Source organism: Microbulbifer sp. ABF4_107 (assembly GCF_056312215.1).
Map to the genome: position 1 here is coordinate 467,844 of NZ_CM149983.1, position 115,343 is coordinate 583,186.

Genomic DNA, 115,343 nt, shown 5'->3' on the forward strand with positions numbered 1-115,343 from the left:
CGTGCCATTTGATTGGGCCGGCAGCGGAGTACTGCCGGAAGATGTGTCTTCCATCATCTCCGCCGACCTGCGTCGCAGCGGCCTGATCGCCCCGGTTCCCAGGGAGGATATGCTGTCTTTCCCGAAGACCCCGGAGGAGGTCAGCTTCCGCGATTGGCGGATGCTGGGCACCGAATATGTGGTCACCGGCCGTATGCAGCCTCAGGCCAACGGTTACCTGCTGAGCTTTGATCTGGTGAACATCTTTGGTCAGCGCAAAATGTTTACCAAGCAGGTTACTGGTGGCGCCGAACAGCTGCGGGACATCGCCCATCGCGCCGCCGATGAGATCTTTGAAGCGATCACCGGAATTCGCGGAGCTTTCGGCACCCAGATGGTGTACGTGCAGGAAACCCAGCGCGGTGGTCAGCCCAGCTATGCGCTGATGCTGTCGGATATCGACGGTGCCCGCGCGCGTCAGATTCGTCGTTTCAGTGCGCCGGTGATGTCACCGAGCTGGTCGCCTACCGGCCAGGAAGTGGCTTATGTGTCTTTCGAGACAGGCCGTCCGGCGATCTTCCGTGAGAACATTCGCACCGGTGCTCGTCAGCAGCTGACCAACTTCAAGGGGCTGAACAGTTCTCCGACCTGGTCCCCAGATGGTTCCAAGCTGGCCATGGTGCTGTCGAAAGACGGTAACCCCGAGATCTATGTGCTTGATCTGGCATCGGGCCGCTTCACCCGTATGACCCGCCACTTCTCCATTGATACCGAACCGAACTGGATGCCGGATGGAAAATCGCTGGTTTTCACTTCCGACAGGGGAGGTAAGCCACAAATTTATCAATTGACTCTTGCCACGGGTCAAGTAGACCGCTTAACCTTCGACGGCGACTACAACGCGCGTCCGCGGGTATCTCCCGATGGCAAAACGCTGGTTATGGTGCATCGTAGCAGGGGGGTATTTACTATCGCTACGATGGACATCGTATCCGGTCAAATGCGTGTCCTTACGGAGACGCGCCTGGACGAATCCCCGAGTATTGCGCCCAATGGCGCGATGCTGATGTACGCCACCAAGCGGGGGAGCAAGGGTATTCTAGCTGCGGTGTCGCTGGATGCCGGAGTGAAATACAGCCTGCCCTCTCAGCAGGGGAATGTCCGCGAGCCGGCGTGGTCGCCTTACTTTGATTGATGCAGTACCTGGCGCATTTCTTATTTTTTTGCGGCAAGTGTGAGATCAAACAAATAAGAAGAAGCGAAACCCTGATTTAATCCCGGGTTTTACCCCTTACAGGATTTCTCGATAACACTAAAGCGGAGTTGTTTATGTTCAAATCAGTTAAAACCGGCTTGGGTCTGGCGTGCGTACTGGCAGTAATGGCCGGTTGTTCCAGCACCGACACCGATGACAGCGCAAACCAGCAAGTAGTTCAGACCCCGCCTCCGGTGGTTGAAGACACCACTGCGACCGAAACCGCAGTTCCGCTGGACAACGTCGTTTACTTCGACTTCGACCAGAGCCTGCTGAAGCCTTCTACTCGTGAGCTGCTGATCAAGCACGCTGACCGTATGCGCGGCGCCGCTGGCACCGTTCGTCTGGAAGGCCACGCTGACGAGCTGGGTACCCGTGAATACAACCTGGCACTGGGTGAGCGTCGCGCCAACGCGGTTCGCGACTTCCTGGTACTTCAGGGCGTAAACGCTGCCAACCTGGAAGTGATCAGCTACGGCGAAGAGCGCCCGGCTTCTGACGGTTCCAGCGAGAGCGCACGCGCAATGAACCGTCGCGTGGTAATCAACTAATCTAGAAGCATGCAATTGTCTTTTTTGATTAGAAGTATCGCGATAGCCGCAGCCGGTTTGGCTGCGGCTTCGTCCGTATTCGCGCAGGCTCCGGTGGTGGATCTGTCCAGTGGCAGCTCCGTTAACCAGGGCACTGCAACCCCTCCTCCCCCCAGTTATCCACAGCTGGCGGCACGTACCAATACCTCGGCAGGTAATCTGCAGGCGAATCCCCAGGCGGATGCCTACTACCAGATGCAGGTTCTGCAGCAGGAAGTTCAGGAATTGCGTGGCGCGGTGGAGGAGCTCAGGCACGAGGTCAAGCGGTTGCGCCAGCAGCGCACCGAAGACTACATGAACCTCGACCGCCGTATATCCAAGCTTGATGGCGCAGCGCCGGCGGATGGTGCTCCATCCGGGAATGAATCCGGTAACAGTGCCGCAGGCAGCGAGCCTGCCCCGATTGCTGGCGGTGGTTCAGCCCCAGAGGCGAGCGAAAGTGAGCGCGACCGCTACCAGGCGAGTTTCGGCCTGGCCCGCAACGGCGATTACGCAGGGGCCAGTAAAGCGTTCAAGAGCCTGCTGGAGGATTATCCTAACGGGCAATACGCTCCCAATGCCAACTACTGGCTGGGGGAAATCGCCCTGGTGCAGGGGAACATTGAAGAGGCCCGCACCTGGTTTGTGGCGCTTCTGGACGGTTACCCCAACTCAAGCAAAGTGTGGGATGGCCGCTACAAGCTGGGTACCGTGTACCATCAGCTGGGCGACAACGCGAAAGCTAAAGAGCTGCTGGAGCAGGTAGCAGCGAGCGATCAGCGCGCCTCCAACCTGGCCAAGCAGTACCTCAAAGAAAATTTCTAAGGCCGCTTTCTCTGTGGCCTGACAACCTCGCCGGCAGGGGAGGTTAAACCAGCGGTGCTGGTTTTGTGATCAAAAAAACTCTATGATCCCGCGCCCGGAGGGTACTAACCCTCCGGGCGTTTTTGTATGTGCCGGCGCGCGCAAATCGCCTGTCCGGACAATTTCTACGATCTGAGCGGTATATGGCCGAGTTGAAGACTGAATCAAACCGAGCTGGAAAAGCTGTGGACCTGACCGCAGAGTCTCTGCGTATCAGCGAGCTTTTTTACTCGCTGCAGGGAGAGGCCCGCGACTGTGGCCTGCCCACGGTGTTCGTGCGTCTGACCGGCTGCCCGTTGCGCTGTACCTACTGTGATTCCGAGTATGCCTTCTACGGCGGCGAGCGCATGACGCTGGCCGAGATCTTGCAGAAAGTGCAGTCTTATCCGGCGCGCCACGTGTGTGTTACCGGTGGCGAGCCACTTGCGCAACCCAACTGTATCCCGCTGATAAAGGCTCTGTGCGATGCCGGCTACCAGGTTTCTCTGGAAACAAGCGGCGCAATGCCGGTCGATCTAGTGGATGAGCGGGTATCCCGTGTGGTCGACCTGAAGACTCCGGCCTCGGGTGAGCAGGGGCGCAACCGCATGGAGAATATCCCGCTGCTGACCCGCAAGGACCAGATCAAGTTTGTGATCTGTGATCGTGGCGATTACGACTGGGCGCGCTTTACCCTGGACCAGTACCAGCTTGCCGAACGCGTGGGCGAGGTGCTGTTCTCCCCCAGTTACGAACAGCTGGCCCCGCGCCAGCTGGCGGAGTGGATTCTCGAGGACGGGCTGCCGGTACGCATGCAGATGCAGCTGCACAAGCTGTTGTGGGGCGATATCCCGGGCGTTTGATTCCAGTTTCAACTTCTTCTCTACTAAACCGAACCCAATTGGCAGAACTATGAGCAGCAAAAAAGCAGTCGTACTACTCTCCGGCGGTCTGGACTCCGCCACCGTCCTGGCCATGGCCCGGGCAGAGGGATACGAGTGTTTTGCCCTCGGGTTTGACTACGGTCAGCGTCACAGTGCCGAACTGATGGCCGCCCAGCGCGTCGCGGCCGATTTGGATGCCCGCGAGCACAAAGTGGTCAAGCTAGACCTTCGGGTCATCGGCGGCTCCGCGCTGACCGACGACAGCATCGATGTGCCGGAGGAGGAGACATCCGGTATTCCCGTCACCTACGTGCCTGCCCGCAACACCGTGTTCCTGTCCATTGCGCTGGGCTGGGCCGAAGTGCTGGGCGCGCAGGATATTTTTGTGGGTGTGAATGCGGTTGACTATTCTGGTTACCCGGATTGTCGCCCGGACTACATTGATGCCTTCGAGAAAATGGCCAATCTGGCAACCCGCGCCGGGGTCGAGGGTAACAAGCTGACTATCCATGCACCGCTGATGAAGATGAGCAAGGCGGATATCGTCAAGCGCGGCAGTGAGTTGGGTGTGGACTACAGCCTGACGGTAAGTTGCTACCAGGCACTGCCCAACGGTGCAGCCTGTGGTCGATGCGACAGTTGTCGCCTGCGCGCCGCCGGTTTTGCGGAAGCAGGCCTGCACGATCCAACAGTTTATGCCTGAACAGGTGGGTTTTCGCGGAAGGACCGGGTGCCGCAGAGCGCGCCAGTCGGGGGTCTAAGCCCTTATATTTGTTAGAAATTTTTTTGTAACCGGGACTTGTGTTTTCGGATTAGATCCGTAAGATACGCAGCTCCTCAGGTAGAGGGGTCAAGGGTCGTTAGCTCAGTTGGTAGAGCAGTTGGCTTTTAACCAATTGGTCGCTGGTTCGAATCCAGCACGACCCACCATCTTCCCTCCTGTACCGGCATTCCGATTCTCTGATCGAACCGGTGCTTATTAAAGAACTCGTAGCAAGTGCGGGTTATACAAGTAGTTTTGCCTTTCTCCGTATGAGATTCGGCAGTCTTAAGGGTCGTTAGCTCAGTTGGTAGAGCAGTTGGCTTTTAACCAATTGGTCGCTGGTTCGAATCCAGCACGACCCACCATTTCCTTAAGTCTCCCCCCATTTAATTTGCCTCGCACACGCGATATTGCTGCCTCCTCCTGCGTCGTTTCCCGCATCGTCTCCCGCAATAGGCCACCTTAAAATGCCTCTGAATACAGGCACTGTGCAGGGATTGCGAGCCGAAGATCGGCGAATTGCTCATGTACCGGTATAATGCCGGCCCTTTCCGTCAGTACGCAGAAACTTCACGCAAAAAACTATGACAGACAGTAGCGAAAAAATTGCTTCCAGCGCCCCCGCACCGAACGCCATCGATGCCCGCGATTTCGTGCAGGACCACCTGACACATCCGGGGATGCATGAATACAGCGCAGAGGAACTGGACTTGTGGCGCGAGCGTATCAAGCGCCTGCTGAAAGAGCAGAATGCGGTACTGGTTGCACACTACTACACCGATCCGCTGATTCAGGCACTGGCGGAAGAAACCGGTGGCTGCGTATCCGACTCCCTGGAGATGGCGCGCTTTGGCGCCCAGCATCAGGCCGAAACCCTGATCGTTGCCGGTGTGAAGTTTATGGGGGAGACGGCCAAAATCCTGACCCCACACAAGCGCGTATTGATGCCGACTCTGGAGGCAACCTGCTCTCTGGATCTAGGCTGCCCGATTGATGAGTTTTCCGCGTTCTGCGATCAGCACCCGGATCGTACCGTGGTGGTTTACGCGAACACTTCTGCTGCGGTAAAAGCCCGCGCAGACTGGGTGGTGACGTCCAGCATTGCGCTGGATGTTGTGGATCACCTGGACAGCCAGGGCGAAAAAATCCTGTGGGCGCCAGACAAGCACCTCGGTAGCTATGTACAGAAGCAGACCGGCGCCGACGTGTTGCTGTGGGATGCCGCCTGTATCGTGCATGAGGAATTCAAAGCCAAGGGCGTGGCTGATTTGAAGGCCATGTACCCGGAAGCGCTGGTGCTGGTACACCCGGAATCCCCTGCGGCGGTAGTGGAGTTAGCGGATGTGGTGGGCTCCACTTCGCAGATCATCAACGCCGCGAAAACCCGTCCCAACAAGCAGTTTATCGTCGCCACCGACCAGGGCATTTTCTACAAAATGCAGCAGCAGTGCCCGGACAAAGAACTGATTATTGCGCCTACTGCCGGCTCCGGTGCCACCTGCCGCAGCTGCGCAAATTGCCCGTGGATGGCGATGAACTCCCTGGAGAATCTGTGCGGGGTACTGGAACGCGGTGACAACGAAATTTTTGTGGATCCAGAGCTCGGCAAGCGGGCGATGATGCCACTGCAGCGGATGCTGGATTTCCGTAAGCCCTTGGATTAATTCGATTCAATGCTGAATGCTGTAAATCGAAGGTAAAGTGGCGGGGATCCGTTTTCGAAAGCGTCGGCGACAGGGATGTCGCCGGCGCAGCGTACAGGGATGTATTGAAGGGGGGCGCCTAGCCCGGTTCTGAAAACAGATACCCGGTGCTTTACCGCCACCGGGTTGGTTTCAAACCACCGTACTCAGAAGTGGAATAAAGCCTTTCTTTACAGCTCCTTAGCCTTCTCCTGCATCTTGATCACATCTTTCATGCGCTGTTCCAGAATCGCATGGGTCTGGTAATCGTTTTTCGCCAGACGTACACCGTGGCGCAGGTGTTGTAGCGCCTTGTCGAACACGCCGTTCAGGATGTAATACTCCGCACGGGCCTCGTGCACGCCAACAATATCCCCGGCCAGGCCGTGAGTTTCCGCCAGTAAATACCAAACCGCCGGATCCTTGCGGCGCACACGGCTGTGTTTCTTCAGAATGCGCTCCGCCGCCAGGTAGTTGCCCGCTTTGAAGTGCGCGTTGGCCAGGCCCATGATCAGCGCGTGGTTTTTCGGGCTGTTATCCACAGCCTGCTGCAAGCGTTTGGTGGCACTGGTGTAATCGTGACGGGCCAGGTCGATATCCGCGCGCGCCAGGATAAAGGCGTCCTTGTCAGGCTCTTTGTCCAGCAGGGGCTGCAGTGTATCGATGGCGGTGTCCGGTTTGCCGGCGGAAGTCTGGGCCAGGGCCAGGCCGTAGCGGGCGGCGTCTTCGTTGTCGTTGATGCCGCGCAGCTCCGCCTGAAAGCGTTTCACCGCCTGCTGGGGGGTGGCCTCGGCGGCGACCCGGATGCGGGCGCGCATCAGGTGGTATTCGCGGCTGTCCCGCAGGGGCACTTTTTCCATGCGGTTGGCGCGCAGCTTGGCATCGGCAATCCGTTTCTCGGTGACCGGGTGGGTCAGCAGGAACTCCGGCGGGCGGCGGTAGTAGCGGGTGGCCTTGAGCATCTGCTCGAACATCTCGCCGGCGGCCTGTGGGTCCATGCCGGCCTTGGCCAGGGTTTCGATGCCCACGCGGTCGGCTTCCTGCTCGTTCTGGCGGGAAAAGCGCAATTGATTGTCGAGGGCGGCGGCCTGGGTGGCAGTCATGGCGGCGAGGCCCGCATCGCCGCCGGCGGTGGCCGCAAGCACCAGGGCGCCGAGCATACCCGCCAGTGTCGGCAGGGTGCTATTGCGCTGGGCCTCCAGGGAGCGTGCGTAGTGGCGCTGGCTCAAGTGCGCCAGTTCGTGGGCGAGCACCGAGGCGAACTGGTCTTCGTTCTCGGCAAACAGAAACAGGCCGGTGTGTACACCGACCACACCGCCGGGTACGGCGAAGGCGTTCATGGTCTCGTTGTTGACCACCACCACGTCCAGAGACTTATCCTCTAGGGGGCTGTACTCCGCCAGGGATTTGAGCGAATTCTCCACATATTGCTGGAGCAGGGCGTCACTGGAGGTGCGCACCTGGCTGCGAAACATGCGCAGCCACATGCTGCCCAGCTCCTTCTCGCGCGCGCGGGATACCAGACCACTGCTGGTGTCCCCGAGCATAGGCAGCTGGATATGATGGTCGTCCTGGGCCGTGGCTGCGATTGGCGCGGCGGTCAATACCAGGCCGGTAGCCACGCTGGCGGCGAAACCGGCGGCGCGCCGGCGCAGTCGCGCGCAGCCGAGTCGGATTCGGTATCTGAATGCTGTGAGGTTCTCGGTCATAATCTAACTGCGCCTGCCGGGTTTCCTGCGGCTAACACTATACGTAACCCTGTGAGACTGTCGAGGTTTTGATCAATTCTGGGGCAAAAGGTTCTGCCTCATGACCCATTGACCAGACGTGGCCGTTATAATTCGCGGCATTAACGGTTCTTTACCGCATTTTTATGACCACGACTACACAACAGGCCGCACTTCGCCAGGATGTCCGTTGGGAGGATGCCTTAAGGGTAGATGCCTCCGGGCTTCCCTGCCCGCAACCGCTGCTCGCCATGCGCCGCGCATTGAAGCAACTGGCGCCGGGAGAGCTGCTGCACCTGATCACCACGGATCCCGCATCCCGGCGGGATATTCGCAGCTTTTGTGACTTGAGTGGTGTACCTTTGGCGCGTGTCGAAACGGACGGCGAGTCCTTTCATTTCTGGTTGCGGCAGATCTAATACGCTGAATCATTGGTCACGAAAGCGGGGCACAGCCTCTCTCGCTGACCGATCAAATCATCAAACACACTTCCATCGGAGTCTCGAGAGAACAGCTTTTATGTATGCGATTGTTAAGGGGTGGGTAAATCGCTATTTCGGTCAGGAAGAGGTGGTGCTGCTGGTACTGCTGTTGCTGGCCGCCATGATCGTCCTCGCCACCCTTGGTGGCGTGTTGGCGCCGGTGCTCGCAGCACTGGTGATTGCCTTCCTGATGCAGGGCATGGTGCAGCGGCTGGAGTCGTGGAAGGTCCCGCACTGGTTGTCGGTGACCATTGCCTGTCTGGTGCTGGTGGGGACCATTGTCGGCCTGTTGTTTGTGGTGATGCCGATTATATGGCGTCAGACCGCGCGCCTGTTCGCCGAACTCCCGAATATGATTGCCAGTGGCCAGGACCTGTTGATCCTGCTGCCGGAACAGTACCCGCGCCTGGTTACCGCCCAGCAGATCGACGAGATCTTCAGCACCATTGGTAGTGAACTGGGCAATTTTGGCCAGACGGTGCTGACCTTTTCCCTGGCGAATATCCCGGTACTGGCGGCGGTGCTGATCTATCTGGTGGTGGTGCCTATCCTGGTGTTCTTTTTCCTCAAGGACTCCAACAAGCTGCTGCGCTGGTGTGCCTCCTTTCTGCCCCACCAGCGTCCGATGCTGCGCCAGATCTGGTACGAAATGAACGACCAGGTGGCCAACTACGTGCGTGGCAAGGTGATTGAGATTGCCATCGTGACGGTGGCCAGCTACATCGCTTTCCTGTTGCTGGGGGTAAATTACGCCCTGTTGCTGGCGGTGGCAGTGGGACTTTCGGTGCTGATTCCCTATATCGGCGCGGCGGTGGTCACCATCCCGGTGGCGGCCATCGGCCTGTTCCAGTGGGGCTGGAGCAGCGAGTTTTTCTGGCTGATGTTTGCCTACGGCATTATCCAGCTGCTGGACGGCAATGTGCTGGTGCCTATCCTGTTTTCCGAGGCGGTCAACCTGCACCCGGTGGCGATTATCCTCGCGGTACTGGTATTTGGTGGTATCTGGGGCTTCTGGGGCGTTTTCTTTGCCATCCCCCTGGCAACCCTGGCCAAGGCTATTCTCAACGCCTGGCCCACCAGTGAGCACCAGAAGGAGTGGGCGCGGGAAGCGGCAATGACCGGTTCTGAAGAGCCCTGAACCGGTGTGTTCGTTACTGTTTCAAGAATCCGCGGTTTGCTAGAATCCCGCGCCTGAATCTCCGGCCCCGCTTTCGCGGGGCTTTTATCTACTATCTGTCTATATCCGTTTAACGGCATAGGAAAGTCCATGAGCCTTGCTGACAAAGTCCTGGCGGTGAATAACGACCTCCCCATCCGCACCGACAAGCCCGTGCACAGCGGCAAGGTCCGCTCGGTGTACTGGCTGACCGAAGCCGACAGCGCGCGCCTGATCAAACAGAAAGGCTACCCGGTAGCGGCGGATGCGCCCCTGGCGGTGATGGTGATTTCCGATCGCATGTCCGCGTTCGACTGTATCTGGAAGGGCGAGAACGGCCTGCGCGGTGTGCCCGGCAAGGGCGCGGCACTGAATGCGGTGGCCAATCACTGGTTCAAGCTGTTCAAGGAGCAGGGCCTGGCGGACAGCCATATTCTGGATATCCCGCACCCGGCGGTGTGGATCGTACAGAAAGCCCGCCCGGTGATGATCGAAGCCATCGCCCGCCAGTACATCACCGGCTCCATGTGGCGCGCCTACAGCAAGGGCGAGCGGGAATTCTGTGGTATACAGATGCCCGATGGACTGCAGAAAGACCAGAAGCTCCCCGAGCTATTGATCACCCCGTCCACCAAAGGCATTCTCAAGGATATTCCCGGTGTGCCGGAAGCGGACGATGTGAACATCACTCGCAGCAACATTGAAGAAAACTTTGCCGCATTCAATTTCAACAGCGCCGGTGACATCGATCGTTACGAGACGCTGTTGAAAGAAGGTTTCGATGTGATCTCCTCGGCGCTGGAAAAGCTGGATCAGGTTTTCGTCGACACCAAGTTCGAGTTTGGCTATGTGACCGATGCCGAAGGCAACGAGAAGCTGATCTATATGGACGAGGTGGGTACGCCGGATTCCTCCCGTATCTGGGACGGTGCCGAGTACCGCAATGGCAAGGTTGTGGAAAACTCCAAAGAGGGTTTCCGCCAGGCCCTGCTAAATCACTTCCCGGACCCGGATATCCTGCTGAACAAGGATCGTATGGACGAGCGCAGTGCGCTCGCGCGGGATAACGAACTGCCGGAATCCATGTTGATGGAAGTCTCCAATACCTACGTGGGTATCGCCGAGAAAATCATTGGCGAGAAGCTGGTGATTTCCGACAACCCGAAGGCAGAGATCGTTCAGGTGCTGCGCGACCAGTACGGCTTGATCGACTGAAGCCCGTTACTACTCGTCATTTTGAAACCGGCCTTTGCGCCGGTTTTTTATTTTTATACGGCCCTAAAATACACCCCGCCATAATTTGCCATATTTGACCCGCGATACGCCCGATTTCACCCCGGGCTCTGCCCGATTGCCTGTGTTTAATGCCTCCATCAACCAATCTGGAGGCTCCCGTGAACCGACCGTTTTTCCACGCGCCACGCATCGAGCGCGATCTGCTGATACTCCCCACCGATGAATACTACCGGCGCCGCTACCGCAAAAATCGCACCGGCAGCTGGATGTTGCTGGTGGTTACCGCACTTGCGGTGTTGCTCGCGGCGCTCGGAGCCAACGGAGCCAAGGCAGCAGAGGGCGTGAATACAGAATACGAACCGATAACGCTGGACGATGCCGGCAGCGGTGACCTTCTGTTTTCTGGCGATGTGCCGGGTCAGTATGTGCCGGCGATTCACCTGGGTACCGAAGTGGATATTCGCGTGCGTGGGCTGGTGGCCGAGGTGCATATCCAGCAGTCCTTTTCCAATACCAGCAACGACTGGCAGGAGGCGGTGTACGTGTTGCCGCTGCCGGAAAATGCCGCGGTCAACGGAATGGAAATCGTCGTCGGCGAGCGCCGCATTGTGGGCAAGGTACGGGAGCGGGAAGCCGCGAAAAAGGTCTACCGGCAGGCGAAGGCGGAGGGCAAGCGCGCCGCACTTCTGGAGCAGCAGCGGCCCAATCTGTTTACCAGCCGCGTCGCGAATATTGCACCGGGAGAGAAGGTAGCGGTGGAAATCCGCTATTTGCAGAACCTGCGTTTTGACAGCGGCCAGTTCAGCCTGCGCCTTCCCAGTACACTGACCCCGCGCTATATGCCTGGCACGCCCACGGCCTCGCAACAGGATGTGGCATTAAATGCGCACGGCTGGTCACTGCCCACATCTGAGATACCCGATGCCGAACTGATTTCTCCCACCATGATACCGATGCCCGAGTTGCAAGCGCGCGGCAGCCACCAAATGTCCATTGCCATTGATCTCGGTATGGGACTGCCGCTGGCGGATATTTTCAGTCCCTACCATGAAGTCAATTTTCGTCGCCAGAGCGACCACCAGTATCAAATCGAATTGAAAGAGGGTTCCGTTCCCATGGATCGGGACTTTGCCCTGCACTGGCGGCCACAAACATCCGTCATGCCATCTGCGGCAGTGTTTGCGGAGCAGTCTGCAGATGCTTCCGCGCAGTATCTCCAGTTGTTGCTGCTGCCTCCACACCAGTCTGCGGCCACACAAAAACTGCCGCGAGAGGTGGTTTATGTGGTGGACACCTCAGGTTCCATGAGCGGCGTTTCCATCCGGCAGGCAAAGGAGAGCCTGTTGTTGGCACTGTCTCGGCTGGACGCTGCGGATCGCTTTAATGTGATTGAATTCAACAGTCACCACCGCTCTTTTTATCCGCGCCCGGTCAGTGCAACGCCGGACAATATTCAGCGAGCGCGGGACTGGGTGGAATCCCTCGAAGCCACCGGCGGTACCGAAATGGCCCCCGCATTGAAAGAAGCGCTTTCTCAGCAGCTGGACGAACAGGCCGGCGAGCTGGTGCGGCAGGTCATTTTTATTACCGATGGCGCGGTAGGTAATGAGCGCGCGCTGTTTGAAATCGTGCGCCAGCGACTTGGTCAGGTGCGCCTGTTTACCGTGGGCATAGGTTCTGCGCCCAACAGTTTCTTTATGACCAAGGCTGCGGAGTTTGGCCGCGGCAGTTTTGTACAGATTGGCGATCTCGGTGAAGTGCAGACGAAAATGGGCCAGCTGTTTGAAAAGCTGGAAAATCCACTGGTCACCGATCTCCAGGTGGAATGGCCGCAGGGCATCAAGGTAGAAACCTATCCAAAGCAGCTGCCGGACCTGTATCGCGGTGAACCGGTGCGGCTGGTGGCACGAGTTGAGGGCCAGCAACTGGGTAATCCTTCCAGTGGTGAAGTCGTGGTTAGCGGCCGCCTGGCGGGCAAGCGATTTTACCGGACCATTTCTCTGGGCCAATTGGCGGTCGATAACGGCGGACGTGAAATTGGCAGCCTGTGGGCGCGCTCGAAAATTGGTGCGCTGCGTGATGAGCAGCAACAGCGTGGCCCGCTGACGTCGTCAACACGCGAGGGTGAAAAAGCCGAAGACCCGATCAAACAGGAAATTATAGGCCTCGCACTGGCCTATCAGCTTGCCAGCCCTTACACCAGCTTTGTTGCGGTGGAGGAAACGCCCGTGCGTCCGGCTTCAGAGCGCTTGAAGTCTCATGGTGTGCCTAACGCCGTAGCGCAGGGACAGGTGCTGCAGCGTATGACCTATCCCTCAACGGCGACCGGCGTTTACGGTCAACTGCTGACGGCACTGCTGCTACTGGGATTGGGCGGTGCGCTGCGTGTTCGCGCACAAGTGGTGCGCGTTGCTCGCCGCATACTGCGTCGGTGCATGCCGGATGTGCGCCGCTGCCGGACTCGCCTCGATCAGTTTCTGGCGCGACGCCTGACGGTTGCTGCACTGAAATACCGCGAAGCGCCTGTACGCACCGGCAATGCCCGCCCGGTGGAGGTTTGAGATGATGGCGCTGCGGATTCTGAAACACTGGCTGCCGGTTATTCTGATGGGCGCGGGTATCTGGCAACTGGGTAGCGGCGGCTGGATTCTGGCTAAAGCAGAACTGGCCCAGTACCTGATCAGCGATGCGTGGCAGCGTCAGTTGGCCAGTGGGGAAGTGCAAAAACCCTGGCCCTGGGCGGATACATGGCCGGTGGCACAAATAAAAATGGGAGAGGATAAACCGCTGATGGTATTGCGCGGTACCAGTGGACAGGCGCTGGCGTTTGGCCCGGGTATGCTGGATGGTGCGGGCGAACCCGGGAAGTTATTAGCACCGCGCACGACCGTGGTTGCGGCGCACCGGGATACCCACTTCAAAAATCTCGATAAGTTGCAGCCGGGCCATGTGATTCAACTTCAGGATCAAAGCGGACGCTGGCACAGCTTCCGAGTCAATGGGACAAAAGTGGTTGATAGCGAAAAAGAACGTTTGCCCATCGTTGCCGCGCCGGACCTGCTGCTAGTGACCTGTTATCCGTTTAACGCGATGCGCGTTGGTGGGCCTTTGCGCTATCTGGTGCACGCTGAATATGTAGAGCCGGAACCCAGGGGGCAGACGTCGACCGTACATCTGTAAAAATACACACAAAAAAAGCCCCGGCGGAAGCGCCGGGGCTTGATCGATCTGAACCGAATGAATTCAGCTCAGTTCTGTTGGTGCACTACCCAAAGGATTAGCGAATCACACGAAAACGACGAACCAGTCCGAGTATGGCAAGAAGTCCAAGCAGGAAAGTACCGGCGGAACCGCCTTTCCGTTTCTTCTTGGGTTCTTCTGGCTTAGGTTCTGGTTCCGGCTGAGGCTCCGGTTCCGGATAGGTGCAGCTGCCGTCGTCGACATTGGCATTTTCGTCGTAGTTGTCCGCTTCAATATCGGTACAACCCGGCTCTTCACCGTCGGACGCCACCGTCATCATGAACGACTGGCTCGACTTGTCGGCAGGTACCTGCTCGTCGGCAACGGTTACCGTCACTTCGGTCTCACCATACCAGTTGCTTTCCGGGGTGATGGTAATCACGGAGCCGGATGCGTGACCGGAAACCGTCGCGGAAATGTGTTCGCCGCTCACGGAGATCAGGTTTGGCGCCTGGTCCTTATCGATATAGATCACTTCAATTTCCACCGGGGTGTTTTCCGCAGTGGTCTGGTCGGCGATCTCTACCAGAGTCAGGTTGCTCGGTACCACGATGATCTGGCTCTTCACTTCCTGGGCCATACCGTCGATATCACTGACGAAGGCCAGCTCCAGATCCTGCCCGGCCGCAGTTTCCGCCACACGCACCTGGAAGCTCAGGTCAAACTGGGTGGATTCCGGACCTACGTAGTCGTAGCAGACCACGAGATCTTTCTTCAGTCTGCTGTCCAGGTCGTTGTGGGCAAAGCTCTTGCCGACTTCCTGCTTGAAGTAGAACGGATAGCCCTGAACATCCAGCGGGCCGTAGTGGCCGTGCAGGCCGATAGAACCACCACCGGGCTCGCCGGCAAAATCCAGGTCACCGTAGGCCATGGTAAATTCGTATTCACCCTCGCCGTAGCGGTAGCCTTCGTGCACGATCAGGTTGAAGTTGTAACGGTCAGACTTCTCGCTGTTCAGGGTACCCCCAGACCAGCCGATATCGAGGTTCTGGGTACGGGCGTTGACCCACTCGATAATAATATCGTTGATATTATTTTCCGGGTCCTGGGCCCAGGCCAGTGCGATACCGGAACCTTCGGTTTTATTGGCTACCTGATTCAGCGGTGTGCCGAGTGCATCGACGTTGGCACCGAACCAGCTCTGGGAATTTACCGTACCTCTCCAGAATGCCCCGACAAAAGGCGTATAGGGTGCGGAGTAGTAGGGGAATTCCCAGTGCGCGATATGCGCAGCACTATCGTACTGAGCTTCCAGCGCGACGTAGCCCTGGGGTGACACTACCAGCGAGGGATAGGAGCGGTATTCCTTGTTGTTAAACAGGTTGATACTCGCGTTCTCGCCCCAGAAGCGGCTCAGCTGAATCTGGAATTCCGGGTTCACAAAGTCGGTGGCATTACCACCAATCTCCGGAATGAAACCGTAGTTCTGGAACAGGCCAATAAAGCCACCGTTGCTGGCGCCACCGTAGTTGGGCGTGCGACACATCTGGTCCGTTTCACTGGTAGTGATTTCGTAATCGGGTTTCCAGTCGCCGGAATTTTCCTGCACGCCGTTCACGCGGATGAGATCGCCATCCACGGTGAGATTGTCGCGCATGCGCGGGTTGTTGATCTTCACCGAGCCTTCCACCAGGGTCAGGCCTTCCGGCATCTGGCTGATCAGGTCGATCTCGCGGTCGATACCGGAGTTGTTTTCCAGTACATGCACCGAGACATCGATGATGTCGCCACCGATCGCCTGGGTCTGGCTGGTGGTAATGCTGACATCGTCGGCGCCGCGGGTCAGTTTGACCGGTACGAAGCCCACACTGCCGGGAGCATTGGAGGTGCCGATATCGAAGCCTGCATAGGCTACGTCACCTTCTTTGAGATCGCTCAGGGCCCAGCTCAGATCCACACCTACGGCTTTGCTGCCGTCGGTGCTGGTCGGCCCTTCAACCTGCAGGCCTCCTGCATCGGCGGGCACAATGGCAGTGGCGACTTTGTAGGTGTCCACCAGTTCGAAGCCTTCGTACTCGGTGTTGTCTGCTGCCTTCATGCGGACGTTTTCGACCATTACCCAGTAGCTGCCGGCATCCGGATTGGTAATGCTGCAGTAGTTGAGCTCGATCTGGGTAGACGAGGCGCACAGCAGTTCAGTGTCAATATCCACTTCACCATCAGCGTCCGCATCACGGCCGATGAACACGGTGGCCCACCCGTCGAGGTAGCGTCGCTTGGCCTCGTTCCAGCCCGGTCCGCTGACATTTTCCAGTACTTCGACCACCAGGCGTGCCGTGTTTTCCGGCACCTCGAGCATGGTCACACGGGTGTGGCCCGGCCCGTGGTCTCCATCCATGTAAATGGGGTAGTGGTTGTTATCCTGGGGCAGGGTAACTTCCTCGACCTCGGCTTTTACCGGGGTATAGCCGCGGTAGGCGATGCTGTTCATCGCCGGCAGAGGCAGATCTTTCACGTGGTAGCTGCCGTTGTCGCGATGCACTTCGACATTCACCATGCTCGGCAGGCCCGCGCGGTCGAAATTGATCGAAACCGGCCAGTGGGCATCGGGGATGCTGCTATCGGTGGATTCGAAGCGCACTTCACTCCACATTTCCACTTCCGGCTGATCCTCGACGTCGAGTACGCCGTTCCATTCCCACTGCACGTCGGTGAGATCGGCGCGGAATACGATGGTCTGGGTCTCGCCCGCTTTCAGGCTGAAGCTCGACGGGAAGGCCGCGATTTTTGCGCCCTGAACCGGCCGTTCTCCCTCGCCGGAATTCCATACATCGTAGGTCCAGTCGCCGTTGCTCACGGTCCAGTTGCCGTCGCGGGTGGCGCGCACGGTACGTATCCAGGAACAGTTGCGACGGCAGTTGTTATCCACCAGTTGTGGCAGGTTCAACTGTTTTACATCGCCGCCATTTTTCGGGTTGGCGAATTCAAAGTTGGCTGCGGTTTCGTCCATCACCAGACCGGCGTCGACGGCGGCGGCCACGTCTATACGGCCACTACCGGCGCGGTAGGTATGCGCCGGGCGCGGGTCGTTATACGCATCGATGGGTTCGCGCACGGTCTGTGCCGCGGTCATCAGCAGAGCGGATTGCACTTCGGCTGCGGTCCAGTCCGGATGCGCCTGGCGCACCAGGGTCATAGCACCGGCCACATGGGGGCTGGCCATGGAGGTGCCACTGATCATGGTCCAGTCTTTGGCCAGACCACCGGTGAACGGCTGTTCGTCAGCATAGGCCGCGAGAATATTCACGCCGGGTGCGCTGATATGCGGAGCCAGGCTGCCGGTGAAGTGTGTAGCCGGGCCGCGGGAAGAAAAGCCTGCGAGCATGTCGCCGGCGCTTTCATCCAGGGTGCGGGAAATACTGCCACCGGTGATGGTTACGCTGTGGTCACTGCCACCATCGTTTACCCAGTTGACCAGTTTGGTACCCGGGTAGCTTTTGATATGCAGACCCGGCAGCGGGTAGATATCGTCGTAGACCTGGGTCTCTTCATTGCTCATACCGGGGTAGGAGTCGTTGTACAGAATAAAACCGCCGGCGCCGCCAGCCTGTACGTTGAAGGCCTTGTCGACGCGGGCGTTCTGGCCGCGTTTACAGATCACGATCTGATCGCTGGTAAAGGTATCGGCAGCAAACTCGTTCAGGCACATTTCATCGCCGAAATCCGCGGCGAGTACCGGTGTGCCGGTGACGCTGCCCTGAGAGAAGCCGGCGATGTCGTCGCTCTTGGGGTCTGTCTCGCTGACCCAGAAAGACGGGGGTGTAGTGGCGCCGCCACTCATCTCGATGCTGTTGGCAGTAACGTCCATCACGCGGTCAGTGGTGCTCGCGGCCACGACGGTGTACCAGGGTGCGGTGTGGGACAGGGTGTAGAAGCCCTTGCCCGCGTTGCCGGCGGACGCCGCTACGGAAATACCCGCTTCACGCGCGGACAGGAAGGCCATGGCCGTGGCGTCTTCCCAGGGGAAGCGATCGCCACCGCCGATGGAGAAGTTGATAACGTCAACGCCGTCCTGGATGGCCTGGTCGATTGCCTTCAGCATGACCTCGCTGGGACAGCCGCGGTGATCCGGGAAGCAGACCTGGTAGGAAATAATGTTGGCGTGGGGAGCGACACCGGCTGCCTGTTCGAATTCGAAGCCGGTGGGAATGCCGTCGCCGACACTCGGCGTGCCGCCCAGGTAGGGGACATTGTGCACCACGTTACCGGCGGCGGTACTGGCAGTGTGGCTGCCATGACCGTTGTAGTCTTCACCGCTGGCCGGGCGCACACCCTCATAGGTGTCGGTGATAAACGGCCAGCTCCACACGCCGATCAGTTTATCGTTACAGGTGGATGTGCCGGCGGCACAGTCGCCTACGTAATTGCCGCTGCCCCAGGGGTTGGTGTGGTCATAGCCGTCGTCACCCACGTCAGCGAAGGAAACGTGGTCGGTGTTGATACCGGTATCCAGGATACCGACGATCATGCCTTCGCCTTTCTGCTCCAGGCTGCTGGCACTGGTCTCACCGTTCCAGATCTTGTCCGCACCGATAAATTCCGGACCGCGGTCGGTGTGCAGTTGCAGCATATCGGAGCGTTGCACGAAGGCTACTTGCGGCAGCTTCGCCATTTCCTTCGCCTGCGCCTGGGTCATCGCCATGGTGAAGCCGTTGATGGCGTCGGTGAACTGCAGGCGCGGGGCGCGCTTCACGCCCAGGGCGCGGGCTTCCTGTACCACCACCTGCTGCTTGTCCATAAGATAATTTTTATAGCCAACGGCGCGGTTCTGCTGGACGGTCTCCAGTCCACGGGGGCCGCGCGGTACCGCGAGCAGGCCCTGCTCCGCTTCGGCGCGCAGCACGCTCTTGGAGGTAGCGGCGTAGCCCTTAACGCGACCGTCGTAGGTGGCGACCGGCTGATCCTGCAGGCGAATGATGTACACATCCTCGCCACTGCGCGGTGGTTCCTGGGCAAATTTGTCTTCGGCAGAAGCCGGGCGAATCTGCTGGTTTACGCCGCCCGGTCGACGCGGTTGCGTTAGCACGGAGTTGTGCTGCTGTTCTTGAGCGGATGGCTGGGCGAGATTGTCGAGCTGGGCGGCTCGAATCTGCTGAATCCCCGGTGGGGCGTGACTGGCGACCGCCGCCGCGACACTGCTGGCGCAGATCGCAGAGGCGATGACCGTTGTGAGGGTTTTAACTTTCAACGTGATACTCCCGATGCATGGTTGCTTATCGTTATTAGCTCCGTGACCCTGGTGGGCTGCACGGAGGGGTCAACATGAGTATCACGGTCGCTGCGTGCTATCTGTCCTAAATTGTCTCGTTTGTGCGTATATGGCCTTCGGGACTACCTGTGTCGCGAAATGATTGGTTCGTGGCGTGAAATGAAAAATGATCGGTAAACCGTTTGGATAGAATCCGGGGCTGTGGGCATTTGAGTCCGCAGTTTTTCGGGTTTTTGGATATGCGCGCTCATCGAATTCTATTGATCGAAAGCAATCAGCGGATTGCGCGGCGGATTTTTGACTGCCTGCAGGATAGGGGGTTTATCGTGTGGCACGATGAACGTGGGGAGGACATCAACCGCAGCCTTGAGCACCAGGTTTTTGATGTTGTCCTCAGCAGCGTGAATACGCCGGGCGATTTCGAGCGAGTCAGTTTGATTCGGCAGGTTTATCCCGGTCCCCTGTTGGCCATGTCCGACTTCGACGGCCTCAATACGCAGTTGCGCGCTTTTGAACTGGGGGTGGATGACTTCATTGTAAGGCCCGTCGACCTGCGAATTTTACTGGCCAGAATCGGCGCTGTCCTGCGCAGATACCTTCCGGAAACTTCCTCGGAAAAAGTCGCCAGCGCAATACGGGTTAAAAACCTGACCATTGACCGGAAAAATCAGCGTGTCCTTATCAAAGATACGCCGGTGGCCTTTTCCTCCGGTGAATTTGAACTGTTGTGGACCCTCGCTGCGCATCCGCAGCAGGCTTTATCTCGGGAGTACCTGTTCACGCACACGCTTGGGCGCCCCTATGATGGGCTGGACCGTACCATCGATCGGCGCGTGAGCCGCCTGCGTAAAAAACTCAACGCGCGCAGCGATGTGTCACTCACCGTGCGCACGGTATGGGGCAAGGGGTATATGCTCGCGGGGAAATGATCCTAACTTTCCGCCAGGTAACCGCTTTTCTTCGACGAGTGGATTAACAAGCTGCGCAATATGCGCGGGGAAACGCGGCCGAGCCAGCCCGCCAGGCTTGCCATTGGGCCGGTAGGAATATGCGCGCGCCCGGAGGTTACACCGCGCACAATATCCCGAGCCACCACCTCGGGGTCTGCGCCTGTTGCGCGGTAGTACTGCTGTAGTTTATCCAGCTGCCGGGAGGAAATGTTTTTGCCCACCGAATGGATACCACTGACGATAGCGGTGTTGATGATCCCGGGATAAACGCATTGCACCACAATGTCACTGCCGTGCTGTTCCATAGCCAGCACTTCCGTGAAATTGCGCACCGCGGCTTTTGAGGCGGCGTATGCACTCATATTGGGGGCCGGTGCCAGCGCCGCGACGGAGGCGATATTGACAATATGCCGGGGGCCACCGGCCTGCTTCATTGCCGGCAAAAATGCCTGCACGAAATGCACGACGCCCATGACGTTCACCCGGTGTATTTTTTCCCACTGATCCAGCGGATGCTCTACGACACCGGCGAGGTAAGCGATCCCGGCGTTGTTGATCAGAATATCCAGCGGGCCCTGTGCCCGGTGAATATCACCCGCAAGATTTTGGACACTATTCCAGTCAGAAACGTCGCACGGATACGTCACACAGTGCCCACCGCGAGACTCTATTATTTCACGCGCCTTTTCCAGTGCCGCCTCACTGAGATCCACCAATATGATCAGGGCACCCTGGCGGGCAAAAGCCTCGGCCGTCGCCAGACCGATACCGGCGGCACCGCCGGTTATCAAAACTTTCTTGTGCTTCAGGTTGCTGTTCGTCATGGTGGTACTTCTCGTGATGGCTCTTCATGGGGTGTTGTGCGTAAGGCCTGTGGGTTTCACGGCAACTGGTAATCCTTGAACTGCGCGCGCAGGTCGCGCTTCTGGATTTTTCCAGTGGCGGTGTGTGGCAATTGCTCGACCAGCTCCATTGCATCCGGCAGCCACCACTTGGGCACCTTGTCGCCGAGAAAGTCGTGCATGGACGCGAGCGTTGGTGGCGTCTCCGGATCCCGCGGCACGATTATCAGAAGCGGCCGCTCGGCCCATTTCTCCGAGGGCACGCCAATCACCGCGGCTTCTGCTACCAGCGGGTGAGCAATGGCGGCGTTTTCCAGGTCGATGGAGCTGATCCACTCGCCACCGGTTTTGATCACGTCTTTGGAACGATCACAAATGCGCATGTAGCCGTCTCTACTGAAGCTGGCAACATCACCGGTACGGAAGAATCCTTCGCGATCGAACTTGTCTTCGTCTGCCCCGGCATCTTCGTAATAACCACTGGTGATCCACGGGCCGCGCACCCACACCTCGCCGATGGCTTCACCGTTGTGAGGTTGGACTTCGCCGTCATCGTCCACCAGTTTCATTTCCACACCGAACACCGGCAGGCCCTGGGTGACTTGCACCGCGGAGCGCACTTCGCGGTCGCTGTCTAACAGGTGGGACTTCAGCTTGCAGATGGTGCCTACCGGAGACATTTCGGTCATGCCCCACGCGTGGATAAATTCCACTCCCTGTTGCTCCTCGAAGTACTCGATCATGGAGCGGGGTGCCGCCGAGCCGCCGACGATCATGCGCTTCAGCGATACCAGAAACAGGCTGTTATCGCGCAGGTGATTCTGTAGCGCCAGCCAGATGGTGGGTACGCCAGCGGTGACCGTGACTTCTTCCTCGGCGATTAATTTGTACAGGCTTTCACCGTCGAGTTTCGGGCCGGGTAGCACCAGCTTGGCACCGTTTAACAGTGCGCTGTAGGGAATGCCCCAGGCATTGACGTGAAACAGGGGGACCACCGGCAGTACTGCATCGTGCAGGCCGATATTCAACGCATTGGCGCCGGTCACGGCCATGGAGTGCAATACCGTGGAACGATGGCTGTAGAGGACGCCCTTTGGGTTGCCCGTGGTACCGGAGGTGTAACAGAGCGAGGAAGCCGAATTTTCATCCAGCTCCGGCCAGGTGACCTGTTTGCTGTGGCCGGCGATAAACGCTTCGTAGTGGGTTGTGTCGATTTCACTGGATTGGCGATCTTCATCGCCGAGCCAGATCAATTGCCGCAGGCTCGGTGCGCCGCCAGCAATGGGGGTAATCAGATCGGCGAACGCCGGATCGGCAAACAGCAGGACGTCGTCGGCGTGATGGACGATATATTCCATCTGCGCGGGAAACAGACGCGGATTGATGGTGTGGCAGACGGCACCGATACCGGAGATCGCGTAGTAGAGTTCCAGGTGGCGGTGGTCGTTCCAGGCCAGTGTCGCCACGCGATCACCGGGTTTTACACCGGCGGCTGTCAGCGCGTTGGCCAGCTGGCAAACCCGTTCACCAAACTCGCGGTAGCTGTAGCGGAAGTTGGGCTTGCCTGCGCAGACAGAGACGATGGTCTGCTCGCCATGAAATTGTGTGGCGTATTCAAAAATACGAGAGACCAGCAACGGCCACTGCATCATTTTGCCAAGCATGAGTGCTCCTAAAGTGAGTTGTGTGGCGATTTAACCGTTGATTCAGGCGTGGCTCAGATCTTTCGGTGCAATATCGTTGGCATGGCAGTACGCCAGGTAGCGATCCATCGCGCTTTTCCAGTTTTCAATGGCACAGACCTGGTCGTTTTCATCCAGGTACAACAGGTCACCGGTGGTGATCTGGAAGGTAATGATTTCATCGCCATAGCCCTCGACCCCGACGGGAGTGTGGGAGCTGCCGGCTGTTTCCAATACCACGTCGCCGGGTTTGGCAACCCAATCGTGCTCCAGGTACTTCCAGGCACCGGCGATGGTGTACAGCTGGACGGTGCCGGAGTGATGGTGCTTGGGTAGTTGCATGCCCACCGGTGCACGCAGCATGGTGACGGTTTCACCCTTTACCGGGTCGACGCGCAACAGTTTTACGTGCACCTCATCGGTGTAAGGGGTGAAGGGGGTCCAGGGCAGATCGTTGGGATCGATACAGGCGGTGTCGATGGTTTCAAAAAACATTTTGCTCATGGGTTTCTCCAAAAATACGTTCGCGGTCCAGGGTTTCGGATAAGTAACATCCTGGACCTGGGGTTAATTAGAAGTGGTAGCGCAAGGTGGCGCCGACAGTGCGCGGTGCGCCGAGGAAAGCTTGGTAGGAGTCGTCCCCACCCAGTGCGCTCATGACGTTGTCCGGCGCGTACTGGGTGACCACCGTTTCGTCGGTGAGGTTTTTGCCCCAGGCGGAGATATCCCAGTTTTCATTTCTCCAGCCGAGTCGCGCATTGGTCAGGGTGTAGGCGTCCTGAGTAAAACGCTTGTCCAAGGACGACGCCGGGATGTGCTCGCCCACATAGGCGAGGTCGATACGGGAGTACAGGTCACCGCTAGCGAGCGGGTGCTCGTACTGCAGGCCGGCGCTGCTTTTCCATCGCGGGGCAAAGGGCAGGGTCTTACCGCTCAGATCACAGAATCCGTTGGCTTCTGGGGCTACCCCGAATGCGCAGGACCCGCGGGTATAGGTATCGTAGTGTGCGTCCACATAGGAGCTGGCCAGATTCATGCTCAGGCGCTCGCCAAGCATGATCAGTGCATCGAATTCGATCCCCCGATTGATCACCTTCTCGGCGTTGTCCACGCTGAATTGCAGGCCCTGGAAAGCGGCGGACTGGAAGTCGTTGTACACGGTGTGGAACAGCGCGCCGTTCAGCTGCACGCGGCTGTCGAACAGGTGGCTTTTCCAGCCGAGCTCCACGGTGTCGACGGTTTCCTCGCCAAACGGGCGGGTTTCATTGGGGGCGTCGCCAAAGCCCAGGTTGAAACCACCGGCCTTGAAGCCGTGGGCGCCGGTCAGGTAGGTCATAAAGTCGTCGTTCCAGTGGTACTCCGCGGTCAGGTTGTAGGTGACGTGACTCCAGCTATCTTCCGCTTCCCAGAAATTATTGGGGGCCAGTTTGCCCGCCAGACCGAGATTATCCGGGGTGGCAAAGGGGTTATCGGGATTGCCGAGGCCGATCAGAGAAATTCCGCTACCGCTATTACTGGAATCCAGTAGCGCTGCTTTTTTCTCCCGGTTGTAACGGAGTCCCCCGGTCAGGGAGAAGTCATCGCTGATGTTCCAGGTGGCGGAGGCAAAGGCGCCAAACGTGCGGGTGTCCTGCTCATTGTAAAAATCCGCGTATTCCCCGGCCTCTCCGAGGAGGGCAGGCAGAGCGCTAAAGCGTGCGCTTTCGGGAAGACCGAGCAGCGCGCCCTGGGTCGCCGGGTCCAACTGGGCGAAGGCGATGGATTTGCCGAACTCTTCAATATCTTCGAGCATCAGGAAGTCTGTGTCGGAGCCGTCGCCACGGGTAAAGTGGTTGTCGTAGAAGAAAACCCCGGTCATCCAGTCGATGGCCTCGCCACCGGCAGATGTCAGTCGCAGCTCCTGACTGAAAGAGCGGCCGGCTGTGGTTTCATTGAAACTGGCGATTCTCAGTGGGGACTGATCCGCATCGTGCTGATTGGTGGATACGTCGTAATCGTCGTAGCTGGAGATCGAGGTCAGGGTCAGGTCGCCCATCGCATAGTCGGCAATGGCGGTGAACTCTTTGGAGTCCTGGTGGAAGGCGGTTATTCCATTGCGATCGACTGTACGGTTACCGGCTACGTTATCCTGTAAGGCGGTGGTATTGCTGATGCTGGACTGAAACAGTGACTGGGTAGTGCCGAGCAGTGCCTGCACCGGGGTGCCAAAAGACACGTCGCCAAGGGCGCTGTCGAAATCGCGGTTCACCGCACCGGCAATCAGGCGCACCGACAGATCGTCCGATGGCTCCAGCAACAGCTGGCCGCGCAGCGCGTAGCTCTGCTGGTTGTCGGCGTCGCCACCACTGCCCAGGTTGTCCACCCAGTGGTCGCGCTGGCTGCTGGAGATGGAAAGGCGGCCGCTCACCGTGTCGCTGAGGCCGCCGTTGATATAACCGCGGCCGATCACTTCGCCGTAGGAGCCTGCACTCAGCTCGCCCATGGCGTCGAACTCCTGGCTAGGAGCGAGGGTGCTGATGCTGACCAGACCGGCGGTCACGTTCTTTCCGTACAGGGTGCTCTGGGGGCCTTTGACGACTTCGATGCGCTCGATGTCCATTAGGTCACTGAGACCGGTACCGGAACGGGAGCGGAAGGCGCCGTCGATAAACAGCCCGGTATCCGGTTCGAAGGTGGGAATGTTGCCCTCGTTGCCGATGCGGCGCATGCGAAAGCTGGAGGCCCAGGGGCCGTTGTTGGTGGTGACGGTTAATGCCGGCGCGAGATAGGACACATCGGACATATCGTTGATACCGGCGTCCTGCATCAGGGAGTTGTCCATGGCGGATACCGAGGCGGAGACATCCTGCAGGCTTTCCGCGCGCTTTTGCGCAGTGACCATGACTTCCTCGATCTGCTGCGCAAGGCTACCTTGCGAGAATCCGACCGCAGCGGTTGTGACAGCGAGGCTCAGGGCGGAACGGGTCCATAGCGTTGAACGGTTTGGTTTTTGCACTTGCGCTTTCCTCATCAGCTGGACTGTTGCTAAACAGTCGCGATTTTTATCAGTCAAAACTGACGGTTTATTGTTATGGAGCACGCAGGCTAAGGCATTCGAACGGCAGTCTCTTCACCCTTTGTTATGATTTTGTATAGGAATGAATGCCGCCCCGTGTTCGTCGGGCACCGAACCTTAATTCGCCCAAATACGGAAACCCTGGAGTCAGGTGGGCGCGCGGCACACATTGCCTCACCCGTTCGGGTGAAGCGGCCTGCGGCCCTGCCTGATTAAATGCCCGGCGATGAATTGCCCGCAGTCGCCCTGAACGGAGTACCCGATGGTCTCAAGTAGTGAGAACAAATTCGGCTCCCCGACAATGATCGCCATGCGTCTGGCGCCACCTCGCCTGGCGAGCGACAGTGTCGAGCGCAAGCGCTTATTGCAAATCGTATGTGGCGAGAGTGTGCCGACCACGCCGTTGTGTCTGGTCACTGCGCCAGCGGGCTACGGCACCACCACATTTCTTGCCCAGTGCCAGCGGCAATTGATATCCCGGGGCATGGTCACCGCCTGGTTGACTCTGGATGAGGAGCACAATGAGCAGGAAGCATTTCTTTTTTACCTTTCTGCGTCCTTTGCGCAGTGGGGGCGGGCGAGCAGTGAGAGCGGAGCTGATCGTCATCTAACGTCGGTTGACTCCTCCGGGGTACGCCGTTGGATCAGCGAGCTGCTTGGTGCGTTAGATTCTTCGCAAAACTATGCATTGTTTCTCGACAACTACCACCAGGTTGAAAACCCTCAGGTGCATGGTGCTATTCAGTATTTACTGAAACAGCGGCCGGATAATCTTTACCTGTTTATTGGCTCGCGCAGCCTGCCGCCGATACCTCTGGCGCGGCTACGTGCCGCTGGTGGATTGATTCAGCTGGATAGCAGCGATCTTGGCTTTGATCAGGAGGAGACTGCAACGCTGCTGCGCGACACCAATCACCTGCAAGTGAGTACTGAAGAGGTGGCTTTGCTGCAAACACGCACGGGAGGCTGGGCTGCGGTTTTGCAGCTTGCGGCACTTTCCATGCGCGGCGCCACCGATCGACATCGCTTCGTCAGTGCTTTCTCCGCTGATCACGCGTCGGTATCTGATTTTCTTGCCGAGGAGGTATTGGCACAGATCCCTGTATCGCTGGCGGAATTTTTGCGCCGTATCGCCATTCTCGATCGATTCTGTGGACCCTTGTGTGCGGCGGTGAGTGGTGACCAGCGACATAGTAGAGAACTGTCCAGTCTGCGTGACTCACGTTTGCTTGTTCAGGCGCTCGATGAAATTGGATACTGGTATCGGCTGCACCCGCTGTTGCGAAATTTTCTATTGCGCCAGCTATCGTCTGCGGAAGGCACACTGCTGATCGAATTACATCGCCGGGCCAGCCACTGGTTCGAGGAAGAGGGGCTGATCGCAGAGGCAATCCAGCATGCCATTAGCGCCGGTGACGAAAATCGCGCGCTGGGATTACTGGACGACCACGGCGTTAGCCTGATTGCACAGGGATATCTGTCTGATTTTCTCGGGTTAATTCGCCGACTGCCGGAAGTCATGCTTCGGCAGAGTCTTGGGGTTTTGATTCAGCTCACCTGGCTGCCGGTTTTAAGTAATCAAGTGCAGCAGGGGCAGAGGATGCTGGATGAGCTGAAGGTGCGAATGGATAGCCTCGATCTCGCCCAGCAGGTGGAGGTGTATTGTATGGAGGCCACCCTCTATACCATTGATGATCAGGTTGAAAAAGCCAGGGAGCTGACGGATACCTGGATGCCACAGGCTCCGCGAGAACCGGTACATCTGCGCCCGACCTTTCGTCTGTTGCAGGGGTTTCTTTACTACCATCGCCGAGAGTTTTCCCGCGCCCAGGTCGTCGCCAAAGAATTGATCGCCGCTCCGACGGTTCCCGACCTGATGTATAACCAGACGTACGCCTGTTGTCTTGATGCCTTGATTTGTCTGGTCGGAGCAAGGCTTAAGCAGGGTGTGTACGGACTGGAACATCAGCTCCAGCAAACGCTGCGTGATGTTATGCCCGGATCACAGCTCGTCGCACTACTGGAGTCGATGTTGGGCGTACTTCAATACTATCGAGGTGATCTGGCGCAGGCGGAGAAACTCTTTCAGCGCGGGCTCGCAGCTCAGCGTGGTATAGCGACGGTTGACCTTGTGATTGCCGTTGTCCGCGCGCATGCGCAGCTGCTTTATCAGCAGAAACGCTACGACGCACTTTTCGATTACCTGCGCCAAGCCGAGCAGCTGGCAGATGCCCGGGGTTGGAAACGGCTACAGGCGTGCCTGACTCACGAGCGTGTGCGAATACTGGTGACGTCAGGTGAAGTGGCGCAGGCCCGTACGAATTTTGACGATTGGGAGAGAGCACGTAAATTGCTTGGCGAACTGCCCGAGCATACCCGGTTGAGTATCGACTACTGGACCTGCGTGGCTCACACGCGGTTACTGCTGGGGGAGGGCGATCCGGAGGGAGCGGAGCAACGACTGCGACCGGTTCTACGGGAGTTTTTGCAAAGTGAGAATCGCTTTCGAGCGATGGAATTGCAATTGTTACTTGCGCGAATTCGGCTTGCCGCGGATCGCACCATGCTGGCAAAACAGTCACTTTCCGCGGCACTTTCCCTGGATGCAGAATACTGTGCCGTACAGTTGTTTCGCGATGAAGGCCAAGCGGTGATGGATGCTCTGCGTGAAATGCGGAGAGATATTGAGAGCCCCGGAAAGACAGCGCAGCACCAGCTTAAGATTCAGCAAATCAAGGGCATCGTTGGCCTCGAGTCAGATGAAATATTACTGCAAACCGCTGGTGTCAAGTCGGAAGCCACTCAGGTCGTCAATAATGACCTTGCTGGTGATCTCACCCGGAAGGAGCTGGCCACACTGGCGCTGCTTGTTGAAGGGTATTCCAATAAGGAAATATCTGAAAAGCTATGTGTTTCCATTAATACGGTAAAAACACACTTGAAGTCCGCATATGCAAAACTGGATGTTTCGCGGCGCACACAAGCGGTGCGTACTTTGAAGCATCTTGGTATTTTCAAATGACGGCGGATTATTTTTATCCGGCTTGAAGTTATAATTTGTATTGTTTTATCACGACTGCGAAATCATGTTCTCGGTTTGGGATTGTACCTTGCCTCGTGATAATTCAGGAATGTAGAAAGGTAAGGCGATGAAAAGAATACGCCCCGGCGGTGCCGGGGCTGAAGTTATCCCGGCATTAATGACCGTCTAACGAGTGCCGTTTTTCTCGATCACCGGTGGCCACCAGCTTCCGTCCAGTACTGATGGCGGGTTTGGTTTCGGCCAATACAGACGGAACATGGGGATGAACTTCGAATCTGGTGCGGGCAGCCAGTTCGACTCTTTTTCCGGGCCCGGGTTCTCTTTCTGCAGGTACATGGTGATGGAACCATCCGAATTCTTCTTCAGTTTGTTGCGTTCGCTGAGGGTGTATCGGTTGAGTGGGTTTTCAATAAAGAAATACCCCTCGTCATACATGGTCAGGGACCAGAAGCCATTGGCCGGTGGCAAATCCTTTTCTGACTTGAAGTTAATGACGTAGTTATACTTTGAGCTATCCAGCGGGTCGCCATCGGCGTCGGTCTGACCCACAGGGTAGACGGCATCCTTGGGCGGATTGGCGGGAATCCCGAACGCCGCGAGCCAGGCGCGGGCCATATAGTCGGTACCGTAGTGGCCGACTTTCAGGTTGATCAACCAGCCGTTGTTGATTTTTCCGGAATCCTTGGTGTACGCGACAATCTGTTGCCAGGCGGTTTTGGGTGCCTGCTTGATGGCATCGGCGACTGCCGGGTCCATTTTACTCAGGTCAAATGGCTTGCCCGGTTCCAGTCCGATTTTTTTCATCTTCGCCACCATCGGTGCATCTTCCGAAATCGGTGGGTTGTTTTTCATCAGTGATGCCATCCAGCCAAAATACTCTTCGGCATTCAACGCGTTGACCTGATTGCGCACCGCGGTTTTCATGTCGATCTTCGGGTCTACCTTGCCCGCGGGCGGGTTGTATTCCTTGCCCCAGTAACTGAGCGGGTACAGTTTGTACTGGTCCTGTAGTGCCCACACTTTCTTGTAATCTTCCGGGGTTCCGGTGGAGTAGGTGCGAGCCATGATCCACACGGTAGCGGTGGGGGACTTCAGTTCTTTCACCCCGTCAGGCAGTTTTCCCCTCCAGCCGGGGCCAGTGATCGCGTAGGCCTGCGCCTTCTGACCCGTGCTCCGGGATCCCGGGCTCATAATCACAGGCACCCAGGCGTCATAAAACTCCCAGACGTAATAGCGATCGCCCATATCCGGCCAGCTGACGATCCAGGGTTCTTTGGAGACATCGACGAAGGCATTGGAATAGAGTGTGTCCGCATTGGGTGCGGTGACGTCGCGGAATTTTGCCGTAGGGTATTCCCGCAAATTGGCAAACTGCCCCATGGGCGCATGTTTCGAGGTGGGCTTGGCAACGTTGGTCATCACCTGCCGGGTCATTTCCACCGACATTAGTGAGTAGCCATAAATATAGGCGTCAATCGCAAGCTGTTTTGCTTCGGCCGGAGTCAGTTTTGACTCGGCAGCCACACTGGCTGTGGAAAAACTCACAGTGAGAGTCATTGCGGCGCTGATTAGGGTGCGCCAGATCATCGATCGACTCATAGGGGGCTCCTTAGTCGCTCATTGAGGGGGCAAGGTTAATCGATAGGGATTCTGGGAAAATGGTGGTGTGGGAAAGCCTCCACTTCTGAAAGTCTAGACGCCGAATACATTGCCGCAATAAAAAAGCCCCGACCGGTTGGACGGGGCTTGAACAACAAATATTAGATTCGTATTAGACGCAAGATCGCGTCTGGCGAATCCGTCAGATTTTCACGGACACGCGGCGCGAACGGCGCAGAACGCCGAGTGCAATCAACAGTCCAATAAGAATGGTGCCGGTAGTGCCACCTTTTCTCTTTTTCTTCTTCTCTGGTTCTGGCTGAGGCTCCGGGTAGACACAACTACCATCATCCACCGTAGCGTTTTCATCGTAGTTGTTTGCGGCCATGTCGGTACAACCTGGCTCCTCACCGTCAGAGACGACTGTCAGCATAAAGCTAGTGCTGGCTGTATCGGAGGGCACCTGCTCGTCGGCAACGGTTATGGTGACTTCCGTCTCACCGTGCCAGTTGGCGTCCGGGGTGATGGTGACAGTGGAATTGGAGGTGTGGCCGGATACTTCTGCAGTGAAATTCTCGCCGCTCACCGAAATGAGGTTGGGCGCTGCGTCTTTATCCAGGTAAATCACTTCCAGCTCCAGCGCGGTGTTCTCCGCGGTGGTCTGGTCGCCAATTTCCGTGAGTAGCAGATTGCCGGGGACAACGATGATCTGAGCCACTGCTTCCTGAGCCATACCATCGATATCGCTGACAAAAGACAGTTCCAGATCCTGACCTGCTGCGGTTTCCGCCACACGCACCTGGAAGTTCAGGGCGAACTGGGTGGATTCCGGGCCTACGTAGTCATAGCAGACCACCAGATCACGTTTCAGCTTGCTGTCCAGGTTGTCGAAGGCAAAACTCTTTCCGACTTCCTGATCGTAGTAATACGGGTAGCCGAAAATATCCTGCGGTCCGTAGTGGCCGTGGATACCGACCGAGCCCGCGCCATTTTCGCCGGCAAAGTCGAGATCGCCATAGGCCATGGTGAATTCGTATTCACCCTCGCCAAAGCGATAGCCTTTGTGCACGATGAGGTTGAAGTTGTAGCGGTCAGACTTTTCACTCATCACCGAGCCGCCAGACCAGGAAACCTCAACATTCTGGGTACGTGCGTTGTGCCACTCGACAATAATATCGTCGATATTGTTGGCGGGATCGTAGGCGTAGCCAACCACCATGCCGGAGGTCAACGCCGGATCAAAATCCAGATGGAGTGGGGTACCGAGTGCATCCACATTGGCACTGAACCAGCCGCCGGCATTGAAAATACCTTTCCAGAGCACGCCGATAAACGGTGCGTAAGGATCGGAATAGTAAGGGAACTCGCGGTGCACAATATGTTGTGACGGATCCCATTTCTGCTCGACGGTTGCGTAACCCTGCGGTGATACCACCAGGTCCTGGTAGGTTCTGAAGGCATCATTATGGAACAGGCTCATGCTTGCATCCGGACCCCAGAAACGACTGAGAGGGATCTTGAATTCCGGGTTGAGCCAGTCGGCGGCGGAGCCTCCGATATCCGGCAGCAGGCCGAACCGCTCGTACAGACCGATATAGCCACCTTCACTGGCGATACTGCCCGCGGTGTAGATCGGCGTGCGACACATCTGGTCGGTTTCGCTGCTGGTGATTTTGTAGTCCCGTTTCCAGTGCTCGGAGTTTTCCTGAATGCCACTGACCTGGATGACATCCCCGAGTACCTGCAGGTGGTCGCGCATCATCGGGTTGTTCACGCTCACAGAGCCATCTACCAGGGTGAGTCCCGCAGGGATCTGGCCCAGCAAATCGATCTGGCGGTCGATACCCGAATTGTTTTCTAACATGTGAACCGTTACATCGATGATATCGCCACCCTTGGCCTGAGTCTGGCTGGTGGTGAGGCTGATATCATTGACACCGCGGGTCAGCTTGACCGGCACAAAGCCGACGCTGCCTGGCGCATTGCCGGTGCCAATATCAAATCCGCCGTAGGCGACGTCACCTTCTGCAAAATCGCTGAGGTTCCAGTTCAGATCGACACCGACTTTTTTACCATCAGTTGTCGCCGGTCCCTCAACCTGCAGGCCATCTGCGGTTGCCGGCACCAGAGCGGTGGCCACTTTGTAGGTATCTTTCAGCTCCACACCTTCGATAACGGTGTGGTCGGTAACGTTGATACGGTGGTTGTCCACCACCACCCAGTAGCTACCCGCATCGGGGTTGGTGATGCTGCAGTAGTTCAGTTCGATCTCGGTCGTGGATGCGCAGAGCAGCTCGTTTTCGAAATCCGCCTCGCCATTGCCGTCGCTATCGCGTCCGATATAGATGGTCATCCAGCCGTGCATCGGCCCGTAAGTATCACTCCAGCCGGGGCTTTGCAGGTTTTCCAGAACCTCGACCACGAAGCGGGCGGTGTTTTCCGGCACCGTCATCAGTGTGACGCGTGCGTGACCGGGCTCGTAGTCATTGTCATTGCGCACCGGGATATGGTCGATATCCTGATTCAGCGTGACCTCCTCCACGGTCGCCTTGACCGGGCCGTAGGCGCGATACTGAACACTATTCATCGCGGGTAACGGCAGGTCTTTCAGGTGGTAGCTGCCGTTATTCCGGTGTACCTCCACGTTGACGGTGCTCGGAAGTCCGCCACGGTCGAAATTGACAGAAACCGGCCAGTGGGAATCCGGGATGGAGTCATCGTCGGCGGTGATACGCACTTCGCTCCACAGCTCCAGTTGTGGCAGGTCATCGACACCGCCGAGCATGGAATTGTGTTCGAATTGCACGTCGGTGAAATCCGCAGTGAATACGATAGTCTGGGTTTCGCCGGCTTGCAGGCTGAACGTTTTCGGGAAGGCCTCGATCTTTGCGCCGTTCACCGGTTTTTCGCCTTCGCCGGTATTCCACACATCGTAGGTCCAGTCACCGTTGGTGACTGTCCACTCGCCGCTGCGCGTGGCGCGCACGGTACGCATCCAGGAGCAGGTGCGGCGGCAGTGGTTGTTCACCAGTTGCGGCAGGTTCAGCTGCTTTACGTCGCCGCCATTATTCGGGTTGGCATACTCGAAGTTCGCGGCGGTTTCGTCCATCACCAGACCCGCATCGATCGCGGCGGCCACATCCACGCGGCCGGAACCCGCACGATAGGTGTGTGCCGGACGCGTGTCATCGCTCCAGGTATTGGGCTTTTCACGCACGGTTTGCGCCGAGGTCATCAGCAGGGCGGACTGGATTTCCGCGGCGGTCCAGTCCGGGTGGGCCTGCTTCATCAGGGTCATGGCGCCGGCCACATGGGGGCTCGCCATGGAGGTACCACTGATCATGGTCCAGTCCTGAGATGCCGCGGAGTCCGGGTGGAAGGGGTGCTCGTCGGCATAGGCCGCGAGAATATCAACCCCCGGGGCACTGATGTGTGGCGCCAGGCTGCCGACAAAGTGCTGCGCCGGTCCCCGTGAGGAGAAGTCCGCGAGCAGATCCCCTTTGTCCGGATCAATCGCGCGGCTGATTTCTGCCGCAGTAATGCTGATGCTGTGGTCGGTACCGCCATCCTGGATCCAGTCCAGTAACTGGGAGCCGCGATAGCTGCCCATATGCAGGCCGGAAATCGGGAAAATATCATCAACCAGTTTGGGGTCGGCCTCGTCACCGGCGTTGTACAGAATAAATCCGCCGGCGCCACCGGACTGCACATTGAATGCCTTTGCAACACGGGCATTTTCGCCGCGTTTACAGATGACGATATGGTGTGGCTCGAAAGTACCCGCAGCGAATTCACTCGCACACAGCTCGTCGCCGTAGTCAGCCGCACTCACGGGTGTGCCGACAATGCCCGAAGCCGAGATACCGGCGATATCGTCCCACTCGTCTTCGTGATTGACATAGAAGCTGGGTGGGGCTGTGGCGCCCCCGCTTAACTCGATGCCGTTGGTTACGGTATCCATCACGCGATCAGAAGTTGTGGCCGCCACCACCGTGTACCAGGGTGCGGTGTGCGAGAGGGTGTAAAAACCGGGACCCGCATTGCCCGCGGACGCTGCGACGGAAATGCCCGCTTCGCGCGCTGACAGAAAGGCGAGGGCCATGGCGTCGTTCCAGGGAAATTTATCGCCGCCGCCGATAGAGAAGTTGATCACGTCGACACCGTCGGCAATGGCCTGGTCGACGGCTTTCAGCATCACCTCCGAAGGACAGCCACGCTCGTCCGGGTAACACACCTGATAAGAAATAATGTTGGCATGGGGCGCTACACCGGCTGCCTGCTCGAATTCGAACCCGGTAGGAATGCCGTCGCCATCACCCAGGGATGCACCGAGTAGTGGCACATTGTGAACGACGTTACCGGCCGCGGTACTGGCAGTGTGACTGCCGTGGCCGTTGTAATCTTCACCACTGGCCGGACGTACACCTTCGTAGGTGTCGGTGATCATTGGCCAGCTCCACACACCGATCAGCTTGTCGTTACAGGTGGCGGCGCCGGTCGCGCAGTCGCCCACGTAATTGCCTTCACCCCAGGGGTTGATGTGGTCGTAGCCATCATCACCTACATCGGCAAAAGATTCGTGGTCGGTGTTGATACCGGTATCCAGGATACCCACGATCATGCCTTCACCTTTCAGATCCAGGCTGCTTGCGTCGGTATTCCCGCTCCAGATTTTATCCGCACCAATAAATTCCGGGCCGCGATCCGTATGCAGTTGCATAGTGTCGGAGCGCTGCACGAAGGCGACCTGGGGCAGCTCGGCAAGTTTTTTTGCCTGCGCCTGGGTCATCTTCATGGTGAAGCCGTTGATCGCCTCGGTAAATTGCAGGCGCGGCGCGCGCGAGACGCCGAAGGCGCGAGCCTGTTGCACCACCGCTTGATGCTTGTGCATCAGATAGTTCTTATAGCTATCGGCCCGGTTTCGCTGAACCGCCTTGAGGCCGCGGGTGCCGTGTGGTGCTGCCAGGGTGCCACTGGCGACTTCGTTGCGCAGAGCGCTTAACGCTGTGGCTTCAAATCCTTTGACCCGCCCATCGTAGGTAGTCACTGGCAGATCGTGCAGGCGAACAATGTAAACATCTTCGCCACTGCGCTCCGGTTCCTGGGCAAATTTGTCCGCGGCGGAGGCCGGGCGAATTTGCTGATTGAGACCTCCGGGGAGGCGATTCTGAATCGTCTGGCCGCTGGTTTTTTGTTGGGATGCCGCAGTTGATTGCGCAACCTTGGCGATCTGAGGGGCTTTGATCTGATGGAGACCCGGCCCGGGATGGCTGGAGACGGATGCCGCCACGCTGCTGGTGCACAGCGCGGAGGTGATCACCGTCGCAAGGGTTTTTATTTTCAAGTTTCTTCTCCCTCGGAAGGAACAGTTATTGGTATGGACTGCGGCTGAATGCCGCAAGAACGCTTTTCGTATACCAAAGGGCCGTAGGAGAAACTGTGCAAAATTGTGGAAGCGCCGGGGGAACTCGGCGGAAATACTGGCCTGGTAAGTTGTACAAATTTGTACAAATCACCCGAAAGGGTCTTTTACCCGTGAAAGCGCTTCGATAGATTGCGAGAAATACACAGTCAGTGATGTGAACAAGGTTGAAGCGGTTGTCAGCAGTGATGAATTCAAATAGGGCGCGCTCCGAGCGTACCCGTGCGACTTATCTTCGCAAGGTGGTCATTACTCTTTTGCTGGTAAGCGTTGCAGTCGTTGTGCAGCTGTTACCGGTCCCCGCTGCCAGCGAGCCCGTCTATGACTACGCGGAAACCGGAAATTGGCAATTAGCGCTCGCGATCGGGCGCGGAGTACTGCAAAGCCCGCTCAGTGACGCCAATGACTTCGAGGTGCGGGCCATGCCCAGTATCCGTTACTACGGTGAGCGGTTTTACCTTGAAGACACGCAATTGGGGTTCAGTCTCTATGAAACGCCCAGTTTCGCCCTCGATCTTGCCGGGCGCCTGAATACCGACGGCCTTTATTTTCCCAGCAGCGGAAGTGAGCTAACCGGGGGGCTTGCCCTGGCGGGAAAGTTGATGGACGTGAACGAACCGGCCACGACCAAGCTTGAACCGCCCAAACGTCGACTTTCCTATCTCGGTGGAATATCTGCCCAGTGGCACGGGCCTGTGACAATCGGTCTTGGTGCCTATCGGGATGTGACCGATGTACACGGCGGGGACGAGATCCCTTTGACCCTGAGCCGGCAGTTTGCGTTCGGGCGCCTGTTGATGGGCGTCGAGCTGGGCGCGACCTATCAAAGTCGCAAGCTGATTGACTATTACTACGGTGCGGAAATGTCTGGACCGGGGGCTTCCCGGTTCCCTCTTTATCAGCCTGGTGCCGCGCTCAATACACACGCAACGGTGGAGATGAAGTATCCGCTTTCCGCGAGTGTGGACCTGGTCGTTGCGGGACGGGTCGACAGAATGGATGCCGCCATCGCGGCAAGCCCATTTGTAGTAGACGCCAGTCCCCGTGCATTTTTTGCCGGCGTGCAATATAGCTGGAAGTAAAACGCGTATGACAGGTCGCAGCATATTTGCAGGCGTTATATTTGTTCTGGGAACAAAAACGGTTGCCGCTGTGCCTTCCGGAGACGGGCGCAAAGAAATCGAGCGATTCGATATAACGCCGCGAAATTGCATCATCCAGAAAAACGAAATATGCCGCGCGCAGTTTGTTTTTTCATGGACGCTTCCTACTCCCGGGGAGGTTTGTATTCATCGGGCGGACAGACGCGATCCTGTTTACTGTTCATCGTCCTCGGCGACTGGCCGAATCGCACTGGAGCTCACGCTGGATAAAACGACCCGGTTCAATCTTACTGTGGACCGAATACCCGCCACCCTGGCATCGAGTTCAGTGAACGTGCTCGCGGTTGGGCGTCATGTGCGACTGAAGCGACGTCATCTATGGAGCTTTCTATAATGAGTGGGAAACGCATCCTGTTAATAGAAGATGACCATCGATTGGCGCGATCCATTGTGCAATTCCTGGAGCAACAACGATTTGTGGTGCGTCACCTTCCCGACGGAACAGGTGTATCCCAGTTGCTTCGTACCGAAGCCATAGACTTGGTGTTGTGCGACATCATGTTGCCAGGGCGGGATGGCTTCCAGGTAATTGGTGAGATTCGCGCAGAGTTTAATGGCCCCTGTCTTTTTCTGACCGCCTCCAGTGAGGTACCGGTACAGTTGAAGGCTTTTGAGGCCGGTGCCGATGATTTTATCGTCAAGCCTGTTCATCCAAATATCCTGCTGGCGAGAATACAGGCGTGCCTGCGGCGAAAATATCCGTCCAGTCAGAAAAAGTCTGCGATACAGATCGATAATCTGCGCGTTGACCGGGGCGGGCGCAAGGCGTGGGTGAACGACGAAGTCATTCTACTTTCTCCCGGTGAATTCGACTTGCTGTGGCTTCTGGTGAGTAACCCTCAACAACCCCTGAGCCGCGAGTTTCTGTTTATCAATTCTCTCGGGCGCCGGTACGATGGCCTGGATCGAACCATCGATGGCCGCATCAGTCGGCTGCGCAAAAAGATGGAGCGATATTCCTCACTGCTGCTGACGGTCAAAACGGTGTGGGGCAAGGGCTACATGCTGGCAGAAAAATTGTGAGCCGTTTTTATCTGCGCTATCTGCTGATTGTGCTGCTGGGGCTATCCGCTGCGGTATGGCTGGCGGATCAGGTATACCTGGATCAGCAGGAGCGTGCGACGGCGCCGGAACCTGTCGCGCTTTCGCTGCGGCAATTGCTTGACGCGCATTGCACGAAAACGGACTGTGTTCCGGCGGCAGCCGACCCGAGTGGCCGCATCAATATTTTGCCGGCCGCGCAGCTGGCACTGCCGGCTTCCGAGCTCGAGATATTGAATCGCGGTGGACTCCTGCGGGCGGAGAGCGATACCGGCAGCCATCTGCTGTATATGCGGGCGGGGGAGCACGTTGCCCAGTTTGGTCCCTTTGAAGATGGCCTGTTGGAAACGCACCAGTGGTACACCCGCTTCTTTTATTTGGTTCTCGGCCTCTCCATTGTATTCTGCCTGTGGCCTCTGATTCGGGATTTGCAGAAACTCAAGGAGGCGGCCGCGCGGTTTGCCAGGGATAGAAACCCCGAGCACTTCCGTTTTACCCACAGCAGTTTTTTCACCCCGGTATCGGATGCGATGGTGTGGATGAGTCAGCGCCTGGCGCGCTCGGTTGCACTGCAGCAGGAACTTTCCGCCACTCTGTCCCATGAGCTGCGCACACCGATTACCCGTCTCAAGTTTTCGGTGGCCTCCCTGCCCAAGGAGTGTGGTGCGAACCTGAAGCAGGAAATTCAGGAGGATCTGGATGAACTCGATACGCTGGTCGATGAGTACCTGACGTTTGCCCGTCAGGAACATGAACGGCCGCTGCTGGATTTTGCTCCGGTCAACCTGCTGGACCTGATTTGCCCGCGCTTCCAGCAGGTGGCGCATATCAGCGGTCGCGTGGCGGAGCTTGAGGTCGCCAGTCTTGTGGTGGCGGTAGCGGATCGTCGTTCACTGGTTCGCGTTTTCAACAATCTGATCGACAACGGCATCAAGTACTCGGCCAGCGAGGTTCAGGTGCATCTGTATCTCGAAGGCGAGGACGCGGTCTTCGTTATAGAAGACGACGGACCCGGTCTCGCTGGCGTTGGATTTGAAGATATTTTCCTGCCCTACGTTCGCGAAGCGGGGGTTCAGGAGGTATCCGGCTACGGGCTCGGGCTTGCGATCGTGCGCAAAGTGGTCGACTGGCATAACGGATCGATTTCCGCTGGTGCATCCCCGGCGCTTGGTGGGGCAAGATTTGAGTTGCGCCTGCCTGCCGCTCCCGAGCGGGAAACCGATTGCGAGCCGGTACTGGCCTGACCTCACTGTTTACCTGCCGCAAGTTACACCCATTTCACTGGTACACCCGTTCGGCATCCGGCCCCTTGCGGGGGCCGGGCACGGAATTTTCGTGACCAGAATGCGATTATTGGACTCGATTTTGTAATAAAAAACACCGGCATGGCCGCAATTTATTTCGGTATTTACGCCAACTGGCAAATAATTGTTTTACATATTGGTTTTATTTGTTACTAATCGTCCTGTCTGGAAAAACGTTTGTAGTAATACTACAATCGCCCCCGCTTACGCACTTGCAGCCGGTTAATTGAGGGCATCTCTGTGCGCCGTATGGCGTCTGCCCTACAGTTGACGGGCCGAGAATTCAACGCCGAATTCAAAGTCGAGCCGGTATTAACGAGCCTCTCACTCAACAACTTCTGACAGGCTCCTTATGGCCGGCGGTATTCAGGTCGCGCAGTTCCGTTTGTTTAAAACTGTTTCACGCTGCACCCTCCATTGTGTTGCTGAAATAATGACCAGCGTTCGTTGCTTTTCTGCCAATTCAGGCGGTGATCTGGCGAACCTGGTGGCAGAACCCGGGGGAGATCCCGGTGTTTACGGTACTGTTGCGCAGCAAAAATTCTGACCATAAAAAAACACCGACTCGACGTCGTATATTCGCCGAGGAGCATTTGATGCACGAAGAAACCGACATTCAGGAAACGCAGGAATGGCTGGACGCGCTGCAGGCGGTCATCCGCCACAGTGGCAAGGAACGCGCCGCGTTCCTGATCAAGCAGCTGTCTGACCGCGCCACCAACACCGGCGTACAGCTGCCGGCTGCCATCACCACCCCTTACCGCAATACCATTCCGCAGGACGCGGAAAAGCGTATGCCGGGTGACCTGTTCATGGAGCGTCGAATCCGCTCCCTGATCCGCTGGAACGCGCTGGCCATGGTGGTTCGCGCCAACTCCAACGCGGACAGCCTCGGCGGCCACATCGCCAGTTTCTCGTCTGCAGCGACCCTGTACGACGTAGCCTTTAACTACTTCTTCCGCGGTAACGAAGGGGAAGAGCGCGGCGACCTGATTTTCTTCCAGGGCCACAGCGCGCCGGGCATTTACGCCCGTTCTTACCTCGAAGGCCGCTTTGACGAAGAGCAGCTGGACAACTTCCGCCGCGAAGTAAATGGCAAGGGTCTGTCCTCTTATCCGCACCCGTGGCTGATGCCGGAATACTGGCAGTTTCCTACCGTATCCATGGGCCTTGGTCCGATCCAGGCCATCTACCAGGCGCACATCATGCGCTACCTGTCTGCCCGCGGCCTGTCTCCGCGCGGCGATCGCAAGGTGTGGGCATTCCTGGGTGACGGTGAGTGTGACGAGCCGGAATCCCTCGGCGCCATCGCCCTGGCGGGCCGCGAAAAGCTGGAAAACCTGGTATTCGTGGTCAACTGTAACCTGCAGCGTCTGGACGGCCCGGTACGCGGTAACGGCAAGATCGTGCAGGAACTGGAAGGTGTATTCCGCGGTGCGGGCTGGAACGTGATCAAGGTCCTGTGGGGCCGCCTGTGGGATCCGCTGTTCGAGAAAGACGAAAAAGGTCTGCTGCAGAAAGTCATGGACGAGACCGTCGATGGCGAGATGCAGAACTTCAAGGCCAACGGCGGCGCTTACACCCGCGAGCACTTCTTCGGCAAATACCCGGAGCTGGCGGAGATGGTCAAAGACTTCTCCGACGAAGAGATCATGAAGCTGAACCGCGGCGGCCACGACCCGTACAAGGTCTACGCGGCCTACGCCGAAGCCATGGCGAGCAAGGGCAAGCCCACCGTCATTCTGGCGCAGACCGTAAAAGGCTACGGCCTGGGTGCCGCCGGTGAAGCGGCGATGGATACCCACAACGTGAAGAAGATGGACACCGAGGCGCTGAAGCGCTTCCGCGACCGCTTCGCGATCCCGATTACCGACAAGGAAATCGAGGAAGTGCCGTACTACCGTCCTGCGCCAGACAGCCCGGAAATGAAGTACATGGCCGAGCGCCGCAAGGCTCTGGGTGGCCCGGTACCGTCTCGCAGCACCGAAGTGGCCAAGCTAGAAATCCCGGAACTGGACGCCTTCAGCGCCCTGACCAAAGGCTCCGGCGACCGCGAAATCTCCAACACAATGGCGTTCGTACGCGCGCTGTCCGTGCTGGTGAAAGACAAGAAGATGGGCAAGAACGTCGCGCCCATCGTGCCGGACGAAGCCCGTACCTTCGGTATGGAAGGTCTGTTCCGTCAGCTGGGTATCTACTCTTCCCAGGGTCAGAAATACACCCCGGTCGATCACGGCCAGATCATGTATTACAAGGAAGACAAGAAAGGCCAGGTGCTGGAAGAAGGCATTAACGAAGCCGGCGCCATGTCCGCATGGATGGCGCTCGCCACTGCCTACAGCAACCACGGCGTGCCGATGGTGCCCTTCTATATCTACTACTCCATGTTCGGCTTCCAGCGCATTGGCGATCTGGCATGGGCCGCCGGTGACATGCAGGCGCGCGGCTTCCTGATCGGTGCCACTGCCGGCCGTACCACCCTGAACGGCGAAGGCCTGCAGCACCAGGACGGCCACAGCCTGGTACTGTCCGGTACCATTCCGAACTGTAAGAGTTACGACCCGGCCTTCGGTTACGACCTGGCTGTGATCATTCGCCAGGGTCTCATCGAGATGTACGAAGAGCAGAAAAACCTGTTCTATTACGTCACCGTCGAGAACGAAAACTTCCTGCAGCCGGAAATGCCGCAGGGCGTGGAAGAGGGCATCATCCGCGGTATCTACAAGCTGGATGCCAATTCCCGCAAGAAGGGCAAAGGCAAGGCCGCCAAGAAGCACGTACAGCTGGTGGGCGCTGGTTCCATCCTGCGCGAAGTCATGGCTGCCGCGGACATTCTCGCCGACCAGTTCGGTGTGACCTCCGACGTGTGGAACCTGACTTCCGCCACCGAAGCGGCCCGTGAGGGTCAGGACGCAGCGCGCTGGAACATGCTGCACCCGACTGAAACCCCGCGTAAGTCCTGGGTGGAAGAGCAGTTTGCAGGTAATGAAGCGCCGGTTGTTGTGTCTACCGACTACATCCGCTCCTACGTCGAGCCGCTGCGCGAATTTATCGACGGCGACATGATCACCCTCGGCACCGACGGCTTCGGCCGCAGTGACAGCCGCGAGCAGCTGCGTCGCTTCTTCGAAGTGAACCGCAACTACGTGGCGATCGCGGCGCTGAAGGGCCTGGCGGATCAGGGCGTGATCGAAGCCTCTGAGGTGGCCGACGCCATCAAGAAGCTCAATATCGACCCGGAAAAAGTAAACCCGCGTCTGGTCTAAGGCCCGCTGAATAAGGAAGGTAAAGACATGGCTAAGCAAGTCATTAAAGTGCCTGATCTCGGCGGCGCCGATCAGGTAGATGTAATCGAAATCGCCGTTGCCGTGGGTGACACGGTGGCGGAAGAGGACGCGCTGATTGTGGTGGAGGGCGACAAGGCCTCCATGGACATCCCCGCACCGGTGGCCGGCAAGGTCCTGAGCATCTCCGTAAAGGAAGGTGACAAGGTGTCTGAGGGCGACGTGATCGGTGAAATGGAAACCGATGCCGGTGGTGAGACTGCTGAAGAAGCAGCGCCAGCGCCGGCGGAAGAGCCTGCACCTGCTCCGGCCCCCGCCGCTGAAGAAGCACCGGCACCTGCCGCTGCAGCAGGCGTTGAGAAGGAAGAGGACATTGTGGTTCCGGATCTCGGCGGTGCCGAGTCCGTGGACGTGATTGAAATCTCCGTCTCCGCCGGCGATGAAATCGAAGAGGGCGATGCCCTGATCGTGGTAGAAGGCGACAAGGCGTCCATGGACGTTCCGTCTGCCGCTTCCGGCACCATCGTTTCCATCTCCGTGAAAGAAGGCGATAAGGTGTCCACCGGTGATGTGATCGGTGTGATCAAAACCGTCTCAGGTGACGGCGCGGCCCCCGCGCCGGCCGCTGCGGCGCCTGCCCCCGCTCCGGCTCCGGCACCGGCTCCGACCAGTGAAGCTGAAGCGCAGCAGGAAGCGCCGAAACGCGATCCGCACGTAGAGCGCGACCACACCCCGTCCGCCGAAGTTTACGCCGGCCCCGCCGTGCGCAAACTGGGCCGCGAACTGGGCGTGACCCTGAACAAGGTCAAGCCTACCGGTCCCCGCGGCCGAGTGACCAAGGACGACCTGCACGCCTATATCAAGGAACAGGTGAAGAAAGCCGAAAGCGGCGCGGTAAGTAGTGTTGGTGGCAACATCGGCATCGCGCCCATGCCGGAAATCGATTTCAGCCAGTTTGGCCCGGTCACCACCGAGCCGATGAGCAAGATCCACAAGCTGACCGCGGCGAATATGTCCCGCAACTGGCTGAACGTGCCCCACGTTACCCAGTTCGACGACGCCGACATCACCGAGCTGGAAGATTTCCGCAAGGCAATGAAAGCCGAAGCGGACAAGCGCGGCGTGAAGCTCACGCCAGTGCCGTTCCTGCTGAAAGCGGCGGCCGCTGCACTGCGTGAAGTGCCGAGCTTCAACGTATCCCTGCACAACGATGGCGAGCACATCGTGAAGAAGGACTACGTACATATCGGTATGGCAGTGGATACACCGAAGGGCCTGATGGTTCCGGTGATCCGCGACGTGGACAAGAAAGGCCTGTACGAACTGGCAGAAGAAGCCACCGCCATGGCCATCGCGGCCCGCGACGGCAAGCTGAAGCCCCGCGATATGCAGGGTGCCTGCTTCACCATTTCCAGCCTCGGCGCCATCGGTGGCACCGGCTTTACCCCGATCGTCAATGCGCCGGAAGTGGGTATCCTCGGTGTGTCCAAACTGGCGATTCGACCGGAATGGAACGGCAGTGAGTTTGTGCCGCGCAAGATGCTGCCCCTGGCACTGTCTTACGATCACCGTGCGGTAAACGGTGGTGATGCGGGTCGCTTCCTGACCTACCTGGCAGATGTGCTGGCCGACGTGCGTCGACTGCTGCTGTAACTGACAGGCTCTCGGGCATACGAGCGCCAATGTAAAAAGCGCCGGAGGGTTTCCCCCGGCGCTTTTTTTGTGCCCATTTTTCGCTCAGCACCTGTGTGATGGCCCACATTTTCCGGGCGCCTAACGCGCCAGCGCCGGGTCCGCGTCGCGAGACTCTCTCCTGCGTTGATTCCCGCGCATTTAATACTGGTTAAAACGTGAACAGCGTCGTCGAACGCTTCCTGCGCGCTAAACTGAAATTAACAGTGAGTGGATGTCGGGAGAGTGGAGTTCCCGGCGGTGGTCAGGTAGTGATCAAGTTGCGAGGTAGGTGAGTCATGAAGCGCACAGGGATTGCAGCTGTGGCAATGGGCGCCACACTGTGTATACAGGGTTGTATGTTCGTGCCGTATGGAAACGAAAACAGTTATGACCCTTTCTTTTTCAACCCCGACGATAAAACACAAAGTGCAGATTTTGTCGAAGTGGGTAATTATTTGCCAAATGCGGCGGCACCTCCCGCGGCCAGCCGCCAGTGTTCAACGGACGTTGAAAGTAATCGAGTTGGTTCTGCCTGCTGGTTTTTCCCGGTAATGCGAGTGTATTGAGCCAGTCGGGAATGGCGGGTGTTGGAATAGATGTTAAGGAGACCCCATGCGCAAACGAGTGACGATTTTATCCCTGATGGCGGCGGCAACGTTGCTGTCTGCCTGTGGTACCAGCAGCGTGCGTGATCAGGTGGTCTACCCTAACAGTGCACCTATTCCCCGTGCGCCGGCACACGCGGAGCAAAAAACCAATTACGACGGTTGTCCCGGGGATGCGGAAGAACTGGCGCCGGGTTCTATTTGCCCGGCCACCGCCCAGTGCTACGAAATTTCCGGTGGCCGTCGCTGTATCGTTTACGAGAAGTAATACCGATACAGTGGGCGCCAGTAACTTTGCGCTATTCACAGAGGAAGTGATATGCAGCTGCGCCTGCTTTTTGTTTTGCTGATCCTGCTGTTCTCCGGATGTGCCAGTACGACAGGTGATGGCCTGGAAAATACGGCCCGTCTTGACGGTTTCTGGTGTGACCTTACCGGTACGCCGGCAACCTATTACCAGCGGCCGCAGCCTGCCAATTTGATGCCGGCTTACCCGCGAAACTGTTTTGCGGGCCACACGGAGGTTCACACGGCAAGTACTTGCCTGATGGACGACTCTGTTTGCTATCAGCTGGATACCGGTGCCTGGTGCACCGCAGGGCGTGCCCCCCAGTGCCCGGCAGGTACCTCGCCAATGGCGGTAGACGCGCCCTGCCCGGAAGGCGGCAAGTGCTGGATGTATAGTGAGGGGCTGCGCTGTCAGGGGCTGGATGTTTAGCAGTACTCGCCGGCTTGCGATCAGTCTGCGATCTTAACTGGACTCGGGCCAGGGCAGCCACAGGCTGACCCTCAGCCCTCCCTCAGCTCGGTTGTGCAGCCGAATCTGCCCGCCGTGGGCATCGGCGATTTCCCGGCACAGCGCCAGGCCAAGTCCGACCCCCTGGGGTTTGGTGGAATAGAATGGCAGCAGTGCCTGCTGTAACACCTTGTCGCTCATGCCGCTGCCTCGATCAGAAACGGTCAACAGTTGGCCGTGTACGTCGGTTTCAATCTGCAAGGTAATTTCGCCCTCGTCGCTGCCGGATTCGCTGGCGTTTTTCAGCAGGTTTAACAAGGCCTGTTCAATCTGTGCCGGATCAAAATAACCGGGCCGCAGAGGTATCTCACCTTTCAATGCAAAAGGGTGCAGCGGTTGCAGCCGTTTGGCCAGTGTCGACCAGTGCACTTCTTCCGGGGATGGCGGTGGCAATTTGGCAAAGCGCGCGTACCCTTGGGTAAACTCCGTCAGGTGCCGGCAGCGATCGGCGATCACATCAAATACCCCGGCCAGTTGCTGGGAATCGATTTTTTCCGACAGTAATTTTCCGCTGTGGGCCATGGATGAAATGGGGGCAAGGGAATTGTTCAGTTCGTGGCTGATCAGCCGGATCACTTTTTTCCACACCTGAACTTCCGCTCGGGTCAGCTCCCGGGTCATTTCCCGCAATAAAATCAGGCGATGCTTTTGTGAATTCAGTACGAAGGTGCTGTTGCTGATATGCAGGGTGTGGCTGCGTTCGCCATCGAGATAACTGGTGAGACCATCCTGTTTCTGCTCAATGGCCTGTGCCAGTTCCGGTGGGCACAGCGGCAGAATTTGTCCCAGCAAATGCCCCTGCAAGGGTTTGCCATCGTGCAGCATGTGCCGTGCACTGGTGTTGGCATAAATGATGTGTTCGCTCTGGTCGATCAGTAGCAGTGCCAGTGGCGAGCTCTGAATCACCGTGTCCAGCAGCAGTTCGCGCTGGTGGATATGGGCTCTTTCCCGCCGCAGAATTTCACTCACTTCGTTGTACAGTTCCGCCAGTTGCCCCAGCTGATCATCGCGGTTGAGAGCCAGTGATATAGAGAAGTCGCCATCGCGAAAATTCAGCAGGCCGCCTTCCAGGCTTTGCAGTGCGCGGTTCAGGTTGCGGGTAATGGGACGCAGGAGAGCGAAGGCCAGTAGTAGTGCCAGTAGCAATCCTGCACTCCAGGCAAGCAGCGGGTGCGCATCCAGTCGCAACAGCGCCAATGGGATGCCGGTACCGAGTGCCACCGAGAGTAAAACGGTGGCAAACAGTTTTCCTTCAATGGAGGTTTTGGGGCTAGCGCCACTTGGCATCAGTAGGGAATTCCGTATTTATCCAGCCGGCGATACAGGGCCTGCCGGCTTAATCCCAGTTCGCGCGCTGCCTGGGCGATAATGCCGTTACAGCTGGCGAGGGTCTGTTCCAGCAGTTCGCGGCTGGGTTCGAAACTGTGGTCCGGTACCTTGATCTGGGTATCTTCCGGCAGCGCGAGGGTCGCCTCGTCGATGGTGTCGCCCCTGGTCAGTACCGCAGCACGCTGCATCACATTCTGCAGTTCGCGCACGTTACCGGGCCAACTGTAGCGCATCAGGCACTGCTGTGCCTGTGGGCTCAATTGCTTGCCGGTACTGGCGAGGAAACCGCGGGCCAGCGGCAGTATATCTTCCGGGCGCTCACTCAGTGGTGGCAGTTTTAGCTCGATCACATTGAGTCGATAAAACAGATCCTGACGGAAGCTGCCATCGCCAATCATCTGCTGCAGGTTGCTATTGGTTGCGCTGATTACACGCACCCGAACCTTGCGGGTCTGGCTGCTGCCGAGGCGCTGGAATTCGCCGGTCTGTAGTACTCGCAACAGTTTGACCTGTCCACTGGCGGAGAGCTCGCCGATTTCATCGAGGAACAGGGTGCCGCCGTCGGCGGCCTCAAATCGGCCCTGACGTACCTTGTTGCCGGAACCGGTGTAGGCGCCGGCCTCGGCGCCAAACAGTTCCGCTTCCATCAGCTCTTCCGGCAGGGCACCGACATTGACCTTGATAAAGGGGCCATCTTTCACACTGGAATTGGCCTGGACTATATCGGCGATTTTTTCTTTGCCTGCGCCATTCGGGCCGGTAATCAGAACAGGCACATCGGAGTGGGCCACCTGGGTGGCCATCTCCAGCAGCGTCTGCACGCTCTGGTTGCGGTAAACAATTTCCTGCAGGTCGAACTGTTGCTGTAGTTGCTCCCGCGCCTGTTGCGCGCGGCTCTGGGACTGCCGTTGCTGTTGCTGCAGCTCGTGCAGCTCCAGCAGATTTTTTATGGTGGCGATCAGTTTGTTGTCGTCCCAGGGTTTACCGACGTAATCGGCGGCACCGGCCTTGACCAGCTCTACCGCCATTTCCAGCTGGGTCCAGGCGGTGAGCAGGATAACGGGGATATCCGGTTGCAGCTCGCGCAGGGCAAAAAACAGCGCGCGGCCTTCCTCACCGGACGTGGTGTCCGCAGTGAAGTTCATGTCCTGGATGACGAGGCCAACATCCGAGTTTTCCCGCAACAGTTGCAGGCCCGCCTGTGGGGTAATGGCGGAGAGGGTTTGGATATCGTGGAGGGACAACAACAGGGTCAGGGCGGAAATGATGCCGGTGTTGTCGTCGATGATTAGGACCTTGTCCAATTAACTGTCCTTTGTAGTCAATTCTGTGGCGGTCCTGCTGCCGGCAGGTGGTTCTGGGACACGCCGTGAACCCGTCCATGGGGGCTCTCCTAAAACATCCCTGTTTTAGAAGGTCCCAGAACCACCTGCCGGCAGCAGGACCTTCTCATCGCATATTGAACTTCGAATCCGCGATTACACGCTACGTGTTGCCATTGCCGGCGAGATATTCGCAGCGCGCATGGCCGGCATCAACGCGGCAGCAACACTCACGAGCAACAATACTATCGCACACACGGTAAGCAGCGGTAATGTAAGAGCAGGTTGTGAAAATTCACTTACCATCAGCTGATTGATAATCAGTGCGCCGGCGGTGCCCAGCCCCAGCCCGGTACCGGCAATCAGGGCGTTTTCTACCAGAAAATAGCGGCTGATATTGGCGCGGGTGGCACCCAGTGCACGGCGGATACCGATCTGTTTGGTGCGCTGGTTGATCCAGAAAATGGTTAGGCCGATGATGCCGAGAGCGACGATGAAGGTGAGCAGGGCCATTACCAGAGACAGCACTTTGATCATGATGTTGTCGCTGATGTAGGTACGCTCCACATTTTCGCTCAGGGTCTCCACATGCACGACACGCTGAGGGTCACGCTTGTTGAGCAAATCCTCCACTTTTTTGAACACCTCGTCCCGTTGCCCTGGTTCGGTTCGGATCAGGTAGCGTTTGTGATTGCCAGTGACCAGCAGTGGATAGAAAACGACGTTGCCTGCGCGGGACCAGCCCGGCCAGGCACCCAGGTGCTGCTCGACCACACCGATGATTTCCACCGGGTTATCATCGGCTCCGCTATAAAAAAACTTACCGATAGCCGATTCACCTGGGTACAGCTTTTCGGCAAACTGCTTGCTGACCACTGCCATTTTGCTGTGATATTGGTCATTCGGTCCGATAACGTGCTCGTCGGCAGGAGCAAAACTGCGACCTTCGATCAGATTGAGGCCGAGGGTGTTAATAAAGTGTGAGTCCACCTGATAGTAGTTGGCGTTTTCGCCACCGATCTCCTGATTGGGCTCAGTGAAATAGGTGCCCGCGGAACCCGATCCGGACAGTGGAATCTGGTTGGTCACCGAGGCATCCACAACACCAGGTGTACTGCGCAGCAGGTCCAGGTCAGCTACGACGGCTCCTGCCATATCGTATTCAGTGGGGATGGGCATATAGGTTGCGGCGATAATATTTTCCACATCCATGCCGGTGGGGCGCGCCACCTGCTCCATACGATCTTTTACGATCACGCTGGCATTACTCACAATGGCAAGAGTGAGTGCAAGCTGCAGGGCGATCAGCAATGCGGATACCTTGTTGCGCCAGAGGGCGGACAACATGGGATTTAGCTCGAACATGTTCTTTTCCTTTTCTCTGGGTTACTGGGTCTTCAGGTAAACGGATGGGTTGGTGCGGCTGATGCGCCAGGCCGGGTAAAGGCCGGCGAGAATGCTCGCGAAGATGGCGAGGCCGACAGCGGCCAGCATCATTTCCCAGTTCATGGTGGCGATCTGGTCTACCTGGCCCATCGCCAGTGCGCGAATACCGGTCAAACCGGCCAGTGCGAGGACGATACCCAGCAATCCGCCAAGCACACCGATACAGCTGCTTTCGATCAGGTGCTGGGTGAATATGGCGTTACGACTTGCGCCCAGCGCCCGGCGCACGCCGGCCTCCGGTGCTTTGCGCAAAAATTTTGCCAGCAGTAGGGCAACAGCATTGACCACGCACACTAACAGGAAGGCCAGCGATGCCCAGCCCAGTACCCGGTTGTCGTTATCCAGTACTTCATTTAGAACCAGCCATTCAGACGGGTGCGACAGGGCGAACTTCAGTGGACGTTCAAAGCGGCCCTGTTCTTTCTGCTGGCGGATATAGCCGGTGAGGAACTGCTCGTACGCTTCCTTCTGCTCAGCGTTGTCCAGTTCTACCCAAAATTGAATCCACACATGTTCTCCGAGCAGGAATCGCTCGTAGCCTTCGGCGCCCTCCGGTGCGCTGCTTGTCCAGCCATTGGTGTTGCCCCAGCTGTAGATTTCATACTTGCGGTGCAAGCCGAAGGGGATATACAGCTCTTCGGCGTCTGCGAAGGGGTTGTTGTTCAGGTCGTAAATTTTGGGTGATGGGTTCCAGTGCTTGAGCACACCGACGACGGTAAAGGGTTCACCGTTCAGTTTTACAACCTTACCGACACTGTTTTCACCGCCAAACAGTTTTTCATTGGTTTCTTTGCTGAGCACCACCGATTGCACCGCGGCGCTATCCGCCTCCTTGTTCCAGGTGCCGCCGAATTCAAACGGTACGTCGAACAGGGAAAAGAAATCCCGGGTGGTTACGCGGGTATTGGCGGTAAACGGGCGAATCTCGGACTCGTCTAGGTTTACGGTAAAACCGAAGCGGTGCATGGCGATTTGACGGGTGGGAATATCCGAGCGCAGCAGGGCAACCGCATCGGGGTAGGTGAGCTGCCAGGGAATTTCGTTGGCGGTATCCGCGGCCTGGTTCGGGTCCCAGCTATCCAATTGCACGGCATAGAGGACCTTGTCTTTATGCTCCAGTGCGTTCTGCGACATCATGTAGTTCAAGGTCATCACAGTCATGGATGCGCCCACACCTACGGCGATGGCGGCGATCATAAGCGCGCTCAATATAGGTGTTCCCCGCAGGCTGCGCATGGCGAGGCTGATGTAGTAGCCGATCATTTCGGTGTCCTTTTCTCTTATTCAGCAATGCGAATTCAGCTTATGCGGTGGCGGTTTCGGGCTGCGCAATGTTCTGGCGAAGATCGGAAACCTGACCGTCGACAATCTGAATGTTGCGCTGCGCTCGGCGGGCGAGATCCGGGTCGTGGGTGACCATGACGATGGTGGTACCCCATTCGTTGATGAATTCCAGTAGTTCCATGACCTGGCGTGCCATCAGGGAGTCGAGGTTGCCGGTGGGTTCGTCCGCGAGCAGAAAGCGGGGTTCGCCAGCGAGGGCGCGGGCGATGGCGACGCGCTGTTGCTGACCGCCGGACAGTTGTGCGGGCAGGTGTTTGGCGCGGGCGGAGAGACCGACCTGTTCGAGGGATTTTTCGATACGGCGACGGCGTTCTTTGGCGTTGAAGCCACGATAGCGCAGGGGCACGTCGATGTTGTCGAACAGGTTGAGATCCGGGATCAGGTTGAAGCCCTGAAAAATAAAGCCGATTTTTTCATTGCGCAGTCGCGAGCGGTCGCGGTCGGAGAGGTTGCCGACTTCCTGTCCGTCGAGCAGGTACTGGCCGCCGGTCGGGGTTTCGAGCAGGCCGGCGATATTGAGGAAGGTGGTTTTGCCGGAACCGCTGGGGCCGGTAACGGAGACAAATTCCCCTTCATTGACTTCGAGGCTGAAGTCACGCAGTGCGTGAGTTTCAATGGTATCGGTGCGATAGCTTTTACGGATATTGTGCATTTTGAGCATGGTGGATTTCCTTGTCTTGGTAGCCTTGTGTTCGTGAGTTCTTTCAAATTTTGGGGCGGCTCTGCTACCGATTGTTGTGTGCGAGACACGCCGTGAACCCATCCATGGGGGCTCTTCTGCGAGGTCCCTCTCGCAGAAGGTCTCGCACACAACAATCGGTATCAGCGCCTTCGCATCAGAGTTCAGTTTGTTTGATCAGTCTTTCAGCGCAACCAGCTGCGCCTTATCCAGCTCCTCCGCAGAGGAAGTAATGATCTGGTCCCCTTCCTCCAGGCCGGAAACAATCTCAACCTGGTTCAGTCCCAGTGCGCCAATGGTGATAGGTACTTTCACCGCCTGTTGCTGGTCGTTCAGCTTCCAGGCAAAGCGACCACCGGTCTGATCGAGGAAGGCGCCGCGCTTGACGAGCATGACGTCGTTGCGGTTTTCCAGCAGTACGCGCGCGGTAAGGCGCAGGTTTTGTCGGAGGTTCTCCGGCTGGCTGCCGGTAAAGCGCACGCGGGCGGTGACCTGGTTGTTGATCACTTCGGGGGCAATCGCTGTGATTTCCCCGGGCAGCTTTTTACCCCCCATATTGATTTCCACAGCCATGGCGAGGCCGAGGTCATCGGCGTAGTTTTCCGGGACTGCGGCTTCCAGCTCGAAGCTGGTGAGATCCACCACGGTGAGCAGTGGTGCATTGGCGGCGACAGCGGAGCGCTGGGTGGCCGCCAGGCTGCCGATGGTGCCGTCGACGGGAGAGACGATCTGCAGTTCATTTACCTTGCGCTGCAGTTCCTCTACCTGAAGCTGCTGCTGGTCCACCTGCAGTTGCAGGGTCTGGGTCTCAAAGGCAAGGGCTTCGTTTTCCAGCTGGGAGTTCTGTACCGCCTGCTTGTACTCCAGTTCCGCACGGGCCAGGTCATCGCTGGCCTTCTCAAAGTCCAGTTGGGAGATGATCTGTTTCTCCATGGAAATCTCTGCGCGCTTCAGCTCTCGCTGTGCTGCGGTCAGGTCTACCTTGGCAAGATCCGCCTTCTGGGTGTTCTCCAGACGCTGGCGCTTAGCCTGAATCTTCTGCCGCGCCAGCTCCACACTCAGCTTGCTGTACAGCGCGCTCTCCTGGGCCAACTGGTTTTGCAGCTGCGGACTGTCCACCTCTGCCAGCAATTGCCCCTGCGCAACCGCATCACCGGCCTTCACCGCAAACTTCACAATCCCCTGCGCCGGGCTGAACAGGGTAGGGCTATTGGCCGCAACCACCTTCCCCTGCACCACCAGATCCCGAACCAGATCCCCACGCTCCACCGCCGCGATATTGATCCGCGACAACGACACGCTCGCATCCACCGCATTCGTGCTCTGCCAGCTCATCAGCCCCCAAACCACAAATGCTGCCGCCCCAATGCCAAGACCGGCGCGCTTCAACAGGCGCGGGTTCTTCCACGGGCTCTGTGGAGTGAGTTGGACGTCCTGCCCGGAGGTATCTCTGATCATGTTGTTCCCAAGTACTTTGAAACTGTTCTTCTGTCACTTTGATGCGGGTGTTCGCGGCCCCGGATGCAAAGTGGATTTTTCGGATGCAGCGGCCTTATCGCAATTGCCGTGCCAAAGCGTGATTTCCCATTAAGTATTTGATTTGTAAGAAAAATAAATTTCATTGAAGGTGTTGGGTGTAGGCCGAAGTGTCCGCAAAAAGTGTCCGGACAGACTGTGTCCGTGGGGGCGGACAGGGGTTGGAAAGTACGACAACAGGATTGGGTGAGGTGCACTGCGGTTTGATGCGAAGGTGTCGATACCGGGTATTCCTTTGCGAGACCTTCCGCGAGAGGGACCTCGCGGAAGAGCCCCCATGGATGGGTTCACGGCGTGTCTCGCAAAGGAATACCCGGTAGCGGCACCGCCACGGAGTTGAATAAATGCCGCGGGCCACTTGGGTGTTCTTTAGACACAACCCCCAAGATGCTAGAATCCGCGCCCTTAATTCAGGGCTGGAACAAGATTCGCCCGATAGACTCCCCAGACAGGCTCACCCAGTTATGCAGTTCTCCAATACCCTCCTGTCGTCCACCAGAAACGACTGGTTCGGCAACATCCGCCGCGACGTGCTCGCCGGCCTCGTCGTCGCCCTGGCCCTCATCCCCGAGGCCATCGCCTTCTCCATCATCGCCGGCGTCGACCCCCGGGTAGGCCTATACGCCTCCTTCTGTATCGCCGTCGTCATCGCCTTCGTCGGCGGCCGCCCCGGCATGATCTCCGCCGCCACCGGCGCCATGGCCCTGCTCATGGTCACGCTGGTCAAAGAGCACGGCCTCCAATACCTGCTCGCGGCGACACTATTAACCGGGGTACTGCAGCTCATCGCCGGCTACCTCAAGCTCGGCAGCCTGATGAGCTTTGTCTCGAGGGCCGTGGTCACGGGGTTCGTCAATGCGCTGGCCATCCTCATCTTTATGGCCCAGCTCCCCGAACTCACCGACGTCACCTGGCATGTTTATGCCATGACTGCCGCCGGCCTCGGCATCATCTACCTGTTCCCCTATGTGCCGGTGATCGGCAAGATCCTGCCGTCACCGCTGGTGTGCATCCTGGTGCTGACCGCGGTCGCGGTAACTCTGGGCATGGATATCCGCACCGTGGGGGATATGGGCGATCTGCCGGACACATTGCCGATTTTCCTGTGGCCGGATGTTCCGCTCAACTTCGAGACCCTGAAAATCATCTTCCCGTACTCCGCTGGCCTCGCTGTGGTGGGCCTGCTGGAATCCCTGATGACCGCCACCATCGTGGACGACCTGACCGATACCAACAGCGACAAGAACCGCGAATGTAAGGGCCAGGGCATCGCTAACATCGGTGCCGGAATGCTCGGCGGTATGGCGGGCTGCGCGATGATTGGCCAGTCTGTGATCAATGTGAAATCCGGTGGCCGCGGTCGTCTTTCTACCCTGGTGGCCGGTGTTGGCCTGCTGACCCTGGTGGTGTTCCTGAGCGATTGGGTGGCGGTGATCCCGATGGCGGCGCTGGTGGCGGTGATGATCATGGTGTCCATCGGCACCTTTGACTGGGGCTCCATTCGGAATCTGAACAAGTTGCCGCTGTCCACCAATCTGGTGATGCTGTCCACGGTGATTGTGGTAGTGTTTACCCATAATCTGGCGTTTGGCGTGTTTGTGGGTGTGCTGCTGGCATCCCTGTTCTTCGCCAACAAGGTGAGCCACTTTATGTATGTGAGCTCGGAGCTGGATGAGGAGACCAATTGCCGTACCTACACTGTGGTGGGGCAGGTGTTCTTCAATTCGGCGGATAAGTTTGTGGCGGCGTTTGATTTTAAAGAGGCGCTGGATAAAGTGGTGATTGACCTGAGCCGGGCGCACTTCTGGGATGTGTCGGCGGTGTACTCGCTGGACAAGGCGGTAGTGAAGTTCCGCCGAGAGGGCGCCGAGGTCGAGCTGATTGGCCTGAACGAAGCCAGCTCCACCATCGTTGACCGCTTCGGTGTTCATGACAAGCCGGAAGAAATTGAGAAGGTGCTGGGGGGGCACTAACGGGTACTTTGTAGCTAGTTTTGTGGCGCCTGGGCACCGGGTCTGGGGTTTCAAAACCGGGCTAGGCGCCCCCCTGGGAATACACCCATGTACGCTGCGTCGGCGACGTCCCTGTCGCCGACGCTTTTGAAACCCCAGCCCCGCCACCCAGTCTTCGATTCGGATTTCTGTGCCTTGCCCTATGCGCTGTTTATAGTGCAAGGTTAATTTCTAGCGATAGAGAGAAAATAATAAATGGCCGAACAGAAAGACCCCCTCGTACTCACCTGTATCGATGGTTCCCGCTACAGCGGTGCCGTCTGCGATTACGCCGCCTGGATTGCCAGCCGCGCATCTGCCCCGATCAAACTTCTCCACAATATCGAGCGAGTAACCACGCCAGCAGTTGCAGACCTGTCCGGCAGTATCGGGCTGGGTAGCCAGGAAGAACTTCTGGAAGAGCTGACCAATCTGGAACAGCAGCGTTCAAAACTGTTGCTGGAGCAGGGCCGGCAGATGCTGGAGAGCGCGCGGGAACGTTCGGTGAAGGCGGGGGCTGAGCGGGTGGTTACCTGTCAGCGCCACGGGTCTCTGATCGAGTCGCTGGTGGAGTTGGAAGATCATATCCGCGTGCTGGTGCTCGGTATTCGCGGTGAGGAGCACGGGGAGTCGAACAAGGGATTGGGTGCGCAGCTGGAGTCAATTGTGCGCTCACTTCACAAGCCAATTCTGGTGGTGAATCGCGAGTTCAAAGTGCCGCACTCCATCATGCTTGCCTACGACGGCAGCGAGTCTGCCCGCAAGGCACTGGATATGGTGGCAACGAGTCCGGTATTCCAGGGTGTTGATTGCCACCTGGTGTATGTGGGCGATGAAGCGGAATCGGTGCTGGCGGAAGGTGCCGAGGCCCTGAGCAACGGCGGGGTGCATGTGATCAGTGCCAACCTCGAAGGCCGCACGGTGGATTCATTGATCGCCTACCAGCAGGAACACAATATCGATCTGACTGTGATGGGGGCCTTCAGCCACAGCAAGTTGCGCGATCTTCTGTTGGGGAGTGTTACCGCAAAAATGCTACTGGAAACCAACCAGCCGTTGTTGTTGCTGCGCTAATTTCTGAAGCCGTTTAAATTCAAAAGCCTGTGGCAGGGGGCTGCCACAGGCTTTTTTGGTTTGCTGAGGGTCCAGCGCTAGCCCGCTGGCCTCCGCGGTTGAATTGGCCGCCTCCGCTACTGTCATCCCGGCCTTTTTATGAGGGGTCGGCTTGCCCTCTGCGTCCAGCGCCACAAACACAATCCGCTCAACCCGGACAATCAATTCCCGCGTCAGCTTGTTGCGCATCTCGCAATGTACCGTCAGCGACGTGCGGCCGATGTCCGTCACTTCAAAACCAAATTCCACAATATCCCCGCAAACTGCTGAGCTGACGAAATCAATCTCTGACATCAGCTTGGTCACAATATTTGCGGTGCCCATCTGGCACCCCGCGAAAATGGCTGCCTCCTCATCTATCCACGCCAGTGCCTGGCCGCCGAACAGACGTTGGGCTGGGTTCAGGTCGCCGGGTTTTACAAAATGACGTGAGTAGTACTTCATGAGTGTTTACCTCGCTGGTTACCCCTTGATTGGGAAAATACTTACCGCTTTCCATGGCGGTCCCACAACATGAAGTGCATTAAGTGTGCCAAGGGTTTGCGCGATCTAACGAACGGAGGTACAGAAATTCGAAGGTAAGGAAAGGCGCCGGGTATAAGGTTTCAGAAGCGTCGGCAACAGGGATGTTGCCGACGCAGCGTACAGGGACGTATTCACAGCGGTTCTGAAACCTTATACCCGGTGCCTTGCCGCCACAGGAGGTAAAGCGCGGGACCGCTGGATCTGAAGTAGTCATTCATGCTCAATAATTAAGCGTTGCGCACCAGGAAAGGGCAAGTCAAAAAATCGATTATTGGCTAAACTGGCCGCCACCCCTGAAATTTTGGCCACTAATCTCCCCAACCGTGACCTGCGACTATGGGAGTTACCCCTAAAGGCCATTAGAATGTCCCGCTTTATGGCTGCTCAGTCGGCCACTTGTGACTGAAAAGACCGAAGAATCACCAACGGAGAGCCCGGCATGATCATCCAGCCGAAAGTTCGCGGATTCATCTGCACCAACGCCCACCCGCAGGGCTGCGCCGCCAACGTGCGCGAACAGATCGAATACATCAAATCCCAGCCCGCCATCGAAGACGGCCCCAAAAACGTTCTCGTTGTCGGCGCCTCCACTGGATATGGCCTCGCCTCTCGCATTACCGCGGCCTTTGGCTGTGGCGCCAACACCCTCGGCGTATTCTTCGAAAAACCGCCCACGGAAAAACGTACCGCTTCTGCCGGCTACTACAACTCCGCTGCTTTCGAAGAAGAAGCCCACAAAGCCGGTCTGTACGCCAAAAGTATCAACGGCGATGCCTTCTCTAACGAAATCAAAGCCCAGGCCATCGACCTGATCAAACAGGATCTCGGCAAAATCGACCTGGTGATCTACAGCCTCGCTTCTCCGCGCCGTACCGACCCGGAAACCGGTGAACTGTACAGTTCGGTTCTGAAGCCCATTGGCAAGTCCTACACCGCCAAAAACCTCAACACCGACAAGCTGGAAATCTCCGACATCAGTGTTGACCCGGCGAACGATGAAGAGATCGCAGCCACAGTCAAAGTCATGGGCGGTGAAGACTGGGAACTGTGGATGAAAGCCCTGGGCGAAGCCGGCGTACTGGCAGACAACTGCAAGACCGTCGCCTACACCTACATCGGCGAAAAACTTACCTGGCCGATCTATGGCCACGCCACCATCGGCAAGGCCAAAGAAGACCTGGACCGTGCCGCCAAGGCCATCAGCGAAAGTCACAATGCCAGTGCCAACGTCGCGGTACTGAAAGCCCTGGTGACCCAGTCCAGCTCCGCCATTCCGGTTATGCCGCTGTACATCTCCCTCGTCTACAAAGTGATGAAGGAAGAGGGCACCCACGAAGGTTGTATCGAGCAGTTGTACCGCCTCTACACCGAAGGCCTGTACACCGATTCTCCGCGCCTGGACGACACCAACCGATTCCGCATGGACGATAAAGAGTTGCGTCCGGAAACCCAGGCCAAGATCGAAAAGCTCTGGCCGGAAGTGACTGAATCGAATCTGTTTGAGCTGACCGACTACAAAGGTTACGCCGACGACTTCCTCAAACTGTTTGGGTTTGGTGTAAAAGGCGTCGATTACGAAGCCGACACCAGCCCACTGGTGGAAGCGGACTTCAAATAAGCCGTTTTTCCCTCCGATGAAAACGCCGGGCAATTGCCCGGCGTTTTTGTTTTTTGCGAACGCGCTTCTCAAATCGGCATAATGTGCCCACAAGATTTCAGGAGAAGAAAATGGAAACCCGCACACTCGGCAAGACCGGTATCCAGGTCAGTAAAATCTGTCTTGGCACCATGACATTTGGCGAGCAGAACAGCGAAGCCGAAGCGTTTGAGCAGCTCGACTACGCCGCTGCCCACGGTGTAAATTTTATCGACTGCGCGGAAATGTATCCGGTGCCGCCCAGGCCCGGGACCTATGGCCGCACCGAGGAAATCGTCGGCAACTGGTTACACAAAACCGGCAAGCGCAGCGAAGTTGTTCTGGCAACGAAAGTCACCGGGCGCAGTGCGGCAAATTCCGGAGTTGGCCATATTCGCGGCGGCCCCCGGCTCGATCGCGATCAGATTCTGAAGGCGTGCGACGACTCACTGGCACGTCTGCAGACCGACTACATCGACCTTTATCAAGTGCACTGGCCTGAGCGCCAGGCCAACTTTTTTGGCAAGCTCGGCTATCAGCACGGCGATGACGATGGTGTGGATATCAGCGAAACTTTGTCCGCCCTCGAAGAGCTGGTCAAGGCAGGCAAGGTACGCCATATCGGTCTGTCCAACGAGACTCCCTGGGGCATGCATCGCTACCTGCGCCTTGCGGCTCATGGTAACCGGCCGCGGATCGCGTCCATCCAGAATCCATACAGCCTGTTGAATCGCACCTTTGAGGTGGGGCTCGCGGAAATGGCGATTCGCGAGCAGTGCGGGTTGCTGGCTTACTCACCCTTGGCATTCGGCACCCTGAGCGGGAAATACCTGCACGGCGCCAGGCCAGAGGGCGCGCGCCTTACCCTGTTCGAGCGTTTCCAGCGCTATACCGGTGAGCGAGCGGTTCTGGCCACGGAGTCCTACGTCGCGCTGGCGCGGGAGTTCGGTGTCGACCCGTCGCAAATGGCGCTGGCGTTCGTGACCCAGCAACCGTTTGTCACCAGTAACATTATCGGGGCGACGACCATGGCGCAGCTGCAGTGCAATATTGCCAGCGCCGAATTGACCCTGAGTGACGAGTTGTTGACGGCCATTGGTCAGGTTCATGACGCCAGCCCAAACCCTGCCCCTTGAATTTGTGCGCCTGCGCCGGCACACCTGTTATTGGGCCGGCGATCCCAGTGCTTTTGTGGAGGTGCTGTTGCCAGAGGTGACCCGCTATCCAAACCGATCTGGCGCCGGATTATCTATACTGGAATGCGTATTTCGGATTTTCTGTGCAGGGGCGACGCTCGACCCCTGCAGACTGTGTACCGCAGGCGACTCAATTCAAGGGGAAACGCGATGGAAACCGGACATCACACACTCAACGACCTGTTCGCTCAATTGGGGCTGGGCTCAGACAATGAGGCGATCGAGGATTTTTTGAGCCGCCATCACCTGACGGGGGAGGAGAAACTTTCCCGAGCCGAGTTCTGGAGCGACAGTCAGCGCAAGTTCCTGCGGGATGCGATTCTCGAGGATTCTGACTGGTGCGAAATAGTCGATGAGCTGGACGCTCTGCTGCGACACTGACACTGACACTGGCCTCGGCACAGGCCACAGGGAACCCGTTTACGGGACTTCCGATAGCAAATTGTGATCGTCTGGGCAGTGCCCGGTAACGGGTATATCCGGCGATGGGACTGCGCGGCTATAATGCGCCGCTTTGTTTCGGCCGCTGAGGCGGCCGGAATTCCTGTTCTCGATCGCAGTTATCCGCTTTTTATGGAAAAACCCCATTTTCGTGCCGCACTTTTGCACCCTCGTTACTGGCTGACCTGGTTCCTGTTTGGAATCTGGTACCTGGTGGCACAGTTGCCCTATCGCTGGCAGATGTCGCTGGGGCGGTCTATTGGCCGTCTGATGCTGCGTTTTGCCAACAGCCGCCGCCTGATCGCCGAGCGCAACCTCGCCCTGTGTTTTCCCGAGCTGTCCCCGATGAAGCGCGAGCAGCTGCTGCGCCGCAATTTTGCTTCCAACGGCATCGCGCTGATGGAAACCGGCATGGCCTGGTTTCGCTCCAGCCGCTGGCTGCGCCGCCGTTTCACCATCGAGGGGCTTGAATATTTGCAGCAGCCCCTCGAGCGGGATCAGGGTGTGGTGCTGATGGCAATGCACTTCACCACCCTGGAGATTGGCGCTGCGTTTATGAGCATGAGCCACCCGGTGGATGGCATGTACCGGCCGCACAAAAACCCGGTGTACGACTATATGCAGCGGAAAGGCCGGGAGCGTCATGGTGAGAGCTCTAACGTCCTGCAACGCAAGGATGTGCGCGGAATGCTGCGTGCACTGCAGAGGGGGCGCGCCGTATGGTACGCACCGGATCAGGATTACGGCATCAAGCAGGGCGTGTTTGCGCCGTTGTTTGGTGTGCAGGCGGCCACGGTAACCGGCACCTCCCGGTTCGCCCGGGTCGGCCGTGCCAAGGTGGTGCCCTATACGGTGACTCGCCTGGAAGAGAAGGGGATTTATCTGGTCAAGGTGCACCCGCCGATCGAAGAAATTCCCTCTGGCGATGAATACAGGGATGCGGTGCTGGTCAACCAGTTTGTAGAAGCGCGCATGCGGGAAAACCCGTCTCAGTACATGTGGGTACACCGCCGCTTTAAAACCCGTCCGCAAGGGGATGAGAGCTTCTACCCTCCTCGCAAAAAACGGCGGAAAAAGCGCAAAATTTGAACGATTCTGGTGCTGCGGGCGTCTCAATAACGGGATGACTTTTTTGCGCTGGCATCGAACTGGCACGCTCAGTAACATACCGCATTCATTTTTAGGTGGTATCAGCCGGCCCCCGGCCGGTTAGAGAAGGAGTTGCAATGATTTCCGGCAGTATGGTGGCGCTCGCCACACCCATGTTTGCAGATGGTGACCTGGATTGGGACAAGCTGCACGATCTGGTGGAGTGGCATATTGAGCAGGGCACCCGCGCTCTGGTAGCGGTGGGTACCACTGGCGAATCCGCGACCCTGGATGTCCACGAGCACCTGGAAGTCATCCGCCGCGTTGTGGATCAGGTTGCTGGCCGTATCCCGGTGATTGCCGGTACCGGTGCCAACTCCACCACCGAAGCCATCGAGCTCACCACCACTGCCGCTAAATGCGGCGCGGATGCCTGCCTGCTGGTGACCCCTTACTACAACAAGCCCACCCAAGAGGGCTTGTACCAGCACTTCAAGGCGGTGGCCAAGGCCGTTGCCATTCCGCAGATCCTCTACAATGTCCCCGGGCGTACCGCAGTAGACATGCTGCCAGACACCGTCGCTCGCTTGAGCTCCATCAGCAATATCGTGGGCATCAAGGAAGCGACGGGCGACCTGGAGCGGGCCCGCGCGGTGATCGATCTGGTGCCGGAAGGCTTCGCCGTCTACTCTGGTGACGATGCGACTGCGGTGGAGCTGATGCTGCTGGGCGGTCACGGAAATATCAGTGTTACCGCCAACGTCGCACCGGCGGCGGTTGCGCAGATGTGTGAAGCGGCCCTGGCTGGCGACGCCGAAACCGCCCGCGCCATTAACCAGCGCATCGAAATATTGCACAAAACGCTGTTTGTGGAGTCCAACCCGATACCGGTGAAGTGGGCACTGAAGGAAATGGGCCGCATTGATGGCGGAATCCGCCTGCCCCTGACTGGTCTGTCTTCCGAGTACCACGGTGTGGTGCGCGACGCACTGCGTAGCGCCGGGGTGCTCTGACAGCTGAGCGCAGGCAAGCGCACGCCAGGTGAGTGTGCGCGGCTGAAATTGGAACAACGCGATCGCGACTGATTCGACAAGGTACGAATAATGACAAAATTGACTGCCGGAGCCCTGCTGTGCACCGTGGTTTCTACCCTCAGCGGCTGTGGCATTTTCGGTGACGACGGCTATTTCCGCGACCGCGGCGACGATTACCAGCTGGCCAATAGCCTGCCTCCGCTGCAGATGCCAGAAGGAATCCGGGAAAAGCACCAGGAAGAACTCTACGAAGTGCCGCATATCAGTGGGGATGTAGACCGTGGCGACTTTGTGGTGCCTCGCCCTCAGGCGCTATCGGTCAACGTGGGTTTGGATCGGGTGAAGATCCAGAAACTCGGCAACCGCCGCTGGGTACTGGTGAACCAGCCGCCGGATGAAGTCTGGCCGCAACTGCATTACTTCCTGCGTACCACGGGCCTGCAACTGGCCATGTCCGATGCCGGTGCCGGTACCATGGAAACCACCTGGCTGACCTTTGGCGAAAACCCGGACACCAAGGACAAGTACCGGCTGCAGGTGGAATCCGGCGTTCAGCCTGACACCACGGAAATTCACGTGCGTCACCTGTCTGTGCCGATGGAGTCCCCCGCCAGTGTCGCGGTTGAGTGGCCGGCGCAGTCCAGCAGTGACGAGCGCGAGGGCTGGATGATCGATGAGATGTCATCGGCCCTGGCCGCCGACTCCAGCGGCGCGGCGGCGTCCCTGGTGGCCCAGGCTATCGGTGGCGGCAAAGTGAAAGTGCAGGTGATGGAGCCCGCGGGTAAGGAGCCCTTTGTGGCCCTCGGTCTCGCCATGAACCGCGCCTGGGCGACGGTTTCCCATGCCCTGAATACGGGCGGTTACCGCCTGCACAAGGAAGACTCCGACATCGGTATCTTCTATGTCACCTACGACGTGGACCGCGAGTTGTCTGACGAGGAAGATGGCTGGTTTTCCAGCTGGCGTTCCGGCAAGGGCGAAGACAAGCTGGCGAAAGAGGCCGATGCGTACAGCCTGCAGCAGGTACTGGCGAACATCGATATGAATGCCAAAGTGCAACCTGCGCTGTTTAGTGACCTGCAGGGACTTGGCGGCGCACCGGATACGGATATCCCCGGCTATCTGGTGGTATTGCGCGGTGTAGACGACGCGATTGAGGTGCGTGTTCGCAGCACGCGCGGTTTACCGCTTCCCCGTGCCAAAGCCTCCGAACTGCTGATGGCAATCCGCCAGAACCTGATCTGACGGCGGGCTCCAGTAAGTATGGCGATCAGATTTGCCTCCCTGGGAAGTGGCAGTAAGGGCAATGGCACTCTGGTCGCCTGTGGTGATCACTGCCTTTTGGTGGACTGCGGTTTCACCATCAAGGAAACCGAGCGGCGCATGGCGCGGCTCGGTATCTCTCCCGCGGATCTCTCCGCAATTCTCGTTACTCACGAACACAGCGACCATATGGGTGGTGTCGGCCCGCTTGCGCGCAAATACCGCCTGCCGGTCTATCTGACGCCGGGAACCCTGCGTGCACGGGACATTGGCACCTTGCCCGACGTCCAGCTGATCGAAGGGCACCAGCCATTTGCCATCGGAGATATTCAGGTTACCCCGGTGGCGGTTCCCCACGATGCGCGTGAGGCAGCACAGTTCGTGTTCCGCAGTCGTGGCAGCAGTCTGGGATTACTCACCGACCTCGGCACCATTACCCCGCATGTGGAGGCTCACTTTGGTGACTGTGATGCGCTTTTGCTGGAAGCCAATCACGATCCACAGATGCTCGCCCAGGGACCTTATCCGCCTTCTCTGAAGCGGCGTGTAGGGGGAGCTTACGGGCATCTCAGTAACCAGCAGGCTGCGGGTTTTTTGCAGCGGGTAGGGAGTGAGCGCCTGCAGCATCTTGTGGTGGCGCACATTAGTGAAAAAAACAACAGCCTGGAGCTGGCCCGCGCGGCGCTTGCGGAGGCGGCCTCCAAAGCCGCCAACTGTATTTACGCCTGCCAGCAGGAAGGCTTTGACTGGTTGCAGATTGAAACGTCGCTGACGCAGCCTGCGCTGGCGGAAATTCCCCCTATCAATATTGACGGTGCAGCGATAGAAAGCAGCCCGCTGGAAACGATAGACTAGTCATCCATTTCAAGCCGTGGCGCCAAGCCATCGCGCCGATCCGCAATAAAAATTCGAAACGGAGTTTCTCTGTGGCAGTAATTGAACAACTGACCCGCACCGATAGCGGTGCCCTCTACGGCAAGCCGGGCCTGGACCTGCTGTTGGTGGAGACCGACCTGTGCCGCGCGGTTATTGCGCTGCAAGGGGCCCAGGTGCTGGAGTTCAGCGCGCGCAATAGTGCCCCGCTGTTGTGGTTGAGCCCGGCCACCGCATTCGAGCCCGGCACGTCGGTGCGCGGCGGGGTACCGCTGTGCCTGCCGTGGTTTGGCGAAAACCGACAGGATCCATCCAAGCCAAAGCACGGCCTGGTGCGCGTACAACCGTGGACCCTCGCCGAAAGCGTGCTTGAGAGCGACGGCCGCGTATCCCTGACTCTGAAATACGAGCACCCCGGCGATACGATGTTCCCCGCAAGTTTCACCTGTTCGGTAAAAATCGGACTCGGAGAAACCCTGACATTCGATCTCGAACTCACCAATACCGCCGAGTTTGCCGCCGAGTACAGTTGGGCTCTGCACAGTTATTTCGCTGTTGCCGATGTGAATGAGGTCCAGGTGGAAGGCCTTTCCGGCGTTGAGTACCTCGATAAGACGCTGAATTTCGCGCGCGACCGCCTGGAGGGTAACCAGACCTTCTCCGGTGAGGTGGATCGGGTATTTGAGCAGGCGCCTGCCGCGCAAACGATCATGACGCCAAACCCGATTCGCGCCCGCAGTGAAAACTGCCACACGGTTATTACCTGGAACCCGGGCGCCGAACTGGCGTCCACCATCGGCGATATCGGCCCTCATTACCGCGGGTTTGTGTGTGTGGAGCACGGTAACGCCTTTGCCAATAGCTGGCAGCTGAGCGCCGGTGAAACTGCCAGTGCGCGGCTGGAACTGAGCCGCTAGGGCGGGAACTTCGAATGCAGGCAGGCTTGATACACGCCTATCTTCTGGACGGTAGTGGCCGCGGGCGCCGCTTGAACTGGACCGAAGTGGAAACCTGGGAGCCGGCCCAGGGGCGCCTGTGGGTGCACCTGGATTACACGGATAGCGACACCCGCACCTGGATTTGCGGTGCGGCAAAGCTGGATCCACTGGTGGCGGAAGCACTGCTTACCGAGGAAACCCGCCCGCGTACCACGTCGATGGAGAATGGTTTGTTGATTGCCCTGCGCGGGGTCAATCTCAACCCGGAATCTCAGCCAGAGGATATGGTTTCCATCCGCCTGTGGGCAGAGGAGACGCGGGTCATCAGTACTCGCAAGCGCCAGTTGCTTTCCATCAATGACCTCTGTCAGCAGCTGGAAAGTGGCCGCGGTCCACGCACTACCGCGGGGCTGGTGGTGGAGCTGGCAGACCTGCTGGTATGGCGGATGAGCGATACCGTGGACACTTTTGAAGACACCATCGACGACCTGGAGGACCGGGTCGTGGCCGGAGCCAGCGGCAGTTTGCGCCTGGACCTTGCGGTGCTGCGCAAACAGACCATCACCCTGCGTCGCTACCTGTCCCCCCAGCGGGAGGCCCTGGCGCGGCTGATGGTGGAGAAGCTGGACTGGATCGAAGAGCAGGACCGTCTGCAGTTGCGCGAAGTGAGCGACCGCTTGCTGCGCCATATCGAGGACATCGATGCGGTGCGCGAGCGCGCAGCGGTGACTCAGGAAGAGTTGATGAGCCGTATTTCCGAACAGCTCAACAGTCGTATGTATGTATTGTCGATTATTGCCGCAATCTTTTTGCCGCTCGGCTTTCTAACCGGCCTGCTGGGGGTGAACGTCGGGGGGATTCCCGGTTCCGAGAACCCCCAGGCGTTTGTGATTTTCAGCGTACTGCTGGTAGTTACCGTAGCGATCCAGCTGGTGGTATTCCGGTGGAAAAAGTGGCTTTAAACCTACAGCGCGCGCGGTTTAAGATATCTGCTTACCCGAAAATAGTGGCCGTCTGGCGGGAGAGGGCAATCAGTTGCCCATTTGAATCCCATAGGCGTGCCGCGATGACCGCGTAACCGTCTTCTGCCTGTTCCACTTCCGCCAGGTACTGCCACCAGTCGTTCGCGCTCGCGGTCGTATCCTGGGCCGCAGGCATCCACTCTACGGTCCAGGTCAGGGAGCTGGCGGGGACCAGGGTCTTCATTAGCGATAGTGCCGCTGGGGGCCACGCGTCGATCAGTGCCAGCAGGTGGCTGGTGGTGACCGGTTCACCGGTAGGTTCCTCACTGTCTTTCTTGAACCGGATCCAGCCGCCGATACGTCCTTCCTCACTGCCTGTGAAGGGCAGTGCGCCGGCACCCAACCGGTAATCAAACTTCTGGGTAAACTCTGGAACCAGTCCCTCAATATAGGGCAGTGCCTGGCAGTCGTCCGGTGCGGGAAATTCCGGTGCCTTACCCGTACCCACAGAAATCACAGACTCCCTGGATTTGCCAAAGCTCGCGAGCGCCACTGTGGTTATCTGCTCGCCCTGGGCGGCATGGGCCTCGATTTGCACTGCAGAGCGCCCGGCGCGCAGTGCACGGGCTGAAGTCGTCAGGCTACCCGCTTCAGCCGGTGCAACAAAGGAGAGGGTGAGTGAGCGCAGCGGCGTCTGTTGCGCACCCTCACCGGTGGCCTTTTCCAGAGTGGCTTCAATCGGCTGATATAGCATCGCCGCCACCAGGCCGCCAAATGTCGCGCGACCCTGGGTCCAGCCTGCGGGAATTTCCGGCTGCGCACTTTCCCGTGCGCCACGGATAATGGTTTCGAAATCCATACTGCTTGCCTGCTATCGAGATTCTTTACCGGTATTCTGTAGTCAACGGATTCTTAGCTAAAGCTGTGGTCTTTGTCGGGGAAGACACCGTTTTTTACATCTTCGGCGTATTTACGCAGCGCGCCGGGAATGTCGCCGGCCTCCACCAGGAAATTTTTGGAAAATTTCGGCGGCTTTTCGGTAAGTCCCAGAATGTCGTTGATGACCAGGACCTGGGCATCGGTGTGTGGGCCCGCACCAATACCGATGGTGGGCATGGTGACGGTTTCGGTGATCCGCTTGCCGAGGTCTGAGGGCACACACTCCAGTACCAGCAGGTCCGCCCCGGCTTCATCCAGCTGCACCGCATCATCGAGAATCTCGCCAGCGCGTTCGTCGTCCCGTCCTTGCACGCGGAAGCCTCCCAGCTTGTGAACAGACTGCGGTGTGAGCCCCAGGTGTGCACACACGGGAATTCCGCGTTCAGTCAGCATTTTTACCGTGGGCGCCAGCCAGGCGCCGCCCTCGATTTTCACCATGTGCGCGCCGGCTTGCATGATCCGGGTGGCGTTGGTGAGCGCCTGCTCCGGGGTGGCGTAAGTCATAAAGGGCAGATCGCCCATAATCAGCGACTTTTTATTGCCTCGCGCCACCGCTTCCACGTGGTAGATCATCTGCTCCATGGTGACAGGTATGGTGCTGTCGTAGCCGAGCACTGTCATACCGAGAGAGTCGCCAATCAGTAAGGTTTCCACGCCGGTTTTCTGGGCCATTGCCGCCATCGGCGCGTCGTACAGGGCGACGCAGATAAATTTCTCGCCGTCTGCTTTCATCTTTCGCAGAGTCTGTACCGTAACGGGTTTACTCAGCTCGCTGGATCCGTAGGGCATGGTGTTTTCTCGCGTTGCGGGCATTCGGCCCTGACTTTGTAGGTTATCGGCTGCGACGTCTTGTGGGCGCCGCGCTTCGAGCGCGCCGGGTCGGAGGTTTATTTCCCGGGATTGTAGTAGTGACGGCCGCTTTTCACGTTCAACAGGTATTCCACCAGTTGCTGGTAGTCGCTCTGCTCGTCGACGATATCGATTTCCGCACAGTTGACGATCAACAGGGGTGCCTGGTCGTAGTAGTGGAAAAAGTTGGTATAGGCCTCGTTGAGTGTGGCCAGGTAATCGTTGCTGATACTGCGCTCTGCCGCGATGCCGCGCTTGTGAATGCGCTCCTGCAGTACATTGAGCGGTGCCTGCAGGTAAATCACCAGATCCGGCTTGGGGGCTTCCAGTGTGAGATGCTGGTAGACCTGTCGGTAGAGTTGCAACTCGTCACTGTCCAGGGTGACCTCGGCAAACAGATGATCTTTTTCGATCAGAAAATCCGCCACCCGCACCGGCTTGAACATGTCGTCCTGGCGCAGCGCCTGGATCTGTTGCGAGCGCTGCAGCAGGAAGTGCAGCTGGGTCGGTAGCGCAGTGCTTTTGGGGTCGCGATAGAAGCGCTCCAGAAAGGGATTGTCTTCCGGAAGTTCCAGCAGCGTGTCGTAATTGAAAGTGGCTGCGAGCTTTTTCGCAAGGGTGGTCTTACCTACACCGATATTGCCTTCGACGGCGATAAAACGGGGCAGTTCACGGCCGATGAGATCCAGCTCGTGAGTGAGGTTTTCTGTTTGGTAGTCTTCGGTCGCTGGCGCGTCGGGGGCGGAAAGTTGGGGCACCGAAATTACTCCTTGTTTTTCCCTGGTTACGAACAACCGCTACAGCTGATGCAAGCGGTTTGCCGGGCACTGCTGAAGTAGCGTTTGCAGCGGAGTGCCATTGGGCATGATCAGGTCCGGGGCCAGGTCGGCCAGCGGAACCAGTACAAAATTCCGTTCCGGAATGCGCGGGTGGGGAACGCTCAATCGCGCTGTAGAAATTGTTTCGCTGCCGAACAGCAGGATATCCAGATCCAGTGTGCGAGCTCCCCAGCGCACGGTGCGCTCGCGACCGTGATTGTTCTCAATCGCCTGTAGCGCATCCAGTAGTGATTCTGCCGGCAGGCGCGTGTCCAGTGCTGCAACGGCATTGACGTAATCTGGCTGCTCTCCCGGGCCCACGGGCGCACTGGCGTATAGCGGGGAACGTGCGATCAGCTCCGTTTCCGGGACCCGGTCAATGGCGTCGAACGCACCGCGCAATTGCCCAGCGGGGTCTGCCAGGTTACTGCCGAGGCCAATATAACAGCGAGTCACTTGGGAATTCCGCTCAATCTGCCGGGCGTTCCGAACCGTTTGGACGTCTGCTGCGATTTCGGTTGCGACCACCGCGATTGCGGCGGCCGCGACTTTTGCTGGCGCGGGGGCCGTTGCGGGGCACGTCGCGAACCATCTGCAGGCGCTGCTCTTCGTCGGCCTGCTGGAAATCGGTCCACCACTGTCCGAGGCCTGCGGGAATCTCGCCGCTGTCTTCCCGCAGTAACAGGAAGTCGTAGGCAGCGCGGAAGCGCGGCATTTCCATCAGGCGGAAGGCGCGCTCGCCGCCGCGGCGCGGCAGACGGGACTGCATATCCCAGATCTCCCGCATGGGCATGGAGAAGCGCTTGGGGATGGCCGTATGGGCCAGCTGTGCGCTGGTAATTTTCTGCGCAGACTGGGCCAGCGCCGGCACCGGCGGAATACCTTTGCTTTCCAGGAACTGCTGCTCGCTGTTCACCGCTGGCCACAGCAGGGCCGCATACAGGAAAGCCGGGGTCACACGCTGGTCAGAGCGAATGCGGGTATCGGTGTTGCGCAGGGCCTGGCGGGTGAGCGCCAGGGCCTCGGGATGTTCCAGCATGCGCGCATTGTCGGGAAACAGATGCGGCCACAGATCGTGTTCCCGCAGCAGTTCAAAGGTGCGCTCGCCGTAGCCACTCATCAGCAGTTTCAGCACTTCGTCGAACAGGCGCGCCGGGGCGATGTTGCGCAGCAGTGGTGCCAGCTCTCGCAATGGGGCCGCGGTGTTGGGTTCGATGTCGAAATCCAGCTTTGCCGCAAAGCGTACCGCGCGCAGCATGCGCACCGGGTCTTCTTTATAGCGGGTTTCCGGGTCGCCGATCATACGGATCAGGCGCTGCTCAATGTCCTGGATGCCGCCGGTGTAGTCGTGGATCTCAAAGCCGTTGGTGGTGTAGTAGAGCGCGTTGACGGTGAAGTCCCGGCGCACCGCGTCACTTTCCAGATCTCCGTACACATTGTCCCGCAGCAGCATGCCGTGCTCGGATTGCTGCGCTTCGTGGGCTTCGCCATCGCTGTGGTGACCGCGGAAGGTGGTGACTTCGATCACTTCGCGACCGATACGCGCGTGCAGAATACGGAAACGGCGGCCGACGATGCGCGCACCGCGAAACAGCTGCTTGGCCTGTTCCGGCGTTGCATCGGTGGCCACGTCAAAATCTTTGGGGTGTCCGCCCAGTAACAGGTCGCGCACACCGCCGCCGACGATATAGGCCTCGAATCCGGCTTCCTGCAGCCGCTTCATCACGGTCAGTGCCGCACGGCTGACATCTCGGCGGGACAGACAGTGGTCGCTACGGGAGACTACGGTGCGGGAGCGGCTGGAAGATTTGGCAGGTTTGCGGTCGGAGCGCGGCGGGCGAGGGCTGGAAGCGGGGGATTGACCGGAATCGGACTGCCCGGTTTCCGCCTGGGTTTCGCCTTCGCTGGCTTTGGATTTGTTGTGCCAGCGCTTGATGCTGCTGATCAGGGTGTTGAACATACGGCTATCTGTGTTGTCCGCAGCCCGCTGGGACAGGGGCGGCTGTATCTATATCGGTGTACCTTCTTTCTACTTCCTGTGCGCCGGACGCTGTGTGTCGGGCACGGGGTGGTCGAAGATACTTGAACGGTAACCGGTGTGCTCCGGACCCTGGCTGTGGTGAGCCTGGCGCCGGATGCGGTATGAGGGCGGATTCTAACACATACAGCACAATGCACAGCTGCCGGGCCCACTCCTGTGGGGTCCAGCATCCAATATGCATCGATTGAAAAGAAAGAAAAGAAGGGAATTATTCTTATTCGGTATGAAGGCAGCGGCTTCCTTGCGCTATCAATTTGCTTTTCAGCAAACCCTCTCCCAGGCACAATCAGTCAGTTTGTCACGTGCTTGTCGTTATTTTTGTTGTCTTCTACAAATTATTGTTTTTGTTATTTCTGCTTATTCTTATTGTTTATTTTTATTATTCGTTGTTGTTCGTCACCCGAAGGTGACATTTTCTTGTTTATTTTTATTGTTGTTCTGAGCCTTATTATTGTTATTGGCTCTGTTTTGCTCCGGAATCGATCACTTTGGCTGTTATTGTCGATCTTCCCGCTATTATTTTTATTGTGTTGCGCCCGCTTATTGTCAGTTGTTATTAAGGCTTAAACAGTCATTTATTTTTATTCTTGGCTGTTATCGTTGTTTGACCTATACAAAGCAGATAGCGTGCCAACTTTAAAAAGTCCTTATAAATCAATGGCTTAACTTTTTCGGGAACTTTTTTCTGGCGCTGGAATACAGCTTTCCGTTACACAAGGTGAGGTAGTTGTTACTTGTCCGCCGGTGGGGGTAACACTTTCAGTTGTTACCAATTTCTCGTCGGGTAACCATTCTGTTACCGGCGCTCGGTAGTTCCATTGTTGCCGCTAACCTATTGATAATCTTGGGTTTTCTCATGGGCACAAAAAAGCCCGGGTGTTTCCAGCCCGGGCTTTCTGAGTGCGTTGGGGAGGGCGGTGCCTCAGGCTTCTGCCAGTCGCTTGGCCTTTTTGCGGGGGATCCCCAGCTTCTGGCGGCGCTCCCACAGGCATTTGCGGCTTACCCCGAGTTTCTTGGCCAGCTCGGTCTCGCTCATGGTTTCCTGGTGCTCGAGAACGAAACGCGCGAAATAGTCTTCCAGGGAGAGGTCTTCCCGCGGGTCTTCCCGCAGGCTGTTGCGCGGGCGCCGCTCGGGATCGGCCTCGTCGATGGGCACCAGGTCCAGATCAATATCGAGGGTACGGTGATCGATCTCGGTGGTGTCCTCCGTCAGGATCACCGCCCGTTGAATGGCATTCTCCAGTTCGCGGACGTTACCCGGCCAGGTGTAAGTGGTTACCGCCTGTATCGCTTCCGGTGACAGTTTCAGGGTGGCGCGGTTGACCTTCGCGCAGAATTTCTCCAGCAGCTTCTCCGCGATACTCAGCACGTCCTTGCCGCGCTCGCGCAGGGGCGGCAGGGTCATCTGTACCACGTTGATGCGGTAATAAAGGTCTTCGCGGAATTTGTGCTCGGCGGCCAGCTGGCGCAGGTTGCGGTGGGTGGCGGCGACGAGGCGTACATTCACCTTGCGGGATTCGATGGCGCCGATGGGGCGAACTTCCCCTTCCTGCAGTACCCGCAGCAGGCGGGCCTGGGCTTCCAGAGGGAGCTCACCGATTTCATCGAGGAACAGGGTGCCGCCGTCGGCCGCGGCAATCAACCCCTCGCGGGCGGTCTGGGCGCCGGTAAAGGCGCCTTTTTCGTGACCGAACAGCTCAGCTTCAATCAGGGTTTCCGGGATGGCGGCGCAGTTTACCGAAATCAGTGGCTTGCCATTGCGCTTGCTCTCCTCGTGGATCGCGCGCGCTACCAGCTCCTTACCGGTCCCGGTTTCACCGTGGACCAGTACGGTGGCATCGGTGGGGGCTACTTTGTGGATGCGGGCATAGAGGTCGCGCATCACCGGGCTGTCGCCGATCATGCCGGAGATAGCGCGACCCTCGGCCTTGCTGTCTGCGGCAGCGGCGCCGGCGGCGCGATTCTGCTCGGCCTTGCCGATTACCCGGCGCACAGTGGCGAGCATCTCGTCGTGATCAAAAGGCTTGGCAATATAGTCGGCGGCACCCATGCGCATGGAGTCCACCGCGGAGCGCAGGCTGGCATAGCTGGTCATGATCAGCACCGGCACGTCGCCAGCGAGCTTCAGCAAATCGGTGCCCGGCGCGCCGGGCAGGCGCAGGTCGGAGATGATCAGATCCATGTCCGCAAGGCGGTATTTGGTGGTGGCCTCGCGGACCGAGCCGGCTTCACTGATCTTGTAGCGGTGCCGCTCCAGCAGTTTGCGCAGGGCAGTGCGGATAATGGCTTCATCTTCTACGATCAGAATGTGGCTCATGTGTTACGCCTGGTTACAAAGTGTTCAGTGGGGGCTAAGTTTTACCTTTTGGGCGTTTCGATGCAACCCAGCTTCGGCTTTCTGATTAAAAAATGTTCTAAAATCTCTGTCTGCTGGTAACCTTTTGGTCATAAGCGGTCTTTTTCTGGCTATTCAAGACTCACCATTCACCCTTCCAGAAGCGGAATCTGCACGATAAACCGCGCGCCGCGGCCGGTATCTGCATGGGCGGGGCTCACCAGTTCCAGTTGTCCGCCGTGCTCTTCCACAATGCTGTACACCATGGCCAGCCCCAGGCCGGTGCCTTCCCCCGGTTCCTTGGTGGTGAAGAAGGGCTCGAGAATGCGCTCGCGGTGGGCCGGGGAGATCCCCGGGCCGTTGTCGGTGACCGCGACGCAGGCGAGCCCCGCGCGGCTGTAACCCTCGACCTCAATGTGCCCGCCGTCCGGGCTGGCATCGCGGGCGTTACTCAACAGGTTGATAAATACCTGGATCAGGCGCTGATTGTCACCCAGGCCGATCAGGTCTGCGGGCACATTATTGGCGAAGGTGACCTCGGTCTTGTCCCGCTGCAGGGACAGCAGTTGCACCGCCTCCTCCACACAGGCGCGCATGTCGACCGGGGCCTTTTCGGTTTCCTGATTGCCGCTGTGGGAGAAACTCACCAGGGAGTGCACGATGCGGCTGATTCGCTGGGTCTGGCTCAGGATCTGGTCTGCGGTTTCCAGCACTTCCGGGTTGTCGGATTCAAACTGGAGGTTCTGCGCCAGGCAGGCAATGCCGGTTACCGGGTTGCCGACCTCGTGGGCGACGCCCGCGGCCAGGCGGCCGACGGAGGCCAGGCGCTCACTGTGCATCAGCTCCTGTTCCAGTACCTGGGTCTCGGTGATGTCTTCCATCAGCAGCATCTGGCCGTCGCCGCGATTGTCTTTGCCGCGGGCCGTGTTTTCCCGGCCGTATTTCCCCGCACGCTGTTTCAGGCGTGTCTTGTGCAGGTTCAGCCAGTGGCTGGTGCCCTCAATATCCACCTGCTGTTTGAAGCGGCTGTCGTCCTCGGAAAACGCAAACTCCGTCAGCAACGCGCGCCAGGGCTCCGGCAAGTACTCGGGCTTGGAACCGATCACTTCGCTGGCGGTGATCCCGGTGAGATCCGCCATGGCGTAATTCCACAGCAATATCTCCCCATCACGGCCCAGGGAGCAGGCGGCCATGGGCAGTTCTTCCAGCATCTGCCGGTGGTACAGGCGCAGGTTGTTCAGCTCTGCGGCGAGGCCGGTGAGCTGGTTCTTGTAGCGGCTGAGGCGGGTCTCGATCAGGTTGATGTCTTTGTTGGCCGGTTGATCGCCGGTGACAAACGGCAGGTGGCGATCCAGGATCTGGCCGGCGAGCACGCGACCCAGCAGGCCGGAGAGGTTGGCTTCCAGGCGATCGCGCAATTGCCGCAGGGCGTAGGGGCGGCGTTCTTCTTCGGTCAGGTTCAACTGGCGCAGGGCGCGGCCCACTTCCTGGCTGGCGGTGGCGGCGCCGAGGCTCTCGGAGAGACGCAGGCGGAATTCTGCGGCGGTCTGTACGTCGAGCTCCAGGCGCAGGGCCTGGCTGATGGAGTCGTCGCTGCACAGGTCGGCGGCATAGCGTTCGAGGCTGGAGGTGCGGGTAAAAATCGACAGGCACACAAACAGCAGGATATTGGCGGACAGCGACAGGGTGGTGATCTGCGGCCAGATTTCCATACCCAGCGGAATGCGATAACTGCCGATGGTAATGCCACTGTTGCCCACCATGGCCGGGAACAGCAGGCCCGCGGCCCAGATCAACATCCCCGCCAGCAGGCCGCCGATAAACCCGCGGCGGTTGCCCTGGGGCCAGTGGATCACGGCGAAGATACCCGGCAGGAACTGCAGTGAGGCGATAAACGCGATGATCGCCAGGTCGGACAGGGACAGGCGGTTGTTCAGCAGCAGATAGAACGCGAAGCCGGCGAGGAACAGCGCGGCCACCAGCGCCCGGCGCAACCACAGCAACTGGCGGTACATATTGTCGTCGGACTGCCAGCGGGTTCCGGGCAGCAGCCAGTGGTTCATCACCATGGTGGCCAGCGCCAGGGTGATCATGATCAATGCACCGGTGGCGGCAGACAGGCCGCCGACAAACGCGAGAATGGTCAGTGTCGCAGAGCCGCTGGCGCGAGGCACTGCCAGGGTGAAGTATTGCACCGGTTCTGTCACATCCAGCGCAAAGCCTGCCCACATTATCGGGAATATCGGCAGTGCCATCAGCAGCATAAACAGGGGGAATCCCCAGCTGGCGGTGCGCAGCCCCTGGGTGGCGGGGCGCTCGGCAATGCTCAGGTAGAAGATATGCGGCATGGCCACTGCGGTGGCAATAAACACCAGCAGCAGCGTGTGCGATGAGCCCTGTTTGATGGGGGAGTACAGCAGTTGCTGCATATCGCTGTTATCTGCCAGCCAGTTATCCAGCCCGCCCAGCCCACCAAATACGCCGTATACGGCGTAGAGACCCACCGCGAGCAGCGCAACCAGTTTGACCACGGATTCCAGTGCCATGGCACTGGCGAGTCCGGCGCGCCGTTTGCGCGAGGCACCGTAAGTACTGGTGAAAACGGCGAGCAGCACGCAGTAGAAAAAGGCGATGAGGTCTTTGCTGGTAACACCGGTATCCGGCAGCGCCATGGCCGCCACATTGTCCCGGGAAAGCAGAGCGAGAGTTTCCGCTACCGCCTGAATCTGCAGCGCGATCAGCGGAAGCAGGCCCAGCAACATGAATAAGGTGGCAAGGGTTCCGGCCTCACGGCTGTGGTAGCGGAATACCAGAAGGTCTGCGGGGGAGGTGAGCTGGTAGCGCTGGGCGAGCCTTGCCAGGGGCTCCAGAGCCACGGGGGCGAACAGGAACATGGCGCCGGTACCGAGGTAGTATGCGAGTACGCCGTACCCGTGCTGCCAGGCGAGGTCGATGATGCCGTAGTAGGTCCAGGCGCTGAGGGAGACGCCCAGAGAGAGTACGTAGAAAAAGGGGTGACGCACCCAGTTGGTCGGCAGCCAGCCTTTGGAGGTGGCGAAGGCGACGAAGAACAGCGCAAATATGTAGGCGACGCCGATCAGCGCAATATTGACGATCTCAAAGGTCATCGGGTTTGCGCCTCCGCTGTATAAATATCGCCAGCAGGATCAGGACGAACCAGAGGATAAACGGGCGATACCAGGCGCCGGTGGGGTTGATCATCCAGGTGAATACGGTGGGGCTGAATACGTAGCCCACCAGTACAAGCAGGATTAACAGGGTGCGGTTGCTCATTGATGGCCTGTTTGGGCGTCCTGCGGTGAGGCAGATCGATCTCGGGAAAACTGGCGCAAAATGTTAATGCGCGGTTGGGGTGGAGTTCAACTTTTGTGAATCTTTTGGGTGTAGTGGCGGCGCCGCTACCGGGTATGTCTTTTCAAGACACGCCGTGAACCCGTCCCTGGGGGCTCTGCACCGCCATCCATGGCGGTGAAGGTCTTGCAAAGACATACCCGGTATCGCCACCTTATCCCTGACCACATTGAGCCATTGATTGCTAATTGAGCAATCGGTTGCGAATATCAACGGCTTTTCTATGCCAGTGCGCATTGGCCCACGAAAGCACACGCGCCGGCGTTTCGGATTCGAGTCCCGGTGGCGGATGAAACCCGAGAAAACCCAGCGCCTGAACAAGATTTTCCGAAGCCTTGTCGTCATCCAGTGGTGCAGCGTGATTCTGCTTGCTGAGTTTTTGACCGCCCTCATTCATCACCAGCGGCAGGTGACCGTATTCGGGTGGTTCGGCGCCGAGGGCGCGGAAGAGTTGCTGTTGAACACCCGTGCAATCCAGCAGATCGGCGCCGCGCACCACGCAATTGATACCCTGTTCGATATCGTCGACGACGACGGCGAGCTGGTAGGCGTAGAGGCCGTCTTTGCGTTTGAGGATGGGATCTTCGGTAATGGTCTCGGTCTGTTCGCCCTGCCAGATATCCACAAATTTTTCGGTGGCGCCGGTGCAGTGGAAGCGCAGGGCGTGGGGGCCCTGTTCGCCGACGCAGTCGCTGCGGCGGTGACCGCCGGCTTTGCGTACCTGTTCGCGGGTGCAGGAACAGGGATAGACCAGGTCTTGAGCGCGCAGTTGATCGAGTGCCTGTTGATAGAGTGAATAGCGCTGGCTTTGCCAGACAATCGGGCTGTGGCTGTGCAGGCCGTGGGCGTGCAGGGATTTCAGGATGCGTGCCGCGGCGCCGGGCATTTCCCGGGGGGATCCAGGTCTTCCATGCGTATCAGCCAGTGTCCGCCATGGGCGATGGCGTCGAGGTGGCTGCCGAGGGCACAAACCAGTGAGCCGAAATGCAGAGGACCGGTGGGGGAGGGCGCGAAGCGTCCGGTGTAACAGTGGGAAGTCATTTGTTTGGTGTGTGGCGCGTAGCGATCGGGCGGCACTGCGTAGGTGGTTCGTTCACAAGAAACCATCCATGGTGCGCTGCCCGGCCCGGCCCGGCCATCCTTGGCCGGTCGTGAATTCGCGCAGCGAGCAGTGCTCTCTACGCGCGCGAATTCACCCAGAGATCTGTTTCTCTTTAATTTCCGCCAGGGTTTTGCAGTCCACACACAGGGTGGCGGTGGGACGGGCTTCCAGGCGGCGGATGCCGATTTCGACGCCGCAGGCTTCGCAAAAGCCATAGTCGTCCTGATCGATCAGCTCGATGGTGGAGTCTATTTTTTTGATCAGCTTGCGCTCGCGGTCGCGGGTGCGCAGTTCCAGGCTGAATTCTTCTTCCTGGCTGGCGCGATCCGCAGGGTCCGGAAAGTTCGCAGCTTCATCTTTCATATGAGTTACGGTGCGATCCACCTCTGCCATTAATTCGGCCTTCCAGGCCAGAAGCAGCTTGCGGAAATGCTCCTGCTGCTTCTCATTCATGTACTCCTCGCCCTTCTGTTCCTGATAGGGCTCAAAGCCGTGCAGAGAATCGGATTTCGCAGCAGTATTGGGCATAGTCATTGCCTCTCTCGTAAATCGGGCCCTACTTAATCGGGGCACTACAACCAAATTCAAGCCTAGCAGGCGAAAGCCTGGACCTCAGGCTGTATTAAAGCCGCTATCGCGACCAAGCCGTGGAAACTATCAAATCTCTCCCGACAGTGCCACAAAATGTTGCCGTACCGGCCTGCCACCGATGATCCTCCCACAATGGATGACCCGGTTGGTGTATTCTGGCGGCCAAAATTTCCCCAAGTTGTCGTCCACATCTACAAGTGATGACTTTTTGAGCAAAAAGCGAGAAGTCCCCGTGAAACTCAGCCCCCCACTGGCCCAGGGTAAACTCCTGCGCCGCTACAAACGCTTTCTGGCCGACATTGAATTACCGAATGGTGAAATTATAACCATTCACTGTCCCAACACCGGTTCCATGAAAAACTGCTGGGCAGAAAACACCCCCTGCTGGTACTCCGACTCCGGCAACCCGAAACGCAAATACCGCCACACCCTCGAACTCTCCACCACCCCCGAAAGCGCCCTCGCCGGTGTAAACACCGGGCGCGCCAACCACCTCGTGGAAGAAGCCATTCGAAATGGCGTGGTGAAAGAGTTGCAGGGGTACGAAACCCTGCGCCGGGAAGTGAAATACGGAGAGGAAAACAGCCGCATCGACTTCCTGCTCAGCGGTGAGCAGGGCGACTGCTATGTAGAAGTAAAAAACGTCACCCTCGCTGAAGGTGCGCGTGGACTCTTCCCCGACGCCGTCAGCGCCCGCGGCAGCAAACACCTGCGCGAATTACAGAAACTCGCCCAGACCGGCACCCGCGCCGTCCTCTTCTACTGCGTCCAGCACACCGCCATCGAAACCGTAGAAGCCGCCGCCGAAATAGACCCCGTTTACGCCGCCGCCTTGAAAGAAGCCGTCGCCGCAGGCGTAGAAGTCATCGCCTACCGGGCCAAACTCGACGCAGAAGAAATCTGCCTTATCGAGCCAGTACCCTATCGGTCCGTCGAATAATTGAGCGGATTAATCAGTCCGCCAACAACACATAGAGCCCGTCCTGTGCGTACTCCACCGGTACCGGCGTCAGCGCATCCCCCGCACAGGGCCCTGCAATGCATTCCCCGGTGCTGATCTCAAACAACGCACCGTGGGAAGCACACTGGATCAACGCCTTCTCCGAATCCAGAAACTGATCCGGCTGCCACTCCAGGTTGATTCCCCGGTGCGGGCACACATTCTTGTATGCGTAGACCTCACCGTCTTTCTTCACCGCAAAAACATTGTCCATCCCAGCGCTCTTCTCACCCAGAGAAAAGCCTTTGGAATCGCCTTCGTTGAGGTCTTCGTAGCCGCAGAGGAAATGTTTTTGCATGGGGAAAACTAACGCTTAATAAGTGATAACTGAGCACGCAGTGTAGCGAAAAGATGGCAGGGAAAACTACCTGAGGAGTTGGGGCGAAGGCGGCGATGCCGGGTAAGGCCTTGTGAGACCTTCAAAAACATGGATGTTTTTGCAGAGCCCCCAGGGATGGGTGCACGGCGTGTCTCACAAGGCCTTACCCGGTAGCGGCGCCGCCACCGGAGTAGCAAGCGGAGTCAATCAGGGAGCCGCAAGAACAAGAGAAGTCTGATAAGCCTCCCCGTCCCGCAAATAATCCACCCGCACCCGATCCCCAGGCTGCCGGTTCTCCAGCAAATTCATCAAATCGTCGTAATTGTTCACCGGCTGGCCATCGATCCCCACAATCACATCACCCAGCTGCCAGCCACCACGGCTGCCACGATAAACCCCGCGCAGCCCCGCCTTCTCCGCCGGCATCCCCGGCGCCGTGCGCAGCACCGCCACACCGGTAAAATCGTAACGGCTCGCCCACTGGTCCGGAGCCGACTCAATCCCCAGAATCGGCCGCACCAAACGACCGTGGGCAATCAACTCCGGCACGATTTTCTTCACCGTATCCACCGGAATCGCAAAACCAATACCGACACTCGCGCCGCTAGGGCTGTAAATCGCCGTATTCACCCCAATCAGCCGCCCGCTACTGTCCAGTAGCGGGCCCCCGGAATTCCCCGGATTGATCGCCGCATCCGTCTGAATCACATTGCGAATCGTCCGGTTCCCCGCCGCCTCAATCTCCCGCCCAAGCGCGCTCACCACCCCCGTCGTCAGCGTTGTATCCAGGCCAAACGGATTGCCAATCGCCAGCACCTTGCGGCCAACGGCAAGGCCTGCAGATTCACCCGCCACCAGCGGTTTCAGCAATTCCTGCGGCGCATTGATCTTCAATACCGCCAGATCTTTCTCCGGCGCCGATCCCACCAGTTGCGCAGGCCACTCACTGCGATCCTGCAGGGTAATAGTGATCTTGCGTGCCTTCTCGATCACGTGGAAATTGGTCACCACATGCCCCTGGTCGTCCCAGATGAACCCGCTGCCGGAACCCTTGGGCACCGAGTGCAAGCGCAGGGTCCAGCGGTCGCGCACCAGCGTCTCATTGGTGACAAACACCACCGACGGACTGGCAAAATTGAACACCTGCATGGTGTTGGTTTCATCGTCGGTAGCGAACTGGGGAACGCGGGAATCGGCGCTGGCGCCGATAGCGAGGCAGGTAAGAGCGAGGGTAATGGCGAAACGGGAGAAAAAATTGATCACAGTCATAGCGTGGGCGGATTCCTGCGTGAATTATTAATTTGGCCGCAGGGCCGGTTCGAAAGTAGTGCCCGAGATGGGCACTACTTTAAGGTGCGGAATAAAAGCTGCGGTCAACGAGCAGAATTTTGCAGCGCCAGGATCCGATCCTCAAGGGGCGGGTGGCTGGCCAGCAGGGCGGCCATGCTGTTGCCGTAGATACCGAAGGCCTTCATGTTGGCCGGCAGCGGCTCCTCACGGCCCGCCTCGGACTCGGCCTTGATGCGCGCCAGTGCCGCAATCATCGCATTGGGGCTCGCCAGGTGCGCACCAGCCGCATCCGCGCGATATTCGCGGCGGCGACTGAACCAGGCCACCACCATCATCGCAAAGAACCCGAAAACGATATCCATCACGATAGAGGTGATGTAGTAGCCGATGCCCAGCCCCTGTTCGTTGCGCAGCAATACCCGGTCCACAAAGAAACCTACAAGGCGCGCGAAGAACATCACAAAGGTGTTCACAACTCCCTGGATCAAGGTCAGGGTAATCATGTCGCCATTGGCGACGTGACCGATTTCGTGACCGATCACCGCGCGGGCTTCGTCGCGATTGAAGCGTTGCAGCAGTCCGGCACTCACCGCCACCAAGGCACTGTTGCGGTTCCAGCCGGTGGCAAACGCATTGGCCTGGGGCATGGGAAATATACCCACGTCAGGCATACCGATACCCGCTTTCTGGGACAGCTCGCGTACGGTTTCCACCAGCCAGCGCTCGTCCGCGGTTTGTGGCTGGTCGATGATCTGTACTCGCATGCTCTTGCGCGCCATAAACTTCGACAGCAGCAGCGAAATAAACGCGCCGCCAATGCCGAAAATGGCACACATCAGCAGTAGTCCGGGCAGGTTCAGGTTGACGCCGTTAGCGTCGAGAATTCCCTGGATCCCCAGCAGGTTGAAGATGATGCCGACCAGCACCATCACCGCCAGGTTGGTAAGCAGGAATAGCCCTATACGCAGCATGTGCATTCTCCGAAGGGTAAGCAGAAACCGAATAATAATAAGGTGGAACCATCAGTCCCACAGGGCGATTGATACCGCGCGGCGGGCCTTTCCGGTTTCGCTTTAGATAGGGTCGTGTCAGACCAATTGCAAGTCAGGAGAAGGCAAATTTGAACGGGAAGATACCGGGGTCAGGCGCTGTCCTTACGCGACAGCAGTTGCTCGGCTTCACTGACTAGGTTGGCTTTCAGGTCCGGGTCCAGATCGTTCCAGTGGACGTCGAGTATTGCGCCCTGCAGCGCGTAGAGAAGAACCCGCGAGGCATTGATGCCGCGGCGGCGAATACTGGCGAATGCCTCGGCCGGGCCGACGCGATGCAGGTCATCCAAATTGCGGATGCCGATGGAATGCAGGATGTTTACGGAGGCAAGTCCCAGGTTTTTCAGTTTCAACAACTCTGACTGACTTGGGTGCATAAAATTCTTCCCTGAACTTTTTGACAGTGTGGCAATCGCTAGTCCTTTGCGCCTGCCTGAGGTGGCCCGGTGAACCTCTCACTCAACCCGGCCCAACTGTAACGGGCGCTCAACATAGCACAAAAAAATAAAAGGCCAAACCGCCAACTATTCTTGATCGATGGCCATCTTCGCGACCATTGGACAGCGCCTTGTGCGGTGCCTGACGGGCGTTACCAATTGCAGTAAAGTGACGAAACATTGGCGTTGGTCGAAATGCATCGTCGGGTACAATTGTGCTATTTAGTCAGGCCTGCAGCAAAAGCCTAGTCTGCATTTCGTACTTTTGCAGGTCGCCCGTTTCTGTTTCGTCGCTCCCGGTGGGCGATTGGGCCCGGATCGGGACGTTTCAAAGTTGGGAATCTGATGCACCCATTAATCCGTGACATGCTGTTCGGGCTCACCGATGCCCACGTCATCCTCGAGCCGGAGTCCGGTCAACTGATGCATCCGGAGGCGCTCACTGCGTTCGACCAGTTGCGTCGCGATGCGCGCGATGCCGGCTTCGAGCCCAAAGTCGTCTCCGGGTTTCGAGGATTTGAGCGCCAGCGGACCATTTGGAATGCCAAGGCTTCGGGGCTGCGGCCGGTGTTGGACAGCGACGGCTGCCCGCTGGATCTGGGACAAATGTCGCCTGAGGACGTTCTGTTCGCCATCTTGCGCTGGTCCGCTCTGCCCGGTGCTTCGCGCCATCACTGGGGGACGGATTTCGATGTGATTGATGCCGCTGCGGTGCCGGAGGATTATCCGGTACAGCTGACGCCGGAGGAGGTTGCCGATGACGGTGTCTTTGGTCCGTTTCACCGCTGGCTGGATGAGCGCATCGCCGCTGGTGAAAGTCGCGGGCTATTTCGCCCCTATGACGAGGACCGCGGTGGTGTGGCGCCGGAGCGCTGGCACTTGAGTTATGCGCCTCGCGCCCGTGAGTTTCAGGACCTGCTGAGCGAGCGGGTACTGATAGAGCAGATTCTGAGCTGTGAAAAAACACAGGAGCTTTCGCTGACAGAGTGCATTTGTACGCAGATGCCGAAAATCTATCCGCGTTTTATTGCGATACCGGATGCCGCTTACCCAAAAAATATCACCCGCCTGTAGGCGGAGTGTTGCTACAGGAGTGAACACCATTTCTTTAAGCGATGTGAATGACCGCGCATTGAAAGAGCGCGATATCTGGTCCGCGATGCGTGCGGAGGCCGCTGTGGCGGCTTCGGGTGAACCGGTGCTGGCCAGCTATTTTCACAACACGGTGCTACGCCACAACAGCATCGATCGTGCTCTGGCTTACCAGCTGGCGTCGGTGCTGGATCACGCGGCCTTGACTGCCACTGCCCTGCAGGAAGTCATCGCCGCGGCGCTCGCGGATGACCCCACTATTTCTCAGTGCATGCAGGCGGATATCTGTGCCTGGTTCGACCGCGACCCCGCTTGCGATCAGTACCTGATGCCATTTCTCTACTTCAAAGGCTTCCACGCTCTGCAGTCTCATCGCATTGCGCACTGGTTGTGGAAAAAAGGGCGCCACACTCTGGCGCTGTACTTCCAGAGCCAGGTATCTGAACAGTTCGCGGTGGATATCCACCCTGCGGCCCGCTTTGGCTGCGGCATCATGATCGATCATGCCACCGGGTTTGTGGTGGGTGAAACCTGTGTGGTGGAAGACGATGTCTCCATCCTGCACTCCGTCACCCTGGGCGGCAGTGGCAGTGGCGGTGGCGACCGTCACCCCAAAATTGGTCGCGGCGTCATGATTGGCGCGGGTGCCAAGGTGCTGGGGCCTGTACAGATCGGGGAGGGTGTAAAGATAGCCGCGGGCAGCCTGGTACTGCGAGATGTTCCCGCCCATTCCACCGTAGCGGGTGTGCCGGCGCGGGTCGTGGGAGGGAAATGTGAAGGGGCACCGGCCTACACAATGGATCAGACACTGGATTCCGATGATTAAATTGGTTTGAATAGTTGTTGCAAATTACGCCTCTGGGGCGAATAAAATAAAAATGCCGGTAACCAACGGCATCACTATCGAGACCACAATTGAGGTAACGGAATGACGGAATCGACGTACAGCGTTATTTTCCGCGGCGATCTTGAGCCGGGATACACGGTGGCGGATGTGAAAGCCAATTTCGCGCGTCTGTTCAAAGCTGGCCCGGAAACCGTGGAAAAGCTGTTTAGCGGTCGCCCGCTGGCGATCAAAAAGGGACTGAGCCAGGCGCAGGCGGAGCAATTGCAGGCCACCCTGGCCCGTCACGGCGCCCTGTCCTCCGTCAAGCCGGAAGGCGAACCGGAGCAGCCCGCCGCGCCTAGCCCCGCGCCACAACCGGTCGAGTCCCCGGCAGCGCAAGCTGAGCCCGCGCGGCAAGCAAGCCCGGAGCCTGAGGCGGCGCCGGAAGGTGGCCTCTCCCTCGCGCCAATGGAAGGGTATCTTCTCAAGGATCACGAGCGCAGCAAGATTGCCCCGGTAAAGGTGCCGGTAAGCCATTTGAGCCTGAAGCCCGCCGGCGGGAATCTGGTGGAGGCGAGTGAACAACAGGCGCCTCCACCGGTTCAGGTGCAGGTGCCGAACTGGCAGCTGGGTAGCCATATTACCGGTAAGGCAAAATTCAAGCTGCCCGAATGATCGGGCTCATGGCCGCTTGAAGTTTTTCCTGGCCTTGTCCACTGCCTTGCGGGTCGCGCAGCCTTCCGCATGGTCATTGATCAGTCCCATTGCCTGCATAAACGCGTAAACGGTGGTGGGGCCGACGAATTTCCAGCCGCGCTTTTTCAGATCCTTGGAAATGGCCTTGGAGACGTCGGAAGTGGAAGCGGTTTGCGGCGCGATATTCACTGATTCATCCGGCTCAAACTTCCAGAAATAGGCCGCCAGTGAACCTTCCTCTTTCACCATTTCGCGGGCGCGCTGAGCGTTGTTGATCACCGCCTCTATCTTTCCCCGGTGGCGCACAATGCCCGCGTCCTGCAGCAGCCGCTCTACATCCTTCTCAGAATATTTCGCCACCTTGTTGAAGTCGAACTGCTTGAACGCTTTGCGAAAATTTTCCCGTTTGGCGAGGATGGTTCGCCAGCTCAGCCCGGATTGAAACCCTTCCAGGCAGATCTTCTCAAACAGGCGCTGGTCGTCGTCCACCGGGAACCCCCACTCGTTGTCGTGGTAGGGGAAGAAGTCGTCGGTGGCTGCGCACCAGCCGCAACGGGGCTTGCCGTCGGGGCCATTGATGGTGGTTGGCATGAAAGCTGCTCCGAATAAATAGACCCGGCTATTTAACGGGCACAAAAAAGCCGGCGCAAGGCCGGCTTCTTATGTTCGAGAAAATTACCCAACAGGTGAACAGTGCGGGCAAAAAGTACTCGATTGCCATCCATGGCGAGGCCCAGGTGTGTTCGATCTGGCCCCGGCCCCGCCATCCCTGGCGGGTCGCTAAACCGCGCGCAAAGCGATGCTTTGCAAGCGCGCGACTTAGCCCTCTTCTTTCAGGTAGCGCTCGCGGGAAGCCATTACTTCCTTGCGCGCCGCGTCAGCGTCGGCCCAGCCGTTTACCTTCACCCACTTGCCTGCTTCCAGGGCTTTGTAGTTTTCGAAGTAGTGCTCGATCTGCTTGATCAGCAGCTCCGGCAGGTCGCCGATTTCATTAACGTGGTCGTACAGCTTGGTCAGCTTGGTGTGCGGTACCGCCAGCAGTTTGGCGTCTACACCGGATTCGTCGGTCATGTTCAGCACGCCGATCACGCGGGAGCGGATTACGGAGCCAACCATTACCGGGTAAGGCGCGACAACCAGCACGTCCAGGGGGTCACCGTCTTCAGACAGGGTCTGGGGTACGTAGCCGTAGTTGGCCGGGTAGAACATGGGGGTAGCTACGAAACGGTCTACGAATACCGCGTCTGCGTCCTTGTCGACTTCGTATTTGATCGGATCGTGGTTGGCCGGGATCTCGATGATTACGTTGATATCGTTGGGCAGGTCTTTGCCTGGAGAAACCTTGTCGAAGCTCATTGCTGGTCCTGACTAATGTGTGATCGGAAAATTTGGAGGCCGGATTATATACCCTGAGCGGTCGCTAACATAGTCACTAGTATTAGATCCTGTGGCGCCTCCGCTCCCGGGTACAACCTTGCGAGACACGCCGTAGACCCGTCCATGGGGGCTCTGCACCGCCATCCATGGCGGTGAAGGTCTCGCAAGGTTGTACCCGGGATCGGCGTCTTCGCACGGTAGATCGCTGCGTTGACTATGCTTGAGGGCAAGAATCCACCTGCCTTGATCGCATGACGCGGTGGTCACAATAACGGAGCTTCTCATGGACGAGTCCACCGAACTGCCGCCTTCCTCGCCGGCATCCGTCACCACATCGGTCTCTGCCCCTTCCCCCGCGGCCAATGGCACGCCCCGGGCGCTGAACCCCCGCGAGGTGCGCACGGTGGCCGACGCCAGGCGGATTGTGGAAGCGCGCAACCTGACCCATGTAAAGGTGGGGCTGTTTGATAACGACGGGGTGATGCGCGGCAAGTATATGAGCCGGGAGAAGTTCTTCTCCGCTCTCGACAAGGGCTTTGCTTTCTGTGATGTGGTGCTGGGCTGGGATATCCAGGACCAGTTGTACGACAACGCCCGCTATACCGGTTGGCATACCGGCTACCCCGATGCACCGGTACGTATCCTGCCCCACACCTGTCGCGAGGTGCCATTTGAGGATGGCATGCTGCTGTTCCTCGCCGAGTTCGAGGGCGCGGCGGAGGCGGTGTGTCCGCGGGCACTGTTGCGGCGCGTGATCGAGCGCTGTGAGAAGGCCGGCTTTGCGCCCCATGCGGCGCTGGAGTACGAGTTCTTCGTGTTCGACGAGACCCCGGATTCCGCCCGCGCCAAGGGCTACCGGGACCTGAAGCCGTTTACCCCCGGCTGGTTTGGCTACTCGATGATTCGCAATTCCGTACACGCGGACCTTTACCACGAGATTCTGGCGTTTGCCGAGCAGATGGATTTCCCCATCGAGGGGCTGCATACGGAAACCGGACCCGGTGTGCTGGAGGCGGCGATCACTGTCGACAATGCGGAGGCGGCCGGCGACAAGGCGGCACTGTTCAAAACCTTTATCAAGGTGCTGGCGGAGCGGCGTGGCCTGATGGCGACCTTTATGGCCAAGTGGTCCAACGATTACCCCGGCCAGAGTGGGCATATTCACGTCTCTCTGCGCAATAAAAAAGACAACGCCTCAGCGTTTTATGCCGAAGGCGAGCTCTACTCCATGAGCGATATCCAGCGGCACTTTCTCGCCGGTCAGCAGCGATTGATGCCGGAATTGTTGTGTATGGTCGCGCCCACCATCAACAGTTACCGGCGCATGATCCCGGGCTTCTGGGCGCCTACCGACGCCACCTGGGGTGTGGAAAACCGCACCGCGGCACTGCGGGTAATACCCGGCAGCGACAAATCTCAGCGCCAGGAGTACCGGCTCGGCGCCGCCGATGCCAATCCCTATCTCGCCCTGGCCGTCGCGCTGGGCTCCGGTCTTTACGGCATCGAGCAGGGTTGGGAACCGGGCGAAGCCGTGCAGGGAAATGCGTATGAAGCGGAGCATCCCGAGGAGCTGGCACTACCGCGTACACTGTGGGATGCGGCGCAAAAGCTCAAGCAATCGAAAGCGGCGCGAGACCTGTTTGGCGACGCGTTTGTCGAACATTTCGCCGCGAGTCGAGAGTGGGAAGAGCGGGAATACCGCAAGCATATCGGCGACTGGGAATTGCAGCGTTACTTCGAAATTATTTAACTCAGCCCCCTTAATCGAGTCCGATATTCACCTCCTTGTTCAGGCAGGAAGCCGATAGATTTATGCAAAAAATCCAGTGCACCTCTCCTATCGACAACAGCGTTTATGTCGAGCGACCGCTGGCCACGGAATACGAAATCCAGAACGCGTTGAGCAGCGCTGAAGGTGCACAGCAGAGCTGGAAACGGGTACCTGTGTCCGAGCGCGCGGCACTGGTACGCGCCGCAGTGAACGCCCTGCAGCAGAAAAAGGCGCAACTGGCGGAAGAGATCTGCTGGCAGATGGGGCGGCCAATTCAGTACGCTGGTGGTGAAATCGACGGCCTGGCCGAGCGCGCGCTGTTTATGGCAGATCTGGCCGAAAACGAAAATGGCCCGCTGGCGGATATTCGGTTGTCGGAAAAGCCGGGATTCAATCGCTTTATTCGCCGGGAGCCACTGGGAACCAGCTTTGTGATCGCCCCCTGGAACTATCCCTACCTGACCGCTATCAATGCGATCGCGCCGGCAATACTGGCGGGCAACAGTGTCATCCTCAAACACTCTGCACAAACACCGCTGTGCGCTGAGCGCCTGGTGCAAGCATTTACCGAGGCTGGATTGCCGCAAGGCGTTTTCCAGTATTTGCATCTGGATCACCGGGACGCAGAACAGATCCTTATCAACGGCGGTGTGCAGCATGTGGCGTTTACCGGCTCCGTCGCCGGCGGGGCTGCGGTGGAAAGTGCGGCAGCCGGACGTTTTCTCTCTGTTGGCCTGGAGCTTGGCGGAAAAGATCCGGCATACGTGCGCGCCGATGCCGACCTCGAATATGCGGTAGCCTCGGTTGTGGACGGGGCCTTTTTCAACTCCGGTCAGTCCTGCTGTGGCATCGAACGGGCTTATGTTCACGAATCGCTGTTTGAAGAATTTGTGCGGCGTGCGACTGCGCTGATTCGCGAGTATCGCCTCGGCCGCTCGGATCAGCAGTCCACAACGCTTGGCCCACTGGTGCGTGCCAGTGCGGCGGACTTTGTGCGTGACCAGATTGATGAGGCTGTGGAACAGGGTGCTCAGGCACATATTGATGGCGGAGATTTTGAGCTGGACCAGCGCGGCAGTACTTATATGGCTCCGCAGCTGCTTACCAACGTCAATCACAATATGCGGGTGATGAGTGAGGAATCTTTTGGCCCGGTATTGGGGGTGATGCCGGTGGCGGGTGATACCGACGCACTGTCGCTGATGAACGACAGCGAATACGGCCTCACCGCCGCCATCTATTCTGCAGATCCAGAGGCCGCACGGGCGCTAGGAGATAAGCTGCAGACCGGCACGGTATTCCTGAATCGCTGCGATTATCTCGACCCTGCTCTGGCCTGGACCGGCGTCAAAAATTCCGGACGCGGCTGCACCTTATCCGGTGTCGGCTTCGAACATCTCACCCGCCCGAAATCCTTCCACTTCAAGTTAAACCTCTGAGTCAGACCATGTCCGACAATCAATTTTCTACCAATTGGAATTACCCAACCGCCATGCGTGTCGGCCCCGGGCGCGTTGGCGAATTACCGGACCTGTGCAGGGAGATGGGCATGGCAACGCCCATGCTGGTAACCGACCCGGGCCTTGCAGCACTGCCGATGGTTCAGAACCTTGTGGAGAACTGCCTGTTGGCCGGAGTGTCGCTTACGGTATTCAGCGAGATCAAGGGCAATCCCACCGGCAAGAATGTGAGTGACGGCGTTGCTGTGTTCAAGGCTCATGGCTGCGACGGTGTGATTGCCTTTGGTGGCGGCTCTGCACTGGATGCGGGGAAAGCGATTGCGCTGATGGTCGGGCAGACTCATCCCATCTGGGAATTCGAGGATGTGGGCGATAACTACCTGAAGGTAAATACTCGCGGCATGGTGCCGGTGATTGCGGTACCCACCACCGCCGGTACCGGTTCGGAAGTGGGGCGCTCATCGGTGATTACCGACGAGGGCGCCAAGCTAAAGAAAATCATTTTCCACCCGCGTATGCTGCCGGAAATTGTTCTTCTCGACCCTGAGCTCACTCTGGGGCTGCCAGCGCCGATTACCGCCGCGACCGGAATGGACGCGCTGTCACACAATCTGGAGGCCTATTGCTCGAACAATTTCCACCCCATGGCGGAAGGGATTGCCCTGGAGGCAATGCGCCTGATCAATGTCTACCTGCCGCGTGCAGTGGCCGATGGCAATGACCTGGAAGCGCGTATGCAGATGCTGGTGGCGTCCAGTATGGGGGCTACGGCTTTTCAGCGCGGGCTCGGCGCCATGCACGCGCTGGCGCACCCTCTCGGAGCGCTCTACGACAAACACCACGGTCTGTTGAACGCGATTCTGATGCCCTATGTGCTGAGTGCCAACCGGGTGGCCATCGAGGAGCCCATGAGCCGATTGTCCCGCTATCTGGCGCTGCCAGGTGCGGGTTTTGCTGGGGTGCTGGACTGGGTATTGTTTTTTCGGCGGGACTTCGGCATCCCCAATACGTTGGCGGAAATCGGTATTGGTGAGGAGGACGCGGATCGGATCGCAAATATGGCTGCAGAGGATCCTTCGGCACCGGGGAATCCGTTGCCGCTATCTGTGGACGACTACCGGGGCGTTTTTCTCGATGCCTGCCGTGGAAATCTTTAAGGGCGTCAGGGCAGCTCAGCCAAAAGGTCATTTATTTCAGACTTGAGCGCTGCCCGTGACATTGGCGGCGTTTCTGTATTGTGAATCTGAATTGTGTACCAGAGTATCGCCAGATAGCGGTAAACCTGCTGCCACCGCTGGAGCTTTTCCAGATCCCCGTCTGTGACCGGGCGCTGTAAATACCCCTCGAGCAGCACCTGCTGCTGATCATTCTCCATTTCAAACTCGAGGGTTACCGTGGCCAGATCGAAATAGGGGTGGCCGCAGGCCGCATACTCCCAGTCGATTGCGTACAGCCTCGAGAGTTCACCCACAAGCAGGTTCGCGGGCAGCAGGTCGTTGTGGCACAGGCAGTGATTGTTCGTGATCTGGCTGCATTCTATTAGCCGCGGCCGGAGTTTTTCCCGCAGTAGTTTCAGCGACGGGGAGAGAGAATCACTCGTGTTGATCGACTGCCAGTAGGTTTTGGCTTTGCCGGCGTAGTTGAGGTGTTTTGAGATTGGCGGAAGCTGGTGTATTTGCCGCAGCATCCGCGACAGTTCAGCAATCGCGTCCGGCTCTGTCAATTCGAGTGGCCTGCCGTCAATGTAGCGGGTGACCAGGTAGCGGTAGGCGGGGTCGACATATACCAGCGGGGCACTCAGTCCTGCGCTACCGGCGCGCGCCAGGGCTTCCGCTTCTGCGGTTCGGTTCAGGTCAAGGGCATCGGAGTTGTCTGCATTGATACGCAGTACCAGTCTTTCGTCGCCAGCCTGAAGCAGAAGGCTCTGGTTGGTCAGCCCACCACCGAGCGGGCGAACGATAACCGGTTGCTGGTCGCTCCAGTGTCGCCATTCATCGGCGAGCAGTTTGTCGACCTGTGCATTCATACCGCGACCGGTTGCTCCGGCTCGGAATGTTGCTGGCGATACAGCGCATACCACTGGAAGAAGCCAATGATCACAAGCACGACATACAGTACGAACAGCAGGGCTGTGAGATACATGCCGCGGTCGATATACAGATAAATGGCTGCGCCATCGATCACGATCCAGTAGAGCCAGTTCTCCAGTACCTTGCGGGTGACCATATAGGTGGTTACCACGGCGCCCCAGGTGGTAAAGGAATCCAGGTAGGGCAGGGCGGCGCTGGTATAGCTATCCAGCACATAGCCAAATATCAGGGTGAGCACGCCAACCCCTGCGAATGCGTAAAGGTGCATGGCTGCAGACCAGCGGTGAATATGCAGCTTTTCACCTTCTCTATTGCGATGCCGCCACTGCCACCAGCCGTACACCGCGATCACCAGATAGAAAACCTGCAGCGCCGATTCCATCAACAGGCTGACATCCCAGAACAGGAACAGGTCAGATGGCGGTACTGGCAAAGGCGGCGTACCAGCACAGGATATTTTCCCGCATGGCGAGCAGCAGGTAGGTCAGCGCCAGCACTACCGCCGCCACTTCCCATAGGGTCATGGCGGCGTAGGCGGAGGCGATGGCTTCGCGAATTTCCGGGGAGAGCATGGATCAGAGCCCGATATTGGGGTTCAGGTCGCCGTCGATAAATTTGCACACGAAAATAGCGCGCCCGAACTGCTCCCAGGATTTGCGCATTTCCGCTTTGAGCACGTCCATCACCACATCGTAATCACCGAATACCTGGGTGCTCATGGTATTGGAGATGACCTGCAGCTGCGGCTGTTCATTCAGGCGCTGGATAAAATCCTTGATGGCCGGGATGTACTCGTCTTTCAGCGGGTACATGCTGATTTCTACGGAGAGTTGCATATCAAGGCTCCCAATTAAAAGGTGTAGCTGCCGGAGATGCCCGCGGTGCGCGGTTCACCCAGCTGGTAGTAGGCTTCCGGCGCGTAGCCGTTGGCCGGATTGTTGCCGAACTGGTTGCTGAAGTAGAAACCGCGCGTGTAGATCACTTCGTCGGTCAGGTTTCTTCCCCACAGGGACAGGTCCCAGTTGTCGCCGCGGTAGGTGAGGCGTGCGTTGACCAGTTCGTAGGCGGTGGACTTCTCATTGTGGCTGTTGGAGAAGTAAAAGTCGTCTTTGCCTTCCAGTTCCACGCGCGCGCTCAGGTTATTGGTCAGCGCGTACTCCGCTCCGGTGAAATACTGGTAGTTGGGCGCGTGGGCCAGGTCGCGGCCGCCAAGGTCTACCGGTGAAGTCTCGCCGGTATTGTCATCGCGGCCGTCGACGTGGGTGCTGCTGACAAAGTCTTCGAATTCCGCATTCAGCCAACCGAAGGTGGCGAAGAGTTGCAGGCTATCGCTGGCCTGGAAGTTGATTTCCGCTTCGATACCGGTGCTGTGACCGCCAGCGGCATTGGCCAGGTAGTCATCGAAGGAAAAGTCTTCCGGGTTGAAAATGGATTGCTTGGCCTGAACGTCGCTGCGGTCCTGGTAAAAAGCGGCGACCTGAGCCTGCAGGCGGCTTTCCAGCCAGTCACCTTTTACCCCGAATTCGTAGTTCAGCATGCTCTCGGTATCGAACAGGAAGGTCTCGCTGCCGATGGCCGGATTGTTTTCTGAGGCGGAAATAATACGGCCGTTGACGCCACCCGCCTTGTAACCACGCGAGAGGGTGCCGTACAGCATGGTGTTGTCAGTGGCGCTGAACTGCAGGGTGATATTGCCGCCCCACAGGTCTTCGCTGGTATCGCTGGTGACTTGAAGATTGTCATTGTAGTCCGCGCGGCGCTGCTCCAGGCGCAGTCCGGTAATCAATTCAAAGCGCGCGCCAAGCTCGGTATTCAGCTGTCCGTAAACCGCGGCATTGTCGGTATCGAACTGGCTGGCAAAGCTGGCGTTGCGCTCCAGCGCTTCTTCTTCGGTACGCAGATAGACACCCGCTACCCAGCCGGTGCTGCCGCCAAACAGGCGGCTTTCATCGGTGGAGACCAGGCGCACATCGGCGCTCAGGTTGTCGCGGTCACGTACGTAGTTGTCCGATAAGGAGTATTCGTCCGGGTGGAAGCCAACGTACGACCAGTCCTCATCGTAACCGTACTCGGTATCGGAGCTGGCGGCGCTCAGTACGGAATTGATGGTGAGTAGTTCGCTGGCGCTCCACTGTGCACTCACGGCACCGGCGAGGGTCTCCTGGCGATCCCAGCCCGGCTGATCGGACAGGGTGTTGCGGGAGTTATCCAGGGTAAAGGCGTCGTAGCCGTTGTCCGCGTCCAGATAGAAGAGGGTGAAATCCAGCTGCAGGTCTTCGCTGGCCTGGTAGCGCAGCTTGCCGCGGGCCAAAGTCTCGTCAATATTGTTGGTGTCTTTGCGGTCCAGGTAACGGTTGTGCACATAGCCGTCGGACTGCTGATTCTGTACCGCAAAGCGGTAGCTCAGCTGTTCTGAAAGCGGGCCGCTGGTCACGGCTGACAGAGTGCTGGAGCCGTAGCGGGCGGCTTCGGCGGATACCTTTGCAAACGTCTCCGCGGTTGGCGCGTTGCTGGTCATGCTCACCAGACCGGCCAGCGCGTTGGCGCCGTACACGGTGCCCTGGGGGCCACGCAGGATTTCCACCTGCTGCATATCCAGGGTGCTGGCGGCGAGGCCCAGACCGGTAAAGTCGATACCGTCGACGATCAGGCCCACAGAGGGATTCACCGGGTCGATAAACTGGCTGCGCTCACCGATACCGCGGATCTGCACGAAACGGCCACGGGAGGCGCCGCTGGAGAAATTCACGTTGGGGGCCAGGTTCAGTAATTGCTCAAGGTTGGTAGCGCCGCGGGTTTCGATGGCGGCGGCATCCAGCACGGATACGCTGGTGGGGGTGTCGAGCTGGCTGGTGGCGCGCAGTTGGCTGGTGACCACTACTTCCTCGATGGCCGTTTCCGCGAGCGCGGCAGTGCTGACCAGCGCGGTTACAGCGCCAATGGCGTGGGCGAGTGGTTTGAAAACGTTATTGGTATTCATGGCTCTCTCGTACAAATCAGTGAGAGACCCGGAGCGCGACGTGAAGAGGGGAGCTGGTGGACTACCTATTCCTACGCCGGTATTAGCCGGATCAGGTTCAAGGGTTTCCTGTCGAGTCTTCAATGACTCTACAGCATCTCAGGCTTTCGCCACCCCTTAGGTTGTGCATGAGTTTTTGCGGGCGCGATCCTATCAGATAAGCGAAGTGTCAGGAACTGTGGTGTGCACGGAGAACAGCTTCGATAGGATGGTCATATCTGAATCGCCTATTGTGCTTTTTCGCGCAAGGCCAAACGCGTACAGGAGTTGATATGCGCGCTTTTTCACTACTGGATCTCTCGCCCATCACCGAGGGAAGCGACGCCCGCACGGCGTTGATGAACTCCCTGGACTTGGCACAGCACGCGGAGCACTTCGGTTACCGGCGCTACTGGATGGCGGAACACCACAATATGACCGGTGTGGCCAGCGCGGCGACGGCGGTGGCGCTGGGCCATATCGCCGCGGGTACCAACAAGATCCGCGTCGCCGCTGGCGGCGTTATGCTCCCCAACCACGCGCCACTGGTGATTGCCGAGCAGTTCGGCACCCTGGCCGCCCTGTACCCCGATAGGGTCGATCTGGGGCTGGGCAGGGCGCCCGGTACCGATGGCGCCACCATGACCGCCCTGCGCCGGGATCCGCTGCACGCCGCCGACCAGTTCCCGGAAGATGTGCGCGAGCTGTTGCACTACTTTGCCCCGGAAAAGCCGGGGCAGCGGGTGCGCGCAGTGCCGGGGGCCGGGCTACAGGTGCCGATCTGGCTGCTGGGCTCCAGTCTCTACAGCGCGCAGCTGGCCGCGGCCATGGGACTTCCGTTTGCCTTTGCCTCTCACTTTGCCCCCGCCATGCTGGATCAGGCGTTGCATCTCTACAGAACGCAGTTCCAACCGTCGGAATCGCTTGCGGAACCCTACGCCGCCGCAGCGATCAATGTGTTTGCCGCGGACGATGCAGTTGAGGCGCGCATGCTGATGACCTCCATCGAACAGCAGTTTGTGGCTCTGCGCCGGGGCACCCCCGGCAAAATCAAACCGCCGGTGGATGACCCTGAGACCATCGCTGGCCCCGCCGAGCGCATGCAAGTGGCCCAAGCGCTGGCGGAGAGCGCGGTGGGTACGCGCGACACAGTCGCCGACTGGATCGACCGTTTTGTGGCGCGAACCCGGGTGGATGAACTGATCGTCACCGGCGCGATTTACGATCATACCGCGCGCCTGCGCTCCTTCGAACTGGCAGCCGAGATTTTGCGGGAGCGAGTGGATGGCTGAAACTGCCCAGATCGATCGACAGATGCACTGGCGATGGTTCCTCGCCCACTTTCTGTTTGTGCTGGTGGCCTGGACGCTGTTTATCAAGTACCTGTTCCCCATCGCCGTCGCCCTTTCCAGCGGTGCGCCCTGGGACAGCCATGTGTACTGGGACCTTTGGCCGGTGGCGCATTTGTGGCTGGGCTGGGCGTTACTCAGGCAGCCGGGCTACCTGCGCACCCTGGCCATCGCAATGTCCGTGGTGGAGATCGTGATTATCGTCACCAAGTTCGCGTTCTTTCTCGCAGAGCCGCAGTGGGATATCTGGCGCACCAACTGGTTCGTCAACAAGGTCTTTGTGCTCGCCTGTTTTATTCTGATTCTCGCCACTGCACTGGCGCGACCGCGCGCGTTAAGTGCCCAATAAATAGAGGAAGCCACCATGGAAGGTAGGACACTACGCCGTCAATTTCTCAAAATGCTGGGCGCGGGTGTGGTCAGTGCCTGGGGTTTTCCGGGGCTGGCCAGTGCTCAGTCGCCGGCATTGCTGTCCAAGCCAATCCCCATCAGTGGCGAATCACTACCGGTGATCGGTATGGGTACCTGGCGCACGTTTAATGTGGGCAAGGATCCGGAGCTGCTGGCCGCGCGCACTCAGGTGCTGAAGGCATTTTTTGCCAGCGGTGGTGGCCTGGTCGATTCGTCTCCCATGTATGGCTCCGCAGCCGATACCCTCGGCTTTGCACTGAAACAGTTAGGCATTCCGAAAACACTGTTCAGTGCAGAAAAGGTCTGGAGCCCTGCCGGTGGCACTACTCGCGAACAGGTCGCCAGCCTTGCCGAGCGCTGGGGATTGAAAACGTTTGATCTGGTGCAGGTACACAACCTGGACGATTGGCAGGAACACCTTGCAGTGCTGCGTGAACTGAAGGCGAGTGGTGTTATTCGCTATCTCGGTATCACCACCTCCCACGGCCGCCGACACCAGGAGTTTGAACAGGTGATGGCGAGCACGGAAATCGATTTCGCCCAGATGACCTACAACATCACCCACCGCGAGGTGGAGGCGCGGCTGCTGCCGCTGGCGAAGGAGAGAGGAGTTGCTGTTATCGCCAATCGCCCCTACGACGGAGGGAGCCTGATCAAGGGGTTGAAGCGCAGGGAAAAAGTGCCCGCCTGGGCATCGGAGGAATTTGGCTGTCGCACCTGGGCGGATTTCCTGCTCAAATTTATTGTCAGTCATCCTGCAGTGAACTGTGCCATTCCGGCAACCTCGCGGGTGGAGCACATGAACGAAAATATGGCGGCGGGCGCTGCGCCGCTGCCGGATGCAAAGACACGACAGAAAATGGTCGCGTATATCGAATCTCTGTAAATCCATTCTCCCCAGAAAAGTACCGAATAAGTGGGCGCACCATGAGCGAGTGGAATAGCTACCAGATCCAGGATTTTGTTCCCTTCAGTGCGGACGTGTACTTCCGCATGCTGGAACGAATGGGGGAAACCTTCTGGCCGCTGCAGCTGTTCACTCTGGCGGTAGGGATTGCGGCGCTGCTACTCGCATTGCGCGGAAAATCCCGCATAGCGCTTCTACTTCTTGCGCCGGTATGGGTATTTGTCGGCGTGGCTTTTTTCGCACAGCGATATGCGAATCTGAACTGGATTGGGCAAATTCTAGGTTGGATCTGGATTGCGCAGTCGGCGCTGCTGGTTTTGCTTGCGGCGACAGGGCGCGGCACTGCGGGTCCAGTGGAGTCCCATTCAGCAAACAACATCACCGGTGTGCTGATTTCTCTGGTTGGTTTACTGATGTTTCCGTTGCTGGCGCCGGTGCTTGGTGCCAGTTGGACTCAGGCGGAAGCGTTCGGCTTGCACCCGGATCCCACAGCGGTGGTGAGCCTCGGTATTTTTATGATCGCCCTGCGTGGCGGGGCTCAGTGGTTGACCTGCCTGGTCCCCCTGCTGTGGATCACGCTATCTGCGCTCACGCTGCAGGTACTCGATGCGCCATGGTGGCCGGCTCTATTCGTGGTGGCCGCCGTGGCCGTCGGTGGGGTGTTTAGTGGGCTAAGTACCCGAACGTGAAGATTGTGGCCTTGCAAAGCTGCCTGACCGGTTTTTATTAATCGGCCAAACACATATAATCCCTCAACGGAATATAGCCTCTATCGACCCGGTCTGATTGTTTTTTGATCGGGCATCGATAGTGACCCCTGTCCCCCGTCCTGCTTCTGCTTAAAGATGGTAGAGAGACGGGTACAACCGGAGACCAAATAATGAAAATCGCATTGATGAACGAATTCAGCCAGGCATCCAAAAACGCCGTGGTTCTGAAAGAGCTGCAGGACGTTGCCGGCGAACTGGGCCACACCGTGTACAACACCGGTATGAGCGACGACAACGATCACCGCCTGACCTACATCCACCTGGGCATCATGGGCAGCCTGCTGCTGAACTCCAAGGCCGTGGACTTCGTGGTAAGCGGTTGTGGCACCGGCCAGGGCGCGCTCATGTCCCTGAACGCATACCCGGGCGTAACCTGTGGCTATTGCATCGATCCGGCTGACGCCTTCCTGTTTGCCCAGATCAATAACGGCAACGCGCTGGCCATTCCCTTCGCCAAGGGCTTCGGTTGGGGTGCGGAGCTGAACATTCGCTATATGTTCGAAAAAGCTTTCACCGGCGTAAAAGGCCAGGGCTACCCGCCGGAGCGCAAAGAATCCCAGGTGGCCAACGCCGGTATCCTGAACCACATCAAGGAAGCCACCGGAAAAGCCTACCTGGACGGCCTTAAAGCCATCGATCCGGAGCTGGTGAAAACCGCCGTAACCGGCGAGCGTTTCCAGGCTTGTTTCTTCGAAAACAGCCAGGACCAGGAACTGACCGACTTCGTGCGCAGTGTGCTGGATTCCTGAGTGAAGCCGCGCTAAACAGGCGCCGCTTTCAAAAGGCCGCTGCGGAAACTCCGGGGCGGCCTTTTTTGTTATAGTCGTTTGCTACTTTTCGTTTCTGGCGAGGGACCCGCGCAGATGTCCAAGGGAAAACGGAACGCTACCGTGCCCTATCTTCAGGAAGGCGAACGCGCGGTCCTGTTCGACGGGTTTTGCCGGCTGTGTTCCTTCTGGGCGCGCTTTCTACTGAAGTTCGATCGCCATCGCCGCCTGATACTCGCCACTGTGCAGTCGGAAGAGGGGCAGGCGATCCTGTCGTTTTTCCATATGCCCCTCGATGAATATGAAACCCTGCTTCTGGTTGAAAGTGGCCAGATGTACGTAAAATCTGACGCGATACTCCGCATTCTAAAACTGCTCCCCTTTCCCTGGCCGATACTCACCTGCTTTCGATTGATTCCGCCATCGGTACGCGACTGGATTTACGACCGCGTCGCGCGCAACCGGTATCGGTTGTTCGGAAAAAATGCGGTATGTGTGGTTCCGAGTGCAGAAGAGGAAGCTCGCTTTCTCCGTAAAAGATAGAAGTTCCCCGGCTCATGGGGCGCGTTCGAACTTTACACGCTGGCGCGCCTGTCGGATGTCTGGATTCGCCGACCCGATAGGAAAGCCTATCCTCTGTTTGAAGACTTTCCACTACACTGCGGACTCCATTTCAATTCTTTGGCCAATCTCCTGGCCAATTTACTGGAGCCCCTATGAGTCAGCCCGATGTACGTACCTGGCTGGAAAACCTTCCCGAAGCCTTCCTCGCCTACCTGAACGGCCGCCGCCTGGATGAGGTGGAGTGCATAGTCCCGGACCTGAACGGTATGTCCCGCGGCAAGGCGATGCCGCTGAACAAGTTCTCCCCGGAGACGCCGATCTTCCTGCCGATTTCCATCTTCTACCAGACCATCACCGGTCAGGATGTGGAGATGGATATCGAAAACCAGTGGGCGGAAAGCGATATGGCGCTGGTGCCGGATATGTCCACCGCCATGGCGGTTCCCTGGGCAAAAACGCCGGCACTGCAGATTATTCACGACCTGCAGGATCTCGACGGCAACCCGATTCCCTGCGCGCCGCGCAACGTGCTGAAGCGGGTAATTGCCATGTACCGGGCGCGGGGCTGGCAGCCGATTGTGGCGCCGGAGCTGGAGTTCTATCTGACCCGGCCGAATGTGGATCCCAACGAACCGATCCAGCCACCCATCGGTCGCAATGGTCGCTCGGGTACTTCCCTGCAGTCCTATTCCATGACCGCCATCGACGAATACGGCCCGGTTATCGATACCATTTATGAGTTTGCCGAGGCCGCGGGCCTGCATATCGACTCGGTGATTCAGGAAGACGGCGCCGGCCAGGTGGAGTTCAACCTGCCACACGGCGATCCGCTGCTGCTCGCCGACCAGGTGTTTTACTTCAAGCGCATCATCCGCGAGGCAGCGCTGAAGAACGGTATGTTTGCGACCTTTATGGCCAAGCCCATGCGCGACCAGCCCGGCAGCGCTATGCATATTCACCAGAGTGTGGTGGATATCGATACCGGCAAGAATGTGTTTTCCTCTGAAGACGGTAGCGCTTCGGATCTGTTCCGCTACTTTATCGGCGGAACCCAGAAGCACCTGCGGGAAATCATGCCGTTTATCGCACCCAACGTGAACTCCTACCGCCGCTACGTGCTGTCGGATAACTCCAGTGCGCCGACCAATATCGGCTGGGGCTACGACAACCGCGCCACCGGCCTGCGGGTACCCAACTCCGGTGCGCAGGATCGCCGCCTGGAAAACCGTGTGGTGGGGGTGGATGCGAATCCGTATCTGGCCATTGCTGCCAGTCTCGTCTGTGGCTACCTCGGCATGATCAACGGTATCGAGCCGAGCGCGCCGGCCGCGTCGGAACTGGATGAAGAGCAGGAAGAAAGCTTCTATATCCCGCTGACTTTTGATGAGGCGTTGCGCATCTTCGACGATGCCGATGAGTTGCGCCAGGCAATAGGGGAGGACTTCTGCCAGCTCTACGCGGCGGTAAAGTACGAGGAGATGCGCCTGTTCCACCGGGAGATTTCCCCGTGGGAACGGCAACACCTTTTACTGAACGTTTAGTTACTGAGTCAGCAAAACAAAAAAGGCCCCAACCGTTTCCGGTTGGGGCCTTTTTCATTGGCAAAGCCTGTGACGATTAAACGTCAAAGCCTTCCTTCAGTTTCTTTTCCACCAGGGCCTTTTTCAGGCGCGCGTACTGCGGAATACCATTTTTGTAAGGCGGGTAGTCCTCGCCCTGGATCAGTGGTTCCAGGTAATCGCGGCCGGCCTGGGTGATGCCGAAGCCGTCTTCGGAAATAAATTCCTTGGGCATGAACTTCTCGACGTTGGCCACCTCGGAAAGCGGAGCTTCGCCAATGGTCCAGCTGTAGTCGGCGGCACTGGTGCCGTTGCGTTCAATGGTCGGCATGATGGCATTCTTGCCGGCCACCGCCGCTTCCACCGCCGCCTTGCCCACAGCGTAGGCCTGCTCTACGTCGGTGGCCGAAGCGATATGACGCGCAGCGCGCTGCAGGTAGTCCGCCAGGGCCCAGTGGTATTTGAGGCCCAGTTCGTCTTTGACCATTTTGGCCAGAGTGGGTGCTACGCCGCCCAGCTGTTTATGGCCAAAGGCATCCACACTGCCGGCGTCGGCCAGGAAGGTGCCGTCTTCGTACTGGGCGCCTTCAGAGGCGACGATTACACAGTAGCCTTTGTCGGCGACGGTCTGTTGCACCTTGGCGAGGAACTTTTCTTTATCAAAAGCCACTTCCGGCAACAGGATGATGTGCGGGGCATCGCCTTCCTGTTCCTGAGCGAGGGCGCCGGCGGCGGCAATCCAGCCCGCGTGACGGCCCATCACTTCAACGATGAAAACTTTGGTGGAGGTGGCGCACATGGAGGCCACATCTAACGCCGCTTCCTTGGTGGAGACGGCAACGTACTTGGCCACGGAGCCAAAGCCCGGGCAGTTGTCGGTAAACGGCAGGTCGTTATCCACCGTCTTGGGAATGTGGATTGCCTGGATGGGGTAGCCCATCTTTTCCGACAGCTGGGAAATTTTGAGGCAGGTATCGGCGGAATCGCCACCGCCGTTATAGAAGAAGTAACCGATGTTGTGGGCTTTGAACACTTCGATCAGGCGCTCGTACTCGGCGCGGTTCTGCTCCAGGCTCTTCAGTTTGTAGCGGCAGGAACCAAAGGCACCGGACGGGGTGTGGCGCAGGGCTGCGATAGTCTCGGTGGATTCCTGGCTGACGTCGATCAATTCTTCCTTGAGGGCGCCGACAATGCCATTGAGGCCGGCGTAGATATTGCCGATCTTGTCGCTATGCTGGCGGGCGGTCTCGATGACTCCGCAGGCGGAGGCGTTGATGACGGCGGTCACACCGCCAGATTGCGCGTAAAAAGCGTTCTTCTTCGACATGTCTATCCTATGGCTTCTCGTCAAAAGTCACCCGTAGCGTGGGGTGTTTTCGGCGGGCGGCTCTTGGCGGCTACCTCACGCGGCGCGAAGTCTAATGTATTCATATGGCAATTGCATGGAATTGCGGGCATTCGACACTTACTGTGGTAAAAGGCCGTGATAAGCTTGCGCGTCGTCGATTTTTCGAGCACTGCTGATACTTCCTGCCGTGGACCAGAGCAGAAGCAAAAAGCGCGCCGGGCCGCAGATGGCCTCGGATATTCCCGCAAGCGTGGAGAATGATTGCGTGAATGGGCAGTCTCAGGGGGCACCACGTGCGGCCGTGTGGGCCGGCGCTGGCGCGCTTCCGTATTGAATAGAGTGAACAACTGGCATGCATATACATATTCTAGGCATTTGCGGCACTTTTATGGGCAGCCTTGCGCAACTGGCCGTGGCCGAAGGGCACAAGGTCACCGGCTCCGATGCCAATGTGTACCCGCCCATGAGTACCCAGCTGGAAAATGCCGGGATCCTGCTGACCGAAGGGTACGACCCGGCTCAGTTGGAGCCGGCCCCGGACCTGGTGATTATCGGCAACGCCCTGTCGCGGGGAAATCCGGCGGTGGAAGCGGTGCTGGAAAAAGGGTTGCCCTATACCTCCGGCGCCCAGTGGCTGTGCGATCACTTCCTCGGTGGGCGCTGGGTGCTGGCGGTGTCCGGTACCCACGGCAAAACCACCACCGCGAGCATGCTGGCCTGGGTTCTCGACTACGCGGGGATGGACCCCGGGTTTCTGATCGGTGGCGTGCCGCAGAACTTCGATGTATCGGCGCGCCTCGGCAGCACGCCCTTTTTTGTGGTGGAGGCGGATGAATACGACACCGCCTTTTTCGACAAGCGCTCCAAGTTCGTCCACTACCGCCCGCGCACGCTGATCATCAACAACCTCGAATTTGACCATGCGGACATCTTCGAGGATCTTGCTGCCATTCAGAAGCAGTTCCACCATCTGGTGCGCACCGTGCCCGCCAGTGGGCTGGTCATCGCCGCCCGGGAAGATGCGGTATCCCAGGTGCTGGAAGCCGGCTGCTGGAGTGAAGTGCAGCGCTTTGATGTCGAACACGCCGATGGTGTGCGCCTGGGGGACTGGTGCGCAGTGAACGTGTCGGCGGACGGTGGACACTTCGACGTGCAGCTGGAGGGCACCACCGTGGCCAGGGTGCAGTGGGAGCAAACCGGACTGCACAGTGTGAAGAACGGACTTGCGGTCATCGCTGCCGCGCGCCATGTGGGCGTCGAGCCGGCCACCGCCGCGGAGGCGCTGGGTCAGTTTGGCGGAGTGAAGCGGCGTATGGAGTGTCTGGGGGAGATCCAGGGTATCCGGGTCTACGACGATTTCGCCCACCACCCCACAGCGATTGAAACCACCCTCAATGGCCTGCGGGCGAAGGTCGGCAGTGAAAAAGTCATTGCGCTGATTGAACCGCGCTCCAATACCATGCGTATGGGACACCATCAGAATCAACTGGCCCGAGCCTGCTCGGGGGCGGACCTGGTGCTCTGGTACCAGCCCGAAGGGATGAACTGGTCCCTGGATGAGGTGGTTCACCATTCCACCGTACCGGCAAAGGTTCTCCACAGCATCGACGCTGCGGTAGAATCCGTGCTCGAACTGTCTGGCCCCGGCAGCCACATCATTGTGATGAGCAACGGTGGCTTCGGCGGTGTACACCAGCGATTGCTCCACGCGCTGGAGCAGAGATACGGCAAATAGCCCCGCGCGGGGGCGGAAACGGATACTTCTTTGGCTGAGCCCACTTTTCCCAAAACAGTAACCCTGGCGATCACCGGTGCCTCCGGCGCCCAGTACGGTCTGCGCCTGCTGCAGTGCCTGCTGGTGGCGCGAGTGCGGGTGTGGCTGCTGCTGTCCGATGCGGCGCGCATCGTGATTGATACGGAAACCGACGTTTCCCTGCCGGAAGAAGGTCGCACAGAAGATTTTCTGCGCGAACTGTATGCTGCGGAAGCAGGGCAGTTAACCCTGTTCGGCAAGCGCGACTGGTTTTCTCCGGTCGCGTCCGGCACCGGCGCCGCAAGCAGTCTGGTGATTTGCCCGGCCAGCGGCGGCACCCTGTCTGCCATTGCCACGGGTGCGTCCAATAATCTGATTGAGCGCGCAGCGGATGTGGCCCTGAAAGAGCGCCGGCAGTTGATTCTGGTTCCTCGGGAAGCGCCGTATTCAGAAATTCACCTGGAAAACATGCTGAAGCTCACCCGCATGGGAGCGGTCATTCTGCCGGCCAGCCCGGGTTTTTATCAGAAGCCGCAAACCATCGAGGATCTGGTGGACTTTGTGGTGGCCAGAATCCTGAGTCAGCTGCAGATCGAACAAACCCTGTTGCCCCCCTGGGGAAACTGCTGAGAGCCCTGCGCTATGCAAAAGACCGTCACCATCCATTACTGCGTGCAGTGCAACTGGATGCTGCGTGCCACCTGGATGACCCAGGAGCTGCTGTACACCTTCGCCGAAGATCTGGACCAGGTGGCACTGAAGCCGGGCAGTGGGGGTGTGTTCGAAATTCACGTAGGCGACCAGCTGATCTGGGAGCGTAAACGCGATGGCGGCTTTCCCGGGCCGAAAGAACTGAAACAGAAAGTGCGGGACGTCCTGTTTCCCGAGCGCGACCTCGGTCACGTGGACAAGTAAACAGACTTTTAGACGATTCTCGAATATTCGGCAGCGCGCACAATGGAAACAACACGCGCTGCCTGATTCCGATCAGAACAAAGCGAATTGATTATGCTGTTGGGCTTGAAGACCTGGTACGAAAAATTGGTTCTCGGACATCCGAAAACCGTTCTGACACTGGTGGCACTGTTCACCATCGCCGCTGCGGCCGGCCTGCCGAAATTCAAACTGGATGCCTCGGCAGATTCCCTGACGCTGGAAACCGACGACTCACTGGACTTTTTCCGCGAAATTTCCGAACGCTACAACTCCGGTGACTTTTTGGTAGTTACCTATCGCTACAACAACGGTGATCTGTTCAGCGATGAATCCCTCGCTACCATGCGTCGCCTGCAGGACGAGCTTGCCATGGTGGACGGTGTCACCGGGGTTCAGTCGATCCTCAACGTGCCGCTGTTGTACAGTCCCAAGCTTTCCATCACCGAGGTAGCAGGCGGTATCCGCACCCTGTCGAGCCCCGGTATTGACATGAGCCTGGCCCGTAAAGAATTCCTTGAAAGTCCGATTTACAAAGAACTGATATTGAGCCCCGATGGTGAGACCACCGCCATGATGCTCAACCTGGAACTGGACAGGGAAGGACTCGACCTGGTGCGCGAGCGCGATGCGCTGCGTCGCCTGCGCAATGAGCAGGGTCTGGATGCGGAACAGGCAAGCCGCCTGGAAGCGGTGAGTGCAGAATACCTGAAACACCGCACCGCCCAGGAAACCGCCGCGCGGGATCGCGTCGACGAGGTGCGGCAGATCCTCGCCCATTACGACGACAACGCCGAGCTGTTCCTCGGCGGTCTCACCATGATCACCTCGGATATGATCGCGTTTATCCAGAGTGACCTGATGGTATTCGGCGCCGGTATTCTGATTTTCATCGTGGTCACCCTGCTGCTGATATTTCGCCAGCCGCGCTGGGTACTGCTGCCGCTGATTACCTGTGTGACCACCGCGGTGATGATGCTGGGGCTGCTTTCCTGGCTCGACTGGCGTATGACCGTGATCTCCGCCAACTTTGTCGCCCTGCTGTTGATCATCACACTGGCCATCACCATCCACCTGGCGGTGCGCTACCGCGAGTATTTCTCCGAGCACCCGGAGTGGGATCGCTTCCAGCTGGCGTCTGCCACCGTCGCGTTTATGGCCAAACCCTGCCTGTACACCGGCCTCACCACCATGGTTGCGTTTATCTCCCTGGTAGTGAGCGGTATTCGCCCGGTGATCGACTTCGGCTGGATGATGACCATGGGTGTGACCATGGCACTGGTGCTGTCATTCCTGATTATTCCCGCCAGCCTGATGCTGCTGAAAAAGCGCGACGGCGGCCAGGGCGCGGACAACTCTCACGCATTTACCCAGGTGTTTTCCCGCTTTGCGGAGAACCACAAAGGTATCGTGCTCGGTGTTGCAGTGGTGGCGGCGATAATCAGCGCCGTGGGTATCTCCCGTCTGAAAGTGGAAAACCGCTTTATCGATTACTTTGACGATTCCACCGAGATTCACCAGGGTATGCTGGTCATTGATCAGCGCCTCGGCGGCACCATCAGCCTGGATGTGGTTCTCAGCAAACCGGAAGACACCGCACCGGCTTTTGCGGGAGCGGATGCTGGAGAAGAAGATCCGTTCGGCGCTGACTTCGGCGGCGATGAGATTGCTGGCGACGGCGCGGAAGGGGAGTCAGATCCGTTTGCCGCCGAAGACCCCTTCGCTGCGGACGATCCTTTTGCCGCGGATGGCGGTGAGAGCCAGGCCCCTGACGCCTACTGGTTTACCGTAGCCGGCCTCAACCAGATCGAGCAATTGCACGACTTCCTCGAAGCGCAGCCGGAAATCGGCAAGGTGCAGTCCCTCGCCACCCTGTACAAAGTGGCCCAGGACCTGAACGACGGCGGCCTCAACGACTTCGAGCTGGCCGTTGCCCGCCAGAGCCTGCCGGACGAAATCAATCAGGTACTGATCAACCCCTACTGGTCGCCGCAAGAGCAGCAGGCGCGCATCACCATGCGCGTGATGGAAACCGACCCCAACCTGCGCCGGGATGAACTGATCCAGCGTATCTACGCCTATGCAGAGAATGAAATGGGCATCGCCCCGGAAAACATCCGCCAGACCGGCATGCTGGTGCTGTACAACAACATGCTGCAGAGCCTGTTCAAATCCCAGATCCTCACATTGGGCGCCGTCTTCGCCGGCATCCTGCTGATGTTCCTGGTGCTGTTCCGGTCACTGCCCATCGCGATTATCGCCCTGGTGCCGAATATGCTCGCCGCCTGCGTGGTCCTCGGCGGTATGGGCCTGGCAAACATCCCGCTGGACATGATGACCATCACCATCGCCGCCATCACCGTCGGCATCGGCGTCGACCACGCCATCCACTACCTGTACCGGTTCCGCGAAGAATTCGCCAAAGACGGCGACTACATCGCCACCATGCACCGCAGCCACGCCACCATTGGCCGCGCCATGTTCTACACCGCCATAACGATTATCGCCGGCTTCTCGATACTGGCACTGTCCAAATTCGTGCCCTCGATTTACTTCGGATTGCTGACCGCACTGGCCATGTCGGCGGCCCTGCTGGGCTCACTTACACTGCTGCCATTGCTGCTGGTCTTGTTCAAGCCGCTGAAGAATCCAGCGGAGGGGAATGAGCCGGGAAAGCCGCTAACGGCTGAAACCTGCCCGGGTTGAAGTCGGGATAGAGAAGTTGGGAATCGCTTAATCGCAGCTGAAGTTCGAATCGAAGGCACGCTGCCGGGGAAGGGTTTTCAGGAGCGTCGCAAACAGGACGTTTGCGCCGCAACGCCCAAGGAAGGGTTTACAGTGGTCCTGAAAACCCTTCCCCGGTGGCTTGCCGCCACCGGGCGCGAAAAGAAGGTGCGAATTGAGCTTTGACGTCCCGCTCAGTCCACCTGCATAAAAAAGTCCCGCAAGTAGCGAAACAGTTTTCGCTGGTTGGTTGGGGCTTTTTTATTGGCAATCTCTTTATTGGACTCGCGAATCAGCGTGCGCAATTGCTGGATATCCACACCGGGGAACGCATCAAAAAATGCACTCTGGCCTTCCTTGCCCTCGGTCAGCAAGCGCTCCCTCCACTCCTCCGCCATCCGGTCAAAGCGCAAATGGTGGTGGTCCTGCTCCTTGTGCTTCTCCAGCACCGCCTCAATCGCCTCCACATCCGCCTTGCGCATCAACTTACCAATGTACTGAAGCTGGCGCCGCCGCGCCTCCCGCGACTTGATCCGGTGAAAGGTCGCAATCCCTTCCTCAAGCGTCGCATCCATCGGCACCTCCGCCAACTTTGCCGCATTCAGCTCCGTCAGTTTTTTGCCGAGCGCCTGCAGCTCGTGCATCTCCTCCTTTATTTGAGTTTTGCTTTTCGGAAGGTCCTCATCAAACTCATCGTACGGATTGTTTTCATCAGAATTGTGCATAGAAAATCTCGAGATCTGAATTCAACCAATAATTGCAGTACCCGGTAAGCCGGGTACCCAATCATCAGGCAAAAAATATTGTCGCCAGTCCAAGGAAAGACATAAAGCCCACCACATCCGTCACCGTCGTCAGTGCCACACCACCAGCCAGCGCCGGATCGATCCGCATTGCCCGCAGCGCCACCGGCAGAATTGCCCCCGCCAGCGCCGCCGTAATCAGATTGATGACCATGGCCGCAATGATAATCCAGGCGATACGCGGATCCCCAAACCAGAGTGCCGCAATGACTCCCATTACCGCCGACCACAGGATCGCGTTTAACGCACCGCTACCCAGCTCTCGCGACAACAGCCAGCCCAGGTTGCTGCGGCCCACCTGGCCCAGTGCCATACCGCGAATGACCACCGTCAGTGTCTGGCTGCCGGCAACTCCGCCCATACTCGCCACAATTGGCATCAGAACCGCCAGCGCCACCACCTTGTCGATGGTGCCCTGAAACAGATTGATCACCCAGGACGCGAGCAGTGCGGTGAGCAGGTTGATGCCCAGCCAGATGGCGCGGCGCGGCGCCGTGCGCCTGACCGTGGCAAAGGTGTCCTCCTCCTCGTCGAGACCCGCCAGGCTCATCAGCGAATGATCCGCGTCCTCGCGGATCACATCCACCACGTCATCAATGGTGATGCGGCCCAACAGGTGACGCTCCTCATCGACAACCGGCGCGGTAATCCAGTCGTACTTGGCGAACAGTCGCGCCACTTCATCGTCCGGCATATCCGCGGGAATCGGCTCGATATCGGTCACCATAATCTCGCGCACGGTAACCGACGGGTCTGTGGTCAGCAGCTTGGTCAGCGGCAGCAGGCCGATAAAACGGTCCTTGCGGTTGACGACAAAGATGTTATCGGTGGATTCCGGCAGCTGCTCGTGGCGGCGCAGGTAACGCAGTACCACATCCAGGTGCAGGTTCGGGCGCACGGAGACAATCTCCGTATCCATCAGGCCGCCGGCGGTTTCCTCATCGTAAGAGAGGACGCTCTCTACCCGCTGGCGGTCGCGCTCGCTCATCGCCGACAGCACTTCCGCCATCACCCGATCTGGCAGTTGTTGCAGGATGTCCGCCACATCGTCCGCATCGAGCCCTTCCATCACCGCCACCATTTCCTCGGTGTCCATGGTGGAGAGAATCTGGCTCTGTACCTCGTCCGGGAGTTCCTGCAGCACCTCACCCTCGATCTGGCGATCGATCAGTTTCCACAGCACCTGACGAATGCGCGGTGGGGAGCTTTCCAGTAGCTGGGCGATGCTGGGGGGAGAGGGATGCCAGCATGCGCTGGACTTCGCGCCCGGTACCGCTATCCAGTGCCGCGTACAGCTCACCGAGCTGGTTTTGGGCGCGGAAATTGATGTCGGCGTTGACGGGTTTGGGCACAGACGGTCCTGGTGTTCGGTGGAGGGGCGGGTGCCGGCATTATAGTGCTAAACCGGGAGTTGGCAGCTTGTTTGTCTTTCCGGCTATCTGTTCAGTCCACTGTGCTGGGCTCTATTCACCCTCACCGAAGCGATCATTGATCAGTGCGCAAATAGCTTCGTGGGCAGCGTCCTCATCGCGCCCGGCCACTTCGAGTTCGAGCTCTACACCCTTGCCGGCGGCCAGTAACATCAAAGCCATCACGCTCTTACCGTCCACGGCTTTTCCCTGGCAGTGCACTTTCACATCGGAGGAAAAGCGCGCACTGGTCTGGGCAAATTTGCTGGCCGCGCGCGCGTGAAGTCCGAGTTTATTGATGATGGTGATACGACTTTTCTGCATTGGCGATGATCTTTCCGTGCGGTTTTTTACCGTCGAGCAGTCTGGCGAGAGGCTCAACCGTGGTTTTTCTGTTGTTCCCGATGGCGGATCTGAATGTTTTCAAATGTACTGGCAAAGTGCTTGGCCAGTTGTTCCACCATGTATACCGAGCGGTGGCGGCCACCGGTGCAGCCGATGGACACCGAGGTATAGCTGCGGTTGCTCTGCTGGTATGAGGGCAGCCAGCGCTCCAGGAATGCGGTGATATCCCGCTGCATGTCCTGGGTTTCCTGGTGTGAGCGGAGGAAGTCCGCTACTTCCGGGTCCATCCCGGTTTTTTCTCGCAGCTCCGCTACCCAGTACGGATTGGGCAGGCAGCGCAGGTCAAACACCAGGTCTGCGTCTACCGGCACGCCGTGCTTAAAGCCGAAAGACTGGAATAGCACCGCCATACCCGGTGAGTCTTTGCCGACCACCCGGGTTTTAATCTGGTCGCGCAGTTGGTGCAGGCTAAGGCTGCTGGTATCGATCACCAGGTCGGCCATGGAGGCCAGTGGCGCCAGGATTTCTTTCTCCCGGTTGAGGGCTTCCAACAGGTGGGTTCGGCTGTCGCTCAGGGGGTGCTTGCGTCGGGTCTCGCTGAAGCGTTGAACCAGCACCGGAGAGCGTGCATCCAGATAGACAACGTCGCATTCAACACCGCTCTCGCGCAGGTCATGAATGACCTGGGGTGCCTGGCGCACATCCTGCCACAGGTTGCGGGCGTCGATGCCCAGGGCAAGTTGGGTGTTTTCATGGTGGCCCGGAGCAGTCTGTGGTGATTGCTCGCTTACCCGGCGTACCAATTCTGGCAGCAGGCTCGCGGGCAGGTTATCGATGCAGTTGAAGCCTACGTCTTCCAGTAGCTGCAGGGCAGAACTTTTTCCTGAGCCGGAACGGCCGCTGATGATGACCAATCGCATTGCACTCGCGCTCCTTGCCAATTGAGCAGGCCCTAATTATTCGTCGGGCCAGTATAAAGCAGTCACCCCGATCCGCGGGGTCGAAAGCTGCGCCATTGAGCGCTAGCTCAATAAAAATCAGGCCGCCGCTGCGCTGTTAATGGCCAGTGCGTAGAGGTCATCGCTGGTAGTGGCCTGGCGCAGCTTTTCACGTACACGGCTGTCACTGAACAGGGCGGCAATTTCCGCCAGGGTATCCAGGTGCTCCTGGTCGGAATCCTCCGGTACCAGCAGGGCGAAAAGCAGATCCACCGGCTGACGGTCGATGGCGTCAAAATCTACAGCTGGAGAGGTGGTGCAAAGGACACCGATGGGCTTCTCACAGCCAGGCAGACGGCAGTGTGGAATGGCGACACCTTCACCAATGCCGGTAGAACCCAGGCGCTCCCGGGCTACCAGCTGGTTGAACACTGTGTCGGTGTCCAGGTCGGGGTATAGTTCGGAGATCGCCTGGGCGATATTGAGCAACAGCTTTTTCTTGCTACTCCCCGCCAGGTGGCAAAGGCTCAGGCGGGGAGAGAGTAATGCTTCCAATGTCATAACGTGCAGATGATCTAGCGGTGCGAATCAACCGTTGACTCGTAATGATGGAGCCTAGCGGTGACCGCGTAACTTCTCTTTGTGTTTCAACAGCTGTCGGTCGAGTTTGTCGGTCAGCGAATCAATCGCCGCGTACATATCCTCTGACTCCGAATCGGCAAAAATATCCTTGTTGCCGCTCACGTGAATCCGCGCTTCGGCTTTCTGGACTAGTTTGTCGACGGACAGGGTGACCTGGGTTGTGGTGATCAGGTCATTGTGGCGGGAGAGCTTGTCCAGTTTGGTCAGGCAGTAATCGCGAATGGCCGGAGTAACGTCTACATGGTGGCCACTGATATTGATCTGCATGGATTTCTCCTCATCGAGTACAACACAATCTGGCTGCACCCCCGCACAGGGCGGCAACCCTACTAGGAAGTGCGTCAGAATGGAAGGATACACTCGCTGTCAGGCTATTGGTTGCCCAGAAAATAGCCGCCGAGGCCAAGTGTAGGTGGAATTGGGGGGAAGGCACGACGGGTTTGGGTAAAAGTGTGACCCTGCGGCCTACACCAGTCGCTTTCTTTCGCTTGAGGAGGGGATGCCCATGGACTCCCGGTATTTCGCTACAGTGCGTCGCGCCACCTTGATCCCCTGGGCGTCGAGCTCCTGGGTGATCTTGTTGTCAGACAGCGGTTTGCGCGGCTGCTCGCCATCGATCAGCTTGCGGATCAGCGCCCGGATGGCAGTGGAGGAAGCATCTTCTCCGGAGTCGGTGCTGACATGGCTGGAGAAAAAGTACTTGAGTTCGAATACGCCGCGAGGCGTGAGCATGTACTTCTGGGTGGTGACCCGGGAAATAGTGGACTCGTGCATGCCGATGGTTTCGGCAATATTCGCCAGCACCATGGGTTTCATGGCTTCCGGCCCCTGCTCGAAAAATCCCTGCTGCTTTTCCACAATGCTGCTGGCGACCTTGAGGAGCGTTTCGTGGCGGCTTTGCAGGCTTTTCAGGAACCAGCGCGCTTCCTGCAGGTTGTCGCGCAGATAGTTGTTTTCACTGGAGTTGTCTGCACGCTTGATCATTGCCGCGTAGGCGTTATTGATGCGCAGCTTGGGCGTGGTTTCCGGGTTTAGTTCCACGACCCAGCGGTCTTGCTTGCGGCTGACGATGACGTCGGGCACCACATACTGGGGCTCCTCGCCACCGAAGGCCTCACCGGGGTAGGGCGTGAGCGTCTGGATCAGCCGCATGACATCGCCCAGTTGCGCTTCGCTGAGGCGGGTGCGGCGGCTCAATTGGCGAAAGTCCCGTTTTCCCAGCAGGTCCAGGTGCTGGCTCACCACGGCTACGGCCTGAGAAAGCCAGGGGGTTTGGTCCGGCAGCTGGCGCAGTTGCAGCAGCAGGCTTTCGCGCAGATCGCGCGCGCCACAGCCCGCCGGCTCCAGCTGCTGGATGGTCTTCAATACGGCCATGACCTCATCGACGTCCAGCTCCATGGACTCCGCCAGCTCTTCAATGGGGGTACCCAGGAAGCCGTTGGGAGCGATGGCGTCGATCAGCGTTTCGCCGATCAGCTTGTCTTCGATAGAGAGTGGGGTGAGGTTGAGTTGCCACTGCAGGTGATCCTGCAGGCTTTCCGAGGCCGCGCTGCGCTGCTCGAGCGCGAAATCTTCGCCCTCGCCGCCACTGTGGCTGCCGCTTGAATAGATGTCGTCCCAGCGCGTATCTACCGGCAGGTCATCTGGAATATCGTTGGTCCAGTCGCCGTCTGCGGAGGACTCGGCCTGGGTTTCCGCGGCTCGCTCAGAGGCTTCTTCCTTGCGCTCTGCGGGAGTGTTCTGGTCCTGGAGTGATTCTCCGGCGTGCTCGTCGAAGTCCGACTCCAGCAGCGGGTTGCTGTCCAGGGCGGATTGAATTTCCTGTTGCAGGTCCAGCGTCGACAGCTGCAGCAGGCGGATGGCCTGTTGCAGCTGTGGCGTCATTGTCAGCTGAGTGCCGAGTTTTAACTGGAGTGACTGCTTCATAGGGGTGTGCCGGCAGAAAAATCTGGCGTGAATCCGCTGCGGAGAATTTTATGTTTCCGGCGGCGGGGTAAAGCTCATTTCATGCAGACTACCCCGGGGCGGGGCGGAAGACAAGAGGGCGGTTAAGCAATAAGTGTGCCGAAAAAATGATGGCATTTGGTCACAGCTTAAATCCTGTGACCAATGTCTTCGAGTTGGCGTGAAATAGGGAGGTCTTTCCCTCTGTGAACTAGATGGTGAACTCGTGTCCTAAGTAGACGTCTTTCACCTGTTTGTTTTCGGCCACGTCGCGGGGGTCGCCAGAGGCGATAATGTGGCCTTCGCTGACGATAAACGCGGTCTCACAGATGTCCAGGGTCTCGCGAACGTTGTGGTCGGTGATCAGAACGCCGATTCCGCGGTCTTTCAAGTGGCGGATGATCTGCTTGATATCGTTGACGGAAATGGGATCGACACCGGCGAATGGCTCGTCCAGCAATACGAATGCGGGGTTGGTTGCCAGGGCGCGGGCAATCTCCACTCGCCGCCGCTCACCACCTGATAGGGCCATACCCAGGCTTTCGCGGATATGGGTGATGTGGAACTCTTCCAGGAGGGCTTCCAGCTGCTCCTTGCGCTGGGCATTGTTCAGGTCTTTGCGAGTCTGCAGGATCGCGAGGATATTGTCCTGCACCGAGAGGCGGCGGAAAACGGAGGCTTCCTGAGGCAGGTAACCAATGCCTTTGCGCGCGCGGCCATGCATGGACAGGCCGGTGATATCTTCATCGTCGATCAATACCTGGCCAGCATCCGCCTGCACCAGACCGGCGATCATATAGAAGCAGGTGGTTTTACCCGCGCCGTTGGGTCCCAGCAGGCCGACGACCTGGCCGCTGGATACGCTCACGGAGACATCCTGAACGACTTTGCGCTTTTTGTACTGCTTGGCGAGATGGAGCGCCTTGAGCGTTGGCATTATTCAATTCCGGCTGGGGCGGCACCTGGCCGCACTCAATAAATCTGCGTGTTGCGTTGGCGGTAATGGCTCAATGCCGTTACTCGCTAAAGTCTCATTACTGTCCGTCGGTGTCCCCGGACTGCCCTTCGGGCTTCCAGATCATTTCCACGCGCTTTTTCTCTGACTGGCCGCGGGCCTTCATCTGCTCACTGTTCAGGTCGTAATCGATGCGTTCGGCGGTCAGGGTGTTGCCGTCGCGGTCGACAAACGCCTCTCCGGTAAGTTGCAGGGCGTCATTGGCCACCAGGAATTCGATGCGCGCAGCGCGGGCCTTGACCGGCGTGGTGCTTTCTTCGACCTGTTGCTGGAAGTGCGCTGGCGTGCCGGTGGCGATGACCTTGTTGATCTCTCCCTTGCTGTTGCCGTGCACTTCAACCCGGTCGGCACGAATCTGCAGGGAGCCCTGGCTGATTACAACATTGCCGCTGTAGACCGACAGGTTCTTGCTGCGGTTCGCTTCCAGGTTGTCTGCAGAAACCTTGACCGGCTGCTGGCGGTCGTCGGGCAAGGCGACGGCCTGGATGCCGGGCAGTGCGCAGGCGAG

General features: G+C 58.3%; 96 protein-coding genes, 2 tRNA genes, 2 pseudogenes and 1 riboswitch (2 of these 101 cut by a window edge). Of the genes and pseudogenes, 54 read left to right on the forward strand and 46 right to left on the reverse strand.

The features are described 5' to 3' along the window. The 8 genes from tolB to nadA all read left to right on the forward strand — a co-directional run. Positions 1-1,174, forward strand: the 3' portion of a protein-coding gene (gene tolB / locus ACYX4K_RS01805) for a Tol-Pal system beta propeller repeat protein TolB (protein WP_475093964.1). Its footprint begins 122 nt before the window's first position; only the last 1,174 of its 1,296 coding nucleotides appear in the window; the start codon falls outside the window, past its left edge; its stop codon occupies positions 1,172-1,174. Positions 1,175-1,308: 134 nt separating this feature from the next. Further along, on the forward strand, positions 1,309-1,785 hold the full coding sequence (locus ACYX4K_RS01810) for an OmpA family protein (protein ID WP_475093800.1): 477 nt from the start codon (positions 1,309-1,311) through the stop codon (positions 1,783-1,785). 9 nt (positions 1,786-1,794) lie between these two features. Beyond that, entirely contained in the window at positions 1,795-2,628 is an 834-nt protein-coding gene (gene ybgF, locus ACYX4K_RS01815) for a tol-pal system protein YbgF (RefSeq protein ID WP_476178751.1), read from the forward strand. Positions 2,629-2,810: 182 nt separating this feature from the next. Then, a complete protein-coding gene (gene queE, locus ACYX4K_RS01820; RefSeq protein ID WP_475093798.1) occupies positions 2,811-3,509 on the forward strand; it encodes a 7-carboxy-7-deazaguanine synthase QueE in 699 nt (232 codons plus the stop codon). Between the two features lie 49 nt (positions 3,510-3,558). Next, positions 3,559-4,233, forward strand: a complete 675-nt coding sequence (gene queC / locus ACYX4K_RS01825; protein WP_475093797.1) for a 7-cyano-7-deazaguanine synthase QueC — start codon at positions 3,559-3,561, stop codon at positions 4,231-4,233. A gap of 151 nt (positions 4,234-4,384) precedes the next feature. Then, positions 4,385-4,460 (forward strand) — tRNA-Lys (locus ACYX4K_RS01830). Between the two features lie 122 nt (positions 4,461-4,582). Further along, positions 4,583-4,658 (forward strand) — tRNA-Lys (locus ACYX4K_RS01835). Between the two features lie 219 nt (positions 4,659-4,877). Then, positions 4,878-5,957, forward strand: a complete 1,080-nt coding sequence (gene nadA / locus ACYX4K_RS01840; protein WP_475093796.1) for a quinolinate synthase NadA — start codon at positions 4,878-4,880, stop codon at positions 5,955-5,957. A 209-nt stretch (positions 5,958-6,166) separates the two neighbouring features. Here nadA and ACYX4K_RS01845 read toward each other — a convergent pair whose 3' ends face one another. Then, positions 6,167-7,684 (reverse strand): M48 family metalloprotease, encoded by a 1,518-nt coding sequence (locus ACYX4K_RS01845; protein WP_475093795.1) that lies wholly within the window; start codon positions 7,682-7,684, stop codon positions 6,167-6,169. A 164-nt stretch (positions 7,685-7,848) separates the two neighbouring features. Between ACYX4K_RS01845 and ACYX4K_RS01850 the strand changes: the two genes are divergently transcribed. The 5 genes from ACYX4K_RS01850 to ACYX4K_RS01870 all read left to right on the forward strand — a co-directional run bounded on the left by ACYX4K_RS01850 (position 7,849) and on the right by ACYX4K_RS01870 (position 13,756). Further along, positions 7,849-8,121, forward strand: coding sequence for a sulfurtransferase TusA family protein (locus ACYX4K_RS01850; protein ID WP_475093794.1), 273 nt, complete (start codon positions 7,849-7,851; stop codon positions 8,119-8,121). A gap of 100 nt (positions 8,122-8,221) precedes the next feature. After that, on the forward strand, positions 8,222-9,322 hold the full coding sequence (locus ACYX4K_RS01855) for an AI-2E family transporter (RefSeq protein ID WP_475093793.1): 1,101 nt from the start codon (positions 8,222-8,224) through the stop codon (positions 9,320-9,322). 129 nt (positions 9,323-9,451) lie between these two features. Beyond that, positions 9,452-10,555 (forward strand): phosphoribosylaminoimidazolesuccinocarboxamide synthase, encoded by a 1,104-nt coding sequence (locus tag ACYX4K_RS01860; RefSeq protein ID WP_475093792.1) that lies wholly within the window; start codon positions 9,452-9,454, stop codon positions 10,553-10,555. A 179-nt stretch (positions 10,556-10,734) separates the two neighbouring features. Then, positions 10,735-13,137: a marine proteobacterial sortase target protein gene (locus ACYX4K_RS01865; protein WP_475093791.1), complete on the forward strand. Its 2,403-nt coding sequence runs from the start codon at positions 10,735-10,737 to the stop codon at positions 13,135-13,137. A gap of 4 nt (positions 13,138-13,141) precedes the next feature. Continuing rightward, positions 13,142-13,756, forward strand: a complete 615-nt coding sequence (locus ACYX4K_RS01870; RefSeq protein WP_476178752.1) for a class GN sortase — start codon at positions 13,142-13,144, stop codon at positions 13,754-13,756. A 97-nt stretch (positions 13,757-13,853) separates the two neighbouring features. Here ACYX4K_RS01870 and ACYX4K_RS01875 read toward each other — a convergent pair whose 3' ends face one another. Then, complete coding sequence (locus ACYX4K_RS01875; RefSeq protein ID WP_475093789.1) at positions 13,854-19,004, reverse strand: S8 family serine peptidase; 5,151 nt, start codon at positions 19,002-19,004, stop codon at positions 13,854-13,856. 260 nt (positions 19,005-19,264) lie between these two features. On the opposite strand from ACYX4K_RS01875, the gene ACYX4K_RS01880 reads away from it, so the two are divergent. Beyond that, the gene (locus ACYX4K_RS01880) at positions 19,265-19,954 is read left to right on the forward strand and encodes a response regulator transcription factor (protein WP_475093788.1); all 690 of its coding nucleotides are present in this window, start codon (positions 19,265-19,267) and stop codon (positions 19,952-19,954) included. Positions 19,955-19,956: 2 nt separating this feature from the next. Here the strand turns inward: ACYX4K_RS01880 and ACYX4K_RS01885 are convergent, their stop codons facing one another. The 4 genes from ACYX4K_RS01885 to ACYX4K_RS01900 form a co-directional block, all read right to left on the reverse strand. Continuing rightward, the gene (locus ACYX4K_RS01885) at positions 19,957-20,799 is read right to left on the reverse strand and encodes an SDR family NAD(P)-dependent oxidoreductase (RefSeq protein ID WP_475093787.1); all 843 of its coding nucleotides are present in this window, start codon (positions 20,797-20,799) and stop codon (positions 19,957-19,959) included. A gap of 56 nt (positions 20,800-20,855) precedes the next feature. Continuing rightward, positions 20,856-22,481, reverse strand: a complete 1,626-nt coding sequence (locus tag ACYX4K_RS01890; protein WP_475093786.1) for a long-chain fatty acid--CoA ligase — start codon at positions 22,479-22,481, stop codon at positions 20,856-20,858. Between the two features lie 42 nt (positions 22,482-22,523). Further along, the gene (locus tag ACYX4K_RS01895; protein ID WP_231759670.1) at positions 22,524-23,003 is read right to left on the reverse strand and encodes a 2,4'-dihydroxyacetophenone dioxygenase family protein; all 480 of its coding nucleotides are present in this window, start codon (positions 23,001-23,003) and stop codon (positions 22,524-22,526) included. Positions 23,004-23,070: 67 nt separating this feature from the next. After that, positions 23,071-25,494, reverse strand: coding sequence for a TonB-dependent receptor (locus ACYX4K_RS01900; RefSeq protein WP_475093785.1), 2,424 nt, complete (start codon positions 25,492-25,494; stop codon positions 23,071-23,073). A 322-nt stretch (positions 25,495-25,816) separates the two neighbouring features. On the opposite strand from ACYX4K_RS01900, the gene ACYX4K_RS01905 reads away from it, so the two are divergent. Beyond that, positions 25,817-28,576, forward strand: coding sequence for a winged helix-turn-helix domain-containing protein (locus tag ACYX4K_RS01905; RefSeq protein ID WP_476178753.1), 2,760 nt, complete (start codon positions 25,817-25,819; stop codon positions 28,574-28,576). A gap of 186 nt (positions 28,577-28,762) precedes the next feature. Here ACYX4K_RS01905 and ACYX4K_RS01910 read toward each other — a convergent pair whose 3' ends face one another. Together ACYX4K_RS01910 and ACYX4K_RS01915 are read right to left on the reverse strand one after the other, a co-directional pair. Next, positions 28,763-30,196 (reverse strand): DUF1254 domain-containing protein, encoded by a 1,434-nt coding sequence (locus ACYX4K_RS01910; protein ID WP_475093783.1) that lies wholly within the window; start codon positions 30,194-30,196, stop codon positions 28,763-28,765. A gap of 202 nt (positions 30,197-30,398) precedes the next feature. Then, positions 30,399-35,540 (reverse strand): S8 family serine peptidase, encoded by a 5,142-nt coding sequence (locus tag ACYX4K_RS01915; protein WP_475093782.1) that lies wholly within the window; start codon positions 35,538-35,540, stop codon positions 30,399-30,401. Positions 35,541-35,806: 266 nt separating this feature from the next. Here ACYX4K_RS01915 and ACYX4K_RS01920 point away from each other — a divergent pair, with 266 nt between their 5' ends. The 10 genes from ACYX4K_RS01920 to ACYX4K_RS01965 all read left to right on the forward strand — a co-directional run bounded on the left by ACYX4K_RS01920 (position 35,807) and on the right by ACYX4K_RS01965 (position 45,407). After that, positions 35,807-36,700: a MipA/OmpV family protein gene (locus tag ACYX4K_RS01920; protein WP_475093781.1), complete on the forward strand. Its 894-nt coding sequence runs from the start codon at positions 35,807-35,809 to the stop codon at positions 36,698-36,700. Positions 36,701-36,707: 7 nt separating this feature from the next. Then, positions 36,708-37,115: a DUF3019 domain-containing protein gene (locus ACYX4K_RS01925; RefSeq protein WP_475093780.1), complete on the forward strand. Its 408-nt coding sequence runs from the start codon at positions 36,708-36,710 to the stop codon at positions 37,113-37,115. Beyond that, entirely contained in the window at positions 37,115-37,804 is a 690-nt protein-coding gene (locus ACYX4K_RS01930; RefSeq protein ID WP_475093779.1) for a response regulator transcription factor, read from the forward strand. The genes ACYX4K_RS01925 and ACYX4K_RS01930 overlap by 1 nt, the downstream gene beginning before the upstream one ends. Continuing rightward, a complete protein-coding gene (locus tag ACYX4K_RS01935; RefSeq protein ID WP_475093778.1) occupies positions 37,801-39,066 on the forward strand; it encodes a sensor histidine kinase in 1,266 nt (421 codons plus the stop codon). Before ACYX4K_RS01930 ends, ACYX4K_RS01935 begins: the two co-directional genes overlap by 4 nt. A 412-nt stretch (positions 39,067-39,478) precedes the next feature. Beyond that, on the forward strand, positions 39,479-39,673 hold the full coding sequence (locus ACYX4K_RS01940) for a hypothetical protein (protein WP_476178754.1): 195 nt from the start codon (positions 39,479-39,481) through the stop codon (positions 39,671-39,673). 49 nt (positions 39,674-39,722) lie between these two features. Next, complete coding sequence (aceE, locus tag ACYX4K_RS01945) at positions 39,723-42,392, forward strand: pyruvate dehydrogenase (acetyl-transferring), homodimeric type (RefSeq protein WP_475093777.1); 2,670 nt, start codon at positions 39,723-39,725, stop codon at positions 42,390-42,392. A gap of 27 nt (positions 42,393-42,419) precedes the next feature. Then, on the forward strand, positions 42,420-44,063 hold the full coding sequence (aceF, locus tag ACYX4K_RS01950) for a dihydrolipoyllysine-residue acetyltransferase (protein WP_475093776.1): 1,644 nt from the start codon (positions 42,420-42,422) through the stop codon (positions 44,061-44,063). Between the two features lie 317 nt (positions 44,064-44,380). Continuing rightward, the gene (locus tag ACYX4K_RS01955) at positions 44,381-44,650 is read left to right on the forward strand and encodes a hypothetical protein (protein ID WP_475093775.1); all 270 of its coding nucleotides are present in this window, start codon (positions 44,381-44,383) and stop codon (positions 44,648-44,650) included. 46 nt (positions 44,651-44,696) lie between these two features. Then, entirely contained in the window at positions 44,697-44,957 is a 261-nt protein-coding gene (locus ACYX4K_RS01960; protein ID WP_299595724.1) for a hypothetical protein, read from the forward strand. 51 nt (positions 44,958-45,008) lie between these two features. Continuing rightward, positions 45,009-45,407 carry a hypothetical protein gene (locus ACYX4K_RS01965; RefSeq protein ID WP_475093774.1) on the forward strand — a complete coding sequence of 133 codons (399 nt, stop codon included), beginning with the start codon at positions 45,009-45,011 and terminating at the stop codon, positions 45,405-45,407. A gap of 33 nt (positions 45,408-45,440) precedes the next feature. On the opposite strand, the gene ACYX4K_RS01970 is transcribed toward ACYX4K_RS01965, so the two are convergent. The 6 genes from ACYX4K_RS01970 to ACYX4K_RS01995 form a co-directional block, all read right to left on the reverse strand. Then, a complete protein-coding gene (locus tag ACYX4K_RS01970; protein WP_475093773.1) occupies positions 45,441-46,772 on the reverse strand; it encodes a sensor histidine kinase in 1,332 nt (443 codons plus the stop codon). After that, positions 46,772-48,118: a sigma-54-dependent transcriptional regulator gene (locus ACYX4K_RS01975; RefSeq protein WP_475093772.1), complete on the reverse strand. Its 1,347-nt coding sequence runs from the start codon at positions 48,116-48,118 to the stop codon at positions 46,772-46,774. The genes ACYX4K_RS01970 and ACYX4K_RS01975 overlap by 1 nt, the downstream gene beginning before the upstream one ends. A 174-nt stretch (positions 48,119-48,292) precedes the next feature. After that, complete coding sequence (locus ACYX4K_RS01980) at positions 48,293-49,501, reverse strand: ABC transporter permease (protein WP_475093771.1); 1,209 nt, start codon at positions 49,499-49,501, stop codon at positions 48,293-48,295. A 21-nt stretch (positions 49,502-49,522) separates the two neighbouring features. Continuing rightward, a complete protein-coding gene (locus ACYX4K_RS01985) occupies positions 49,523-50,845 on the reverse strand; it encodes an ABC transporter permease (protein WP_475093770.1) in 1,323 nt (440 codons plus the stop codon). A gap of 40 nt (positions 50,846-50,885) precedes the next feature. Beyond that, positions 50,886-51,587, reverse strand: coding sequence for an ABC transporter ATP-binding protein (locus ACYX4K_RS01990; protein WP_231759694.1), 702 nt, complete (start codon positions 51,585-51,587; stop codon positions 50,886-50,888). 195 nt (positions 51,588-51,782) lie between these two features. Next, positions 51,783-53,063, reverse strand: a complete 1,281-nt coding sequence (locus ACYX4K_RS01995) for an efflux RND transporter periplasmic adaptor subunit (RefSeq protein WP_475093769.1) — start codon at positions 53,061-53,063, stop codon at positions 51,783-51,785. Positions 53,064-53,605: 542 nt separating this feature from the next. On the opposite strand from ACYX4K_RS01995, the gene ACYX4K_RS02000 reads away from it, so the two are divergent. After that, positions 53,606-55,114: a SulP family inorganic anion transporter gene (locus ACYX4K_RS02000; protein WP_475093768.1), complete on the forward strand. Its 1,509-nt coding sequence runs from the start codon at positions 53,606-53,608 to the stop codon at positions 55,112-55,114. A 234-nt stretch (positions 55,115-55,348) separates the two neighbouring features. Further along, on the forward strand, positions 55,349-56,206 hold the full coding sequence (locus ACYX4K_RS02005; protein WP_475093767.1) for a universal stress protein: 858 nt from the start codon (positions 55,349-55,351) through the stop codon (positions 56,204-56,206). Here ACYX4K_RS02005 and ACYX4K_RS02010 read toward each other — a convergent pair. Further along, a complete protein-coding gene (locus ACYX4K_RS02010; protein ID WP_475093766.1) occupies positions 56,168-56,689 on the reverse strand; it encodes an acyl-CoA thioesterase in 522 nt (173 codons plus the stop codon). The two genes, ACYX4K_RS02005 and ACYX4K_RS02010, sit on opposite strands and share 39 nt — an antisense overlap. Before the next feature lie 520 nt (positions 56,690-57,209). On the opposite strand from ACYX4K_RS02010, the gene fabV reads away from it, so the two are divergent. The 9 genes from fabV to zntB all read left to right on the forward strand — a co-directional run bounded on the left by fabV (position 57,210) and on the right by zntB (position 66,202). Next, positions 57,210-58,388 (forward strand): enoyl-ACP reductase FabV, encoded by a 1,179-nt coding sequence (fabV, locus tag ACYX4K_RS02015; RefSeq protein WP_475093765.1) that lies wholly within the window; start codon positions 57,210-57,212, stop codon positions 58,386-58,388. A 110-nt stretch (positions 58,389-58,498) separates the two neighbouring features. Further along, positions 58,499-59,542 (forward strand): NADP(H)-dependent aldo-keto reductase, encoded by a 1,044-nt coding sequence (locus ACYX4K_RS02020; RefSeq protein ID WP_475093764.1) that lies wholly within the window; start codon positions 58,499-58,501, stop codon positions 59,540-59,542. A gap of 210 nt (positions 59,543-59,752) precedes the next feature. Further along, the gene (locus ACYX4K_RS02025; RefSeq protein ID WP_475093763.1) at positions 59,753-59,983 is read left to right on the forward strand and encodes a DUF2789 domain-containing protein; all 231 of its coding nucleotides are present in this window, start codon (positions 59,753-59,755) and stop codon (positions 59,981-59,983) included. Between the two features lie 192 nt (positions 59,984-60,175). After that, positions 60,176-61,132: an LpxL/LpxP family Kdo(2)-lipid IV(A) lauroyl/palmitoleoyl acyltransferase gene (gene lpxL / locus ACYX4K_RS02030; RefSeq protein WP_475093762.1), complete on the forward strand. Its 957-nt coding sequence runs from the start codon at positions 60,176-60,178 to the stop codon at positions 61,130-61,132. A 137-nt stretch (positions 61,133-61,269) separates the two neighbouring features. After that, the gene (gene dapA, locus ACYX4K_RS02035) at positions 61,270-62,145 is read left to right on the forward strand and encodes a 4-hydroxy-tetrahydrodipicolinate synthase (RefSeq protein ID WP_475093761.1); all 876 of its coding nucleotides are present in this window, start codon (positions 61,270-61,272) and stop codon (positions 62,143-62,145) included. Positions 62,146-62,235: 90 nt separating this feature from the next. After that, entirely contained in the window at positions 62,236-63,411 is a 1,176-nt protein-coding gene (bamC, locus tag ACYX4K_RS02040; RefSeq protein ID WP_475093760.1) for an outer membrane protein assembly factor BamC, read from the forward strand. An 18-nt stretch (positions 63,412-63,429) separates the two neighbouring features. Beyond that, positions 63,430-64,284, forward strand: coding sequence for an MBL fold metallo-hydrolase (locus tag ACYX4K_RS02045; protein ID WP_475093759.1), 855 nt, complete (start codon positions 63,430-63,432; stop codon positions 64,282-64,284). Positions 64,285-64,355: 71 nt separating this feature from the next. Next, complete coding sequence (locus tag ACYX4K_RS02050; RefSeq protein ID WP_475093758.1) at positions 64,356-65,219, forward strand: D-hexose-6-phosphate mutarotase; 864 nt, start codon at positions 64,356-64,358, stop codon at positions 65,217-65,219. A 14-nt stretch (positions 65,220-65,233) separates the two neighbouring features. After that, on the forward strand, positions 65,234-66,202 hold the full coding sequence (gene zntB / locus ACYX4K_RS02055; protein WP_475093757.1) for a zinc transporter ZntB: 969 nt from the start codon (positions 65,234-65,236) through the stop codon (positions 66,200-66,202). A 31-nt stretch (positions 66,203-66,233) separates the two neighbouring features. Here the strand turns inward: zntB and ACYX4K_RS02060 are convergent, their stop codons facing one another. The 11 genes from ACYX4K_RS02060 to dksA form a co-directional block, all read right to left on the reverse strand. After that, a complete protein-coding gene (locus ACYX4K_RS02060; RefSeq protein ID WP_475093756.1) occupies positions 66,234-67,061 on the reverse strand; it encodes an acyl-CoA thioesterase in 828 nt (275 codons plus the stop codon). 53 nt (positions 67,062-67,114) lie between these two features. Then, entirely contained in the window at positions 67,115-67,930 is an 816-nt protein-coding gene (gene panB / locus ACYX4K_RS02065; RefSeq protein ID WP_475093963.1) for a 3-methyl-2-oxobutanoate hydroxymethyltransferase, read from the reverse strand. 98 nt (positions 67,931-68,028) lie between these two features. Beyond that, positions 68,029-68,679 (reverse strand): deoxynucleoside kinase, encoded by a 651-nt coding sequence (locus tag ACYX4K_RS02070; RefSeq protein ID WP_475093962.1) that lies wholly within the window; start codon positions 68,677-68,679, stop codon positions 68,029-68,031. 108 nt (positions 68,680-68,787) lie between these two features. Beyond that, positions 68,788-69,264 carry a 2-amino-4-hydroxy-6-hydroxymethyldihydropteridine diphosphokinase gene (gene folK, locus ACYX4K_RS02075; RefSeq protein WP_475093755.1) on the reverse strand — a complete coding sequence of 159 codons (477 nt, stop codon included), beginning with the start codon at positions 69,262-69,264 and terminating at the stop codon, positions 68,788-68,790. 13 nt (positions 69,265-69,277) lie between these two features. Continuing rightward, complete coding sequence (gene pcnB, locus ACYX4K_RS02080; protein ID WP_475093754.1) at positions 69,278-70,768, reverse strand: polynucleotide adenylyltransferase PcnB; 1,491 nt, start codon at positions 70,766-70,768, stop codon at positions 69,278-69,280. 1,003 nt (positions 70,769-71,771) lie between these two features. Beyond that, complete coding sequence (locus tag ACYX4K_RS02085) at positions 71,772-73,166, reverse strand: sigma-54-dependent transcriptional regulator (protein ID WP_475093753.1); 1,395 nt, start codon at positions 73,164-73,166, stop codon at positions 71,772-71,774. 167 nt (positions 73,167-73,333) lie between these two features. Further along, entirely contained in the window at positions 73,334-76,312 is a 2,979-nt protein-coding gene (locus ACYX4K_RS02090) for an ATP-binding protein (protein WP_475093752.1), read from the reverse strand. Further along, the gene (locus ACYX4K_RS02095) at positions 76,302-76,478 is read right to left on the reverse strand and encodes a hypothetical protein (protein ID WP_197023780.1); all 177 of its coding nucleotides are present in this window, start codon (positions 76,476-76,478) and stop codon (positions 76,302-76,304) included. Before ACYX4K_RS02095 ends, ACYX4K_RS02090 begins: the two co-directional genes overlap by 11 nt. A 262-nt stretch (positions 76,479-76,740) precedes the next feature. Further along, entirely contained in the window at positions 76,741-77,442 is a 702-nt protein-coding gene (locus tag ACYX4K_RS02100; protein ID WP_475093751.1) for a glutamate--tRNA ligase family protein, read from the reverse strand. Next, positions 77,415-77,597, reverse strand: a complete 183-nt coding sequence (locus tag ACYX4K_RS02105) for a glutamate--tRNA ligase family protein (protein WP_475093750.1) — start codon at positions 77,595-77,597, stop codon at positions 77,415-77,417. The genes ACYX4K_RS02100 and ACYX4K_RS02105 overlap by 28 nt, the downstream gene beginning before the upstream one ends. Positions 77,598-77,748: 151 nt before the next feature. Beyond that, positions 77,749-78,186, reverse strand: a complete 438-nt coding sequence (dksA, locus tag ACYX4K_RS02110) for an RNA polymerase-binding protein DksA (RefSeq protein ID WP_043317502.1) — start codon at positions 78,184-78,186, stop codon at positions 77,749-77,751. Between the two features lie 295 nt (positions 78,187-78,481). Here dksA and sfsA point away from each other — a divergent pair, with 295 nt between their 5' ends. Next, positions 78,482-79,189 (forward strand): DNA/RNA nuclease SfsA, encoded by a 708-nt coding sequence (gene sfsA / locus ACYX4K_RS02115; RefSeq protein WP_475093748.1) that lies wholly within the window; start codon positions 78,482-78,484, stop codon positions 79,187-79,189. 13 nt (positions 79,190-79,202) lie between these two features. On the opposite strand, the gene ACYX4K_RS02120 is transcribed toward sfsA, so the two are convergent. The 4 genes from ACYX4K_RS02120 to ACYX4K_RS02135 all read right to left on the reverse strand — a co-directional run bounded on the left by ACYX4K_RS02120 (position 79,203) and on the right by ACYX4K_RS02135 (position 82,284). After that, positions 79,203-79,547, reverse strand: a complete 345-nt coding sequence (locus ACYX4K_RS02120; protein WP_043317498.1) for a Rieske (2Fe-2S) protein — start codon at positions 79,545-79,547, stop codon at positions 79,203-79,205. A gap of 228 nt (positions 79,548-79,775) precedes the next feature. Next, the gene (locus ACYX4K_RS02125; protein ID WP_475093747.1) at positions 79,776-80,837 is read right to left on the reverse strand and encodes a S1C family serine protease; all 1,062 of its coding nucleotides are present in this window, start codon (positions 80,835-80,837) and stop codon (positions 79,776-79,778) included. Positions 80,838-80,941: 104 nt separating this feature from the next. Beyond that, complete coding sequence (gene htpX / locus ACYX4K_RS02130) at positions 80,942-81,829, reverse strand: protease HtpX (protein WP_475093746.1); 888 nt, start codon at positions 81,827-81,829, stop codon at positions 80,942-80,944. 170 nt (positions 81,830-81,999) lie between these two features. After that, positions 82,000-82,284 (reverse strand): TfoX/Sxy family protein, encoded by a 285-nt coding sequence (locus tag ACYX4K_RS02135; protein WP_475093745.1) that lies wholly within the window; start codon positions 82,282-82,284, stop codon positions 82,000-82,002. Between the two features lie 405 nt (positions 82,285-82,689). On the opposite strand from ACYX4K_RS02135, the gene ACYX4K_RS02140 reads away from it, so the two are divergent. From ACYX4K_RS02140 to ACYX4K_RS02150, 3 genes are all read left to right on the forward strand, one after another. Then, positions 82,690-83,418, forward strand: coding sequence for a M15 family metallopeptidase (locus ACYX4K_RS02140; protein WP_475093744.1), 729 nt, complete (start codon positions 82,690-82,692; stop codon positions 83,416-83,418). A 19-nt stretch (positions 83,419-83,437) separates the two neighbouring features. Next, positions 83,438-84,262 (forward strand): serine O-acetyltransferase, encoded by an 825-nt coding sequence (cysE, locus tag ACYX4K_RS02145; protein WP_475093743.1) that lies wholly within the window; start codon positions 83,438-83,440, stop codon positions 84,260-84,262. Positions 84,263-84,364: 102 nt separating this feature from the next. After that, entirely contained in the window at positions 84,365-84,937 is a 573-nt protein-coding gene (locus ACYX4K_RS02150; RefSeq protein WP_475093742.1) for a hypothetical protein, read from the forward strand. Positions 84,938-84,943: 6 nt separating this feature from the next. Here the strand turns inward: ACYX4K_RS02150 and ACYX4K_RS02155 are convergent, their stop codons facing one another. Both ACYX4K_RS02155 and ppa read right to left on the reverse strand, forming a co-directional pair. Then, positions 84,944-85,549 carry a DNA-3-methyladenine glycosylase I gene (locus tag ACYX4K_RS02155; protein ID WP_475093741.1) on the reverse strand — a complete coding sequence of 202 codons (606 nt, stop codon included), beginning with the start codon at positions 85,547-85,549 and terminating at the stop codon, positions 84,944-84,946. Between the two features lie 228 nt (positions 85,550-85,777). Beyond that, positions 85,778-86,314, reverse strand: coding sequence for an inorganic diphosphatase (ppa, locus tag ACYX4K_RS02160; RefSeq protein WP_476178755.1), 537 nt, complete (start codon positions 86,312-86,314; stop codon positions 85,778-85,780). Between the two features lie 304 nt (positions 86,315-86,618). Between ppa and ACYX4K_RS02165 the strand changes: the two genes are divergently transcribed. The 3 genes from ACYX4K_RS02165 to ACYX4K_RS02175 all read left to right on the forward strand — a co-directional run bounded on the left by ACYX4K_RS02165 (position 86,619) and on the right by ACYX4K_RS02175 (position 90,723). Continuing rightward, positions 86,619-88,085 carry a glutamine synthetase family protein gene (locus ACYX4K_RS02165; protein ID WP_475093740.1) on the forward strand — a complete coding sequence of 489 codons (1,467 nt, stop codon included), beginning with the start codon at positions 86,619-86,621 and terminating at the stop codon, positions 88,083-88,085. Positions 88,086-88,147: 62 nt separating this feature from the next. Continuing rightward, entirely contained in the window at positions 88,148-89,545 is a 1,398-nt protein-coding gene (locus ACYX4K_RS02170) for an aldehyde dehydrogenase family protein (protein WP_475093739.1), read from the forward strand. An 8-nt stretch (positions 89,546-89,553) separates the two neighbouring features. After that, a complete protein-coding gene (locus ACYX4K_RS02175) occupies positions 89,554-90,723 on the forward strand; it encodes an iron-containing alcohol dehydrogenase (RefSeq protein ID WP_475093738.1) in 1,170 nt (389 codons plus the stop codon). A 5-nt stretch (positions 90,724-90,728) separates the two neighbouring features. Here the strand turns inward: ACYX4K_RS02175 and ACYX4K_RS02180 are convergent, their stop codons facing one another. From ACYX4K_RS02180 to ACYX4K_RS02195, 4 genes and pseudogenes are all read right to left on the reverse strand, one after another. Further along, on the reverse strand, positions 90,729-91,592 hold the full coding sequence (locus tag ACYX4K_RS02180) for a phosphotransferase (protein ID WP_475093736.1): 864 nt from the start codon (positions 91,590-91,592) through the stop codon (positions 90,729-90,731). After that, positions 91,589-92,228, reverse strand: a pseudogene (pnuC, locus tag ACYX4K_RS02185) (nicotinamide riboside transporter PnuC). Before pnuC ends, ACYX4K_RS02180 begins: the two are co-directional and overlap by 4 nt. A gap of 3 nt (positions 92,229-92,231) precedes the next feature. Next, entirely contained in the window at positions 92,232-92,492 is a 261-nt protein-coding gene (locus tag ACYX4K_RS02190; protein ID WP_066966529.1) for a YkoF family thiamine/hydroxymethylpyrimidine-binding protein, read from the reverse strand. Between the two features lie 14 nt (positions 92,493-92,506). After that, positions 92,507-94,636, reverse strand: coding sequence for a TonB-dependent receptor (locus ACYX4K_RS02195; RefSeq protein ID WP_475093734.1), 2,130 nt, complete (start codon positions 94,634-94,636; stop codon positions 92,507-92,509). Between the two features lie 51 nt (positions 94,637-94,687). Then, positions 94,688-94,803, reverse strand: a riboswitch (TPP riboswitch). Positions 94,804-94,947: 144 nt separating this feature from the next. On the opposite strand from ACYX4K_RS02195, the gene ACYX4K_RS02200 reads away from it, so the two are divergent. The 7 genes from ACYX4K_RS02200 (at position 94,948) to ACYX4K_RS02230 (ending at position 100,963) form a co-directional block, all read left to right on the forward strand. Next, positions 94,948-95,946, forward strand: coding sequence for an LLM class flavin-dependent oxidoreductase (locus tag ACYX4K_RS02200; RefSeq protein WP_475093732.1), 999 nt, complete (start codon positions 94,948-94,950; stop codon positions 95,944-95,946). After that, a complete protein-coding gene (locus tag ACYX4K_RS02205) occupies positions 95,939-96,352 on the forward strand; it encodes a hypothetical protein (RefSeq protein ID WP_475093731.1) in 414 nt (137 codons plus the stop codon). The genes ACYX4K_RS02200 and ACYX4K_RS02205 overlap by 8 nt, the downstream gene beginning before the upstream one ends. 15 nt (positions 96,353-96,367) lie before the next feature. Beyond that, on the forward strand, positions 96,368-97,300 hold the full coding sequence (locus ACYX4K_RS02210) for an aldo/keto reductase (protein ID WP_475093730.1): 933 nt from the start codon (positions 96,368-96,370) through the stop codon (positions 97,298-97,300). Positions 97,301-97,341: 41 nt separating this feature from the next. Next, positions 97,342-98,010 carry a DUF6064 family protein gene (locus tag ACYX4K_RS02215; RefSeq protein ID WP_475093729.1) on the forward strand — a complete coding sequence of 223 codons (669 nt, stop codon included), beginning with the start codon at positions 97,342-97,344 and terminating at the stop codon, positions 98,008-98,010. Between the two features lie 191 nt (positions 98,011-98,201). Then, positions 98,202-98,840 (forward strand): RpiB/LacA/LacB family sugar-phosphate isomerase, encoded by a 639-nt coding sequence (locus ACYX4K_RS02220; RefSeq protein WP_043317464.1) that lies wholly within the window; start codon positions 98,202-98,204, stop codon positions 98,838-98,840. Positions 98,841-98,954: 114 nt separating this feature from the next. After that, positions 98,955-99,401: a thiol-disulfide oxidoreductase DCC family protein gene (locus ACYX4K_RS02225; protein WP_476178756.1), complete on the forward strand. Its 447-nt coding sequence runs from the start codon at positions 98,955-98,957 to the stop codon at positions 99,399-99,401. 173 nt (positions 99,402-99,574) lie between these two features. After that, positions 99,575-100,963, forward strand: a complete 1,389-nt coding sequence (locus tag ACYX4K_RS02230; protein WP_475093727.1) for a glutamine synthetase family protein — start codon at positions 99,575-99,577, stop codon at positions 100,961-100,963. Positions 100,964-101,039: 76 nt separating this feature from the next. On the opposite strand, the gene ACYX4K_RS02235 is transcribed toward ACYX4K_RS02230, so the two are convergent. After that, positions 101,040-102,308 carry a 6-phosphofructokinase gene (locus ACYX4K_RS02235; RefSeq protein ID WP_475093726.1) on the reverse strand — a complete coding sequence of 423 codons (1,269 nt, stop codon included), beginning with the start codon at positions 102,306-102,308 and terminating at the stop codon, positions 101,040-101,042. Positions 102,309-102,681: 373 nt separating this feature from the next. Between ACYX4K_RS02235 and mpl the strand changes: the two genes are divergently transcribed. From mpl to ACYX4K_RS02255, 4 genes are all read left to right on the forward strand, one after another. Continuing rightward, positions 102,682-104,064 (forward strand): UDP-N-acetylmuramate:L-alanyl-gamma-D-glutamyl-meso-diaminopimelate ligase, encoded by a 1,383-nt coding sequence (gene mpl, locus ACYX4K_RS02240; RefSeq protein WP_475093725.1) that lies wholly within the window; start codon positions 102,682-102,684, stop codon positions 104,062-104,064. A 30-nt stretch (positions 104,065-104,094) separates the two neighbouring features. Then, the gene (locus ACYX4K_RS02245; RefSeq protein WP_475093724.1) at positions 104,095-104,712 is read left to right on the forward strand and encodes a flavin prenyltransferase UbiX; all 618 of its coding nucleotides are present in this window, start codon (positions 104,095-104,097) and stop codon (positions 104,710-104,712) included. Between the two features lie 12 nt (positions 104,713-104,724). Continuing rightward, positions 104,725-104,997 (forward strand): Rdx family protein, encoded by a 273-nt coding sequence (locus ACYX4K_RS02250; protein WP_475093723.1) that lies wholly within the window; start codon positions 104,725-104,727, stop codon positions 104,995-104,997. A 93-nt stretch (positions 104,998-105,090) separates the two neighbouring features. Next, a complete protein-coding gene (locus ACYX4K_RS02255; RefSeq protein WP_475093722.1) occupies positions 105,091-107,721 on the forward strand; it encodes an efflux RND transporter permease subunit in 2,631 nt (876 codons plus the stop codon). Positions 107,722-107,933: 212 nt separating this feature from the next. Here ACYX4K_RS02255 and yjgA read toward each other — a convergent pair whose 3' ends face one another. The 9 genes and pseudogenes from yjgA to lptA all read right to left on the reverse strand — a co-directional run. Then, positions 107,934-108,464: a ribosome biogenesis factor YjgA gene (gene yjgA, locus ACYX4K_RS02260; protein WP_475093721.1), complete on the reverse strand. Its 531-nt coding sequence runs from the start codon at positions 108,462-108,464 to the stop codon at positions 107,934-107,936. Positions 108,465-108,528: 64 nt separating this feature from the next. Beyond that, positions 108,529-109,870, reverse strand: a pseudogene (gene mgtE / locus ACYX4K_RS02265) (magnesium transporter). A gap of 135 nt (positions 109,871-110,005) precedes the next feature. Further along, positions 110,006-110,275 carry an HPr family phosphocarrier protein gene (locus ACYX4K_RS02270; RefSeq protein ID WP_475093720.1) on the reverse strand — a complete coding sequence of 90 codons (270 nt, stop codon included), beginning with the start codon at positions 110,273-110,275 and terminating at the stop codon, positions 110,006-110,008. Positions 110,276-110,328: 53 nt separating this feature from the next. Further along, positions 110,329-111,216, reverse strand: coding sequence for an RNase adapter RapZ (gene rapZ / locus ACYX4K_RS02275; RefSeq protein WP_475093719.1), 888 nt, complete (start codon positions 111,214-111,216; stop codon positions 110,329-110,331). Positions 111,217-111,333: 117 nt separating this feature from the next. Next, positions 111,334-111,795, reverse strand: a complete 462-nt coding sequence (ptsN, locus tag ACYX4K_RS02280; protein ID WP_475093718.1) for a PTS IIA-like nitrogen regulatory protein PtsN — start codon at positions 111,793-111,795, stop codon at positions 111,334-111,336. Positions 111,796-111,849: 54 nt separating this feature from the next. Next, the gene (gene hpf, locus ACYX4K_RS02285) at positions 111,850-112,143 is read right to left on the reverse strand and encodes a ribosome hibernation-promoting factor, HPF/YfiA family (protein WP_475093717.1); all 294 of its coding nucleotides are present in this window, start codon (positions 112,141-112,143) and stop codon (positions 111,850-111,852) included. A gap of 198 nt (positions 112,144-112,341) precedes the next feature. After that, a complete protein-coding gene (locus tag ACYX4K_RS02290) occupies positions 112,342-113,802 on the reverse strand; it encodes an RNA polymerase factor sigma-54 (protein WP_475093716.1) in 1,461 nt (486 codons plus the stop codon). Positions 113,803-114,031: 229 nt separating this feature from the next. Next, positions 114,032-114,757 carry an LPS export ABC transporter ATP-binding protein gene (gene lptB / locus ACYX4K_RS02295; protein WP_475093715.1) on the reverse strand — a complete coding sequence of 242 codons (726 nt, stop codon included), beginning with the start codon at positions 114,755-114,757 and terminating at the stop codon, positions 114,032-114,034. A gap of 97 nt (positions 114,758-114,854) precedes the next feature. Continuing rightward, a protein-coding gene (lptA, locus tag ACYX4K_RS02300) for a lipopolysaccharide transport periplasmic protein LptA (RefSeq protein ID WP_475093714.1) crosses the window boundary here: on the reverse strand, positions 114,855-115,343 show its 3' portion. The gene runs 48 nt beyond the window's last position; the window shows 489 of its 537 coding nt (coding positions 49-537); its start codon lies off the right edge, out of view; its stop codon occupies positions 114,855-114,857.

What these genes read in the sequence shown, in the direction of transcription:
- ACYX4K_RS01810 (WP_475093800.1), top strand. Translation starts at nt 1,309, where the DNA reads ATGTTCAAATCAGTTAAAACCGGCTTGGGTCTGGCGTGCGTACTGGCA.
- ybgF (WP_476178751.1), top strand. Translation starts at nt 1,795, where the DNA reads ATGCAATTGTCTTTTTTGATTAGAAGTATCGCGATAGCCGCAGCCGGT.
- queE (WP_475093798.1), top strand. Translation starts at nt 2,811, where the DNA reads ATGGCCGAGTTGAAGACTGAATCAAACCGAGCTGGAAAAGCTGTGGAC.
- queC (WP_475093797.1), top strand. Translation starts at nt 3,559, where the DNA reads ATGAGCAGCAAAAAAGCAGTCGTACTACTCTCCGGCGGTCTGGACTCC.
- nadA (WP_475093796.1), top strand. Translation starts at nt 4,878, where the DNA reads ATGACAGACAGTAGCGAAAAAATTGCTTCCAGCGCCCCCGCACCGAAC.
- ACYX4K_RS01845 (WP_475093795.1), bottom strand. Translation starts at nt 7,684, where the DNA reads ATGACCGAGAACCTCACAGCATTCAGATACCGAATCCGACTCGGCTGC.
- ACYX4K_RS01850 (WP_475093794.1), top strand. Translation starts at nt 7,849, where the DNA reads ATGACCACGACTACACAACAGGCCGCACTTCGCCAGGATGTCCGTTGG.
- ACYX4K_RS01855 (WP_475093793.1), top strand. Translation starts at nt 8,222, where the DNA reads ATGTATGCGATTGTTAAGGGGTGGGTAAATCGCTATTTCGGTCAGGAA.
- ACYX4K_RS01860 (WP_475093792.1), top strand. Translation starts at nt 9,452, where the DNA reads ATGAGCCTTGCTGACAAAGTCCTGGCGGTGAATAACGACCTCCCCATC.
- ACYX4K_RS01870 (WP_476178752.1), top strand. Translation starts at nt 13,142, where the DNA reads ATGGCGCTGCGGATTCTGAAACACTGGCTGCCGGTTATTCTGATGGGC.
- ACYX4K_RS01880 (WP_475093788.1), top strand. Translation starts at nt 19,265, where the DNA reads ATGCGCGCTCATCGAATTCTATTGATCGAAAGCAATCAGCGGATTGCG.
- ACYX4K_RS01885 (WP_475093787.1), bottom strand. Translation starts at nt 20,799, where the DNA reads ATGACGAACAGCAACCTGAAGCACAAGAAAGTTTTGATAACCGGCGGT.
- ACYX4K_RS01890 (WP_475093786.1), bottom strand. Translation starts at nt 22,481, where the DNA reads ATGCTTGGCAAAATGATGCAGTGGCCGTTGCTGGTCTCTCGTATTTTT.
- ACYX4K_RS01895 (WP_231759670.1), bottom strand. Translation starts at nt 23,003, where the DNA reads ATGAGCAAAATGTTTTTTGAAACCATCGACACCGCCTGTATCGATCCC.
- ACYX4K_RS01905 (WP_476178753.1), top strand. Translation starts at nt 25,817, where the DNA reads ATGGTCTCAAGTAGTGAGAACAAATTCGGCTCCCCGACAATGATCGCC.
- ACYX4K_RS01910 (WP_475093783.1), bottom strand. Translation starts at nt 30,196, where the DNA reads ATGAGTCGATCGATGATCTGGCGCACCCTAATCAGCGCCGCAATGACT.
- ACYX4K_RS01920 (WP_475093781.1), top strand. Translation starts at nt 35,807, where the DNA reads ATGAATTCAAATAGGGCGCGCTCCGAGCGTACCCGTGCGACTTATCTT.
- ACYX4K_RS01925 (WP_475093780.1), top strand. Translation starts at nt 36,708, where the DNA reads ATGACAGGTCGCAGCATATTTGCAGGCGTTATATTTGTTCTGGGAACA.
- ACYX4K_RS01930 (WP_475093779.1), top strand. Translation starts at nt 37,115, where the DNA reads ATGAGTGGGAAACGCATCCTGTTAATAGAAGATGACCATCGATTGGCG.
- ACYX4K_RS01940 (WP_476178754.1), top strand. Translation starts at nt 39,479, where the DNA reads ATGGCCGGCGGTATTCAGGTCGCGCAGTTCCGTTTGTTTAAAACTGTT.
- aceE (WP_475093777.1), top strand. Translation starts at nt 39,723, where the DNA reads ATGCACGAAGAAACCGACATTCAGGAAACGCAGGAATGGCTGGACGCG.
- aceF (WP_475093776.1), top strand. Translation starts at nt 42,420, where the DNA reads ATGGCTAAGCAAGTCATTAAAGTGCCTGATCTCGGCGGCGCCGATCAG.
- ACYX4K_RS01955 (WP_475093775.1), top strand. Translation starts at nt 44,381, where the DNA reads ATGAAGCGCACAGGGATTGCAGCTGTGGCAATGGGCGCCACACTGTGT.
- ACYX4K_RS01960 (WP_299595724.1), top strand. Translation starts at nt 44,697, where the DNA reads ATGCGCAAACGAGTGACGATTTTATCCCTGATGGCGGCGGCAACGTTG.
- ACYX4K_RS01965 (WP_475093774.1), top strand. Translation starts at nt 45,009, where the DNA reads ATGCAGCTGCGCCTGCTTTTTGTTTTGCTGATCCTGCTGTTCTCCGGA.
- ACYX4K_RS01970 (WP_475093773.1), bottom strand. Translation starts at nt 46,772, where the DNA reads ATGCCAAGTGGCGCTAGCCCCAAAACCTCCATTGAAGGAAAACTGTTT.
- ACYX4K_RS01980 (WP_475093771.1), bottom strand. Translation starts at nt 49,501, where the DNA reads ATGTTCGAGCTAAATCCCATGTTGTCCGCCCTCTGGCGCAACAAGGTA.
- ACYX4K_RS01985 (WP_475093770.1), bottom strand. Translation starts at nt 50,845, where the DNA reads ATGATCGGCTACTACATCAGCCTCGCCATGCGCAGCCTGCGGGGAACA.
- ACYX4K_RS01990 (WP_231759694.1), bottom strand. Translation starts at nt 51,587, where the DNA reads ATGCTCAAAATGCACAATATCCGTAAAAGCTATCGCACCGATACCATT.
- ACYX4K_RS01995 (WP_475093769.1), bottom strand. Translation starts at nt 53,063, where the DNA reads ATGATCAGAGATACCTCCGGGCAGGACGTCCAACTCACTCCACAGAGC.
- ACYX4K_RS02000 (WP_475093768.1), top strand. Translation starts at nt 53,606, where the DNA reads ATGCAGTTCTCCAATACCCTCCTGTCGTCCACCAGAAACGACTGGTTC.
- ACYX4K_RS02005 (WP_475093767.1), top strand. Translation starts at nt 55,349, where the DNA reads ATGGCCGAACAGAAAGACCCCCTCGTACTCACCTGTATCGATGGTTCC.
- ACYX4K_RS02010 (WP_475093766.1), bottom strand. Translation starts at nt 56,689, where the DNA reads ATGAAGTACTACTCACGTCATTTTGTAAAACCCGGCGACCTGAACCCA.
- fabV (WP_475093765.1), top strand. Translation starts at nt 57,210, where the DNA reads ATGATCATCCAGCCGAAAGTTCGCGGATTCATCTGCACCAACGCCCAC.
- ACYX4K_RS02020 (WP_475093764.1), top strand. Translation starts at nt 58,499, where the DNA reads ATGGAAACCCGCACACTCGGCAAGACCGGTATCCAGGTCAGTAAAATC.
- ACYX4K_RS02025 (WP_475093763.1), top strand. Translation starts at nt 59,753, where the DNA reads ATGGAAACCGGACATCACACACTCAACGACCTGTTCGCTCAATTGGGG.
- lpxL (WP_475093762.1), top strand. Translation starts at nt 60,176, where the DNA reads ATGGAAAAACCCCATTTTCGTGCCGCACTTTTGCACCCTCGTTACTGG.
- dapA (WP_475093761.1), top strand. Translation starts at nt 61,270, where the DNA reads ATGATTTCCGGCAGTATGGTGGCGCTCGCCACACCCATGTTTGCAGAT.
- bamC (WP_475093760.1), top strand. Translation starts at nt 62,236, where the DNA reads ATGACAAAATTGACTGCCGGAGCCCTGCTGTGCACCGTGGTTTCTACC.
- ACYX4K_RS02045 (WP_475093759.1), top strand. Translation starts at nt 63,430, where the DNA reads ATGGCGATCAGATTTGCCTCCCTGGGAAGTGGCAGTAAGGGCAATGGC.
- zntB (WP_475093757.1), top strand. Translation starts at nt 65,234, where the DNA reads ATGCAGGCAGGCTTGATACACGCCTATCTTCTGGACGGTAGTGGCCGC.
- ACYX4K_RS02060 (WP_475093756.1), bottom strand. Translation starts at nt 67,061, where the DNA reads ATGGATTTCGAAACCATTATCCGTGGCGCACGGGAAAGTGCGCAGCCG.
- panB (WP_475093963.1), bottom strand. Translation starts at nt 67,930, where the DNA reads ATGCCCTACGGATCCAGCGAGCTGAGTAAACCCGTTACGGTACAGACT.
- pcnB (WP_475093754.1), bottom strand. Translation starts at nt 70,768, where the DNA reads ATGTTCAACACCCTGATCAGCAGCATCAAGCGCTGGCACAACAAATCC.
- ACYX4K_RS02085 (WP_475093753.1), bottom strand. Translation starts at nt 73,166, where the DNA reads ATGAGCCACATTCTGATCGTAGAAGATGAAGCCATTATCCGCACTGCC.
- ACYX4K_RS02090 (WP_475093752.1), bottom strand. Translation starts at nt 76,312, where the DNA reads ATGACCTTTGAGATCGTCAATATTGCGCTGATCGGCGTCGCCTACATA.
- ACYX4K_RS02095 (WP_197023780.1), bottom strand. Translation starts at nt 76,478, where the DNA reads ATGAGCAACCGCACCCTGTTAATCCTGCTTGTACTGGTGGGCTACGTA.
- ACYX4K_RS02100 (WP_475093751.1), bottom strand. Translation starts at nt 77,442, where the DNA reads ATGCCCGGCGCCGCGGCACGCATCCTGAAATCCCTGCACGCCCACGGC.
- ACYX4K_RS02105 (WP_475093750.1), bottom strand. Translation starts at nt 77,597, where the DNA reads ATGACTTCCCACTGTTACACCGGACGCTTCGCGCCCTCCCCCACCGGT.
- dksA (WP_043317502.1), bottom strand. Translation starts at nt 78,186, where the DNA reads ATGCCCAATACTGCTGCGAAATCCGATTCTCTGCACGGCTTTGAGCCC.
- ACYX4K_RS02120 (WP_043317498.1), bottom strand. Translation starts at nt 79,547, where the DNA reads ATGCAAAAACATTTCCTCTGCGGCTACGAAGACCTCAACGAAGGCGAT.
- ACYX4K_RS02125 (WP_475093747.1), bottom strand. Translation starts at nt 80,837, where the DNA reads ATGACTGTGATCAATTTTTTCTCCCGTTTCGCCATTACCCTCGCTCTT.
- htpX (WP_475093746.1), bottom strand. Translation starts at nt 81,829, where the DNA reads ATGCTGCGTATAGGGCTATTCCTGCTTACCAACCTGGCGGTGATGGTG.
- ACYX4K_RS02135 (WP_475093745.1), bottom strand. Translation starts at nt 82,284, where the DNA reads ATGCACCCAAGTCAGTCAGAGTTGTTGAAACTGAAAAACCTGGGACTT.
- ACYX4K_RS02140 (WP_475093744.1), top strand. Translation starts at nt 82,690, where the DNA reads ATGCACCCATTAATCCGTGACATGCTGTTCGGGCTCACCGATGCCCAC.
- ACYX4K_RS02150 (WP_475093742.1), top strand. Translation starts at nt 84,365, where the DNA reads ATGACGGAATCGACGTACAGCGTTATTTTCCGCGGCGATCTTGAGCCG.
- ACYX4K_RS02155 (WP_475093741.1), bottom strand. Translation starts at nt 85,549, where the DNA reads ATGCCAACCACCATCAATGGCCCCGACGGCAAGCCCCGTTGCGGCTGG.
- ppa (WP_476178755.1), bottom strand. Translation starts at nt 86,314, where the DNA reads ATGAGCTTCGACAAGGTTTCTCCAGGCAAAGACCTGCCCAACGATATC.
- ACYX4K_RS02165 (WP_475093740.1), top strand. Translation starts at nt 86,619, where the DNA reads ATGGACGAGTCCACCGAACTGCCGCCTTCCTCGCCGGCATCCGTCACC.
- ACYX4K_RS02170 (WP_475093739.1), top strand. Translation starts at nt 88,148, where the DNA reads ATGCAAAAAATCCAGTGCACCTCTCCTATCGACAACAGCGTTTATGTC.
- ACYX4K_RS02175 (WP_475093738.1), top strand. Translation starts at nt 89,554, where the DNA reads ATGTCCGACAATCAATTTTCTACCAATTGGAATTACCCAACCGCCATG.
- ACYX4K_RS02180 (WP_475093736.1), bottom strand. Translation starts at nt 91,592, where the DNA reads ATGAATGCACAGGTCGACAAACTGCTCGCCGATGAATGGCGACACTGG.
- ACYX4K_RS02190 (WP_066966529.1), bottom strand. Translation starts at nt 92,492, where the DNA reads ATGCAACTCTCCGTAGAAATCAGCATGTACCCGCTGAAAGACGAGTAC.
- ACYX4K_RS02195 (WP_475093734.1), bottom strand. Translation starts at nt 94,636, where the DNA reads ATGAATACCAATAACGTTTTCAAACCACTCGCCCACGCCATTGGCGCT.
- ACYX4K_RS02200 (WP_475093732.1), top strand. Translation starts at nt 94,948, where the DNA reads ATGCGCGCTTTTTCACTACTGGATCTCTCGCCCATCACCGAGGGAAGC.
- ACYX4K_RS02205 (WP_475093731.1), top strand. Translation starts at nt 95,939, where the DNA reads ATGGCTGAAACTGCCCAGATCGATCGACAGATGCACTGGCGATGGTTC.
- ACYX4K_RS02210 (WP_475093730.1), top strand. Translation starts at nt 96,368, where the DNA reads ATGGAAGGTAGGACACTACGCCGTCAATTTCTCAAAATGCTGGGCGCG.
- ACYX4K_RS02215 (WP_475093729.1), top strand. Translation starts at nt 97,342, where the DNA reads ATGAGCGAGTGGAATAGCTACCAGATCCAGGATTTTGTTCCCTTCAGT.
- ACYX4K_RS02220 (WP_043317464.1), top strand. Translation starts at nt 98,202, where the DNA reads ATGAAAATCGCATTGATGAACGAATTCAGCCAGGCATCCAAAAACGCC.
- ACYX4K_RS02225 (WP_476178756.1), top strand. Translation starts at nt 98,955, where the DNA reads ATGTCCAAGGGAAAACGGAACGCTACCGTGCCCTATCTTCAGGAAGGC.
- ACYX4K_RS02230 (WP_475093727.1), top strand. Translation starts at nt 99,575, where the DNA reads ATGAGTCAGCCCGATGTACGTACCTGGCTGGAAAACCTTCCCGAAGCC.
- ACYX4K_RS02235 (WP_475093726.1), bottom strand. Translation starts at nt 102,308, where the DNA reads ATGTCGAAGAAGAACGCTTTTTACGCGCAATCTGGCGGTGTGACCGCC.
- mpl (WP_475093725.1), top strand. Translation starts at nt 102,682, where the DNA reads ATGCATATACATATTCTAGGCATTTGCGGCACTTTTATGGGCAGCCTT.
- ACYX4K_RS02250 (WP_475093723.1), top strand. Translation starts at nt 104,725, where the DNA reads ATGCAAAAGACCGTCACCATCCATTACTGCGTGCAGTGCAACTGGATG.
- ACYX4K_RS02255 (WP_475093722.1), top strand. Translation starts at nt 105,091, where the DNA reads ATGCTGTTGGGCTTGAAGACCTGGTACGAAAAATTGGTTCTCGGACAT.
- yjgA (WP_475093721.1), bottom strand. Translation starts at nt 108,464, where the DNA reads ATGCACAATTCTGATGAAAACAATCCGTACGATGAGTTTGATGAGGAC.
- ACYX4K_RS02270 (WP_475093720.1), bottom strand. Translation starts at nt 110,275, where the DNA reads ATGCAGAAAAGTCGTATCACCATCATCAATAAACTCGGACTTCACGCG.
- rapZ (WP_475093719.1), bottom strand. Translation starts at nt 111,216, where the DNA reads ATGCGATTGGTCATCATCAGCGGCCGTTCCGGCTCAGGAAAAAGTTCT.
- ptsN (WP_475093718.1), bottom strand. Translation starts at nt 111,795, where the DNA reads ATGACATTGGAAGCATTACTCTCTCCCCGCCTGAGCCTTTGCCACCTG.
- hpf (WP_475093717.1), bottom strand. Translation starts at nt 112,143, where the DNA reads ATGCAGATCAATATCAGTGGCCACCATGTAGACGTTACTCCGGCCATT.
- ACYX4K_RS02290 (WP_475093716.1), bottom strand. Translation starts at nt 113,802, where the DNA reads ATGAAGCAGTCACTCCAGTTAAAACTCGGCACTCAGCTGACAATGACG.
- lptB (WP_475093715.1), bottom strand. Translation starts at nt 114,757, where the DNA reads ATGCCAACGCTCAAGGCGCTCCATCTCGCCAAGCAGTACAAAAAGCGC.